The organism is Rahnella sp. EDr1-12, from assembly GCF_049206505.1.
Taxonomy (GTDB): domain Bacteria; phylum Pseudomonadota; class Gammaproteobacteria; order Enterobacterales; family Enterobacteriaceae; genus Rahnella; species Rahnella rivi.
In genome coordinates, this window is record NZ_JBLZNY010000003.1 from 1 (window position 1) to 114474 (window position 114474).

A 114474-nucleotide genomic window follows, 5' to 3' on the forward strand; every position below is an offset into this window, starting at 1 on the left:
GCTGTTGCACGGAAACGCCAAAGGCTTCAGCCACCGGCGCCTGCAGGGTCAGGGAGGCGTCCTGCAGCAGCATGGTTTTCGGGTCAATATTTTTGTCGGTGCTGGTGAACTCAATTTCGTAACGGAATGGCGAACTGAGTGCTTCAAGGCTGTTAAAGCTCAGAACGTCGGGCTGTGCGCTGCTGCCGCGGACAGCTAATTTATGATGGCTGTGATCGAAAAATGGCAATGCGGATGTATTCATTTCTCTTCTCCGTCAAACTCCAGCGTGATCCCTTCTTCTTCATCCCAGCCCAGCGCCAGTGCGGTGGTGCGCTGTTGTCCGGCCATGCGTTGCAGCAGTTGCTGGCTCAGCACCGGCAAGATCTGCTGGTTGAGCAGGCTGTCGATGTTACGCGCGCCGGTGTCCGGCAGCAGGCAGGCGGCGACCAGCGTGTCGTAGAGGCTTTCTTCGATGGTGCACTTCAGGCCGTAATGCTTGTTCAGGCGTTTGGCGACTTGTGCCAGTTTCATCTCAACGATAGTGCGCAGGGCAACGGCATTCAGCGGACGATAAATCAGCGTCTGGAAACGGGCGAGCAGGGCCGGCTGGAAATGATCGCGCAGGATCGGGCGTAGCATTTCCTGTAGGTCGCCGTCGGTGGCTTCCGGTTGTTCATCCAGCAGTTGCATGATGTGGTCGCTGCCAAGGTTGGCGGTCATCAGGATGACGGTATTGCGAAAATCAATTTCACGACCTTCGCCATCGCGCATAAAGCCACGGTCAAACACCTGATAGAACAGGTTGATTACGTCGCGGTGCGCTTTTTCAACTTCATCAAGCAGGACAACGCTGTAAGGGCGTTTACGCACAGCCTCGGTCAGAATACCGCCCTGGCCGTAACCAACGTAGCCCGGAGGTGAACCCTTCAGCTGGGAAACGGTATGCGCTTCCTGATACTCGCTGAGATTGATGGTGATCAGTGATTTCTCGCCGCCGAACAGGCAGTCGGCGAGGGAAAGTGCCGTCTCGGTTTTACCCACGCCGCTCGGACCGACCAGAAGGAACACGCCCAGCGGACCATTCTCAGAAGTCAGACCGGTTTTGGCGGCGCGCAAACGTTGTGCCATGGCGGTCAATGCAGGGTCCTGGCCGACGACGCGTTTATTCAGCTGGTTTTCCAGTTGTAACAGGTCAGTCTGTTCGTCTTTCAGCAGGCTGGTCAGCGGCACACCGGTCCAGTCTGCAATCACGGTGGCGACGGTACGTATATCAACGTCCAGTGAAAGCAGCGGGGCGTGCCCCTGTAAATCACTGAGTTGCTGTTGCAGGCTGGCGATCTCTTCCTGCCGGCTGATGTCCTGACGCACATCGAGCAGTTGCTGAGTGAGCGCTTTCTCAGCGTGATACTGAGTGTCCAGCGCGGTGAGCTGATCAGTCAGCGCATTGGTCTGATGTTCAATCTGAGTCAGGCGCTCGCCGTGGGTCTGGCTACCCAGCGAAATGTCTTCCAGCAGCGCCTGTTCTTCCATCCCCAGTGCGCCGATCTTAGCCTTCAGGCGGGTCAGATCTTCCGGCAGCGTATCAAGGCTCATGCGCACGCGGGCGGAGGCGGTATCGAGCAGGTCGACGGCTTTGTCCGGCAACTGGCGGCCGGTAATGTAGCGGCGGGAGAGGCTGACGGCGGCTTTGACCGCTTCGTCGGTGATGTGCACGCCGTGATGCTGCGCGTAGCGGGATTTCAGGCCGCGTAGCATCAGACAGGCCATCTCGTCGTCCGGCTCATCGACTTTGACAATCTGGAAGCGGCGCTCGAGTGCGGCGTCGCGTTCAAAATATTGTTTGTACTCGGACCAGGTGGTGGCGGCGATAGTTCGCAGCTCACCGCGGGCGAGGGCGGGTTTGAGGAGGTTGGCGGCGTCCGCGCCACCGGCCTGATTGCCTGCACCAATAATGGTGTGCGCTTCGTCTATAAACAGCAGCACCGGCGTCGGTGATTTTTGCACGGCGTCGATGACGTTTTTCAGGCGCTGTTCAAACTCACCTTTGACCCCGGCACCGGCCTGCAGCAAGCCTAAATCCAGGGTGCGCAGGCTGACGGTTTTCAGGCTGTCCGGCACGTTGCCTTCTGCAATGCGTAACGCCAGACCTTCGACCAGTGCGGTTTTCCCTACGCCTGGCTCGCCGACTAAAATCGGGTTGTTTTTACGACGGCGTGACAGGATGTCGACCATCTGACGAATTTCGTTATCGCGACCAAACACCGGGTCGATGTGTCCGGCTTTGGCTTTAGCAGTGACATCCAGCGTGAACTTATCCAGCGCAGCCTGCAGGGCTTCGCTCAGTGACTGACCGCCAGCGGCGATGTCATGTTTCGGGCTGGTGGCGTCACCGGCAAGGTCGGACGGCGTCCGGTTCAGGCTTTCCTGCTGTTGCAGTTCGGGGCGCTCTTCAGACAGCGCGTCCAGCACCGGTTTCAGGCGGCGGATATGCTCTTCGCTCAGGCTGAACAGCGGCCACAAACCCTCGCAGCGCAGCAGGCGCGGCTTAGCAAGCAGGGCTTCCAGCAGATGTACACTGCGGATATTTTCATTGTCGTCCTGCAGGGATGCGGCCAGCCATCCGGCTTTTATCAGCGCCTGTAAATCATCGGAAAGTTGCGGACGGGCATGCACGGAACGCGGCAGGGCATCGAGATGCGCGAGCAGATTTTGCCACAGCACGTCCATGTCCCACTCGTAGCGACGGGCCAGCACGGTGATGTCGCCTTCGCCCAGTTCAAGCAGCTTAAGCAGCCAGTGTTCGACCGTGATTTCCGCATGTGCCCGCGTCTGACACAGGGTCGCGGCGGCTTCAAGCGCTTTCGCGCAGTACGGGTTTAAGCGACGAAGTAAGACGGCTGACTGCTGTTCCATGCTGAATTCCTTTTTTGAGGTACGCTACCGCCCATAGCCTTTTCCTTTGCAGGAAACCCAGGCCCATAAGGTCGATGTCCGGTTCTGTTTTTGTTTGCTCAACCGCCAGACCGGCGGCTCAGAAAACAAAAACAGCAGACGGCGAACCGTCTGCTGTGAGGTCTTACGCGGTGGTACGTTCGTTCCAGGAATCGGAATGAATGATGTTGCCGTCTTTGTAGGTCCAGGTAATTTTTTCGTAACGCAGTTCAATCGCTTCAAGGTGGTTATGTTTTTCTTTGGCCGGATCTTTGATGTCGTGCATTTTAGGCGAGACTTTCACAAGCTTGACGTTTTCCAGTTTGGTATTGAAATACTCCACTTCCTGGCCCGCGTCATTGATGCGATACCATTTGAACTCAGCGGATTTCAGGGACTGACCGGTGGTCACCGCTTTGTACAGGTACGGGCTGGAGGAGTCGATTTCCTTGGTAAACAGGAACGGGGTGTGAATACGGGTACCCGTCAATTTGCCGGTGTTGTTATCGGTCGGGATGTACAGGTTGTGTTCCTGCGCAACGACTTCGATGCTGCCTTCGCGATCTTTTACGTCTACGGAACCTTTAATGTCCGCACCGCCGTCGTCTTTCAGCCACAGATAAACAGGAATTGCCATGGGTAGTTCTCCATTTCTAAGTTAAGCATCCATCAATCATTTGATGAATGTGGGGTTGCTGCTGCCTGGCAGGCATCGGCCTGCGGCACCAGACTGATTTCGACACGACGGTTGGCCGCGCGGCCTTCCGGGGTGTCGTTTGTTGCTATAGGGCGCGTGGCTCCGAAGCCCTGAACTGCAAAGCAGGTCGGGGAAACGTCGCTGGTAGAAAGCATCCAGTCGCGCAGGGATTCAGCACGTTTTAAAGACAGTGTCTGGTTGGCTTTCGCATCTCCGGTAATATCCGAGTGCCCGGCGACCACAATCAGCCAACCTGGTTTGGCCTTGATATCCACCAGCGCACTCACCAGCATTTTGAGTGAGCCCGGTTTAAGCGCATATTTGCCACTTTCAAACAGCGACATAGCGTCAAGACGCACGATTTTAGGCGTGTGTTTCTCGGCGGGTGGCGGAGGAGGGGGTGGGGGAATGTAGCTTCTGATGGCTTCCAGCAATGGCAGGCGCAGGCGCTCACCCTGATAGAGGCCGAGCCCCAGACTCAGTGGCTCGCCGTTGCGGAACCAGTCATCCAGCTGTGCGGCATCCTGACGCAGTATTTCAACCGCTTTAGCCTTAGGTTCGTAGTCCTCCATTTTTACGCTGTAGTAATGATGGATATCAAAAGCTACGTGATGAAGAAGCTGACGGTTCTCCCAGGCGCTGCAACACAGTGCCATGGCAGCCGCAACGGTCAATAAAGTGACGCCATGCCGTAATGCCCGTCGGCGTGAAGACACACCGCTGCCGGAAGGCAGATCTGTGAAGATAAATTCCGGAAAGAGGAGGGTATCTTTATTTGCATGGGGTACTGGGTGCCAGCCCGACACGTTAGTCAAAGAGGTACGGGCGGCCAGCCACTGTTGCCAGAGTGATGCGGGTACAACAGCGTTCAGTCCGTCAACCTGATGCAGGATCACCTGCTGCGCAGAGACACAGGCAATATCATCGTTACGTGCCTGCAAAGCAGGCAATACATGCGCATTCAGCCAGTCATTTTGCTGATTGAAAATAACGGTTTGTTTGATCCTCTCAGCATGGCGGACGTTACCCTCCATGTGCAGCCAGTTGGTCAGGGTTTCCGGCATTGTGACGGTGGGCCACAGCGTGACCGGCGCGGCCTTTTGTTGTGATAACCAAACCGGCCCTTCAGCAATGCTGGTGGCAATTGTACTGCACAGGAGCAAAGGAAGCGGGCGACGGATATCGCGACGAAGCTGCACCAGTTGCCAGCGCAACTCATAGAGCTGCGTCGTCAGCATTTTATCGTCACCGTGCTGCTGCGGATTAACGGACAGCATAACGGCCATCTGCTTTGCCCATTCAGGACGCTGCCAGAGAACCTGCCGGGCGAACTGGCGTAAAGTGCTGGCGTCATCCACCCTTAACCAGCAGCCTTGTGCCGACTGATAAACAGTATCCTGACCGAACAATGATGTCAGACCGTCTCCGCAAACCAGCACGACGGGCAGACGGTAATTTTCGGCCGGAAGCCCGTCGAAAATACTATTTGCCACGAATTCAGACACCGGTTGCCGGCCCGCCCGCCACATGCCTGCCAGACAGATGAACGAAACAAGTCCAAAGACAATCCAGCGCGATGCTGGTGTGAAAGGCAGAAAGACCAGACACAGAATACCGGCCAGAATTCCTGCCCATAACCATAAACCACGTCGCCACATCGGACTCATTTCACTGACCCCGGTAACAGCGTCGGGAGTAACTGAGACAGCCAGTGGTCCAGCCCCCACCACAGCAACGCCACAATTAGTGCGGCCAACCCGAGACGTACCGGCCAATAGCGCAGCAACACCGCAAGACGGTTGCTGGATGAGCCGACGGCCAATACCGGACGGGAGGGAGCAAAGTTGAACGCCGGAACACGCGCCGATAGCTGGTCGAGAAGTTGCTCACGTTCTGAAACTGCCCGTGAAGCATAGCCACCCAGAAAACCCAGCATCAGTACGCGATGAAAACAAGTCAGCACGCTGATGTCCGGTGCAGGCTCATGCAGTACATTGCGCATCCGTTCATACAGCTGATTGCCGGCATCTAGGGTATTGAAAAAATGTGCCTGCAGGGGGGAGTTACACCAGACAAAATAAGCATCATCCTGCACGCCTCGCCCTTTGACCGTTTCATCTAATATTGCGCACTGTGCATACATGATGTGCTGGCAGTTTTGTTCACTGGTGTCTGCTTCTTTTAGCGTCCGTTGCACGCGCTCAATATCGGCCACGCAGCGCTTCCAGAAGATCTCACCTTCGCCTTCAGAGCAGGCCATGCCCTGGCGCAGGCTGATGATCTGCAGCCAGGTATCGGCAAGCAGGGCATCAGTATCAACAGATTCAGTCTGTGCTTTCATCGATTCGCTCATGCACGTAACACCGCAAACAGTTCAAGCTGAATGTCGCCCAACGTGCCCGGCACATAGAAGACGCAGGTTCCGGCTTCTATCATCTGCTTCGCCGCCGGGTGGTTAAGGTCCAGGAAGAAATATTGATTCTCAAGCCGCAACGGAATAGCTGCCGGAACATGACTTAAAGGGCGGAGCGGAATACCGCTGAGTGCCACGTTGACCACGTTGCCGACATCATCCGGCGCACCGACTTTACACAGCTGCGGAAATTGAGTTTGCAGTTGAGCGGAAGAGAGCGTGGAACGGACTGACAGGTAAAAATCCACCTCTTCACGAAGGCGAGGATCGTGCAATGCAGCACGCCACTGATTGATCCGCGGCTCATGCACCAGCTCGATGGACACCACCCGCGAAGGCAGGCTCGCTTCCAGAAGGATATTCAGCAACCGAAAAATCGGCGGGAAAACCTTCGTCAGTTGGTCATGCTGATACACAGGAATGGCGGTGACATCATGTTCAAGAGAAAACGTAAGTAAGTTACCGGCAAGACGAGCCAGCTCCTGATATACGCGCTCCGGATGTACCTGCGGATAACGCTGGAAATTCCCCAGTACCGGTTCAGCACCGTTAAGGGCATTAAGCAGCCAAAAGAGTGAAACGTCGGCCACAGCGAAATCAGCCATGCGTGCGTTGCTTTCACGGCGCATGCCCATCAGGCGTTGCAGGCGTGCCCGCAATTGCACCATCAGCAACTCAAGTTGTTCACCGCACCAGTGGCTGGCCTTAAGACTCAACAAAGGGGGGATAAACAACATATCTTGCACCCAGCGTCCCTGGGGATCGCGCAAAAGGCGCGCAACAGGGCAAACCTGATAGTCGCTGTTTTCCTGAGTATCCAGACGCAGCGTCAGTTCGTAAGTCATGACGGCGAGCTGTTTTTTATCATCCCCAAACTGGTTTTGTACGTCACGCCAGGCCTGCCGGTAGCGCACCGGTCGTTCGGCTCGCTCATCAGGTTGCAGACAATTTCCACCGTTTGCATACACCTGTGGCATTGCCAACATGACGACAGCTTCGTTTGCTTCTGCCGGCAGACTGGCCGCCAATGTCAGGGTAGGCGGGAGTTGATCGGCGCAGTCGGTGTCGATCAACATTCCTTCCTGAAAGCGAACGTGTAACCGCTCTGCCTTCAGACGCCCTTGTGCCAGGGCATCTTGCTCGAAGCTGGCATGGAGTACGCCCCAGGGATGCAGGGTACTCATTTGCGCGATGCACTCATTTGTCCAGGCCTCAAAAGAGGCCTGTTGTTGAAATTGCTGTGGAGACACGAGGATCCCTCGAGTCCACAGCGGACGCTCAATCTTCATCGTGCCTCCGGGCCTCAGGCTTTCGCCTTCGGCATCTGAGAAACTAATGACAGATTCACGTCCATGCCTTCTACCTGGAAGTGCGGTACGGCGTAGAGTTTCACGCGGAAGAAGCCAGGGTTGTCTTCGATATCTTCAACGGTCACTTTGGCATCACGCAGCGGGTGAGAAGCCTGCAGGTCGTCGCCCGGATCGGTCATTTCGGTGACCAGCGTGCGTACCCAGGTGTTCAGTTCCAGTTCCAGCAGACGGCGGTCTTTGGTGGTACCGATGTTTTCACGCTGGATAAGCTTCAGGTAATGCGCGATGCGTGACAGAAGGAAGATGTAAGGCAAACGCGCATTGATGCGGCTGTTAGCAGTGGCATCCGCGGTGTCGTAGAGCGCCGGTTTCTGCGCAGAGTTGGCAGAGAAGAAGCAGGAGTAATCGCGGTTTTTGTAGTAAGACAACGGGATGAAGCCCAGGTTGGCAAACTCAAACTCGCGGGTTTCCGGGATCATCACCTCAGACGGAATTTTCACCTGATTACCGGTGCCCAGGTCGTACAGGTGGATCGGCAGATCAGTCACTGCGCCACCTGCCTGCGGACCACGGATTTGTACGCACCAGCCGTTTTTGATGAAGCTTTTCACCATGTTGGCAGCAAAGGCGAACGCGGCGTTGGTCCACAGGTATTTCTCGTGATCCGGGCCTTTCACTTCTTCAACGTAGTTGAAACTGCGAACCGGCACGGTATCCGGGCCATACGGCAGACGACCCAGCACACGAGGCATGGTCAGACCGATATAGCGGGAATCGTCGGAGTCGCGGAAGGATTTCCATTTGATGTATTCGGCGCGATCGAAGTAGTTACCGATGTCTTTTATCGCGGCAACTTCTTCCATGGAATCTTTCAGGAAGAATTTTGGACCGACGGCACCGACGAAAGGCATGTGCGCAGCAGCAGAGACTTTAGAAATGTTACGCAGCAACGCGACATCTTGCGCAGACGCGTCAAACTCGTAGTTAGAAATGACGGAACCAATTGGCTCGCCACCTGGTGTGTCATATTCCTGAATGTAGGTATGGCGGTACAGGCCGCTCTGAATGATCTCGGGACAATCTTCGAAGTCCTGACGCAGGTCATTTTTAGACACGTCCAGCAGTTCGATTTTCACGTTCTGGCGGAAATCAGTGCGGTCAACCAGAAACTTCAGGCCACGCCAGCCGGATTCCACGCGCTGGAATTCAGGGTGATGCATGACTTCGTCCAACTGACGGCTAATCTGGCTGTCGAGTTCGGCGATGTGGTGATCGAGCAGCGTTTTATCCAGACGTTCAACAGTCTGACCCGACAGCTTCAGGCGTTCCAGGAAAACCTGAACGGCCGCAGTGACACGCTGGTCGGCAGTGACATCAGCCAGCGCTGAAGTATCCTGGAAATCGTTCAGGTCGCCCAGTGAGGAAACCGGTGTAAGATTAATTTTGTCGAACAGGGAGGCATAAATAGGGCTGGCTTCCGGGTTCTCGAGCACGGTCGTCTGACCGTTTGAAGAAGAGGCGTTTTCGTTATTGACTGACATAAGCATTATCTCGCATTAATCCGTTAAGTGGAGGCAATCAGGCCTTTGGTGCCAGGGCATTCAGTTCGCTGCGCAGTTCATTGCTCAGAGACGGATCTTTAAGAATGGTTTCGAGCTCTTTGCGGAAGGTCGCGTTGTCGAGAAGATTGGATTTGAGATCGCGTAAAAGATTACGCATCGCGAGCATCGCGCGAAGCTGTGGGATCTGACGTGCCACTTGTTCTGGCTCGAAATCCTTCATTTCTTTGAAGTTAAGCTTGATGCTTTCTTCGCTGCGATCGCCTGACAGTGTGTTTTCAACGGTCAGGTTCAGCGACGGGCTAAAATCAGCGAGTACACTGTTAAAGTTATTTTTATTAATATTGACTTTTTCACGCTCTGACAAAGGACGCGTCTCTTTACCATTGCTGTAGTCACCCATTACCATTAATTTTAAAGGTAATTCGACTTTTTTCTGCGCGCCGCCTGTATGTAAATCGAGTTTAATATTGACGCGAGCTTTGGGTATTTCTTCCTGAAAGCTATTAGACATGCCTATCCCTTATTGATGAGTGATAAACGCTGCCAATGAATCCATAAATAAATGAAAGGTAGGCAACCCTGCCATAAAACGATATCCATTTCTGCACCTGGTGGGGTGAGATAAATCAGGGTCACAATCAAGACAAAATATTTTGAGAAACATTCCGCAGTGTGTTTTGAGTTTATGTGGAAAAATTCCACATAAGTACCTGTGGCCGGTATTTTAGAAACATTGATGTTTATATTGAAAACTAAAATGTGTTACTGAATGTTACTGGTTAGGCTTATATACATGAAAGAATATTTCATTGATAAGTAAGGTTTTTCTTTATGAGTCTCTTTAAGTGCCATAGCGCAAGGGCTTGCGCTGAATTGTACCTTTCTACCCGGCGTAAAAATAACTAAGAGTTTTCGTATTAAGAGTGATTTGAGTTAGGGAATATTCTCATTAATTAATGAAAAAATAAATCATGGTCGTTAAGCAGGCAGCTTTAATTCATAAGATTTTTCCTCGACAATTATTAAGAATATTCACATGACAAATGATTTGAGAGTTTTATTTGATTGCATTTTATGAGGGAAATATCTTAGAGCCATTTAAACTGGGCCGGAATAAGTCGGGTGAGTATCTCGTTCTGATAATGAAAGTTATAATACTTATTGCGAGTCACTTCACGTTAACGTGAAAAAAAAGTTAAAGCATGAGACATATCCCGCGTAAGAAAAATGAGCACTGGCGACATTCAGGCGCTAATGCCCTTGAGCAACGGTAGGCAGATCGATCATACTGCCAAAAATTTGTGATAGTACGGGTGTAAGGCTAAACATTCGCAGGGATATGCCGATAAATAGACTCCTGATCCGATGTATAAGAGCCGCACATGTCCCTAAAAAAGTCTTCTCTGCTTGTTTTAATTGTTCTTTTTGCTCTCTTTTTCGCCAGTATGATGTCTAACGTCTGGTTGCTGACACGCAGTAATCATTCACTGGATGATGTGAATAAAGAAATCCGCGTGGTGCTTTCCATTATTGACCCGATTAACCACAGCCGTACTTCTCGCGTACGGGTGATGGAACTGATGAAACAGATCGAGAGCGGGGATAACAGCCAGTTGAAACCGGCACTCGAAGGTGTGGATGAAGCCACCGGTAAAGCGGACGCAGCATTCCAGGCCTATCTGAGCGCACCCAAGTTGCCGGGCGAAGCTGCCCTGGCCGAGGCCTATCGCGCCACCTATCTTGATTACCGTCAGAATGGTATTCAGCCGCTGGTTGACGCTGCCCGTGCAGGCGATCAACAGCAGTTTAAAGCACGTATTCCGGCAGTGATAAAACTGGATCGCCAGTATGAAATTGTGCTGGATCAGGTGCTGGCGTTGCATGAGAAATACGCCAAAAACCTCAACAGCGAAGCGCAAAACAACTTCAGTTTTGGCATCGGGCTGACCATCGCGTTCTGCGTATTATTCCTGGTGGTGATCCTTGCGGTGCTCATCTTCATGAAACGTTACGTGCTGAACCCGTTGCTGAGTTCCCGTGATCACTGCCGTCAGATCGCCGAAGGATATCTGGATACACCGGTGCCAGTGAAGATGAATTCGCGCAGTGAAATCGAACAACTGATGCAGTCGATGGAACATATGCGACTGGCACTGACGCAGATTATCAGTCAGGTGCGCGATACCAGCCACACGGTAGCGCATGCTTCACAAGAAATTACTGCCGGGAATATCGATCTTGCCTCGCGCACTGAACAACAGGCTGCAGCGCTGACAGAAACGGCGGCCAGCATGGAAGAACTGGGGGCGACGGTAAAACAGAATACTGAAAATGTCGTGCGCGCCAGCAGCCTGACCCGCGAAGCCGTGAAAAATGCCCGTGCCGGTGAGAAAGTGGCGCAGGAAGTGATCCAGACCATGGGGCGCATCAACAGCAGCTCTAAAAAAATCGAAGACATCACCGGTGTGATTAACAGCATCGCTTTCCAGACCAATATTCTGGCGCTGAATGCTGCCGTTGAAGCGGCACGAGCAGGCGAGCAGGGGCGTGGATTTGCCGTGGTGGCCAGCGAAGTACGTAATCTGGCGCAGCGCAGCGCGGTGGCAGCGAAGGAGATTGAAAGCCTGATTTCAGAATCTGTCGCCAATATAAAAGAAGGGTCGGATCAGGTTTCCCGCACCGGCGATTCCATTAGTGCGATCATTACATCGGTGACTCAGGTGGATGTCCTGATGGAGCATATATCGACGGCGTCGGATGAACAAAGTCGTGGGATCAGCCAGATTGAACAGGCGGTGACGGAAATTGACGGAGTGACGCAACAAAATGCGGCGCTGGTTCAGGAGTCTGCGGCGGCGGCCGCTTCGCTGGAAGAGCAGGTGCATCATCTGACGCATTCGGTTTCGGCGTTCAGGTTAGCCGCGGTATAAAGTAAGACCCAACTCCCGGCCACGAAAGTGCCGGGAGCACTGTTTTGGGGTTTTATCAGACGAATTTAGCAAGAGGATCCGCTGCCGCAAAAGCAATATCACGCTCCGCCCGAGGCGGGTAAATCAGCTCATTTGTAATGGCGATTTTGATTTTTTTCGCCTCCTCACGTACCGATTGTACTTTTTGATCCCAGCCTTGCGTAAACACTGCCCCCCAACTGCCCAGATCAAGACAGGTGACGTAATTCACCTGACGATAAGGAATGGGCGGCAGGCCCAGGATGCTTGCCGCGACATTATTTCCGGCAAATTTACCTAACTGAATCGCATGCTGACAGGACATCAGCGCCGTATTGCCGACATCATCGGTGGCGGCATGAGCAACATCCCCGGTGGCGAAGACATCAGAGACACCACGAATTTGCAGATTTTCATCGACATACAAACGCCCGACACTGTCACGCTCCGCTGCAAACTGTTCAGTCAGCGAATTAGCCTGCACGCCGGCGGTCCATACCACGGTTGAGGAGGCAATGTGGCTTCCATCACTCAATGTCACACCGGTTGCGTCAATTGCAGTGATGTCTGCCTGTAAACGCCACTCGATGCCGATTTCCCTGGAGGCTTGTTCGATGACGTCGCGCAGCGCTTCACTGTAACGCCCGCCGATAACGTCACCACGCTCAACTACGATAACTTTAGTCTTGGTTTCCGGGCCGAACAGCTCGCGCAAGCGGGAAGGTAATTCAGTCGCCAGTTCGATGCCGGTAAAACCCCCGCCACACACTACCACCGTGTTGCGTGCCGGGGTTGGCGCTTGGTTTGCCAGTCCGGTCAGATGTTTTTCAAAAACGTGTGCCGATTCCAGCTGATCGATATTGAACGTGTATTGATCGGCACCGGGAACAGTGACCTGTCTTGCATTGCTGCCTGTGGCCAGCACCAGCCGGTCATAACTCGCCGATGCCAGTTGACCTTCCGCATCGCAATACCATACATTTTTTGTCTTGTTATCAATGCGTTTTGCGTTTCCCTGAATGAAGTGAATGTTCAGGGCTGTAAACAGCGGTGCCAGCGGAGAAACCAGAGAGGCAACATTATTCTCATAAAATCTCGGGCGCACACGCAGCTCAGGATGAGGTGCCAGAACGCTGATGTTGATGTCATCGCCGCCATTTATGTACGCCAGACGTGCTGCACTCACTGCGGCCCACATACCTGCAAAACCGCTACCGAGGATCAGAATATGCTTTTTCATGTGTTCAACCCTTAAATGTTCAGAACGCGTTAGTAATCTGACTGCCACTATACTTGTCGTAGTTAACTGCGACAATAGTTTTCGGAGTTAAAAGAGTAAGGATAAAAGAGGATATTCAACTGATTGATTATTGATGAAATCGTCAAAGGGAATTACAGGCTCAAAAAGCGCGTCTTTCAGGTGCGGACAATCTCTGTATAATGACTCAGCTAAAGTTTAACGGAGTTCATCATGGCGTTTTACAGTTCTGGCGTGGAATATGGCATTCATAGTCTGGTGTGCATGGTCGATATCAGAGGCGACGATCGTGAAATGAATGTCCGGGAAATGGCAGAGTTGCAGGGCGTTCCCTATGATTATCTGGCGAAAATCTTCACCCGTCTTTCGCGCGGGGGGCTGGTAGTGAGCAGTGAGGGGAAGGGCGGCGGTTTCCGGCTGGCACGCCCCGCGGCACTGATCACCATGCTGGATGTGGTTCAGGCCATCGACGGGGAGAAAGGGATTTTTGAATGCAAAGAGATCAGACAACGGCTGGCTGTTTTTGAAGAAAGTCCACCGGCTTGGGCGTGCGAAGGGCCTTGCGGGATCCGCGCGGTGATGGACAGCGCGCAACAACGTATGGAAGAAGAGTTAGCCCGCCACAGCATTTTAGATCTGGCGAGAAAAACATTTCGCAAGGCGCCGGACACTTTTGCCATTGAAGTGCAGGATTGGATTGCTGAACGGCGCCGTGCACAGTAGATGAACCCGGCCAGTGTCTGTTTCACTGGCCTTGTATTTAACGGTTTAGCGGAAGACACCCACGGCATCCACTAACCTTTCCGCCTGTTTCTTTAAACCCGATGAGGCCATTGCGCCTTCCTGCACCTGAACTGAATTCTGATGGGTAATACGATCCAGCTCTTCGATGGCTTTGGCGACATCCAGCAGACCAAGATTTTGTTCGCCGGTTGCTGTTCTGATCTGCGCAATCAACGCAGAAACGTTTTGCACCTGGGTGACAATATCATCCATCGTCTTGCCTGCCTGAGCGACCTGTTTTGATCCCGAAATCACTGTATCGGCGCTGGCATCGATCAACCGCTTAATTTCACTGGCGGCTGACGCGCTGCGTTGTGCAAGACTGCGAACTTCCCCGGCCACCACGGCGAACCCTTTGCCTTGTTCCCCTGCGCGTGCCGCTTCAACGGCAGCGTTCAGCGCGAGAATATTGGTCTGGAATGCGATGCCATCAATCACCGATGTAATAGTGGCGATCTGCTTTGAACTGTCGGCAATTTGCTGCATTGTGCCGACAACGCCCTGCATGGCATGGCTGCCTTTCTCTGCCGCCTGGCTGGCGCTAAGAGATAACGAGTCTGCCTCGGCCGCCGTCTGAGTGTTGCTTTCAACCGTCGCGTTCATTTCATTCATGGCCGCAGCGGTTTCCCCCACATTGGCTGCCGTCTGTTCTGTTCGACGGCTAAGTAAATCGTTGCCATGTGCCAGTGATTCGCTGGCCTGTTTTACTTTCTGCGCCTGGCTGTGTACATCATCGACCATCCAGCGGCAGATCAATCCAAGCTGCCCGACCGAACGCAGCGTCATACCAATTTCATCCGTCCGCGCCATCGGCGTGATGGTGTGGCTGGCGCCGCTCGCCACCTGTAATGTCTGTTTGCACAACTGTTCGAGCGGACGGGTGATCTGCCACTCAAGCCAAAGGCCAAGGAAAAATATCAGCACGGCGTTCAGCACCAGTGCGGAAATCATTTGCATTGAAGGTAAGGCAAAGAGCGTTGACATAAGCAGGGTACCCGCCAGCAACACAGCGAATAATCCGCTACGGATCCGCCAGCGGACGGAAAGAGTTTTCAACACAGAAAGTCCGCGGGTAAGACCCGTTCGGATCAGCAAGCCTTTGTGAAGACGCCGGTTGTTCAGTTCGCCGCGATTGATTTTATCGTACAGCAACTGCGTCTCAGTAATTTCTGCCGCGGTCGGTTTCGTTCGCACGGAAAGATAACCCCGCGTTTTGCCGCCGCGAATGATCGGTACCACGTTAGCCCGAACCCAGTAGTGATCGCCGTTGCGTCGGCGGTTTTTGACCAGCGCTGTCCAGGGGAAACCTTGCTGCAATGTGGCCCACATATCTTTAAAGGCCTGAGGAGGCATATCGGGATGGCGAACAATATTGTGCGGCTGGCCGATAATGTCTTCGCTGACAAAACCGCTCACTTCGATAAAATCGTCGTTAGCGTAGGTAATGTGACTGTTTACATCGGTCGTGGACATCAAGGTGGCGTCGTCCGGGTACTGATATTCCTGCTGAGTGACAGGCTGGTTATTGCGCATAGTGACATATTCCCTGGTCAGGCTGCGGTTGAATTTAGATTAAGTTCCTTAACACTTAGTATGTCGGCATGAAAAAAATTTTCTTTAGGGATCACTTTCGGATGTTCAAATAAATGTCCCTGCACGCCCCTGTTTGTTCATAAACGCGTCAGATCCGCACTTCATAAGTCCTCAGCTAAGTCTCTTATTTTTCACACTTCGCTGCCATTGTGACTCCAGACTTAATAGGTCTGGAGTCACAAACCTTTTGCCTATGATCTTCAGGCTTGTTATAACTGCCGCCCGCGTTCTTTGTTGTGAAATTTAGCTGATGACTGAGCAGATATCTGAAACCGAAACCGACTTTGCTGCTGAAAATGTAGGGCGTCACGTGCTGGTCTATCTGCAACAGATAAAAGCAACGCCGCTGGCAAAACTGGACGATTTTGATGAAGAGGGGAATGCCACGGTCGGGCAGGTGATCAACGTGTGGATCCGGCTTTCACTGATCCTGACACGTCGTCGGCCTGAAATTGCGGTTTCCTCCATAATGAAACACGTTTTGCCGGTGATCGGCGACGTTCCGTTGAACAAGATTACCCGCCTGCGCCTTAACCGTTTATTTAACGTATTGCTGGCCGAGGGAAAAATTTCGGAAGCGAAAAGGGTTTTTGCGTTGTGTAAGCAATTTTTCAGCTGGGCAGAAATACAGGGTTATCTTCCTCATTCTCCGCTCGGCGCCATGAAAAGACGTGATGTCGGTGGGCGTAATACGCCGCCGCGCGAACGTACGCTGACCGATGCGGAAATCTGGATATTCTGGCATGGTCTTGATTTGTGGGATATTTCAGAACAATGCCGCTGGGCGTTGCGATTATGTCTGCTGACTGCGCGCCGTCCGGATGAAGTGGTGCGGGCGCGCAAAGATGAATTCAATCTGCGCATCAGTGTCTGGCGGCAGGGCAAGCGTAATAAGTCAGCACGCGATCACAGCCTGCCGCTGACGCCACTGATGCTTGTTTGCATCAATGCGCTGATCGCCGCCAGTCCGAAAAACAGCCCGTGGCTGGTGCCTTCGCCGAAGGATCCAGGCAAACCGCTGTCGCGGGGTGCGATTACGCAGGTCATTCGCCGGATGTTGCGTGCGGAAAGGGGGCTTGGAATTGCCCCTTTTACCACCCGAGATTTGCGCCGAACGGCACGTTCTAAATTATCGGCACTGGATGTTTCTAATGACGTCGCCCGTAAAATCATGAACCACTCACTGGAAGGTATCGACCGAGTTTATGATACGCATGATTATTTACCCCAGATGAAGCAGGCGCTCGACGCATTTTCTGACAATATTCATGACATTATTAATGCCCCGGATTACTTATCATTGCGGCACAAATTTGATGGTGAGTTCTTGCAGATTCCGCAAATATCGCTGCTATATATGGAGAATTAAGCGCTTTTAGCCGCATTGATGTTTTTTATTTATTGCAGATGGTTATAACCATAAACCCGTCAGGGATGCGTCGGGAAAAGGCAGCGGAAATGAGCTGCTACACTTGTGTATTGATTTGGCAATGCCAGAAGACTGAGGAATAAATGATGCATCCACAACACTCGCGCGCTGTCGGGCTGCCAGAAGCGACAAAAACTCTGCTGCTGAGTCAGGGCACTGCAGAGGAAAAACGTCAGGAAATTCGTGAATACTTTATTCAGACCTGGGAACTGTATGAAAGCCTGTTTGACTGCCTGTCGGATGAACGGGCGTATTACAACAAAGCGATTTCCCTGCGTCATCCGCTGATTTTCTATTTCGGTCACACCGCGACGTTTTTCATCAATAAGCTGATGGCGGCGGGGCAACTCCCGCAGCGCATCGATTCGCAAATTGAATCGATGCTGGCAATCGGCGTCGATGAGATGAGCTGGGATGATCTCGACGATCAAAACTACAACTGGCCTTCTGTCGCAAATTTGCGTGAATACCGCCATCGCGTGCGTGAAGAAGTGCTGGGCATCATCGACACAATGCCGCTGACGTTGCCTGTGGACTGGAACAGCCCGGCCTGGGTGATCCTGATGGGCATCGAGCATGAGCGTATTCATCTTGAAACCTCCAGCGTGTTGATCCGTCAGTTACCGGTGGAGTGGGTGATCCCCCAGCCACACTGGCCTGCCTGTCAGGAAGCGCGTACGGATCGTAAAACCGTCCCCGAAAATGAAATGGTGGCCGTTAAAGGTGACGTTGTCACGCTGGGTAAGCAAGATGATACTTACGGCTGGGATAATGAATACGGCACGTCAGAGCATAACATTCAGGCATTTAGCGCCAGTAAGATGCTGGTCAGTAACGCGGAATTTTATACCTTTATGCTGGCCGGAGGATATCGCGATACCCAGTGGTGGGATGACGAAGGTGCCGGCTGGCGTGACTTTACTCAGGCAGAAATGCCGACGTTTTGGGTCGGTTCGCCTCGTGAACCTGAACAATTGAAACTGCGCCTGATGACAGAAGAAATTCCGATGCCGTGGGACTGGCCAGCGGAAGTTAACCAGCTTGAAGCGGCTGCTTTTTGTCGCTGGAAGGCAGCGCAGACCGGTGAATCGGTGCAGTTGCCGACCGAGGCCGAGTGGATGATTTTACGTGAACAGGTGCAGGGCGATCAGCCTGACTGGGACAGGGCGCCGGGTAATATCAATCTGGAATACTGGGCCTCATCTTGTCCGGTGGATCACTTCGCGCAGGGTGATTTTTACGATGTCATCGGCAATGTGTGGCAATGGTCATCCACGCCAATCGGCGGTTATAACGGTTTCCGCGTGCATCCTTTATATGATGATTTCTCGACGCCAACTTTTGATGGCAAGCATTCGATGATCAAAGGCGGCAGCTGGATTTCTACGGGCAATGAAGCACTGAAATCTGCACGTTACGCCTTCCGCCGTCACTTTTTCCAGCATGCCGGTTTCCGATATGTGGTGTCCAGTCATCAGGATGTGCAGACGGTGAATCCGTATGAGACGGACGGACTGGTCGCGCAATATCTGGATTTCCAGTACGGGCCGCGTCATTTTGATGTTCCAAATTACGCCACTCAACTGGTGGATATTGCCGTAAAACATGTATCCGGGCGCAGCAGGGCGCTGGATATAGGTTGTGCGACAGGACGTGCGAGTTTCGAACTGGCCCGTCATTTCGATACCGTTGTTGGGATGGATTACTCCGCGCGCTTTATCGATGTGGCTTTGGCACTGGCCCGTGGAGAAGCCTGCCGGTATGTGATCCCGGAAGAGGGGGAGCTGGTCGATTATTGTCAGGCCGCACTGAGTGAGGCAGAAATCAGTGCCGAACAAACGGAGCGGGTGAGTTTCGTTCAGGGCGATGCCTGTAATCTTAAACCGCAGGCTGAATTGTATGATTTGGTGCTGGCCGCCAATCTTCTGGATCGTCTGCGTGAACCGGCAAGTTTCCTGAAAGATATTGCGCCGATGATCCGCTCCGGCGGGTTACTGATGCTGTCATCACCTTACACCTGGATGGAAGAATACACGCCGAAGCAAAACTGGTTGGGTGGATTCCGCGAAAACGGTGAGGCAGTGACCACGCATCAGGCATTGCGACGTCTTTTAGCCAGTGAATTTGAGGAAGTACAGGGTCCGCAGGATGTGCCCTTCGTGATCCGCGAAACCGCACGAAAATTCCAGCATACGGTCGCAGAATTAACGATCTGGCGTAAACGCTAAACGTTTCGCGAACTGACTCTTAAAACGGCCATTATCATGATGGCCGTTTTTTTTCGTCTGCACTTTTCACCAGTCGCTTATGTCCCTTCAGGCAGACATATCAGACTCTCCGCTTGCATCAAAACCATGGGTGATTCACAATGAATGAACGATCATTCATTTAGTGGTTTGCCGACGGCACGGGTGCATTTCATAAGAAAGACCGAACCGTTTTATAAAGGCAGATTTAGTGAAAACCAACAGCAGGTGAGATATGAACAAAAAGACTTTACGGCTCTCTTTCCCACAGTGGCAGGGCGGAAACAACCCTCCTTATCACCTTGGCTCCCTTCTGCTTTCCTTTCTTTCGCCGGAAGCGAAAGGACCGGTCGAAACAGTTCCTGTCGCTTTACCGGGTGCTGAACCGCTGAAAGAGGTGGACGGTATAACTGCCAAACCTCAGCTCCTCAGGCAGCTTGGCGATGCAGCGGCCCTGATTGAAAAGCATGACCCTGACGCCATTGTCGTTTTAGGCGGAGACTGCCTGGTTTCTCTCGCACCTTTTGCGCACCTGCTGAATAAATACGGTGAAAAACTCGGTGTGCTCTGGGTTGACGCTCATCCCGACGTGCAAACGGCAGAGCAGTATTCAAATGCCCATGCGCATGTATTGGGGGCATTGACAGGCACCGGAGACAAAGATTTAGTCAGTCATGTTCGGCACAAATTATCCCCGTCGAAAATTATGATTGCCGGTATTCACGACCCGCTGGATTATGAGCGTGATTACCTTGCCAGCCATAAGGTGGCAACCTGCGGCCCGCAGCAGGTCAAAACCGGAGCCGTTGAGGTTATGGAGTGGATTGAAAAAGAGAAAATCGAATATCTGGCCATCCACCTTGATCTTGACGTTCTGGATCCGGCGCTGTTCCGCTCGGTTCTGTTCGCAAAACCCGGCCGAGGTGAGCATGATTTTGGTGATGCTGCAGAAGGGAAACTGACCATTCAGGATGTGATTACGTTAATTAATCAGGCCACCTCGCAAGCCGAGGCTGTCGGCCTCACCATCGCGGAACACATGCCCTGGGACATGGTCAACCTTAAGCATTTGCTCAGCGAGCTGCCCCTTTTGAAATAAACCAGAAAGCCTCACGATGTGAGGCTTTTTTCGAGCATAAACATCCCTAAACTGGCCTGCAGGCAGTAACGGGCTCACTTTGGGATACGGAAAATATTGTACGTTAAGACTAAAATTTGACCATTCCGATACGAAAGAACCGCAACCTGAATGTTTTCTCGTACACTTAGGGGTGCGCGCCCCTCAAAGGATCTTAAGAAGATCCTTCTGAGTCTTTGATCGTAATCATATAGGTTTTGTCGAATTCTCCTGATTTTGAAAGCATTCCGCCACCTAAGCCGCCATGTACTCGCACTTTAGCTATACCTGCTTTTGTTGGTGTCCCCCTAATCTGAATGCAATTATTGAATTCATCATCATCACAATACTGTAGGTAGAGACCTAAATTATCTGGATGAATATCTCCTGCAATGACTTGCTTACCATAAATATCATAAGAAAGAACTACTCCGCCAAATATATTTATTTGGTTATAATAGGGGACCCCAACAGTTGCATCATTAAGAATTTCTCCTTCTGGAGTAAACTCTGCTTGTAACGAACAGGCAGATAGTAAAAACAAAGATAAAACAAAAAAAATTCTTCTCATTTTTATTTTAATGGTTTAAAAACCATTCCTCCGAAAAATCTGTTAGTAAAAAATTGCAAATCTCTTTTAGGTTTTATCCAGTTTCTTGTTTTCCCCCAAGAAAACAACTCCAAACTAATATATCCGTTGGGATCTTGTGTGACTGAACCATCCCACACAATCCAGTGTGTAGGTAACGTTGTTTTGTTTGTAATATTTACAAGAAGTCCATCGTTTATTAATGTGACGACTTTATAGCCTTGCTCTATATATTTATTTAAATCTCTGATTCCCTGGACGCCTGCCTGAGCAATTCCTACATTACTAAAGACCATTTCATAACCGGCTTTTTCAAACCATTCTGTCAGTGTTTGCCACATGGTGATCCCCGCCACTGGAGAATCAAGAGCATCAAAGTTTAGCACCGTATTCTCTGAATCCCTTAGCCCAGCCAGCGTCATCCAGTCAGTACCGGCTATCTTCGGCCTGCCGTCATCATAGTAAAATGCACCTGTCGGATGCCGACAGCCTTCACCTGGTGAGATGATTAAGTCACCTATTTTAGTTTTCCCATACCTCCAAAGTTCACGGGAAGCTTGCGCATACGCATCAGGGCGATCCTTTTGCAGGCAGTAAAAAAATGCAGCAGGTCCACATACACTTGCTGCTATTTGATTAGGGAAATCAAATCCGTTAAATCTTTCATCTATTTGACGCTCTATTAAATTTTTATCAAAAGGGTCTCTGGAATTACCAATGGGGTATTCTTTCGCAACAAATGGTCGCTTTGGGATAGTGATTTTAATCTGCTTTGTTTCGCCCCCCTGACTCTCAGGCTTCATTGTCCCTTTTGATTCAAAATAACAGGGGTTCTCCCGCTTCACCGGAGACCAGGCTTTGCCTGACGCAAATTCTTCAAGAGTGTACATCTTAGTGAACGGAACAGGCGTCACACAGTGCGTATGCAACATAGTTTTTCGGTAAAGCTTCATTTTCATAATATAAATGGTCGAGAGTGACTCATTTATATTTCCGGTAATGTGGCTCTGTGTTTGACAATTGCCCAGAAACGGCTGTTGTTTCACATCCACTAGGGGATATTTATTCCTGCTGGCGTCCATGCGATAAATACACAGGTCATACAACAAAGAATCAGCCGGGACATTAGAGTTAATACGGGTACTGAGGTGGTAAACAGCCATCATTAATCCATTAATATATGCAGGTTAATATTTTCAGCAGATTCAGCAGATTCAGCATAATGCCACTCTGTCATCCCGTGGTTATCCGTACTCCCCGTTTCGGTGCGACCGTCCGGTAACCTTGTTTTGTCATCCAGGCAGGCCAGTATTCTTGCCATTATTAATCCCTCAGTATATAAGCGGTTATACTCATCGGCATCATACAGCAATCACGACTTAACCAAAATAACTCGCCTCTGATTGTCGGCACAGCGCCTGAATGCGGCATATCTGGGAAGGCCTGTATCCCGCTGCATCCGCTGTTTACCTGATACTGAGTTTCTTGACCTGCCGGTAGTACAGGACTTTCTGATGCTGGTCCTGATCAGCTTGCTTACCCCCAGCGTATGCGCCCGCTCAATTCCCTGTTTTTGTTGCTGGCGGAGAATCAGACAGTCCTTATGTGACATTGCGGCTATCAGGACGATAAGCATATTGATAATGGCGGTTATTACTGCGCGGGTGAGAGGTTCGACCTGCGAAGGGTTTTTATCTGACAGTGCCTGCCATGAAGTGGAGACATCCAGGCTGATAATCCGCAACTCGTGTTGTTCTATCTGCTTTTTCAGCGTCATCCAGTCACTATTGCTGAGACGGGTCAGGCGGTCTATCTGCTCGATCAGCAAAATGGAACATATTTTTGCGCTGATGCATCTGCTGGGGTTCACTTTTGCACCAAGGATCCGGGATCTTCATGACTAGCGGTTATTTATTCAGGCGAAGGCTGATAAATATCCGGCTCTACAGTCAATTATTTCTATAATTACAATGAATATCATATAGATAGAATCCCACCGGGATGAAATTCTGAGGCTGGCGACCTCAATAAAGCAGGGAACTGTGACCGCTTCTCTAATGCTGAAAAAGCTGGCCAGTTATCCGAAACAGAATGGGCTTGCCAAGGCACAGAGGGAAATCGGTCGCATTGTGCGAACGCTATTTATGCTGGACTGGATTCGCGATCTTTCACTGCGTCGCAGAGTTCAGGCAGGTCTGAACAAAGGGGAAACCCTGAATGCCCTTGCCAGAGCCGTTTTCATGCATCGTCTGGGCGAAATAAGGGATCGAGGTCTGGAAAACCAGAGTTACCGGGCCAGCGGACTGGCGCTGATCACCGCCGCGATCACATTGTGAAATACCGTATATATAGAGAGAACGACGTTAACCTGCTGAAGAGGAAGGGGGTACATATCAATGAGCAATTGCTGTAACACTTGTCTCCGATGGGCTGGGAACACATCAATCTGACGGGAGACAATGTCTGGCGAAACATTAAAAAACTGGCTAAGGGAAGTATCAACCTTTTCGGGCAGTTGATATCAGTCAGTACAAAAATCACCTAAACGTACAATGTTTTCCATTTCCCAAAAGGAGCCCATAACAGTGAATTACTATAGGGCAGGAAAATTTTCCATCGTCATGGATAGCGGCCTGACCCGCAGTGACTCTGGTCTGTAGCATAAAAGCACGTTAAAGTGCCGCTCTTAACTCACTATAGAAGGCCGCTATGTTAAAGGACACTGAAACCTACCATAAGCTCATTACTGCTGCCGCCGCGTGTTTTGCTAATAAAGGATTCAGCGCAACCAGCGTGCGTGAAATCTCCACGTGCGCCGGTATTAGTCAGGGGGCTATGTACACCTATTTCAAAAGCAAGGATGAGCTCATACGCGCTATTGTTCTCGAAGAGCAGAATTCTGCCCTGATGATGCATGATGAGCCCTACACCGGTTCGCATTTCGATCGACTTTGCATACAGGTGGCTTCCTGTATCAGCGATGTAGGTTACCCGGTTACACATCGTCTTTGGGTTGAAATTATGGCCGAGTCTGCCAGAAACACGCATTTGCAGAAAACGTTCATTTCCAGCGACAAAATCATGCGTCAGGGTATCGCGGAAATTATTGAGAAGGGGATAGGGGCAGGTGAGTTTCCGCGTGAACTTAATTCCGAAGAAGTCACCATCATATTGTTTGCGTTTATCGACGGCCTGATAGCCCGCAAGGCAATCAATCCCGACTTCTCATTCAGCCGGGATGTGCCTGCATTCAGGGACCTGATGGCTAAAATACTTTGTAAAGTATCCTGATAGCCACTCTCCGGGCAATGCGGTCCGGGTGGCCCATATGCCTGACACAGATGTTTCAGCGCCTTTTAAGATGGAAGGCGTTAAACATGCCCGTTCTGTTTACATCAGGTCACCTGCAGAAAAAGTTTACCCCGTTTCCCTCCTGAGAGACTCAAAAGACGCAAGTGCCAAAGCTTTACTCCGTTGGTTTTAGAGCCAAAGTATTAGAATGTTGTAACTAAAAATGGCTTTTTAAAAAGGGAGATCACTCTCCCTGTATAAAGATCCGGGTATGATGAATGCCGGATAATCACGCGAGTGGCGTGATTATTGACTTATTTATCAGTCGGGCCGCAACCACCAATCCATTTGGAAATAGACAGGCTTGGTGTCAGTAAATAATCATAGCTGCAGTTTTTATCTTTGTTAGACACGCTGCCGGTGCAACCTGAAAGGGTGGAAATAACCGCACCAAGAAGTACAACTTTAATTACGTTTTTCATGAAAAATCCTTTTAAAATATTATGTTAGTAGCGCTTAGCGGGCATCTGCTATCAAATGCCTGCAGCAATATACTCTGACGTACAGCAAGGGACAAATTAAAAGTCATTATTTCTAAATTTTATTTTTATTAATAATTTCGCTAAGTAAATCATTCAAGATATATATCATTTCAAAATATTCATGACCTATATGGTAATTATAAATACATAGAAAACACATATATTAACGAGCAAAACTTATTCAAAAAGGTCACGAAAGCGGTCAGGGAGCGCTTTTTTCGTTCCCTTTTTAATGACACACTGCGGCAACTCATTTGACGGAATAAACACAGCCTGATGAAAGCGTCCCTCCTTACGGGTTTGTTATTGGTGATCAGCACTGCTGTACTCGCAGCACCGCAAAAGCAATTGACTCAGGCACAGTGCATAGGCCTGAAAACCGCCCGCATTGATGCTGCCAGTATCGGGCTGCCTACGCGCGGTGCAGTGATCACCGCCGTGGCGATGGCCGGGCAGCCGAATGAACCGCACTGTAAGCTGGAAGGGCAGATTAAACCTGTAGATCTGAAATCCCCCGATATTGAATTTCAGCTGTATTTACCGCTCATGTGGAATGGTAAAGCGTTGCAACTTGGCGGTGGCGGTTTCGATGGTTCTGTAAAAGGCGCAGATACAGCGCGTCTGGCTCCGGCGGCCACACCCGGCGCGCTGAAGCAGGGCTACGCAACGTTTGGAAGTGATTCCGGACATCAGGGCGGCGTGTCTGATGCCTCATTTACTCTCAATGACGAAGCCTGGCAAAACTTCGCCGGTGCGCAAATAAAGAAAACTCACGATGTGGCAGTTGCGCTGATTCAGCAAGCCTACGGACGTAAACCTTCGCGGATGTATTTTCAGGGCAACTCGCAGGGCGGACATGAAGCGCTGGCCGCCATTCAGCGCTTTCCCCTTGACTACGATGGTGCCATCGCCATCCACCCGGTTTACAACGTGGTCGAATTACATATGGCGGGCATCCGCATTGGTCAGGCCATTTACAATACACCGGGCGCGTGGATATCTCCCGCGAAGTCAGCCCTGATCGCCAACGCGGTCAATGGCGCGTGTGACAAGCTTGACGGTCTGGCCGATGGCGTGGTTGCCAATATCAAAGCCTGCGATGCCACCTTCAAACTCGCCCATCTGCGTTGCAAAGGCGGTAAAGATGAGGGCGCGGGTTGCCTGTCCGACACCCAAATTGCGATGGTACATAGGCTGAGTAAACCGGTGTCACTCGGGGTCAGTTTGCCGTCGGGCGACAGTTTTGCGCCGTGGCCGATATTGCAGGGCGCTGATGCGCCGTCCATTGTCAGCGTGTTTGGTTCTGGTGCAGATAAACCCAAACCTGAAGCCTCAAATCTGATCATCTCCTTTCCCTACATGATGGGCGATCAGGCGGTGCGTTATGAAGTGATGCGCTCACCGCAATACGATTCGCTGACTTTTGACCCGGCAGCCCATAAGCAGCGTCTGCTGGAACTGGCTTCGCAGGTTGATAACAATGAAGCGGATATCCGCGCGTTTGTGCAGCACGGGGGCAAACTCCTGTTAATGCACGGCACTGCCGATATGGCCGTACCGCCGGGAAATACCGTGGCGTATTACGAGAAACTTCAGGCGCAGTTTGGCGAAAAAACCGTGCGTCAGTTTGCCCGCTTGTATCTGGCGCCGGGATTCACCCACAGTAGCGGGGCGTTTCGTGTCAGCTGGGATTCTCTGGGCACGCTGGATAAATGGGTAGATCACGGAATTGACCCCGGTCAGCAAGTCATGATCGACACCAATAAAGGCACTGCCGGGCGAGAAATGCCGCTTTGTGATTATCCGTTGTTTCCGAAATATAAAGGTCAGGGTGATACACACGCGGCGAGCAGTTTTGAGTGCGCAAGTGAATAATTTGATTTAATAATCGAGCGGCCTGTCAAGTCTGGCGGGTACCTTTTTCAATTCGATTGCAAGTTATTTTCGTATTATTAACTGTATATATCCCTATGTGAATGAACGTTCTCAAAAAACTTGAACATCCGTTCAAGTCTTGGCATTATCGTCCGCTGTCCGTCCCTCATTTTGGATCCTTCGTTGGCTTATCTGTGTAAAAAAGAACGTCGCGCCTCGCTTCTGGAAGCTGCCGCATGCATTGCACGTCAGGAGGGTCTGGCGGCAACCACCGTCCGGCGCGTCGCTCAGGTAGCCGGCGTTGCGGTCGGGCAGGTTCACCACCATTTTTCCAGCGCAGCTGAATTGCGTGCCCAGGCGTATGCGCGGGTAATGAAGATCCTCAAGGAGCAACTGGATAATGATTGTCAGTCCCTGAGTGCACGTGAACGCTTAACACTGTTTCTGATAAGCCCGCAGGATCAGGAATCGCTGATGGCGATCCCGTTGTGGCACGAGGCAATGCTGCTGACTGAACAGGAACCGCTGATGAAATCCGCTTTTGCGGCGTCTGTTGCCGACTGGCATCAGCTCGTTTCATCAGCCATTGAATACGGCAGGGATACCCGCGAATTTATTGCAGGGGAGTCCGCCGCGCACATTGCCTGGCGCCTGATTGGCCTGAGCAGCAGCATGGATGCCATGTCGCGTCTTGAATCTCTCGGGCTGACCAGCGTCTGCGCCGAATACAACCTTAACCGCGCCATCCAAAACGAGCTTTACCGCAAGGAAACTTCTGATGTTTAAAACCTACCTGATCCTCGGACTCGCCATTGTGGCCGAAGTCATCGCCACCAGCAGCCTGAAGAGCTCGGAAGGGTTTACCCGTTTATGGCCCAGTGTGGTCACGTTGCTGGGTTACACCATTGCGATATTTTTGCTGTCGCTGACGCTGAAAACGCTACCCACCGGGATTGCATACGCCATCTGGTCCGGTGTCGGTATCGTTCTTGTCTCAGCGATAGGGTGGTTTGGTTACGGTCAAAAGCTGGATACGCCCGCCGTCATTGGCCTCGGACTTATCATCGCCGGCGTGATCGTTGTGAACGTGTTTTCAAAATCTGTTGCGCACTAAGCGCGCGACGTTATAGCAGCACCGGGAGTCCATCTTGCAGAGCGAACAAAAACCTGATTTTCATGACGACTTGATCAAAGAGCTTCTCTACTGGATCGAAGTCAACTTAAGTGATCGTCTGACGATGGAAAAAGCCTCGAAAAAAACCGGCTATTCTCCGTGGTATCTTCAGCGATTATTTAAAAGCAAAACGGGCCACGCGCTGGGTAAATACATCCGTGACCGTCGTCTGACGATGGCGGCGATTGCTTTGCGTCTGACCAATATGCCGATCCTTGATATCTCACTCTATTATTCTTATGATTCGCAGCAGACGTTTACCCGCTCATTCAAAAAGAACTTTGCTGAAACGCCGGGAATGTACCGTCGCAACGCCTCATGGACCATGAATGGCATCACCGCGCCATTGACCGTTGACGAATTTCCACAGCCGGAATACGAAATTGTTGAGTTGCCGGAAATGGCGTTTGAAGGCGAAACCACCACGCATTCTTATCCGATCGAAGCGCTTTTCAACAGTAAAAACCACGTTCACCGGGCTGAACTGCTGCGTTATCTGGCCACGCCGGAATCATTGCTCGCGCCGGTGTGGGGGCTGTCTGATTGCCGCCCTGATACTCACGATGAAGTGGCGAATGCGTTACAGATGGAATATACCGTGGCCCATGAAGTCAGGATCGGTGCCAGTCACGACATTTTTGTGCCTGCCAGTCGTTATCTGAAGATCAATTACCCTTACGATCTCAGCCGCCTGAATGATTTCATTCTCTACATGTACTCGGTATTTTTGCCCACCCTCGGCCTGGAATTTATCATGCAGCCCGATCTGGAGAAATACTCACGGGAATCTGCACTTAACGGGGTGACCTGCGAGTATTACATACCGCTGGCGAACGCCTGACGGTTAACCGTCAGGCATAAAAAAAGCCTCTCATAATGAGAGGCCTGATTGACGCACACACACTCAGTTAAAGACCATGCCGCCGTCGATTAACAAGGACTGACCGGTCATATAATCAGAATCCGGGCCTGCAAGGTAAGAGACGCAGCCAGCGACATCTTCCGGTTCTGAGAGGCGTTTCAGGGTAATGTTTTTCGCAAACTCCTGGGTACCATAACCCACCGGCTTGCCTGCTGCTGCAGACACCTGTCGGTCAATCTCTTCCCACATAGGTGTTTTCACAATCCCAGGGCAATACGCGTTCACGGTGATGCCCAGCGGCGCTAAATCGCGTGCAGCCGTCTGAGTCAGGCCGCGGACCGCGAATTTACTCGAGCTGTAAATCGCCAGCTCCGGGTTACCGACATGCCCGGCCTGAGAACAGGCATTAATAATTTTCCCGCCGTGTCCCTGCGATTTAAAAGCTTTGATCGCCGCCTGAATGCCCCAGATCACGCCTTTTACGTTGATGTTATAGACTTTATCGACAATCTCAGGGGTGATGTCTTCAATCAGCGTGGTTGGCGCAATACCGGCGTTATTGACGATGACATCAAAACCACCGAGTTGCGTGGTGGCGGCTTCGACCGCAGCAAACACCTGATCGCGGTCTGACACATCGGCCAGCTGGGCAATAGCCTTGCCGCCAGCATGATTGATTTCTTCAGCCACTTTCTTCGCCGTTTCATGATTAAAATCTACAACAGCCACGGCAAAACCATCTTTGGCAAGACGCAGGGCAATTGCACGGCCAATCCCCTGACCGCCACCTGTCACTAAAGCCACTTTTCCATTTTTAGACATACAACCATCCTCTATGTATTCGGTATCTTCTTCAGGTGCTGCGCGCAACGCACGGAAATACCGTCTCCGTACCGTTACGTGAGCTGCTTACTGGTTTACGCCCCTGAGACAGCATGTGCAATTGTTAACCACCGTCACTAACTGTATCGATTCGAATAAGTAGGAAGGTACAGATTGGCCGCGAAACAAGGCCGCACTCGGGTAGAATAGGGGATTAACAGGAATAAACAGGGCAACACCATGACCGATAACAGCCTCACTCTGTTTCACGAGCGTCTCACCACGCTGACGCGCTCATTACAAATTTCACCGCAGGTTGCTGAAAATCAGGTACTGGACCGCATGGCACTGAGTTTTCGCAAACTGCTTAATTTTCTGGCTGAAGATGCCAGCCTTACACAGCGCGCTTTTCTCCTGCCACCGCACAGCGCCGGGACCCAGGCGTTACTGTCACAGCTTATCGCTGAAAATCTGGCACACAGTCAGCAGCACGGTCTGTTTCGTGACGATATCCCTGCGCCACTGCTCGGTCAGTGTTTTACCGGCATGCTGGTACAGCTGGCACAGAACAGCGGCGATCCGGCGTTACGCCATCAACATAGCGTCGCCTGTGCAAAATTATTCTGTGAAGGTATCTGGCCGGGCGCGGCTTAGTCGATTTATCGCTTTGCAAAGCGAAAATGGTTGGTTCAGTTCAGGGCGCAGAAAAGGTTAACTGACGTCATTCCAGCGAAAGACAATGTCTGCGCTGATCAGTGATGAACTTACAGTGAATACCCGGAGGCCCGTATGTCAACGAATACACCAGCTGCTGCGCCACGCTCGTTCTGGCAACGCCTGACTCGCCGCAAGGTGAGCGCGCACACAGAAGATAAAACGCAGGATACAACGCGTTTGCTGGAAAGTTTTCTGGCGACCGGGTGTCTGTATGGCATTGATGTGGGGAACAGTGACCCGGCGTGGTTTCGCCGCTCCTGACCGGTATACCCGTTTAATGCGCATCAGTTACTGGAACGAACTGTGCGTTTAACAAACTCTTCTCCTGAGAGTAGCCGTTTGCCTGAATAGCGGGTGTTGGCCTTGCGGATGCGCAATCCCAGCATCAGATATGCAGGTTGTTGTGGACGTTTAACGTTTCTCTGACCTCGTCGTATTTCTTAGTTCTCTCTCATTTGCAGAGCCCATAACTTTCGCCGGTTATGGGTTTTTTTATGCAAAAAAAACCCCGCAGTCAGGCGGGGTAATCATTGCGGTCGCGGACAGGGGGATCGCGACGGATAAATATAAACAATAAAACCAAGGAAGGGTAAAAATGAATTGCAGTGATGATGCCACAATCCGGAAAGTAAATTACCACAAGATAAAAGCCAAAAATAAATACAATTTATATATATTTAATTTTAATTCATTCACACCAAATATATGTCAATAGCATTGAAATACTTAGCAATAAATAATAAAAACAAACGCGATAATTTCCCTACATAACAAGGGAACTAGTTGGTTAGTATTACTGCGAGCTCTGACTCATAAATAAAGTATATATAAAAAAATTAAGTATTCAATTAAATGATAAAGGAATGACGTCATGAAATTAAAAGCATTGGCCCTGATTGTTCCAGCCTTATTAGTTGCTGGCGCAGCACACTCCGCGGAAGTTTATAATAAAGACGGCAACAAACTTGACCTGTACGGTAAAGTGGATGCTCGTCATCAGTTCTCTGACAACGTGGGTGACGATGGTGATGAAACCTACGTCCGCGTTGGCTTTAAAGGTGAAACCCAAATTTCTGACCAACTGACCGGTTACGGCCAGTGGGAATACAACGTTCAGGCGAACAACACTGAAGGTAGCAATTCAGGCAATGCGACCCGTCTGGGCTTTGCAGGTCTGAAATTCGATAACTACGGTTCTTTCGATTATGGCCGTAACTACGGCGTAGTGTATGACGTTGAAGCCTGGACCGATATGCTGCCAGTGTTCGGTGGTGATACCTACACTACCACCGATAACTTCATGGTTGGCCGTACCAACGGCGTTGCAACTTACCGTAACACTGACTTCTTCGGCGAAGTGAAAGGCCTGAACTTTGCACTGCAATATCAGGGTGCTAACGATGGCACCAACGATACTGAAGGCACAAACAATCACCGCGATGTTGGTCATCAGAACGGTGACGGCTACGGTTTGTCCACCACCTATGATTTCGGCATGGGTATCAACTGCTAACTTCATATTATTACAAGATAAATGTGCATCCCTGCAAAACTCCTGCAAAATTCTTCTGCAAAACCACCAACGAATTAAACGATAACCTCCTTCCAGTCTTTACCCCGATCGTCGTGATATTTCTCCGTCATCTGGCTATTTTTGTGTCCGAGTAAAACCTGTGTGTTCACACCCTGTTCACTGAAAAGCCGTTCTGACAGAGAACGCTGCTCGTGAAAGGTGGGGGGACTTTCCCCCGTCCATTTTAGGCCGCAGTTATCTCGCGCTTCTGCAAATCCCTTTGAAAGTGTGCTCTTAGTGATCTGCCCACCACGCGTACAATTTCTTCTCGCTCTGTGATGATGCAAGATCCATTGGCTCAAAACTGAATCACGACATTCAGCAATGACATCCTGTAGTGTAATGCCCAACGCTTCACATTTTAAAGAAAGCGGAATGGCAACTTTTGCCCCGGTTTTTTGTTGTACTATATGAAGCTTGTTATCCCAAATATCCGAGAATTTTAATTTTGAAATATCTCCAATTCGCTGTCCGGTAATAATTGCCAACAACATTGCACGGGGAATGTGCACTGGCATCTTCAAAGCCTCTTTATATATTTCCTTCCACTCATCCAATGAAAGCCTTTGCCTTGTAACTTTAGCTCTTGGTTGCTTAGTTGCTTTCGCCGGATTATATCCAGCAGGAACCTCCCCAGCATGCTGGGCTTCCTTAAAAACATCACTCAGTGTGGAACGTACCATTTGCGCCATTCGGCCTTGGCCTTTTTCTATATACAGATCCAGAATTCGGGCGATATCTCTGGCACCTACATCTGATAAGGTTTTTATGCCACAGTAAGAAACCAAAGCTCTTAATGATGGTTCACGAAGCTTTGCAGTATCAGCTTTGATCTCCCCGGCTTTAACTCTGTCTAATTGAATTAGTCTGTACTTATCAACCCATGCATTTGTGGTAATCCCTTTGCTTACCTCACGGCTAATTTCATTTCTTACCCGGAGAAGATTTGCCATTTTCCGCTGGTTTAATTGCATATTTGCATCTATTGCGATTGCTTTTGCTTCCTCTTCATTGTCTCCAAGCCCGTGAAATTTTCCTGTTCCTGGATGTTTATAACGCCAGTAAACCTTTTTGGTTCTGGCGTCGGTGTAGCAGGAAAGACCTGGGATATTCACGTTGTATTTACGTGGACGTGCCATCTTCGAGAATCCTCATTAAACGTGGATCTAAGTCCTTGCTGATCTCGGGCTTCTCGGCCATGCCAATAAAACGCGCTGTCGCTTCAACACGCCAGCAACGTCCAGCCTTAAAGGGAAGGGGGTAAATCATTCCGTTCTTGGCATACCTCATCAGCGTTGCTCTGCTGGGTATTGGTGCTGAAAACTCATCGAGAGCCCATTCATCTAACGTTAATGTTCTCGCCATAAATCACCCCACACGTTTAAGTTATAGCTTGCTGCACACCGGCTTACAGATTTGAAAGTTTTTCGATTGCTTGGTCGATAGAACCGATCGCTGTATTCAGATCAGACAGGCTAACCCGGCTCCTCAGTTCTCTGAGCTCTTCCGGGGTGTTGCAGGCTTTAACCTGTTCCATTAAACCCAGAAGATATGCTGGCGCGGATTCAGCAGTAACCGCGGCCACTTCACCAGGACGCAAAACTAAAAGCTCTCTTGCCATTGCTTCAGCCTCTCCCCAGCGCAGAGAAGGGGAGCGATGCGCTATGATTTCCTTCAGACGTTCGTTGGTTAAATTCTTCATTATTCATTTTCCTTTTTAACGATGCACTTGCAGTGATGAGCAAAACAATTAGCGAATGCGTCGCGCTGGCTATCATCGATATCAAAATTATCTTCTAACCAGTCACACAGTTTTTCTTTGCTGATGGCGGACTTTTGCGGCGGAAGGTATTTTTCTCGGTAAACGGGAATCATACCTGGACCGGCATCCTCTTCACCCGCCTCACCTACGATGTGGCCGCGCGCAAGGTGCGCGTCGTTTAACCAAGCCACCGGGACCTGATCACCTTTCATCTGAATCGCGTTGTAATTCATTTGCAGTTCGGTCAATTCACCAGCCAGCTTCCACTCCGATTTTCTGATAACTTCGAGCTGATCGAGGATTATTTTGAGGGCTTCAACAGGGATTGCCATTTGGTCATGCCCTTGATTAATTGCATTCTCAACACGGGCTTTCATAGCGCTGAAGATTTGGAAGTCTTTGGTTGCCTCAGTCATGGCTGCTAACCCTTTGTTCGATTACTTCCAAACCTAACTTCAAGGCCAGCGCATGTTCAGCTCTGGCGCCTGCGCTAAACTGACAGCCGGTCAGCAGGTAGATAGCATCTGCGCGCTGAAGCATTGTCAGGCCGACGGCCATGTAATCAGCTTCTGTCAGGCCGTCCGGCAGGATCGCTGGATTAAGCGGGACATGCTTTTCGAATGACAGATTCATCGCTGCCCGGATGAAAGCAGGGCGGTTAAATTGCGGTAGGCCGGTCATCGGCCCTGCGATGTACACTTTCATGGCTGCATTCCTAAATAAGTGATTGCCATAACCACGCCGAGGGTCAGATAAAAAGCGATATCAGTTTTCATGAAATACCCCTTTAGCTGATTTCGGCGTGAGCGAATCCCTTGCCAGTGATGGCAATTAATTTAATTTACTCAGACATAGACAAGAGCCTCTGGCTTAGTACTGGCGGGGCCAGCGAACCCTTGTCTATATTTGCGAAAAAATTGGCGGTGGTCATGATCAGAACATTATCTTCGCTCCCCCTTGGGTAGGTTGAAGAGTCATGCCACCGCCGAAAGACAAGTACACACAGCAATTATCGAGTTCCACGTCGATCTGATAGGGCGGCGGTAGTCGAAACCGCAACCGGGCGGGATAGGCCCGGCCATCACCTGATGCTTGCCACAACGTTAAGAGCACTGGTTCTGTGGTTCAGAAGTTGATTGTTAGTGAGACGCTCAACAACCAATACTCTTATCGTTGTGCTAATTCGGCGAAAACCGAGAAACCTGCTACACTAAAACCTGAATAGGAAAATTCTTAATAATTCTAATTAAGTCCCGCACCTATCCCCCGAGTTGTAAAAATGCCTGACATAAAACTCTCTTGTGAGAAATGTACTTCTGAACGTTTTGTTGCCTCTTCCAATTACCCCAGCTCTGACATGGTTTCCTCGCTCGTCTGCGCTCTTTGCCACCACCCAGTAGATGTGAGCTCAGTAGTCACATTTAGGGACACTCCATATATAGCCCTCGTTCCGCCTCTGCCAGACCACCTCTTCCAGCATATTGAATCCAGCCGCCAAGGCTAAAATTACTCAAACTCCCATCAAGTTGCAGTTCTCTTATCGTTGTGTGCCTGGTTACTTCTCCACCTCAGGCGGCGGTGGTATCTTGGTGTTTCCACACAACCAAGAAGGAAATACTTATGGAAACCATTCCAGTTGATCTGATAACTCTCGCAAGAAGAATTCAAACCCTTGAAAACGCATTCACTGTCGCAATTCATTCCATTTCTACTGCTTTACCTACAGTTAAAAGCGACGTTATTGAAAATTTAAACCGCCACGCGCAAGCTTATGAAGTTAAAGATCCGGTTATTGCAGAGACAGCCAAATCTCTTGTTAAACGGATTGAGTCTTTGAACCCTCAAGTGAAATCTTAGCTTTCGTAATTTCTGAATCTTCAATATATGCGGATCCAAAAAACTCAAAAATAACAGCAGGTTTAATTGATGCTTCTACCTGTAGCGCCGCAGATTTTTGAAGCATCTCAATTCTGTCCGTTACTTCTTGCAGCGCTTTCTGATAATGCTTTTGCATAGAAAGCGCTTCTTTCAATTGAACCGCCGCTCCGATCTTGTCCTGCATCCACTTCAGTAACTCTTCATTACTCAGGTTACTGGCAATAATTACCGGCTCTTGCTTATCCATTCTGATACCTCATTAAGCTGAAGTGCTCTTATCGTTGTGTAGCCCCGCTGAGTAAAAATATACTTATAAGTAAATGACAAGTAAATACCCCAAAGTAAATTTCATTGATTGGAATTTTAACTATATGAATTTATTGATTATTTATTTAATTGAATGAAGGAATTAAGAGTATTTAATTTCAAAGAGATGATTTAGAGGTATGCCAAGAGAATAGGAATGGAAGAAGGTACACGGCGGGGCGGAATAGGCGTGGTTAATCTAATTTAAGTGTATGAATAATAAGGCCAGTTATAATAATGACTAAAGCAAGTGCTGCAAGTCTTCTCCAGGAGATTTGAGTACCATCTCCCTCATCTTGCAATGCAGGGGCTGGCAGAACCTCACTACCGCAATGCTTGCATTTAATAGCTTGTCGTCTTATTAGCTCAGCGCAAAATGGGCAAGAACGACTATCAGAAGAATTTATAGACGTGGTGCTATCTGAAGGGATTACCAAAACGTGAATGATCGCCACGATAAATAGCAGGGCACCATAGAGCCACCAAGCACCAAATGACCTACCCTTACTTTGTGCAATAAATGCAGGTATTAATCCAAGAATTGCTGCAATGAAGAGTAGGCTCATTAGCTTGAACGCCTTATTATAATAATAAAATCAAATAGTAAGATTAAGGTAGGTTTGCAATTTTGGCATCCACTACAACACCAATAATTTTACAATTGCCGTTAATCTCCGTCATTGGCCAGTGAGGGTTGAGTGCTTTCAAAAACTTTCTGCCCGCATCGACAACATATTTTTTAAATGTTGCTTCATTGTCGGATTCAAGTTTTGCGACAACCAACTTCCCATTAGTCGCCTCAACTTCCGGATCAACTAAAATCACCATGCCTTCAGGTATGCTTAGCCCTGCCGGCGCTGTCATTGAGTCACCTTTGACATCAAGCCAAAAGGAGTTTTCGGAGCAATCTACAGTTGTCTCGAGCCACCGGTCGATGCTTTTCCTGTGATAGGGCTCAACAGCTTCCGACCACGCACCTGCGCTCACCCAGCTTATTACTGGATAGCGACCCGCTGTTTCATTAAAGCCTGCAAATGATACGTTGTTGTTTTCTTGTGTAATCCCATCCATCCAGCCCCGACTTAGTTTTAATGCATCCTCTATTTGTCGTACGGCCTTTTCCCCGATATTCCTCTTACCAGCTTTACCTTCAGGGTAAAGCATCCGAGAAATTACGGTCACATCAATACCAGTAGCCTCAGAAAAGGCTCTCTGCGTTTCAAATCGCTCTACCAACTCCTTCAACTTCAGCCGGCGGCACTCAAATACCTGGGAATTTTTGTCTTCTTTCATACCCGCATCTTACTAAAAATTACTCGCAGGTAAATGACCTGCGAGTATTGATTAAAGTTTACTTGTAAGTATACTTTGAGGTGCTAACTCAGGAGGAAACATGGACACACTAAGAATTTATCTCAACGCCCTGAGCATCGGTGAACAGCGTGACTTTGCTACTAAATGCAGCACATCCGTTGAATACCTTCGCAAGGCAATCAGCAAGAAACAAAAATTAGGGCCCGCTTTATCAGTATTGATCGAGACAAACTCTGACGGGGTTGTGAGTCGTAAGGTTCTGCATCCTGATGACTGGCAGGGAATTTGGCCAGAATTGAATTCTAAAGCCCCTGCGGCTTAATCGTAACCACAGAGAGAGGCAACACATTGTGGATAACAAAAACTTCCCTGCTCCAGCTGACATAACGGCGGCAGTGCACCAACTGATCACGTCGTTCCCAGGTGGATATGGTGCGATGTCTCAACAGCTGGCGCATGACGGAACGCATAACGCTCTGAGTAATCGCGTTCGTCAGGTCGGTGGGCAGATGGTGCCATTCGGTATGGCGATCATGATGGAACAGATTTCAGGTCGTACTGACATTACTGAGGCTATGTGCCGGGTAAACGGCGGCACCTTTGTCAAGTTTCCAGACATTGAAGAAATGGGCAATGAAGAGCTGTTGATTAAATTCAATGAGCTGCTTGCGGCGCTCGGCCAATTTGCGAAGGCACACAACGAATTCACCGCCGATGGGGTACTTGATCGCGATGAAACTAAACGTATGCGGATTAAGGGTTATCGGATTCAGAGCTTAGTTGCGGAAATTATGGTCGTGACAGAGATGTTGTTTGGAGAGGGTGACGCCCGAAGTGTGCAGCCTCGGGCGTCGGGTGCGCAATTAAACAGTGTGGAGTAATCAACGCATGAACAGTGTAAACCGCGTTCGAACAACAGTGCAATTCCAATGTGTCTCACTGTGCCCGTTCGTGTATGTCCGAATTGTACGTGAGCCAGGCAAAGCGAACAACCACAGCCCAAAGAGCCGATCCGTGGTTGAGCGTTACTGGAATATGTGCCGCCGTGCAGGCATGAGATCACAGCAGAAGATGGAAGGTTGATATGGCTGATAATAATAAACGCTGTCTTGCTGGCGCTGATCAGTTCCTCTCAAGCGAAGTCGTGATCGGTGGTGGTCATCTCGCCTGCAACTACTCTTTCGCTGACTGGTGGAGAACTCATTTCAGTGATCATGCTTCAGAGGTGACGGCATGTCTGAAGAAATCCAAAAGCTGGACCGGCGTTACAAGGATTGGCGGGGCGTTGTGGTACACGTCGTGGGCTTCGACCGAGCGGGGGATCGCGTCATCTTCATGCGCGCCGGTTATCCGCATGAATGCGCGCAGCCAACTGAACAATTCCGGCGAAAATTCACGAGGGTCTTATGAGCGTTAAGTTATCCGCATACGTCTGGGACGGGCTGGCTCAGGCTGGCGTGAAAGGTACCCAATTGCTGGTAATGCTTCGTTTGGCTGATTTCTCCAACGATGAAGGCACGTGCTATCCGGGCATTGAGACGATATCCCGCCAGATCGGTGCTGGCCGCAGTACGGTCATTACGGCTATCACTCAGTTGCAGAAAGATGGCTGGTTATCCCGTGAAGAGCGCCGCAAGGGCAACCGCAATAAAACCAACCTGTATTACCTGAACGTGAAGAAGCTCCGCGAGGCAGCTGCGGGTTTCTATTCTGATAGTCCAGTTTCTGAACATTCAGATTCTGAACGTTCCAATTCTGAATATTCAGATTCTGAACGTCCAGAAAACGTGAATAAAAGCGGTTTTGACCGTCCAGAATCTGGAGGGGATCCGTTAGTAAATTCAAAACAAGATCCATCAGATATAAAAACCCTTTGTCAGCCTGCTGCGCAGACCGACGCCGAGGTTGAAATTACTGATCAGGCTAAACAGGCACTGAAACACCTGAACCAAATCACCGGATCACGTTATCAGCCTGCCAACAGCTCGCTGGAAAACATGCGTGCCCGTCTGCGAGAAGGCCACACCCTGGAAGAACTGCAGCTGGTTATCGAATACAAGCAGGTTCACTGGGGCGACTCTCCGAAGATGGCCGAGTATCTGCGCCCGGCAACGTTGTTCCAGCCAGCAAAATTCGAAGGCTACCTGCTCAGCGCGACCAAATGGGCGAAGAGTGGCCGCCCGGTCTGTGTGAACGGCAAGTGGACCGCTGACGGTGAGGTTTCAGTTGATACCGCCGAGCGCGACGCGGCATACCGCCGGTTCATCAGCGGTGTAGCGGCAACCAAGGCCCCGAGCGAGTTGGAAAAACTGGTGTGCACCGAGGCCAGCAAGGCCAGTGTCCGTAGCATGCGCAGTGATTTCGCCATCACCACATGGGCCAAGATTTGGAAAGAGTGCGCCCAGCGCCAGCAGGGAGTGAAAGCAGCATGAAATCATACCCAGAATTAGTTCTCGAAGAGCTACAACGCGACAACACCCCGCGTACATCGGCACAGCTCGAAGCTGAGATTACGGCCAGAACGGGCGTTAAGGCGCACAAGACAGCAGTGCACGGCGCAATCATCGCACTGAGAAAGCGTCCTAACGTGCATCTGATTCATACGTTGACCAATCCGCGCAAGTACAGCCTGGCAGTTCCATCAGCAACAGTGAAAACCCCGGCAGAAATCAATGCTGAGTTTGAACGTAATTTGTGGGCAGTACGTCAGGGAAGGGGACAGGCATGAGCTATCAACTGATATATGCGGATCCGCCTTGGCAGTACAGCAATAAAATCAGCAACGGTGCAGCGGGCGATCATTACAGCACAATGACGCTGGAAGACATCAAACGTCTCCCGATCTGGTCAATCGCCGCTGAAAGCGCAGTGTTGGCGATGTGGTACACCGGCAATTTCGCAGAAGAAGCTGTCGAGCTGGCGCAGGCCTGGGGCTTTAAAGTCAAGACGATGAAAGGTTTCACGTGGATCAAGCTTTACGAGCAGGCGCGCGGGCGTATTGAGCGGGCACTTGCAGAGCAGACCATGATCGACTTTGAAGATTTTCTGGATGCACTCAGCGCCGAAACAGTCATGAACGGCGGCAACTATACACGCGGTAATAGCGAAGATGTTCTGATCGCTGTCCGTGGCGCCGGGCTCGAGCGCGTCAGCGCCAGCGTTAAACAGGTTGTTCACAGCTGCCGCAGTGAGCACAGCGAAAAACCAGCAGAGGTGCGCCTGCGATTGGAAGAGCTCTACGGGTCAGTATCCCGTATTGAACTGTTCAGCCGTGGTGACGCTGCTGGCTGGCATCACTGGGGCAACGAAAACCCGTTCAACGATATTGATCTGATCCCGGCCACGTTCACCGCCACGCCAGCAGGGCGCAACTCTCGCGTCAAAGTGCAGGCGGGTCATTATCAGCCTGTTCTGGCTGGCGCGAAAAACTTCCAGGAGGCGGCAGCGTGAACGAACTTCAGAAAATCTGGCTTGATGCCTATCGCAGCTATCTCAGGGCTGCATCACCTACTGGCGAGCTTTGCCCGTCGGATCACGATAGTGCGCTTGATCATGCTGATGCTGTGCTGAATAGCCTGGCCAAAGCCGGGGAGGGCGCAAAATGAGAGCATTATTGAAGCCATACCCACAGAGGGACTTGGGGATCGTCTTGTTGCGGCCGCCGGGCGACATGCTGCAGCACTTCACAGGGAAACGTCTACTGATCACCGACGAGCCCGCTGATTTGCGTAATGCGCCAGATGGGCTTGTTCTTCAAGAAGTGCAGCCGATCGCCAAACACCCACTGATAAGCAGTTTTCTTGCGTCAGAGCCCGTCATTAATAATGTTGGCGGATGGGAGGCGATGACTAAATGGGTTAAACACAATCGCGGTTGCCAATGCTCCGATCATGCTGGATATCATCACCACGAAATGACGCATGCACGCCGGAAGCGCGGAGTTATATCCCTATGCTGGTATCACGACACTCAGTTACGGAACAAAGAATCAGTCGATCTGGATGACTTAGCTCTGGCGAACACCATGGAATTTGTCACTGAAAGGATCCGCCGCTGGCTGGGCGAGCCTGTTGGTCACAAAATATCACTGGGCGAGTTGTGCTGGTGGGCGGTCGGAAAGGGCATAGTTGACAAGTTACCGGAGAAAATTATCAGTGAAGCCATGGGGATTCCTTATGACGTGCCCGGTGGCCAGCGCAAAGAGGCAGACGTGAACCCATGGGCGAAACAGCCTGGTGAAGTGCTGGCGGAAAACATCAAACCGGTGCTGGCGCTGGCAATCGATCCTGAGACGCCAGAATCATTCTTGCTGCGTCCGAAGCGCCGCCGGTATGAGAACACGAAATACACCCAGTGGATAAAGCGCCAGCCATGTTGTGCCTGTGGTAACGGGTCTGATGATCCGCACCACATAACCGGCAACGGATTTGGTGGAATGGCGACAAAAGCGCATGACCTGTTCGTGATCCCGCTGTGCAGACGGTGTCACGACTCACTTCATGCGAATACCCAGGATTGGGAAAGAGAACACGGTACACAGGAACATCTGTTACTGACGACATTAGACCGCGCGCTGGCGATGGGTGTTATCGCTACCGGCAAAGCAAAATAAGAGTGTGGAGAGAATAATGCGTGATATTCAACTGGTACTGGCTCGTTACGGTGTGTGGGCTCGAGATAACTCTGGCGTGAGTTGGTCACCGATTGCCGCGGGCTTTAAAGGCCTGCTGTCGACTGAATCCAGCAAGGTCGAATCCTGCTGTGATGATGATGGTCTGATTGTCGATGCTGCGGTAGGTCGCCTAGCCGCAGTCCGTAAGCCAGAAGAGGTAGCGCTCATCATGCTGCATTATCGCTTCGGTCTGTCCAAACGGAAAATTGCGAGGATGTGTAAGGTGAGTGAAGGCCTGATTCGGCAGCAGTTGCAGGTAGCTGAAGGCTTCGTTGATGGTTGCCTGGCAATGACCGGCGCGGTGCTGGAAATGGACGCATACACTCAGAAAATCCGAGTCGCGGAAGTCGCTTAAAAATAGTTCTAGTGCGCTACGCAAAAACTCTTGTAATCTGTTAAGAGTGGTCACGTAGTCACAAAGCTTACACAATTGAAACCTCGTTAATTCGGGGTTTTTTATGGCTTTAACGCGTACCCTAAGTTAATCTTTGTTTTGATAATGAAGAATTAACACATTGTTTTATTTAACCTATTGAAAAATATGAGTATATGGCTGATTTAGCGTTTATTAACCCTCAAATCCTCTCTTGGGCAAGAGCGAGAGCTCAAATGTCTGAGGATGCTTTGTCCGCAGGTTTGGGGGTTAAGGTCGATAAGATCATCAGCTGGGAAGAAGGAACTGCGAACCCAACCTTCATTCAAGCTCAAAAATTAGCCAGTAAACTCCATGTTCCCTTCGCCTATTTTTTCTTAAAGCGTCCGCCTGTAGAACCTGTACCAATTCCTGACTTGAGAACAGTTAGGAGCCAAGCGCTAAGAAATCCCAGCGTTGAGATGTTGGATACTATACGTGCTGTAATGAGTAAACAGGATTGGTATAAAGAATACCTTCTTGATCAGGGAGCTGAACCTCTTCCATTTATTGGAAGATTTAATGTTAATTCTGATGTCCGCGAAGTTGCACAAGATATAAGGGATGTTTTAGGACTAAACGATCTCAATCCAAGAGGGCTGGATTGGGAGGAGTATCAACGCAAAATTGTGACAGCGGCGGAAGCGGCAGGTATTCTCGTCATGAGAAGCGGCATTGTTGGAAATAATACGCATAGGCCGCTGAATGTTTCTGAATTTCGAGGGTTTGCTATTAGTGACCCATTAGCTCCGGTAGTTTTTATTAATCTCACGGATGCTCCCACAGCCAGATTATTCACTTTGCTTCATGAACTGTCTCATTTATGGATTGGTCAAAGTGGAATTTCCTCCGCAAGTGCAGATGATGAGAGGCGAGAGGAGAGGTTCTGCAATGCAGTTGCAGGCGAATTTCTTGCATCTGAAAGAGAGATGAGAAACCATTGGTCTCGTGAAAAAACATTACAACAAAATGCCGCTGATATTTCTAAAATTTTGCATGTTAGCCGTTATGTGATTGCACGGCGTGCATTGGATTTAGGTTTTATTGAAAGAGATGCGTATAACGAATACTATCAATCTTTAATGGCTGAATTTCATGATAAGTCTGGTGGTGGTGGCAATTTCTATGCAATGACAACAAACAAAAATAGCGCGCGCTTCAGCAAAGCCGTTCTTAATGAAGCTTTAAGCGGACGTGTTCTTCTTAGAGATGCAGGCAAGTTGTTAGGAGTAGCTCCTGCGAAATTAAAAAAATACGCAATGGAATTGAGCGAATGACGTATCTGATTGATGCAAACGTACTAATTGAAGCAAAAAATAAATACTACCACATGAGCTTTTGTCCGGCATTTTGGGAATGGATAATGCGCAGCTCGGCAGGAGGACATGTATATAGTATTCAAAGTGTTTATGATGAGCTGAATAATGGGAACGATGAACTGAAAGATTGGGTTAACACTAACCGCGGTCTGTTCATTCCAGTCAGCGACGCAGCGACACAACAAAATCTTGCTACAATTGTTGAATACGTATCTGCTCAACAAGTCTCGGTGCCAATGTCACCTGCCGCAATGGATGAGTTTCTACGAGGAGCAGACACCTGGTTGATTGCCAAGGCAATGACTATGGGTAGCACAATAGTTACGCATGAGAGACTTGATCTTGCTTGCAAGAAGAAGTTTCTGATTCCTAACATTTGTGCACAGTTCGGAGTGCCATATATAAATACGTTCGATCTGCTAACGGCTTTGAATGCTTCATTTATCTTAGCCGCTTAAACGTTGTAAATTAAGAAACTCGGCTTAGCTGGTTTTTTTACATTCAAAGGCTGCCAAATTGGCGGCCTTTTTTATGCCCTCAATTCGGTTGTGAGGACTGCAAGAGCGATGAGTTTTATTGATTGAAAAAATGCCCCGGCATCTGCCAGGGCTTAATTGTTTGTGGAATGGGCGGCGAACATGATGCTGATAACATCGTGAACGCCATTCGCCCGTTAGTTGGTCACGAGCGAACCGAGGCCCATTGCTGATGTGCACACAGCAAATGGAGCCTATCAAAAAGGGCGTCTCTGATCTATGAAAAACACTGTTAATTTAAACAGTATAAATATTATTTGTGCTGACTCACTCCAATACATCAAAACCTTACCTGATAACTGCATTGACCTGATAGCCACGGATCCTCCGTACTTCAGGGTTAAATCATGTAAATGGGACAATCAATGGCCTGACGAGTCAGCTTATCTGACATGGCTTGACGAGATATTTGCGGAGTTCTGGCGCGTACTAAAACCATCTGGCAGCCTGTACGTATTTTGCGGTTCGCGTTTGGCTGCTGACACTGAGTTACTGATGCGTGAGCGGTTCAAGATTCTGAACCACATCATCTGGGCCAAACCTTCTGGGCCGTGGAACAGGCAGCACAAAGAAGACTTGAGGTCGTATTTCCCAGCCACTGAGCGGATCCTCTTCGCTGAGCATTACAGCGGGCCTTATAGAGGTAAGGCATCAAGTTATTCCGCGCAGTGCAAGGAACAACGCAAAAATACGCTCAAGCCTCTGGTTGATTATTTTAGTGATGCCCGCAAAGCGTTGGGGATCAGTGCTAAAGAAATTCATCAGGCAACTGGTAAGCAAATGGCTTCGCATTGGTTCAGCGAGAGCCAGTGGCAATTACCCAGTGAGAAAGACTATCTGGCGCTTCAAGGCTTATTTGATCGCGTAGCCCGCGAAAAGCATGCGCGGCAAGAGCTGGAACTTCCTCACCATCAGTTGGTAGTTGAATATCATTCATTATCCCGACGTTATACGGATCTGGTGGATGAGCTAAAGCAATTGCGACGACCTTTCACAGTGACGAGTCTCGTACCGTTTACAGACGTATGGACGTATAAGTCAGTTCCTTATTATCCTGGAAAACACCCATGCGAAAAGCCAGCGGAGATGATGAGAGACATCATCAACGCCAGCAGCCGACCGGGTGATGTCGTGGCTGATTTTTTCATGGGATCAGGTTCCACGATAAAAGAGGCCATCAACCTGGGACGTTTCACGCTGGGCGTGGAACTCGAAGAGGAACGGTATAACCAGACGTTGGGAGAAGTATTCCCTGAACAGTCGAATACCTCATAACACATTACAGCCCCGGCATTGTCTGGGGCTTTTTTATGCCCACTATTCGCGGAGGACAATAACAGTGATAAGGGGTTAACCAATGCCCGTTACTCAATCTTACACTGCGAGAGTACGGATCTAAATCATCGTTCAGTAGCCTGATGCCTGCTATCCTGTACATAGACATTAGCGTGGGGTGATTTGTATGAAGCTACTAAATACTGAGTTTGAATATAGACAATGGATGGAGAAAGATTACTTTCATCTTGATGAGAAATACCCATCCGTTTTCGAGCCCGATGAGTTAGAAAGAGAACTTTTGCATCAGATGCCCGATCAATTTCCATGCATTGTTTTCGTAGTAAAAGGTCCAAGCCCTTTAGAGCCTGAAGATTTGCAATTTGTCTACCGTTCTCAGGTTGAAGAGTGGGCCAGGCTATTCGGGATCTTCGACTAGAAAAGTCAAGGCTCAACGGCTGCCGCAGGTGTCCTGTCAAAAATGTGTCAATTCATTACCCTTTGGCAAAATCATTGCTATCCTTTTTAGAAAAAAGGAGGGGCTATGAAACTGTTAAAAAACGAACTTGAATACAAATTGTGGATGACACATGATTTTCTGCGTTTAGATGAAGGGTTGAGTCCGTTATTTGATCCCAACTTACTTGAGCGGGAGCTATTAGCTCAGATGCCTGAGCAGTTTCCCTGCATAGCATGCATAGTTAAAGGTCCAAGCCTTTTCGAACCCGATGAGGCTAAATTCATTTATCGTCCTCAGATAGAAGAGTGGTCGCAGCTCATGAGTTCAGTAACTTCATAGTATTATAGAACTTTCGGAAGACTGTCTGCATACGGGATTTTTTATTGCCATCAATTCGGTTGTGAGGACAGCAAAAGCGATAAGGAGTTTATTAATACCCGAGCCGGTATCAACCAGAGACTATTAGTACAGTCTAAGAATTCAACGCTGTTTTAGTCTTATCGGCACATATGATAAGTTTATGTCGTTGCGGTGAATCCTACCTAAGCGGTAGGGCTAATAAGCTGAGCCCTCGTAGTGAAGACAGCGGACCACGGTTAGCTTACCAACGGTTCACCGGGAGGCACCCGGCACTGCAACAACCAAACAATGCTTTTCAGTCTGCGAAGATGGGATAACCCGGAGTGTCTGGAAAGCACATTCGCACGAGCGTTGCCGGAAAAATCTGCTCTAATGCCTCATATGGTTATATTCACCAAGAATGCAAGCCTGCCGAAACAAACTCATCATCAACTTTAGATAAAGGAGACACTTCATTACGTTATGCCCTCTAATATAGATTTCTCTTGGTATTTAAATCATTGGAGGCGCTGTGAAGAGAAGGGTTTGGTTCGTTTGGCTATTTATGTTGGCATCTTTTGGTGGGTATGCGGAAGGCGTACACCCCATAGACCTAAAGCTTGCACATGGTGCCGTGCCCCATTTCAACATTATTGACACCTCAGAGACGCCTGACGAACATATTAGTGAAAAAATGGAGGAAATAGCCGTAAGACATTAAATATTGAAAATCAATACAAAACCTCGAAGAAATGCGTTTTTTGCTTTCTGAAGGTTAGAAATACACCAGTAAATGGATAGACCGCAGGCATCAGCCAACGCAGCAGTAGTGACGCTACTCCGAGTCCCCATAGTGGGAGCCAGATGCAGATCCGAACTGCAATATGCGCTGGTGAGGGTTAATAACGAAAAAGGCATACCGGTAGAGCATCTCGAACGCCAAGCGAGCACCGGTTATTAGCGGCGAGGAGCGACACAGACTCAAGGGCATGAGCGCGGCCACTGCAAAAAGTGGCAAAAAATTTAGGGCTGCGCTTTTGCGTGGCTTTTTTATGCCCTCAATTCCGTTGTGAGGACACCAACAGCGATAAGGTTTGTTCGTTTCAACGTCCGATGATTGCATCACCCTGATACCAGGAACCGCAACTCATTACTTGTCCGTTTGATATCGAACAACTGCGGTAGCTACTCTCTCGCATAATGGCGGCTGATCCCTGATACCATCCTCTGCAACTGGTTACTTGCCCATTACTTATAGTGCATTCGTGATAAGAGCCATCAGCTTGTAGCACTGGTTCAGAGCCTGACTGAGCCCAGCCGGCACAGCTCATTACAGATCCGTTAGCCACTCTGCAATTTTCATAGGCAGCCGCGCATGAGAAGCTGGCTATCATTAGTGCCACAAAGATAATTTTCTTCATTTGATATCCATATATTGATTATTAACGTCAATATAAATGACTTACGTAAGGCTGCCAAATTGGCAGCCTTTTCTCGTTTTGGCGGCCAGTCAATCAGCTAACCACTCATCCTTTCGCAAAAGGACTGCGCCGCTAAATTACCCTCGACTACGCACCCAACCGGCAAACCGGAGGGGGAGACTATGAAAATGGACGAAAAATACAGTAACGCTACATATGGTGGTGCTGGAATTACGGCCTTCTTTGCAAGCTTATCCCTTCAGGATTGGGGCTTTATCGCTGGCGTGCTGATCGGGGCGCTCTTTACTGCTTTGACGTATTTCCTGAATCGTCGCGAACAGATGAAGCGCACCCGGATACTCCAAGAAATCGCCGATAAGGTTGATGCCAAAAACCCATCAGCAACTGTTCAACTGGTGAATGACCTCGCACAGAAAACTAACGAGGTCTGATGTGGCAAAGCTTAAGACAAAACTCAGTGCAGCAATGCTGGCGCTGATTGCTGCTGGCGCTTCGGCCCCGGCTTTGATGGATCAGTTTCAGGACGAGAAGGAAGGCACAAGCCTCATTGCCTACCCTGATCAGGGTGGCGTCTGGACAATCTGCGGCGGTGTGACGTATGTGAATGGCAAGCCTGTACTTAAAGGCATGAAGCTAACGCGATCACAGTGCGATGCTATCGACAAAGCCGAGCAGGCCAAAGCGCTGGCGTGGGTTGATAAAAACATTCACGTTCCGCTTACTCCTCCCCAGAAGGTAGGGATCGCCTCGTTTTGCCCGTGGAACATCGGGCCGGGCAAATGCTTCCCTTCTACGTTCTACCGAAAAATTAACGCCGGTGACCGCCTTGGTGCTTGCACAGAGATAAAACGCTGGATCTGGGACGGTGGGAAAGATTGCCGAATTCGGGCGAACAATTGCGCTGGTCAGGTCATCAGGCGTGATCAGGAAAGCGAACTGACGTGCTGGGGACTGGATGAATAACAATTTATCGATTGTGCTGGCCTTCGTGGCTGGCGCCGCTCTTGCCTGGTGGGTCGAAGGGTTACGCTGGGACGCCGACGTCTCAAAGCTGAAAGCGACCCACACTGCAGAGCTGAAGAAAATCAGTGATCAGGCAGTGATTGACCTGACCAACCAGAAGAAACGCGCCGAAGTGGCACAAACCGCACTGGCGGCGCTGGATGCCAAACACACGAAGGAATTAGCCGATGAACAGGCCAAGAATGACAGGCTGCGCGCTGATGTCGCTGCTGGCACTCGCCGGGTGCGGATCGCAGCAGCAAACCTTGCCACCTGCGAGCTCGTCGGGAACAGCACTACCGGAACCGGCGGCCTGGGCGATGCAGCACAAGTCGAACTCTCTGGCGCTGGTGGACGGGTTGTTCTTGATCTCCGAGCCAGTATCATCAAAGACAACGAAGTGATTGAGTATCTGAAGAGCTACACAACAGAAATGCAGAAGCATTGCAGAATAAATTGACGGGGTATCACAACGTTGGATATGTAAGTGCCTTGCACATTGCATATCACTTACCAATCCTATGTAGTGTTAGTGATTAGCATGTAACTAAATGCTTGGACTCCTGAGGGAATCAACTCATGCCAGATAACGACGCACATACAATTTTACTGAATGCTTCCCATGGTAAACTATGCTCATCAGATCTATATAAAGGTAAGCCTGTCAGTTCCTTAGTCGATGTCGCATTAGACGCAATAGTTGAACTTGAAACTGAAATTGTAAGGCTAAAGGTCCTACTCAGCCGAAAATAGCATGAATCTAAGCCGCCTCCGGGCGGTTTTTTATTTTCCGCGGAAAAGTCTTAACAAATTCAGGATGATCTAACAGCAAGCAATAATGAGTATTAAACTCAACTACTCATAATTCCGGATTAAATGGCCCATTACGATATAGTTGCATTCTTAATCATTAGCATTAAAAGGTACTCCCAGCAGGGGGCCTCTCCACGGGGCGGCGGACTCGCGGAAAACGGCTAGTTTTCGCGATCTAGGGTCATCATCATCATCTGCGCAGGTTATTGATTTTGCAGTAAGCGAAATTGCAAAGATGTCGAATCGTTTAAAAAGTGTTCACCATCATGGACCAAGAAATCGCCTCGCTCAAACTGAACATCAACCAACTTGCAGGGATCACCGGTGTGCATCGGCAGACGGTCGCGGCGCGCCTGAAAAACGTCGACCCTGCACCGGGCAGTAACGCGAAACTGAAATTATTTTCCGTCACCGATGTATTAACCGAATTGATGATCCCGACGGTTTCTGGAGATGTGGCAGAAATGACTCCGTCCGACCGGCTGGCGCACTGGAAAGCCGAGAATGAGCGTCTGACCTTTGAACAAAGCATGGGGCAGCTCATCCCTGCAGAAGATGTGGCAAGAGAGTTTTCAGTGATGGCGAAAGCCGTGGTTCAGGTGCTGGAAACGTTGCCGGACGTACTCGAGCGAGATTGCGCGTTACCGCCGTCCGCCGTGATGCGTATACAAAATATTATTGATGATCTGCGTGACCAGATTGCGCAGAAGGTCACTGATGCAGAACCGGAGGAGGACACGTCTGAGGAGGACTGATGGCAAAGCGGGCTTCAGCGCGTGGCATCCGGAGAGATGTACCAGGCATTCTTCGCGCACCGCGGCGCATGCTGGTTGCCGATGCGGTCAGACAATATATGCGCGTGCCGATGGGGGCGGGAAACTCCGTTCCCTGGGATCCGAATCTGGCACCGTATGTTGTCGACCCCATGAACTGCCTGGCATCCCGCGAGTACGACGCCGTGATCTTCGTCGGTCCGTCCCGAACAGGTAAAACCATCGGTCTGATCGACGGCTGGATTGTTTACAACGTTGTCTGTGACCCTTCGGATATGTTGCTTATCCAGATGACGGAAGAGAAGGCGCGTGAGCACAGCAAAAAGCGCCTTGACCGGACCTTTCGCAGCAGCCCTGAAGTGGCTAAACGCCTGAGCCCGCGCCGTAATGATAACAACGTATACGACCGGACATTCCGGGCAGGGAACTACCTCAAAATCGGCTGGCCCTCTATTAATATTATGTCCTCGTCCGATTATAAGTGCGTTGCACTGACAGACTATGACCGATTCCCCGAAGATATTGACGGTGAGGGAGACGCTTTTACGCTGGCCTCAAAACGTACGACGACATTTATGTCTTCGGGCATGACGCTGGTGGAGAGCTCACCGGGTCGCGATATTCGTGATACCAAATGGCGCCGCAGTTCACTGCATGAGGCGCCGCCGACCACCGGCATTCTTTCTTTATATAACCGTGGCGATCGCCGACGCTGGTACTGGGCTTGTCCGCACTGCGGCGAACACTTCCAGCCTGCGAAAGACGTGGTGCAGGGTTATCAGAATATTGCCGACCCTGTGGTCGCCAGCGAGGCGGCATTCATAGAGTGTCCGCATTGCCGGGGAAAAATTACAGCAGGGCAGAAGCGCGCACTTAATCAGAAAGGTGTCTGGCTTCGCGACGGTGAACAGATTGACCGTCATGGCACTGTCACGGGAACGGCCAGACGATCGCGCATTGCGTCATTCTGGATGGAGGGACCCGCCGCGGCGTACCAAACGCTTTCGCAGCTGGTCTACAAGTTGCTTTCCGCTCAGCAGGACTACGAGGCGAACGGCAGTGAAGAAACCCTTAAAGCGGTGATCAATACTGACTGGGGTCTGCCTTATATCCCCCAGTCCAGCGTTGAGCAGCGCAAATCCGAAACCCTGATGGCGCGCGCCTCGACCGTGACCAAGCGCACCGTGCCTTACGGGGTGCGTTTTCTGGTGGCGACCGTTGACGTACAGGGCGGACGCAACCGGCGGTTCGTTGTGCAGGTGATCGGCTATGGCGCCCACGGTGAGCGCTTGGTCGTTGACCGATACAACATTAAACAGTCGATGCGCACGGGGCCGCACGGCGAAAGCCTGCCGATTGACCCGGCTGGCTATCTGGAAGACTGGGATTTGCTGCGCACGGACGTGCTGGATAAGCAGTGGCCACTCAACAGCAATCCTGATGTTTCTCTGCCCGTGCTGGCGATGGCCGTCGACTCCGGCGGTGAAGACGGTGTCACCGGCAATGCCTATGAGTTCTGGCGCCAATGCCGCCGCGATGGCGTGCACAAGCGCGTTTATCTCTTCAAAGGCGACAGCACCACCCGCAGCAAGCTGATCACCAAGTCACTGCCGGACAATACCGACCGCCCAAACCGCCGGGCGGAGGCCCGCGGTGACGTGCCGCTTTACCTTCTGCAGACCAACATGCTCAAAGACCGGATCAGTAACGCCCTTCAGCGCGATACGCCGGGGGCTAACTACGTCCACTTTCCTGACTGGCTGGGGGAGTGGTTCTATGACGAACTGACCTACGAAGAACGGGGCGCTGACGGCAAATGGACTAAGCCGGGCAAGGGGGCCAACGAGGCGTTCGATTTCATAATACCCACATTCGGCGGGATTAGATGATCTACGTATATGTCATTCATCACACTGTTTTTAAAGAGATAGTTTAGATGTGGTGTTCGGTGGTATTCGTTAATCTTCTCCCGATTTCAGTGACTGTGTATTGCAATGTGTATTGCAGTTGAGGTGTGAAATGGCTTCAAAAGATAAATTAAGTGACAAGAAACTCAGGTCACTTTTGGGTAAGGCAAGAGAGCAGCAAAGTATGTTTGCCGACGGAAACGGATTATCAGTGAGAGTGAGTAAAAACGGCGCCATAAGTTTTGTTTTTTTCTATCGGATTGGTGGCCGTGAGTCCTCCCCAGTCTGGATGACGTTAGGACGTTATCCGGATATGTCATTGGCGATGGCGAGAGATAAGCGCGATCAGTGCAGACGTTGGCTTGCTGACGGTCGAGATCCTCGAGTGCAAAATCTTATTGCAATTGAGCAGACCCTCAAGCCTGTGACAGTCAAAGATGCCTTGATGTACTGGGTAGAAAACTACGCTAAAGAGCATAGGGTGCCGGAATGCGGCCATCTCTGGCGATTTGAAAAACATATTTTCCCTTTCATTGGGCATATACCCTTAAGCGATTGTTTAACTCCTGAGTGGATATCCTGTTTTGACAGGATTAAGAAAAAATCTCCGGTCGTTTCTGGCCACACATTTGCTGACTGCAAACAAGCATTGCGTTTTTGCAGGATGAGACAGTATGCAAACTCAACAGCCTTAGAAAGCTTGCGAAAGGTTGATATGGGGAGCCCGCCGCAAAAGCGTGACAGAGTCCTTACACCCGATGAACTTAAGGATGTATGGACTCACTTCACCATAAAAGACCAGTGGCCTTTTGCTTCCGTCTATATGAAAAGTCTCATGCTTTTATGCCTGGTGTTCGGTTGCCGACAAAGGGAAGTAAGGGAATCAACTTGGGATGATTGGGATTTAGAAAATTGGCTATGGAAGGTGCCAAAAGGGAAAAGTAAAAACAAAATAGAAATAGTAAGACCTGTGCCTGCTGAGTTAAGGGACTGGATAACCAACCTCCACATTGTGAACAAGGATAAAGGTTATATCCTTGGGAAGAAGGTTTATCAGACAAGTGCAAGCGCTCACGCACAGGAGACATGTCAGCGATTAGGTCACAGTCACTGGACCCTTCACGATTTCAGAAGAACGTTAGCTACTCGTCTCAACGACATGGGCGTCGATTTTTACGTCGTAGAGCAGCTTCTCGGCCACACCATGCCCGGCGTCATGGGGATTTATAACCGCAGCCAGTATCTCGATAAAAAGCTGGATGCATTAAATATGTGGATCACTTACTTAAATTTTTTAGCTGGTGTCCATGAGAACGTAACTGTAATGACAAGAAAGGCGGTTTAACATGAACACAAGTATGATCAAAGAAGTGAGCACAGAAGAGCTCTTAACAATGGCTGGTATCGACCGCATGATCCGAGAGAAAGAATGTCGTATGCTTAGTGGGTTGTCCAACACTACCCGCTGGGAGCTGGAGAAAGAAGGGAAGTTTCCTAAAAGAATTAAGATCGGTGTAACTGCTATGGGATGGCGTCTGTCAGAGATTCAAGCTTGGATCAAAGATGTTAGTAATTAACATTCTATTAGAGAATTGAATTAGACTAATTTATAGGATTAAATAATATGAAGGAAAAGTCATTATGCCATTATACGAATCTTTCAGGGATGATGGGAATCATAAGTTCTGGAGGTTTATGGGCAACTAACCTGTTGTTTTTAAATGACAGAAGTGAATTAAAACATGGTTTAGACTGTGCGTGTAAATGTTTGGAGTTTCTAGATCCGGAAACCTATAACTTCGACTGGCGTGAAGACTATATAGAAGCTGTAAGAGAAATTGAGACATATGATATTTATGAGCTTTTCGCAATATGTTTCTGTAGGAATGCTGATCTTTTGAGCCAATGGCGGGGATATGGCGGGGGCCAACAGGGGATTTCTATAGTTTTCGATGAGATTAAATTAATAAATATAATCAAAGACAGAGCAAAGCCAACAGGGAGTTTTGAAGATGAAAGCTCTATTCGTCTTGATAATTACTTAGTGCACACGGATACAGTCATATATTCCGATGAACAACAAACATTTGAGTTTAAAAATAAAATCAGTGAGTTATGGAATAATTATCCTGAGTATGTTAAGTCTTTAGATGATGAAAGCTCGCAGAATGAGTTCTCATATATAAAATATATGATTGGTAGAGTGGCGCCTTTTTTCAAACATAGGGGGTTTGAGGAAGAGGAGGAGTTCAGAGTATTAATACGTAATCTTCGAGGTGCAGAGGCTGTAAATTTTCGACAAAATGGAAAGCTAGTCATTCCATATTTAGATATCGGTTTAAGTTCATTAGGCAAGTTACCAATTACTAAGATTGTAATTGGACCTAGTGAAGACTTTGAGTCAGTTAAAAAGAGTCTGCGATATTTTCTTGATGTTAAAGGATATCCTTTTGTGGCATTGGAAAAATCCAAAATACCTTTCAGAAATTAGCAACTATAAAAGGCCAACACCTAGGTTCCATAATAAATAGCTGAATTCATGTAGCTAAACTTCTAGGGAATCTTTACAAGTTGTTAGGATGTGCGTCAATGGTGCACATCCTAAATAGTCTGGTTTTAGATAAGTATTCTGTTACGACTGGATTCTACTTTATTTCATAGTGGTTAAAATAATTACAAACAGAAATAAAAGCCTTCTGTTTCATTAATTTTTATGTGTCAGCATTGAACAACTGCGACATTTATAGTGTCTTGCAAAACCTAATCTTACACATTTATGTCTTTCCAGAAATGACGCCAGCTAAGGTTGTTACAGCTGGTATTGCCAGATATCCTAGCAGCAGTATGCAAATGATTATGAATATTTTTTTTAACATAGACTCCCCCGTGGAAATAAAACGTAGCAACATATTCTTAGACTCTATTACTAAATAAAATCTTTACCGCGCTGTTGCAATTCTTTACGGATTATTCTTTTTAACCATGCAGAGACTGTTTCATCCCCATCTTCCTTCATGGCCTTCTGCATAGCCTCTTCTAAAGATGGCTCTACACGAAAAGCAATTTGCTTATTACCTCTCGGCATTTTAATGTTTGACATGTGTCTGACACTTAGCGTAGTTTGTATTGTGTTAATCAATGTACATCATATGTAAGACATCTGTAAAGCAACGAAGCCCGGGTGTGCGTCAACACTAACCGGGCCTCTCACCGAACCGTTAATTGAGGTAACAGTTATGGCTGATATGCAGTCTACCCAAACTCACCCTAAATTCACATGGCGTTTTCTGGCGCTCGATGCCAGTAAGTGCTCCATCATCCACATCAATGCCACTACCGAACGTGAAGCCCGTGAACAATCACCGGCTCGCTGCGTGATGGTATTCGCTGGCCGCCTGCCGGTTCAGGGGGTATCTCATGCCTAACTTGAATTGGTCGGATATCGATATAGAAGATGAGTTCCAACTGATAGAGACGCTTTTAGCGGCATCTTTGTATATGGACGCGGGTAACGATACCGAATATGACATGGCATTCCGGTTGGTGGACAAGGTACTTTTACGCATCCGTGATCTGAAAAAAGCCAGTGGGGTGCATCATGCGTGATATTTACCATGCCGTTGTTGTGGCGGACTCTGGCTTACTCAAAACCCTCACTCAAGACGCACTCACTGATTATAGGAATAGCTGTGGTGATGCATCTACGGGAATCGTTTCGGCACTTACCGCTTTGGGAACACTTTCAATGGATGCCATAGAAAGCGAAGAATATTCAGAGGAAGAATGCCGTAGCGATATGAGGAGGATCAGCAGCGCCTTACGTCATTTGCCCCGTTTACTGCAGGCACTTGAACAGAACCGTGAGAACGCCGATTACGAATTAAAACGCCGGGGGGCAACCAAATGATCAGCCCAATCAAATTTAACGAGCTGGAAAAACGTGTTGCCGCCCTTGAGCTGGCGCTTGCTGCAATGTCTCGTAAAGACGCCTGTCCAGAAGGCATGGCACCACTTACCACGATGGCCGCCGAGATGGGAATATCCACCAAGAAGGCCGAAGAGCTGGCGCGTAACAGCGGCGTGCTGATTGTCCGTCATGGCGCCAGCTATGTAGTACATGAAGCCAAATTCCGCGAGGCTGCGCTGATCATCATCAAAGGGGCAAAACGTCAGTGCCGTAGTAAATACTGGTATCACCCGCTGATCGGTAAATTCACTATGTCAGCGAGGGCAAAAGCATGAGCATGTCTGTTTTAGAGCCGGAAACTATGTCAGATGCGTTGTTCTCCTGCGTTTACCGGTGGATCAACGGCCACCCAATCGATAAGAAAGAGGCCAGCGCCGCCGCCGCCCGCCACCGTGACAAAGCCACCACCTTTGGCGCATTGGCTCAGAAGTTAAAGAGCCTTGTTCCAGGTGCCGGTGCGACTTATGAATCGCTTTGTGAAAGTGGTCTGATCTTAACAAATAGCGAAAAGCAGAAGAAAGCTCGCGCCGAACTGGTGGCTGAGTATCTTGGGGAAAATGACGTTAAGGCGCTGCTTTGTGACAGCGCGCGTATCAACCGCCTATTCCCTGCGCCAGCTGTCAAGAAATCGGACAAAAAGCCAGAGCCAATTGTCGCTGTGGATGGTGGGACGCCAACGCTTAGTCAAATGGGGCCAAGCCAGCGCGGGGAAGTTTTGCTGGCGCATTATGATGGACGGCTGGCGCTGAATGGTGACTCGGATACCGTACATCACTACAACGGCGTTATCTGGGATCCGGTTCCTGATAAAGCGCTGGCGCGGGAAATGGCCGCTATCTTTATGGAATCACGGGTTCCGTACTCAATGCCCAGCATGAAGAACGCCGTAGACACCATGAAGCTGAGCCTACCGCTCATGGAACCAACCGCCCGTAATCTGATTGGTTTCAGTAATGGGGTTTTTGATACCCGGGAAGGCGTATTTAGGAAACATAGCCAGGCTGACTGGCTGCTGATCGCCAGTGATGTAGAGTTCATTCAGGCCGAGGAAGGTGAGAGCCTGGCCACTCATGCGCCAGCGTTCTGGAAGTGGCTAACCTGGTCAACGGCGGGCAACGAGCGAAAAGCCGATAGAGTGCTGGCGGCGCTTTATATGGTGATGGCAAACCGTTATGACTGGCAGCTATTCCTTGAGGTGACGGGCGCAGGTGGCAGCGGCAAAAGCGTCATGGCCGAGATTTGTACTATGCTGGCCGGTAAGGGCAACACTGTATCAGCCAGCATGAAGGCGCTGGAAGAGCCGCGAGAAAGGGCGCTGATTGTCGGGTTCTCGCTGATTATCATGCCTGATATGACCCGCTATGCCGGTGACGGGGCAGGGATTAAAGCCATAACCGGTGGTGACAAGGTAGCCATAGACCCGAAACACAAAGCCCCGTATTCGACCCGGATCCCGGCTGTGATTCTTGCCGTCAACAATAACGCTATGTCATTCAGCGACCGGAGCGGCGGTATATCGCGGCGGCGGGTGATATTCAATTTCTCGCAGGTTGTGCCTGAGAATGAGCGTGATCCGATGCTGTCCGAAAAGATAGAGGCTGAATTACCGGTGATAATCCGCCATTTGCTGACTCGATTTGCGGATCAGTCAGAGGCTAAGCGCCTTTTGTTCGAGCAGCAGAAATCAGAAGAGGCATTAGCCATAAAGCGTGAAGGCGATTCGCTGGTGGACTTCTGCGGTTATCTGATGGCGTCTGTACAGTGCGACGGTATGTTTATCGGTAATGCCAGCATCATTCCGTTCAGCCCGCGCAAGTATCTGTATCACGCCTATCTCGCCTATATGCAGAGTAACGGGCTTAACAGGCCGGTATCACTTACCCGGTTCGGTACGGATATGGCTGGCGCTATGGCGGAGTATGGGAAGGAATACATCAGAAAGAAAAGTACCAAGGGAAATATGCGCTCAAACATCCGGCTGGCTGAGGATGCCGAGGAGTGGCTACCTGCCGCAACAGGGGGCACAGAATAAAATTTATTAAATAAGTCTCCACCCATCTCCACTCATTAAATTATGTGTTTAAAAACATATGGTTAATGGGTGGATACTTTAGTTTTAACTCTCCACCTACTCTCCACCTCTCCACTCATTAACCAAGAAGGTGGTGAGTTGGGGTGGTGACTTGAGGAGACTTGAAAATATACTAACCACCCATTAATACTATGATTTAAATGAAGAATATGTCCTGGGTGGAGAGGTGGACACTTAAAAGCATAATTTATTTTTTATCTGATTTATTGAGGAAATTTTGATGCAAAGACTTATGCAAATTAAGGAAAAATTGGAAGTGATTGAGGCTGCGCTTGTAGAACAATATCCCCGCTTTCATCCGGATCCTGCTATCACCGATTTGGTTACTGAGTTGAAAGACCACGTTCAAGAGGAACGAAAGAAAATCCAACATCAGCATTCACGCGGAGAGTTATCAGAGTTTGAGCGCTGTTTTATTGCACAAGCCATAAATGATGTTTATCTCAGTTCGATTGATAAAATCAGACGGGGATCAAAGCCGAGTGCTCACATGAACTTTCATATCTTCGATAGCTCATCAACGTTGAGTTACTGGTTATCTCGGATAAAAGACCATGAAGAAAAGCAGAATTAACATGCCATCACATCTGGCCGGGGAAACCCGGTTTTTTTGTGCCTGTAGAATTATGATTAGAAAAATTGCTCTTTACGATAAAAATAATTGATCGTATGATTCTTGCACCAACACTGGATAAATATCAGGGGTAAGAATGCCGACGAAAAAGAAAGGTCAGGCCGTGCATATCGACGCTGACACGATGAACAAGATTGAGGCTTATCAGGAATGGTGCCGTAAAAACCGCCCTGAAATGCCGGTACCGACCAAAGGGCAAATTGTCCGCAACAGCGTGCATTACTGGTACAACGCTTCGCTGGGGGCATGGCTATGAAAAGCTGGTTCTCCATCAAGGCTAAAGCGGCTGGCGCTGCTGAAATCAAGATTTACGACGAAATCGGCATGTGGGGCATTACCGCCCGTCAGTTCTCCGACGAGCTGGCCGCGCTGGGACAGGTAAAGCAAATCAGCCTGTTTATTCATTCCCCGGGCGGTGACGTGTTCGACGGGATCGCTATTTACAACCTTCTGAAAAAACACCCCGCCAATCTGACCGTGCATATTGATGGCCTGGCTGCGTCCATGGCTTCGGTTATCGCGATGGCCGGCGACAAAGTAGTGATGCCTGAAAATGCCATGCTCATGATTCACAAGCCCTGGGGCATTTCTGGCGGGAATGCTAAAGAGATGCGCGACTACGCCGACCTGCTGGATAAGGTTGAGGCCGTGCTTATTCCTGCCTATGCCAATAAAACGGGCAAATCTGCCGACGAGTTGGCGCAGATGCTCGAGGGGGAGACCTGGCTCAATGGCCGTGAATGTGTCGAGCAGGGGTTTGCCGATGAACTGGAGCCTGCGGTAAACGTCATGGCTCGTCTGGAATCAAAAAGAATTGAGGAATTTGAAGCTATGCCAAATGCACTGAAGAACATGATCACCGGGCCACAGGGTTCAGTTACCCTGCAGGCAGCACCAGAGCAACAACGTATCAACGGCATTAAGGACCTGTTTGCCATGTTCGGCGGCCGCCATCAGGAATTGCAATCAACCTGTGTCGAAGACGCCTCCTGCACCGTTGATCAGGCCAAAGACAAGTTACTGGCGCTGATGGGCAAAGATGCCACCCCGTCCAATAAAACCGGCAGCAATGCGCACATCTACGCAGGCAACGGCAACATCACCGGCGACGGCATCCGTCAGGGGCTTTATGCACGGCTCGGACATGACCAGGCAGAGCGCGGCAACCCTTACACCATGATGTCGCTCTTTGATATGGCGAAAGCCTCTCTGACCGACCGGGGGATCAGCGTTGCGGGGTTCGGCAACCGCATGCAGATTGTGAACCTTGCGTTCACCCATACCACCAGCGACTTTTCTTCCATCCTTGCCGGTGGTGCAGAGAAGTCTGTCTTGATGGGCTGGCAGGACAGTGGCGAAACCTTCCAGAGCTGGACGAAGACTGGTTCACTCTCCAACTTTCATGAGTCTAAGCGCGTTGGTCTGAACGGGTTCACGTCGCTGGACAAGGTGCCGGAGGGTGCCGAGTACAAGTATGTGACCACCAGCGACCACGGTGTGCCAATCGCTCTGGCCACCTACGGCAATATCTTCTCCATCACGCGCCAGGCCATTATCAATGATGATTTGTCACAGCTGACGACCATCCCGCAGTTGATGGGCCGCGCCGCGTCACGCACAGTCGGCAACCTGGTCTATGCAGTGCTGACCGATAACCCTAAATACACCGACAGTAAGGCGCTGTTCCACGCTGACCACCACAACCTGATTGCTAAGGGCATGGACATGGACGGCCTGACAGAGGCACGTAAGGCTATGCGCCTGCAGGAAGATGCAGACGGCAACCCGCTGAACGTGACCCCGGCTTACATCATTGTCCCTGCCGCGCTGGAAGGTGCAGCCATGCGGACTGTGCAATCAACATCCTCACCGTTCCAGATCGGCACACAGACCGTGGGCAGCGATACCAATCCGGTATTCAATCAGAACGCCGGGGTAGCCAACACAGTGCAGAATATGGGGCAGGTCATTGTTGAGCCACGACTGGATAAGAAGAACGCGCAGCAATGGTATGTAGCATCAGCCAAGGGCAGCGACACCATCGAGGTGGCTTATCTGGATGGCATGGATACGCCTTACCTCGAAGAGCAGCAGGGCTTCACGGTTGATGGCGTTGCATGGAAGGTGCGCATCGATGCAGGCGTTGCCGCGCTGGATTATCGCGGGCTGGTGAAATCGACCGGTCAAGCGTGATTTAGTTGCAAATGGAATGATTCAAAGTGAAAGGTACTCCCGGCGGGAGTGCCTACCACGGGGCGGCGGACTCGCGGAAAACGACTAGTTTTCTATATTTCATGCGTGCAGCAGCACTTAATTAACTGATTGATTTTTCTATATTCAGGTTGCTTTTGTTGCAAAAGTGACCATGCAGCAGAGGTGTTAAATGGATTTGAGTAGGACGCAGGTTAACGTTTCACAGCTCGCGGAGCTTGTGGGTATGAATCGTAACCTAGTTGCCCGCCGGTTACGTGAGTTGGAACTTGTGGGGGGGAACAGTGGAAATCTGAAATTGTACGAGTTGGGCCTGGCGCTACAAGAGCTTCTAACACCATCGATGAAAGAAAACGGTGAAATGTCTCCACAGGAGCGTAAAGCATGGTACCAATCTGAGAATGAAAGAATTAAGTTTGAGCATGCAAACGGAGAACTAATTCAAGCTGATGAAGTTGCGCGAGAGTTTGCGGTTATGGCAAAAGCTGTTGTGCAGGTTCTGGAAACCCTTCCTGACATATTGGAGCGGGATTGTGCACTTTCACCAGCTATTATAGTACGAGTTCAATCAATCATTGATGATTTGCGTGATGAGATGGCTCGTAAGGTTTTTGAAGCTGAATTTATAGATAAGTTAGAAGTTGATGTTAAGGAGTAATGAATCATTACTCCTTAATATCTTATTTACCTGCCGGGTTCACCTTATCAAGAATGCTTTTTCCTAATTCATTTGTTTGTGTAACCAAGGAGTTTATATGATTAATTTCCTTAGTGTGACTTTTCTTATCAGATAAGTTAAGCGGCGATCTCAACACAACCTCCAATATTTTACCCATGAATGATAAAGTATCTTCATTGTTAGGTCTTGATAATTCATCTTTGAAAGAGACTAAGGTTTCAGAAAGGAGTTTCTTGTGCGCATAGTCTTCACAAATGTTATTTTGTTTGACATATTGCATTGCACAAAAGGCAAAAAATCCTAGCACGATGGGTATCATTGTAAAACGAGCGGCAAACATTATTAATGCAGGCGTGGAGGAGTTTTCAAGAATAGAGTAGTTAAAACTATACATTTCGTAAAGCATGAATGCAACAAACACTAGGCTTATTGCCGCTGAAATAGATGAAGCTAAAGCCCATCTATCCCGCGATTTTTTCGCTATTAAGTACGAAACCTTGAAAGACCTTGATAATCTGAATGTTCCTGTCAATGTCATTGCAGTAGTAGCCCTTCCTATTAGGCCCTCGGATTGCTCAATGTTTTTAGTAATCTCTCCTTCTAAGGAACTTATTCTTTCCTCTTTATCAAGCAACTCATCTACCTTAGTTTTTGCAGAATATATGAAAGTATCGAAGTCTTCATTTAAAATAGCATTTTTATCTTGAAGGACCTTTAAAGAAAGTGATGCTGCCGAAAGAGTTTCTTTTATATTATCTATGTTTGCATATGCAGATTCACTTCGCGATAAAAGAGAGCTGATGTGATTGGTTTTATCTGTTGACAGTTGAGCGTCACTCTTCATCTCATCTGCAATGGCTAGTATGTTTTTATGTGTAAGTGATAACTCTTTATTAAGGTTGTTAACTTTAGAAATGCCTGCATCAATACTACTCCGCATATCTAAAAGATTAGCTATCTGTGTTTCAAAGTCAGTTTGTAAATCTTTTATTTTATTATCCACTTCCGACTGATTTAAGTACGTAATGGATGTTCTATAGATATTTAGAATGCGATCAATGATTTTATCTAGCGCGTCTAATTCCTCCAGCGAACCCATATCATTAGAAATTAAGTCAGTCACTTCATCTATTCTTTCTAAGTTTCTGCTAAATCTGGTTATTTCTATAGCAGTAAAATCATCTGAATGTCGAATTGGGTTATACTTCGTTATTGTCGTCAATACATTCTTTGCACGTTGACAAGTTTTAAAGTACAACCTAGCTTCGTCATTAAAGGTAGATTTATATCTAGTTGGATCGTTAGCATCAATAATATTATTGAGACTTTTAAAAATACTGTTAACTATTTTTTTATAATCGTTATCATTCATGATTAACTCACTTAACGTAATTGATTTTTTCTGTGTATTGCTATGTGTATTGCTCAAAAAAAATAGACGCAATTCCTTTGTTAAATATTTCAATCATATCATTAAGTTAAAAGCATATACAAACGAGGCGTTCGACCTGATGGTCTATGCCCATGCACTGGTGATTTTGCGCGGGTATGAGCGAATAGACTGGGTAAAACCGCCTTCGTGGGCGCAGCCCATTGCGCAACCAACACCCGGCACGCAGTCAGAACCGCCAGCCCGCAGTAATCACCCAAAACCGAAAACAACCCGCGCGCGGACAGAGGATAAACCTTCTGCCTGGGCGCCATCGACATCAGGAGGCTGGGTATGAATCAGGCCGATATTGAAGACATGATCCAGCAGTATATGACCGCCGAGCGCGCCGTTCTGCAGGGGAAATCCATCACGTTCAACGGGCAGTCCATGACGATGGAGAACCTGAGCGAAATCCAGAAGGGGCGAAACGTCTGGGAGCGACGTCTCAGCACGCTGCTGGCGTCACAGCGCGGGCGACCGCAGTACCGGCTGGCGAGGTTCCCGCGATGAGCCTGATTGATGACGCAATTGGCCTGTTTTCACCCGGCTGGAAGGCATCCCGCCTGCGTTCACGCGTGGCGGTAAACGCCTACGAGGCGGCATTACCGACGCGCACGCACCGGGCGAAGCGCGAAAACCGCAATGCCAACCAGCTTACCCAGTTCGCCGGACGTTCGATCCGCGAGCAGGCGCGCTGGCTGGACAATAATCACGACCTGGTGATCGGCCTGCTGGACAAGCTGGAAGAGCGCATCGTCGGCGCGCGGGGCATCGTTGTTGATCCCCAGCCTATCCTGAAAACGGGGCTGGTGGCCGATGACCTGTCCAAACAAATACGTGCTGCGTGGGCGGAGTGGTCTATTTCTCCCGACGTTACCGGGCAGTTTACCCGCCCGGTCCTTGAGCGTCTGATGGCGCGAACCTGGCTGCGCGACGGCGAGGTTTTCGGGCAAATGGTTCGGGGTGCTGCACCCGGACTGACGCCTACGGCCAACATCCCCTTCTGGGTCGAGGCGCTGGAGCCGGATTACATCCCGCTTGAGATGAGCGATACCGGCAGGGGAATTTGCCAGGGCATTTATCTCAACAGCTGGGGATGCCCGACAAAGTACGTCGTGTATAAGAATCTGGTGACCTCCGGCGTGGCGCTGGGCAACACCAAAGAAATCGCCGCAGACGGCATGATGCACCTGAAATTCATGCGCCGTCTTCATCAGGTCCGCGGCAACAGCCTGCTCTCCGGCATCCTTATCCGTCTGAGTGCGCTGAAAGAGTACGAGGATTCAGAACTGACCGCCGCCCGCATTGCCGCCGCGCTGGGCATGTACGTGAAAAAAGGCGACGGCCAGACATACAGCGACGAAGGTAATGACAAAGGTCCCCGTGAGCTCAACATCGAACCCGGCATGCTTTTCGATGAACTGGCGCCGGGTGAAGAGATTGGGATGATTAAATCAGACCGGCCCAATCCTAACCTTGAGACTTTCCGCAACGGTCAGCTCAGGGCGGTGGCCGCCGGCAGCCGCAGCAGCTTTTCCAGCATATCCCGCAACTATAACGGCACCTACAGCTCCCAGCGTCAGGAGCTGGTCGAGTCCTTTGAAGGGTACGGCATTCTTCAGGATGCGTTTATCGCCGCCGTGACCCGTCCGATGTACCGCAGCTGGTTGCAGATGGCCATCACCGCGGGGGTGATCAACGTGCCCCCCGACGTGGACACGGCGACGCTGTTTAACGCCGTGTACAGCGGACCGGTCATGCCGTGGATTGACCCAATGAAAGAGGCCAATTCGTGGCGCGTACTTTTGCGCGGCGGGGCGGCAACGGAAGGTGACTGGATCCGGGCGCGCGGCGCCAATCCGGGCGATGTAAAACGCCGCCGCAAGGCGGAAGTCGACGAAAATAAAGCGTTAGATCTGGTCTTCGACACGGATCCGGCAAACGATAAAGGGGAAGCCAGTGCGCAAGAATCCAAGAAATAAACTGAGTGTGTCACCCAAAGCCTCGGCGGGCGATAAAAGCTGGTTCCGCATGAAGGCCAGCGGTGACAAGACCGCCGATATTTATATTTACGACGAGATTGGTTACTGGGGCGTGACGGCCCGCCAGTTTGCCAGCAGCATGAAAGCGCTGGGCGACCTCGACCATATCAACCTGCACATCCATTCACCGGGCGGTGACGTCTTTGACGGCATTGCCATTTACAACCTGCTCAACAGCCATACGGCCAGCAAAACCGTGTATATCGACGGCCTTGCCGCCTCGATGGCGTCGGTGATTGCGATGGTGGGGAACCCCATCATCATGCCTGAAAATGCCATGATGATGATCCACAAACCCTGGGGGATCACCGGCGGCGACGCCAACGACATGCGCGACTATGCCGACCTGCTGGACAAGGTCGAGGCCGTGCTGATCCCGTCCTATGCCAAAAAAACCGGTAAAACCTCCGACGAACTTTCCCTGATGCTGGGTGAGGAAACGTGGATGACCGCTCAGGAATGCCTTGAGCACGGTTTTGCCGACCAGATCTCTACCGCGGTGCAGGCGATGGCCCGCATTAATTCAAAACGTATCGAGGAATTCGACGCTATGCCAAACGCACTGAAAAACATGATCACTAAGCCGAAAGCGACTACCCAGAACCCGCCGGCGCCGCAGAATCCGCTCGCTGCACCGGTTGTTCCTGCCCCCGCCGCGCTGGATGAAAATACCATTCGTAATCAGGTGATTGCGGCACAGAAACAGCGTGTCACGGGGATCAAAGACCTGTTCGCGATGTTCGGCGGCCGCCATCAGGAATTGCAGGCGACGTGCATCGAAGACATCGACTGCACGGTCGAGCAGGCCAAGGACCAACTGCTGGTCATGCTGGGCAAAGATGCCAGTCCGTCGAATAAAAACGGCGGCAATGCACACATCTACGCAGGGAACGGTAACTTTACCGGCGACGGCATTCGTCAGGCACTGATGGCGCGCGCGGGCTATGAGGACCGCCAAAACGACAACGTCTACAACGGCATGACGCTGCGCGAATATGCGCGCATGTCGCTGACCGAACGCGGCGTCAGCGTGGGGGCGTTCAACCCGATGCAGATGGTCGGCCTTTCCCTGACCCACAGCACCTCCGACTTCGGCAATATCCTGCTGGACGTGGCGAATAAGTCCCTGCTGCAGGGCTGGGAAGAGTCGGAAGAGACCTTCGAAGCCTGGACGAAGAAAGGGCAGCTCTCCGACTTTAAAACGGCGCACCGCGTCGGCATGGGCGGCTTCCCGTCTTTGCGTAAGGTGCGCGAAGGGGCGGAGTACAAATACGTGACCACCGCAGATAACAGCGAAACCATCGCGCTGGCCACCTACGGTGAAATCTTCTCCATTACCCGTCAGGCCATCATCAATGACGATCTGAACCAGCTGACCGACGTGCCGATGAAAATGGGGCGCGCGGCGAAGGCCACCATCGGCGATCTGGTCTACGCCGTGCTCACCGGCAACCCGAAGTTATCCGACGGCAAGGCGTTGTTCAGCAGCGATCACAAAAACCTGGCCTCCGGCGCCATTGACGTGACCAATCTGGACGCCGGCCGCCAGCTGATGCGCGTACAGAAAGAGCCGACCACCGGGCGCACACTGAACATTCGCCCGGCCTTCCTGATTGTGCCGACCTCGCTTGAGACGGTCGCCAACCAGACGATCAAATCAGCCAGCGTGAAAGGGGCCGACGTGAACGCCGGCATCATCAACCCGATCCAGAACTTTGCGACGGTTATCGGTGAGCCACGCCTCGATGACAACAGCGCGAAAGCCTGGTATCTGGCGGCGGCGCAGGGCATGGATACCATCGAGGTGGCTTACCTGAACGGGGTCGAGCTGCCGTACATCGACCAGCAGGAAGGCTTCAATACCGACGGCATCGCGACGAAAGTGCGCATCGACGCCGGCGTGGCGCCGCTGGATTACCGCGGCCTGGTCAAGTCCAGCGGCCAGTAACATTTCCCCGCGTTACCTTCACGCCCGTCAGGGCTTTTTTTATACCTAAAATTCGCCCTTCGCGGGGCGTATGGAGCTTTGTTATGGCTAAGAATTTTATGCAGGAAGGGCAGACCATTTCCATTACCAATACCGGTCAGGCGGTGATTGAGAGCGGCGCCCCCGTGGTGCTGGGTTCCCTGCTCGTTGTCTCACTGGTGGATATTGCCCCGAATGAAACCGGTACGGGCATGGCGGAAGGGGTATTCCTGCTGCCGAAAGTCTCCGCCGACGCCATTCCGGCGGGGACAAAAGTGTATATCGCGGACGGTGAAATCCAGCTGGCGGCGGCGGATGCCGTGGCGGCGGGGATCGCGTGGGAACAGGCCGGTGCAGGTTCGACCGTCGTTGAAGTCAAAATCAATGCCTAACCCGTTCGATGCGCTGGCGGCGCGGATGGATGCCACCACCGTCGCGCGCTTTGGGCGAGACGTGGTGATTAACGGCGCCGTGCTTACCGGCGTTGAAAGCCACTTTTTGCCCGAAATGGGGCCGGTCAGCGGTGACGGCCTGTCCGTGGTGATTTTTTCTGCCGCTTACCGGCCTCACCGTAACGATCAGGTGATGTATCAGGGCGAAAGTTACATCGTCACCCGCCATCAGGTGTTTAACGGAAAGCCGCAAATCTGGCTGGAATAAAGGGGAGCACATGACCATCAAAGGGCTTGAACAGGCGATCAGTAATCTGAACAACATCAGTAAGACCGCCGTTCCCCGCGCCTCGGCGCAGGCCGTGAACCGGGTGGCGGGGCGGGCGATCAGCCGGAGCAGTTCGTCGGTATCGAAGGAAACGAAGGTGCCGAGAAAGCTGGTCATGCAACGCGCAAAGCTGAAAAAGGCCACGATGAACCGGCCTGTCGCCACGTTAAAAATCAACCGGGGCAACCTGCCCGCCATCAAGCTCGGGGCCGCGCAAATGCGTATCTCCCGGCGTAAGGGCAACGTGCGCGGGCAGGGCAGCGTGCTGAAAATCGGGCGCTTCACGTTCCGCGACGCCTTTATTCAGCAGCTTGCCAACGGACGCTGGCACGTTCTCCAGCGCTCGGGGAAAAGCCGGTACCCGATTGACGTGGTGAAAATCCCCCTGACGACGCCGCTAACCAACGCCTATACGGTGGAGACAAACCGCCTGATGCAAAGCGATATGCCCAAAGAGATGGCGGCGGCCCTGAAAAATCAACTGAGGCTTATCGTTAAACGATGATAAAGCACCCGAAAATCCGCAACGCCGTGCTGGACGCGCTCAAGCTTTCGGTGACCGCCCCCTCCGTGACCTGGTATGACGGTCGTCCGAGCTTTTTGACCGCCGAAGACCTGCCCGCCGTCGCCGTCTATCTTTCGGGCGCTGAACCTACCGGGGAAACACTCGATGAAGACGAATGGCGGGCAACGCTTCACGTCGAGGTTTTTCTCAAGGCGGTGAGCCCCGACACCGAGCTCGACCGGTGGATGGAGCAGCATATTTATCCGGTGGTAGGCGACATCCCGGCACTTTCAGACCTTATCGAAAACATCACGCCGGAGGGCTACGACTACCAGCGCGATGATGAAATGTCGACGTGGGGCTCTGCTGACCTGCGTTACACCCTGACTTACTTAATGTGAGGAATCTATGACCACACAACTCGAACCGACCAAAGGTGCGGGCACCACGCTTTGGATTTACACCGGCAGCGGCGATCCCTATGCCAATCCGTTATCGGATCAGGACTGGACGCGGCTGGCAAAAATCAAGGAGCTGACGCCGGGTGAAATGACGGCGGAATCCTACGATGACACCTATCTTGATGATGCCGACGCCGACTGGAACGGCACCGCGCAGGGCGCTAAATCGTCGGGTGACACCTCCTTTACGCTGGCCTGGAAGCCGGGCGAAAGCGGCCAGCAGGATCTGGTTAACTGGTTCTACGACGGTGCGGTGCGCGGGTACAAAATCCGTTACCCCAACACCGCCGTGGACGTTTTCCGGGGCTGGATCAGCAGCCTGGGCAAAGCGGTACCGGTAAAAGAGGTGATCACTCGCACGGTGAAAATCACCAATACCGGCAAGCCGGCGCTGGCGGAGAGCAATCAGGCTGCCGCGGTTCCGGTCTCGGGCGTCACCGTCACCCCGTCCGCCGCGAGCGTCGTGGTCGGGCAGAGCAGCGTCATCGGCGTCACGGTGTTGCCTGACGGCGCGACTAACGGTTCTTTCAGCGCGGCGTCATCTGATCTGACCGTTGCCACCATCACCGTCTCCGGTAAAAACGTGACGGCAAAAGGCGTCAAAGCGGGCACGGCGCAAATCATCATCATGACCAATGAGGGTCAGAAAGTGGCCATCTGTAACCTGACCGTCACGGCGGCCTAACGGAGCGAGCATGTTTTTAAAGTCTGAACTGTTTGAGTTTAACGGGGCGAAAACCACGCTCTATGAGCTCTCGGCGCTGCAGCGCGTTGAGTTGCTGCATTATCTGGCGGCGCAGGAAAAGGCCCTGCCGAAAGATGAGCCTGATGATCAGACTCTGACGTCCGCGCTGGTAGAGCTCAATATCCGCGCCGGCGCGATGATCATTGCCATGTCGCTCTGGCACAGTGAGTCACCAAAGCCGGATATTCACGATCTGCAGCAGCAGGTCATGAGCACCTGGCCGGTCGAGGCCATCGGCAAAGCGGATACGCAGGTCAAAATCCTGTCCGGCATGCTGAACCCGGAGCAGGGCGAGGTCACCACGGAAGCTGCGCCCTCAGAGTCCGTCGCTGAAGAGGAGACGGCGGAAAAGCGCTAACCCGTGAAAAGGGCTTTGTTATGCAGCTGGCGCGCGAGTTGAGACGACCCAACTGGCGCACCATGCTTTCAAACATGTCCTCCAGCGAGCTCGAGGAGTGGCATCAGTTCTATCAGACCCATTACTTCGAAGAGGCGTTACTTGATGCCCACTTTGCCTCGCTTAGCCTCCATATTTTATCGCTGGTGTGCGGGGAAACAGAACTGACCGCGGGTCATTTTAGCCTGCTTAAACCCAAGGTCGTGGAAGAAAATCACGAACCTGATGATGAACAACTAATGGCGATCGCAGAAAGCCTGCCAGGAGGAGTGCGCTATGGCCCAGCCAGTGGGTGATCTGGTCGTTAATCTTGACGTTGACGCCGCGAAATTCAATGAACAGCTCGGCTACGTGCGTAAGCAGTTTACCGGGCTGAGCGCCGCCGCCGTTGAGACGTCCGCACAGGTTCAGCAGTCCTTCTCCCGCCAGGAGCTGGTGGCAAAACGGGTGGGGATATCCGTGGGGCAGTACAACAACGCCCTGCGCAACCTCCCCGCACAGTTTACCGATATCGCGACCCAGCTCGCCGGTGGGCAAAGCCCCTTCCTTATCATGCTCCAGCAGGGCGGGCAGGTTAAAGATTCCTTCGGCGGCGTATCGAACCTCTTCCGTGCGATCCAGGCCGCGCTCTTTGGCGTCAGTGATTCGGCTGAAAAGTCTGAAGATTCGTTATCTGAGAATGCCAATGCGCTGGCGGAGAACGCCGAAAATCTGGGGAAGGTGCGTGGCCTGCTCACGCCGGCGACCCTGGGCTTTGTGGCGCTGGCCGTTGCCGTGGTGGCCGTGGCCTATTCGTTTGTAAAGGGTCAGGGGGTGCTCAGCGAATTTAACAAATCGCTGGTGATGACCGGTGACCGCTCGGGGCAGACTGCCAACAACCTGCTGGTAATGGCCGAGGCGATTGCGCAGGGCGGCGACTCCTTTACCGCCGGTACCGCGGCGCTCAATGCGTTAGTCAAAGCGGGGGCCAATCTCGGGGAAAACTTCCTGGGCGTGGCCACCTCCATTTCTACCCTGTCTGATGCCACCGGCACCAAAGTAGAAGATTTGGCGGCGGCGTTTGGCCGCATTACCTCAGATCCGCAAAGCGGGCTGCGGGCGATGGCCGAGCAATATGGTCACGTTACCGCCCAGCAGCTGGACTACGTGAAAAGCCTGCAGGACTCAGGGAAAAACACCGAGGCGCTTAACTACGCCAACACAGCCGCCGCCGCCGGCTTCAAGGACATGGCCGGCAACATTAAAGAGAACATGGGCGCGCTGGAAACCGCGGCGGACTACGTCGGCGACTCTTTCAAATCCATGTGGAACCGCCTGCTGGATATAGGCCGGGCGGACTCGCTTCAGAAACAGCTCGCGGATGCCACGGACAGGCTGTATGAGTTGGACAAAGGGCTGAGAAACACCGCCGCGCAGGGGCAGCAGCGGTTTGGGCTGGAAACCGCCCGCGATCAGGCACGTCAGATGGTCTCCTCCCTGACCGAGCAGCTTCACGCCGAGCAGCGAAAAACCGACGAAAAACAGAAGCAGTCAAACCTTGAGCGCAGCTCGCTTCAGAATCAGCAGCACTTCCAGTCGATTTCAGACGCGGGTCAGAGCAAGGAAGAGCAAAGAACGCAGGAGTACCAGCGTCTTAATCAGTACATCGCCGAACGCCGCCGGCTTAATCAGGCGCTGAGCGACGATGAAATTGCCCAGATTAAAAAGGGTATTGAAGAGAAATATAAAGATCCGAAAACGCCCAAAGCGAAAGCGATCACCACCTCGGCGGGGGACAAGGCGACGGATAATGCGCAGGGTGAGCTGATGACCCTGCAGGCCCAGCTCAAAGTCCTGCAGCAGCACACCAGCGTGAACGACGTTATCAGCCAGCAGCGCAAAGATCTGTGGCAGACGGAGAATCAGTATACGGTGCTGGAGCAGGCGGCCAGCACCCGCCAGCTGTCCGCGCAGGAAAAGTCACTGCTGGCGCATAAAGAAGAAACGCTGGAGTACAAACGGCAGCTGGCGGCGATAGGGGATAAAGTCGCGGCCCAGCAGCGCCTGAATGCGCTCTCCGATCAGGCCGATAAGTTTGCTCTGCAGCAGTCGGCAAAGCGCGCGGCGCTGGATGCTCAGGCGGATGGCGTTTCATCAAAACAGGCGGAAAGAGCCGCGACGCTGCAGCGTCTGCAGGAAACCTATGCATTCAATCCGGACGCTCAGAAACGGGTATTGCAGGAGCAGCAGGCAACGTATGCGGCAGAGGACGCGCTGCGGTCGAACTGGGTGGCGGGAGCGAAGCAGGGCTGGGCCGAATACGCCGAATCTGCAACCGATGTATTCACTTCGGTGCAACAGGTGACGCAGGCGGGATTCAACGGCCTTGCTGACAGCCTGACAAGCCTGACGACCACCGGTAAAGCCAGCTTTCGGGATTTCTCAACGTCGATTTTAAAAATGATCGCTCAGATAATTAACCGGCTAATCGTCGCCTATACCGTCCAGTCTGCTTTGGGTTGGATAAGCGGCAGCGCCTCCTCCTCTTCGTCAAACACATCGTTCTCATCAGGGGCCTACAGTAATTTGCAGCTGGCTTATAACGGCGGCTATATCCGCGAGTTTGACGTGGGCGGCTACACCGGGCACGGCGGTAAGTATGAGCCCAAAGGCATCGTTCACGGCGGGGAGTTCGTTTTCACAAAGGAGGCGACCAGCCGTCTGGGCGTGGCTAATCTTTATCGCCTGATGAAGGGCTACGCCACGGGTGGGTATGTGGGATCCCGCGGGGCGGCGGGCAGGTTCGGCGCGACCGACATCAGCGTTTACGCCCCGGTAACCATCGGCGAGCAGTCTTCATCGAATGACGTCAGCAGCAGCGATACGGCAAACACGGCCAAACAACTGCAGGGCATTGTTCAGCAGACAATATCGGACAGGCTCAGGAAGGAAATGGCTCCCGGCGGCCTGCTGTATAAAAAATAATTCCGCATGACGCATTCTGTAATTTTGGGAGAAGTGATGCCTACAGAAACCTTTACCTGGCGAACGCAGAAAAGCGCCCAGGGTACCGACACGGTCAGAACGCTACAAGCGCAGTTCGGCGACGGTTACAAACAGGTTGCCGCCAGCGGCATCAATGCCAAAGCTGAAACGTGGAATCTGAGCTGGACGGGTAAAAAAACGGAGGCGTCGGCGATCCGTCAATTTCTCCTGAGCCACGTGATTTCATCCTTCTGGTGGACGACTCCTTGGGGAGAACGGCTCCTCTGGCGGGTAAAGTCTGATTCAGTGTCGGTCAGTTTTCCCGCGGGAGACAAGGCGACGCTGAGTTTTACTTTCGAGCAGGCGTTTGCGCCTTAAAACCACCACAACTATCTGAGGCTGCCTTTGGGTGGCCTTTTTTATTTGGAGATATCATGAGCTTTACCCAGGACGTGCAGGCGCTTGAACCGGGGCAGCTGATCCAGCTGATAGAAATCGACGGGACGGCGTTTGGCTTCGACACCATGCTGCGCTTTCATGCGCACAACATAGACTCCGCGGGCTGGAAGTCTTTCGCCGCCGACAACCTGCCTTCAATCATTTGGCAGGGTAATGAATACGATCCGCACCCCTACGAGTTAACCGGTCTGGAGCTATCCAGCACGGGGTCGCAGCCAACGCCAACGCTTTCGGTGGGTAACGTGGGCAACTACGTCACGGCGCTGTGCCTGCAGTACGACGACATGGTGAAGGCGAAAGTCAAAGTGCACACCACGCTGGCCAAATATCTTGATGCCGCGAACTGGACAGCGGGCAACCCGACTGCCAGCCCGATTGATGAACGCGTTCAGCTTTACTACATCAACGCCAAAAAAGCCGAGACGCGGATTCAGGTCGACTTCGAACTGTGTTCGCCGTTCGACGTTCAAAGCCTGCAGCTGCCAACCCGCCAGATAACCCCGGTGTGCACCTGGTGCATGCGTGGATGGTATCGAACGGGAACCGGCTGCGATTACAACGGCACCAATTACTTTCTGAAAGACGGCACGCCCACGAGCAATCCCGCGCTGGATGTGTGCGGCGGCCGGATGTCGGATTGCAAGTTGCGGTTTGGTACCGAAAACCCACTACCCTTTGGCGGCTTCCCGGCGGCCAATCTACAGGGGAAATAACTATGCGTGAAAAACTCATCAGCCAAATCCGGGCGCACGTGGCCGCTGAATATCCGAACGAGGCCTGCGGGCTGATCGTCGAAACCGGTACCGGCCAGCGTTTCATTCCCTGTCGCAATATTGCCGAGAACGCGGCTGAAACCTTCATGCTGTCGCCGGATGATTATCTGGCGGCGACCAAGGTCGGGGAAGTCATCATGGTGATCCACTCACACCCCGATGTGGTGCATCTGGTCCCGTCAGAAATGGACCGCATCCAGTGCGACCACTCCGGCGTGGAGTGGGGGATCATGTCGTGGCCGGACGGTGATTTTTGTACGCTGTCACCGCGCGGCGATCGCGAGCTTGCTGGCCGCCGCTGGGTTCTGGGCCATGCTGACTGCTGGTCGATCATCATGGACTACTACCGGATGGAGTACGGCATTACCGTAAAAAATTACTCAGTTGACCGTGAGTGGTGGGTCGACGGGAAAGAAAATCTCTATGACGATAACTGGCAGGCTGAAGGGTTCGTCGAGATTGATGCCAGCAGCATGCAGCCTGGCGATATGATCATGATGCGGGTTCAAGCACCGGTCACCAATCACGCGGCGATTTATCTTGGAGATAACATCATGGTTCACCACATGTTTGGCAACCTTTCTGCCCGCGTTCCATACGGTAAATATTTCCGGGATCGGACGGTTCGCGTCGTCCGTCGCAAGGAGTTAGTTAATGCTTAAGACCATGACGCTCAAAGGCGCAATCGGAAAGAAATTCGGCAGGGTTCACCGTTTCCACGTGGCGGACATCAACGAGTTTTTGCGCGCGATGTGCTCCCAGGTGAAGGGCTTCAAAAAGTACGTTTCAAACGCCCATCTCAACGGGGTGAAGTTCGCTTTCTACAGCGGCAAGAACAACATCTCGCTTGAGGAGTTCGACATGTCCGCGGCGGCGACCGAGTACACAATGGTGCCGGTGATTGAAGGGGCGAAACAGGCAGGCATGCTGCAGATTGTGATTGGCGCTGTTGCTTTGGTGGCAGCCTTCTTTACCGCTGGCGCCTCATTCGCGGCGTTTGCCGGGATCAGTGCGGCTACGGCGGCGGCAACAACCACAGCGCTGGTGGGTATTGGTCTTAGTATGACCATCGGCGGCGTGGTGCAGATGCTCACGCCACAGCCCAGCTTTAACGTTGGGGCTTCGTCTGACTCTGACAACAAAGCAAACTACGCATTCGGCGCCCCGGTTAATACGGTGGCAATGGGATACCCCGTGCCGCTACTTTACGGGCAGCGTGAAATCGGCGGTGCGATCATCAGCGCAGGTATTTTCTCCAGCGATCAGCAATAAAAATGCCTGTTTAGTTTAGGAGTCAGGTTCAGGAGGATAATTGTGTAGTCCAAAGAAGCTATCTTTTGCAAATTTACTCAAGAACAAATTGAGTAAATTGCTTGGAAAATTCATTCAAGCCGAACCCATTAAGTTCGAGAATAATATTTTCTCTTTGATCTAATGGCATTTTTGCAATAAGTAAACCAATTACCATTTTGAGCTGCACAACCTCAATTTCAGCATCTTTTAGGTTATCAAACTTACAGTTAAGCTCAATCTTTCTATTAACAAATGGCATGGTTATCCTCATTTTAGGCTATTTAGTTGGAGAATGTTACGCGGGATAAATATTTCGATTTCAATCTATAACATATATCCATCATGAAATTTTTAACATCCTGATATTCGAACAGTGATCTATTAACAGCCGCCGTGGGGCGGTTTTTTTATGGGCGACATATGCAACTACTTCAAGGCGAAACTATTCTCCTAGGCGCTAAAGGCGGTGGCGGGAGTGCTCATACGCCGGTTGAGCAGGCCGATGATCTTTTGTCGCAAGCGAAGCTTAAGATGGTTCTCGCGCTCTCTGAAGGTGAGATTCAGGGTGACCTGGTCGCGCAGAAAATCTTCCTCAATGATACCCCGTTGGCGAACGATGACGGCACCTATAATTTTACCGGCGTGAAGTGGGATTACCGTAAAGGCACGCAGGATCAGGCCTACCTGCAGGGCATGCCTGAAATTGATAACGAATCCTCGGTGGGCATCGAGGTAAAAGCCTCCACGCCGTGGACCCGGCAATTCTCAAACCTGACACTCGATGCTATCCGGATCAAGCTGAGCTTGCCGATTCAGTACCAGTACAAAGACAACGGCGACATGGTCGGCACCGTCACGGAATATGCCATCGACCTATCTACCGACGGTGCGGCGTATAAAACGGTCGTCAACGGTAAGTTTGAAGGAAAAACAACGTCAGAATATCAGCGTGACCATCGCATCGATCTACCTGACTCGGCGTCAGGCTGGACAATACGCGTGCGCCGCATCACCCCAGATTCAACCTCAACCAAGCTGATAAACGCCTTCAAGGTGTTTTCCTTTGCTGAGGTAATCGACAGTAAGTTGCGCTATCCGAATACAGCGCTGCTTTATGTCGAGCTCGACTCCAGCCAATTTAACGGCAGCGTGCCGAAAACCACCTGCAAGCCAAAGGGCAAACTGATCCGGGTACCGACCACCTATGACCCAGTGACCAGAACCTACAGCGGGACATGGTCGGGTGATTTCAAAATCGCCTACAGCAATAACCCCGCGTGGATTTTTTACGACCTGGTGCTCGATGAAATTTACGGCATGGGCAACCGCGTAGACGCGACCATCATCGACAAATGGGAGCTGTACAGCATCGCGCAATACTGCGACGAGGCAGTGTCAGACGGCGCCGGTGGCACAGAACCACGCTTTACCTGCAACGTGTTCATCCAGAGCCAGCAGGATGCCTACACCGTGTTGCGGGATCTGGCCGCCATCTTCCGGGGCATTACCTTCTGGGGGAACGACCAGATTTTCGTGCGCGCCGACGTTCCGCAGGACGACGTGGATTTTACCTACCACAGCTCAAACGTGGTTGACGGCATGTTTACTTACGCCGGAGGCTCCTATAAAAACCGCTTTTCTTCCTGTCAGGTCAGCTGGTCAGATCCGATTAATCATTATTCTGACACGATCGAGAGCGTTTATGAGCCTGATCTTGTCGCACGATATAACTGGAATGAAACCCAGCTGACGGCCATTGGCTGCACATCTCAGAGCGAGGCGCACCGCCGCGGGCGCTGGGTGATCCTGTCCAATGCGAAAGACGGCACCGTGTCCTTTGGCGTTGGGCTGGACGGTTACATTCCCATGCCGGCAGAAATTATTGGCATCGCTGACCCGTTCAGAGCCGGGAAAGCCAACGGCGGACGCATCAGTGCGGTTAACGGCAAAAACATCACCGTTGACCGGGTAGCGGATTACGGCATCGGCGACCGTCTGGTAGTGAATTTGCCCGATGGAACGGCGCAAACCCGGACGATCAGCGGCGTCAGCGCCGATAAGAAAACGTTCACGGTTATCACCGCATACCGCATGACGCCGGTGAGCGGCGCCGTGTGGTCCATCGACAGCGATAACTTAGCGATTCAATACTTTCGTATCACGTCAATCTCTTCAAATGACGACGGCACGTTCACGATTGCGGGCGTGCAGCACGACCCGAATAAATACCGTTACATCGATGACGGGGTGAAAGTCGATTCAGCACCGATCACTGTCACGCCGACCAACGTGATGAAGGTACCGGCAAATATCGTGGTCACAGAAGTTGACCACATCGCACAGGGGCTTACCGTCGCGTCGCTGCAGGCGTCATGGGACAAAGTGGAAGGGGCGATCAATTACACCGCGCAGTGGCGCAAAGACAACGGCGACTGGGTTAACGTAGGTAAGACCAGCGCGCAGGGTTTTACCGTTCAGGGAATTTATGCGGGCGTGTACGACGTGCGCGTCCGGGCGATCAACGCCGTCGATGTGTCCTCTCCGTGGGGATACGCAGATTCGACTACGCTGAACGGCAAAGTGGGTAAACCCGGCACGCCGACAAATCTGCTCGCCAGCGACAACGTCGTCTGGAATATCAACGTGACCTGGGCATTTCCTGCAGGCAGCGGTGATACCGCCTATACCGAGTTGCAGCAGTCCACCACGGATGACCATCAAAACCCGACATTACTGGTGACGGTTCCCTATCCGGGTTCGTCGTATCAGCACGGACCGATGGCGGCAGGCGTTCGCCGCTGGTACCGCGCCCGGTTGGTCGACAGGATTGGTAACGCAGGGGAGTGGACTGAGTTCGTCATGGGGACGTCATCGGTTGATGTGTCCGAGATACTGGGCGACATCGCCGAAGAAGTGCTGAACTCGGAACTGGGCAAACAGTTGGTTTCTCGGGTCGATTCTGTAGAGGATAGCGTCAAAGAGCTGGATGACGCTGTCACGTCAGCCAACGATAAAATTGATGCAACCAATACTCACATTGATGAGGTGAACACTGAGCTGCAAGGCAAGGTAGACGCCATAACCGGCGGCAGCACATCTTCAATCGCTCAGGTTGTCTCACAGGTCAACATCCTCCAGCAGAATGATGTTAACCAGGCTCAGCAGATTTCAGCGGTAACCGCTACTGCGAACGGTAATAAGACGGCGATTGCCACAGAAACTACCGCACGCGCCACCGCTGATACGGCGCTGGGCAAGCGTATTGATCTGACTAATGCTCAAGTGGGGGACAATAAAACTGCAATCACCACGGAGACAACTGCCCGCGCTACGGCAGATACGGCGCTGGGTACTCGTATTGATAATCTAACGACAACCGTTGGAAATAATACGACGTCTATCACAAGCGAAGCGACGGCTCGCGCTACAGCAGACACCGCTCTGGGTGATCGTATTGATAGCCTGACAACGACGGTCGGAAATAACACCACAGCAATAACGTCTGAGGCGACGGCGCGCTCTACTGCAGATACAGCCCTGGGGACAAGGATTGACAGCGTCAAGGCAACGACCGACGGGAATACGGCCTCGATAGGCTCATTGCAAACGGCGCAGACGACAACGGAACAGGCTATCGCAAGCCTTGCCAGCGTTACTGAAGCCTCTTTCGATAGTTCCGCATTAGCGGCTATTGAGAATTCGCTTTCCAATGACAAAGATGCCACCGGGCAGCGTGCAGCTACAGGGATTATTCGGGCTCGCGTGACAGCCACCGAAACAGCGCAGGCTGATGCGGGCAGAGCCTTTGCTGAGTATCAGCAGACCGTAGAAGCTCAATTCAGTGAAACAAATGCCGTCGTGCAGACAACCGCCAGCGCAATGGCTGATTTAGCTGGGAATGTGTCTGCGCAGTACAGCATAAAGTTGGGCGTGACCAGCAATGGTACCTATTATGCAGCGGGCATGGGTATTGGCATTGAAAATACTCCGGAAGGCATGCAGACGAACGTGGCATTTTTGGCGAGCAATTTCACAGTCATGTCTGATGTGAACGGTACACCAAAAGCGTTCTTTGCCATTCGCAGCGGGCAGACGTTCATTGATGAAGGTTTCATTCAGGACGGCACAATTACCAACGCCAAGATCGGCAACTTCATTCAGTCCACCAATTACGTAGCCAACGTCTCCGGCTGGCGATTGGATAAAGGCGGTACCTTTGTGAACTTCGGTACCGGCAGCGGTGGCAAGATGAAAACCACCAACACAACTATCAGCGTTGCAGATGGTAACGGAGTCCTGCGTGTGCAGATCGGGGAACTGACGGGGGTATTCTGATTGGCGAATTTTGGTATTCAAACATGGAGTGCTTCGAGGACCCCCAATAACACGGGGCTGGTGAGGATCCTGATACTGGGCTCAATCTATCTATCAAAAGACCAGGTGTCGGGGGCATGGTCCTATGTCGTACCTTCTGGTTATAAGGTGTCCGTGATGCAGTCGCCGGTTATGGGGGCTGAGCTTTCATCGGCCCGGCGAAAAATCACCACCTCCACGACCGGCGTATCCCTCTCAAATGCCGGTTCTGATTATTCAACCGGTACATTCACGGCAGCTGAAGGTTGGCTGATCGTTTACTTAGTGAAGCAATGACATGGCAAATTACGGGGCAATATTGGTCGATGAGTATGGTATTCCATTCTCAACGCCAGACACGACGCCGATGAGTCTGGTCTCAAAGAATATGTACAACTTTGGCGGAAGCGGCGGGGTGATTAACTTAGCCGTCTCTGTCTCGAGCCCCTTTGTTGTCGCCTTCAAATCTGATGTAACCGGTGTTTACGGCAGGCTCAGTAATAATAGTGGTGTATATACGCTTACGGTAGGCAGACTTGCCGGCGGCAGCGTAGGTAATGTCACTGTTTATATTTTTGGCATCGTCATTCCCCAGCCGAAACCGGCGTGGGGGATAGCGATAAACGACGCTCAGGGACAGTGCATACTGACCAATGAAACCAAGGTGATGAATCCCCCCATTGCTGTTGGAACGCCGGGTAATCCGGCTAACCTGGGGTACAACATCGATACCTCACTCAGCGGAAATTACGCGGTAATGCCACAGATGACTGGCTTAATGGTCGGCGTTATTCATTCTGGGGGCGCAACGCGCCCTTTCCAGTCACCCATTCAGACCTATGCATACTTCAACGGGTCAACTACTCGAATATCCTCTACCCAGACAGACAGTCCGGGAGGTGATCAGCTCGAGAATGTTGGCTATGCAAACTCAAACGACGTGGTATACGCAATTGATGTATCTGCTTATTAATCAATTGATTGAATTGAACGATCGTTTTGAACGATCAATTTCAAGTAATTGATCTATTTAACCAATTATCCCTCTCCAAATATCGTTGTTATCGTCCCGATATCCAGTATCGAAGGGACATAAAAATGAAAAAAATTTTATTTGTGATTGCATTGGCGGGAGTACTTACGGGATGTTCAGGCGTTATTGAGAAGCAGCAACCCGTCTGTAGCGGTACCGCGCTCATCGGTGGACAGGAAAAGTCTGTACAGATTTATGGCGTACGTAAGGTTGCAGGCCAAACCCAGTATAAAGCCGGAGACCCTTTTGGCTGGCGCTGGGTTAGCAGATCAAACTTCACATCGACGACGTGTGAAAAATAAATTACCCAACCTAAACAGACCCGCTTCGGCGGGTTTTTTATTATCTGGAGTAACGTAAATATGGCTTGGTATAAAACAGGCACAGTCTCCGTAGCGGCAACAAAGGTCACCGGCACCGGCACTAACTTTTTAGATGCTAAGTTCGGCGTCGGACCGGGGCAGGCCTTTCTGCTTCCGGCATCTGGAACAGTTAAAATCTATGAAATCGCCAGCGTGGAGGATGCTACTCATCTGACTCTCACCACATCAGCCGGTACCGTGGCTGCTGGAGCCGCTTACGCGGTGATGAGCTTTTATACGGATTCGATACCTGACTTTTCCAAACGCCTGGCCGCGCAGCTCGGTTACTACCAGTCACAGATGGACGGCTGGCAAACTATCATGACGGGAACTGGCACTGTCAGCGTGACAGCTCCTGACGGCACCGTTGTGAACATCAGCAGCTTTGCGAAACTGACCTCTGACATGGCGAAAGCTTATGCCGACGGTGGCCTTCTGAATGCCACAGTGACGCCAAACAGTCTGGGGAATGTGACTGATTTCAATATTTACTACCAGACAGCAAACGCCAATGCGATCGTTGCCAACGGATACCCGATTGCAAAAGCCGGGACGCTCTATGTGACTAAATCAGCCTATGGCTGCCAGCAAATGTACATCTCCTTTCAAGGAGAGACATATACCCGTGGTTTGACGGGTGCATTCACCCCTGCATCCCCTAACTGGTCTGAATGGGTTCCTCAGTACGGCAAAATACAAGTGCCTCTTGGTTCTGGCGTTAATGGCACCTTGCCGATTGTAAACGGTGGAACAGGTGCTGTAACCGCCGCCGCTGCCAGAACGGCATTGGGTGCTTACCCAACTACCGGCGGTACTATTAACGGTGCCGTTACTGCTACCGGAGCGGTCACCGGGGGCGCGGGCGGGGGTTTAGGCGTTACTGCGAGTGAACAGAACAGAGTGGAGGTGAATAACAACTCTGCCGGGGGGTCAGGCCCTGGTACACCGATGGGGTGGACGGTATACCGGTGGTACACCGAACTGGCGCAGACAGGTATTCGGCGCGCGGGGGACACTACGATCCAATCGTATTTCGTTGCGTTGTCTGGCGGCGGCGGATGGGAGTTTCTCCGAGGCGGCAATGCGACAGCGTCCGGCACCTGGACATCTGGATCAGATATCCGTCACAAGTTCGACATTGAAAAAGTAAAAAACGCATTAGCATCCGTTCTAACTTTTAACGGTTCTATCTACGGTAAAAAAGACGGGGGAAGAGAAGTCGGGCTGATTGCGCAGGATGTTGAACGGGCATGTAAAGAGGCGATCACCTACAACGGTGACAGGAAGTTTAGCGACGGTACCGTTATCCCCAACTTCAAATACCTGAACACAACAGGCGCGGCAGCGGCGTATCACACGGAGGCTATCAAGACTCTATTCGAACTTGTGGAGTTGGCACTGGATAAGCCGGATGATGCAAGAGCACTGATCGCAAGCATCAAAGAGCAATCCGAAGTTATTAAAAATACCGCGATTGAAAATGAAGACCCGCGGATGGAAGCGCCACCTATCTTTGATGTCCCCAGCTCCGAAGATTATGAAGAACCCACCACATAAATTCTTACCTTGCCTATAAGCACGGGCTTTCCTAACCTATTAACAAGGGTGAGCAAAGTCATATCGATAGGTGAACATATGGACGAATCAGAAAAGTACGCCGAGATGTGTGTGATTCTTGGGGATGTTGTCTTTGGTTTGCGTCAAAATGGTTACGAAATCAGCCGTGAAAACTTAATAAAGGTTTTCGCTAATAAGCGCATGCATTGCGTCAGTGAGCGTGAGGCAGAGTGTTACCAGTCTATTATCAACAAGCTTTCTGATGCATAAAAAACCACCATAGGCGGGTAATGAACATCAGTTTTTACATCTGGAAATTACAGGGGTAGAACGCATTGACTATAACGCGAACATGTTAACTCAAGCGGAAGAGTAGCTAATCATAAGGGTTTAGTTTTTTAGGTGGGGTAAGGTGGAAGTGTAGATTTAGAAATGGCACCTTAAAAGCTAAGAATTCATTAACGCTCATTTTGCGAACGAAAAATAATTTCACTTAGTAGTAATTTATATTATCTTGGCAACTTAACTAAAATAAATAGTCTTTTATCAAAGTTAAATTATTTTATTAACTAATAAGAGGGATTTCTCACGGTGGTGAACATTGATTTCATTGGTTTTTATAACTAAAGTTTATAAATGTATTTTATTTATCAATAATCATTATCTATATCATTCATTCTGGACTTGACCACCCAAAAAACCAGCCCGATGACCAAAACCAAAACGACAATCACAATCAATGTGGTTTTCACAATATTTTGAGCCTTTTTTCATTCAAACTCTTGTGACAATAATTCTACTCTTACGGTACATATAAGTTATCTTAAAATTTAAATTATTTTTGTAATAAATTTGTACAATGAATACTAATCAATATCTTAACCATTATTATCTGATAAGAAAAAAGAATGCTCGCTGGCTAGGTTGGGAAATTCTTGTTCCGGAAATTTCAAAGGTAAATCTATCCCTACATTGAGATTTTTGCGTTGCCTGAGGGAAGCCCTTTAATGCAGTAGTTAGGTGCTCAAGTGAACACATCCCTCTACGACGCCAGGAATAATGTGTTTGACGACATGCCATGCATTTGAAGGTTTAAGCAAATCTGTGTGCTAATCTCAGTGAAAAACTACTTGAGGTTGATATGCATACTGAAGAAGAAAATTTATTAGTCAGAAGAGAAATTGGGGACGCAGTATTGGCTGTGCTTGAGCAGGGTAGAGTGGTGAGTGTAGAGAGCATAATTACATACATTAATATTTAAAATCAATAATTTATACATATGCAATGCCAAGACAGATATAGGCATGCTGTAAACTTACTGATAAAGAACTCATAAAAAAGACCGCGACAGGCGGGCAATAAACATCAGTTTTTACAGTTGAACTTTACTTGAGATAGAACGAAATAAAGATAGCATGGCAATCAAATCTCAATCCGTCAGATCAGTGCCCATAAATGAGGTTGTTTGCTGAATTGGCGGTGTTAGGGCGTAAAAAAGCCTCCGCGAACGAAGGCCAGTGAATCGCCACTAAATTTAGTTTTGGAACGAGAGCGATGCTCCCAAAAGCATAATAGTAGCTCTTGAGAATTTGGCTTATGAAACATGGTTTAGTAATTAAAGAAATCCCCCCCGTTTTGATTATTAAAAAAGAGCCCGCGTTAAAGGCGGGCAAAAATCAAAGGTATCAATATTACGCTTCTGGATGGCGGTTATCCCACCCACTCTAAAGATTAGCTAATGCTTAGATATTCACCATAAAACAGGTAAAAAAAGAGCCCGCGTTAACGGCGGGCTATCAGTAGGTAGGTACTCATGGCCTTGGCAGGCTTGCTGATCTTTTGTCAGCTGCTATGAGAATAGTGCAGGGCGGTGATTTTGCCAGATTACAGGCACAAAAAACCCGGCGCATTGGCCGGGTTATATTTCAAAAGGTTGCGTTAAACCCATTCGGGCAACTCGCGAAGTGAGTATTTGGGTTTCCCATCGACAATCTGAGTGCAAAGAAACATCTCTTCAACTATTCCCGCCAGAACTGCCTTCCATGCTTTGCTGGCGTCCGTGTTGATGCTGCTGACCGTCACCATCGGTTTAACCTTCACGTCAGCATCAGGAAAGGTGCCATGCACGCGTTTGGTCAATTCAGCCAAGATCAGCGCGTTGGCGTTCGGTACACCGGCCATGTTTCTTTTGTCGTAAATCAGCTCAACAAACATAAAATCGCCCAAACAAGTTAACTGGTTATACATACAGCAATGTTTGTTTTTGTAAAATAAAACCCTTCTGCAAAACTAATTTTAATTCGTTGAAACATATAGGGATAGGAAGAGATATTTGCAAACCAAAAAACTTGATAATTAGGTTGTATTAATAATATAAAACAATAGGTTAGTGCATATTTAATTACCTAGGATTTCGGTATGGGTATCAGTGCAGGTGCAGCTTATGCCTCTTCTGACCGTACTAATGATCAAACTGCTGATAACCGTGGTGACAAAGCTGACGTCTGGACAGTTGGCGCGAAATACGACGCAAATAATGTCTACCTGGCGACCATGTATGCTGAAACCCGTAATATGACCATGTACGGCAATGACGGCATTGCAAATAAAACGCAGAACTTTGAAGTCACTGCACAATATCAATTCGACTTCGGTCTGCGTCCGGAAGTTTCTTACCTGCAGTCTAAAGGTAAAGACCTGAACAACGGCAATGGCGGAAAAGACAACGACAAAGACCTGGTTAAATACGTTTCTGTTGGCGCGAACTATTACTTCAACAAAAATATGTCCACCTACGTTGATTATAAAATCAACCTGCTGGACAACGATGATGATTTCTACGAAAACAACGGCATCTCTACCGATGATGTTGTTGGCGTTGGCATGATCTACCAGTTCTAATTTCCTGACCAAAAGTCTTAGAAATAGCCTAAAGAAAACCCATCTCCGGATGGGTTTTTTTGTGCCCAAAACGTGACTTTCTGTGCGTTAACGCCGTCCCCGCCTTCAATAATGCAACAGTCTTTGTTATATTATTGACCAGCTCACGTACAGGGTTATTCCTCTGTGATAGGGTGCTTAACCTAAGACTTGGTTTCTCAGGACAATGAAATGTTAGATTATCGCTTTCCGACAGCCATGCAGATGGTGTTTTGTATCGCTCAGTCCCAAAAGGCTGAACAGCGCTGCACCAGTGCGATCTTAGCTACAGGTCTGGAAGCCAACTCCAGCTTCATCCGCAAACTGATGGTGCCACTGACTCAGCATGGCATTATCGTCTCAACGCTTGGCCGCACCGGCTCGATTCATCTTGGCCGCCCGGCGGAAGACATTACGCTGCGTGATATTTACTGCGCCGTGATTGAAGACAAACGCCTGTGGGCCGCACGTCCCGATGTGCCTGCCCGCTGTGTTGTCAGCGCCAATGCCTGTACCTATTTTAAAAATATCGTGAATGAGGCTGAAGAGGCGTCGTTACAGGTGCTGGGTCGCCATACGGTAGCCGATGCGCTGGCCGAGTTTGAACGTGGCGGCAAGTACAAATGCACCAAAGACCTGGCTGCGGAATACGCAGATAAGTCGCTCTGCACGAAATAAACATCAGCCATCTGATACTCACTTCGCGACATTCAGACGTAAAAAAGCCGGGATAATTTCCCGGCTTTTTACTTTCTGTCATTACCAATCAGACTGTCTGCGTCTCCTGCACCGCATGCTTACGCGTCACCAGCTTGCGCAGTGCCACATAAAATACCGGCGTCAGGAACAACCCGAACAGCGTCACCCCCAGCATTCCGGAGAAAACGGTGATGCCCGTGACGCCGCGCACTTCTGCACCAGCGCCGTGACCGAGGATAAGCGGTATTGTCCCGGCAATAAAGGCAATGGACGTCATGACGATAGGGCGCAGACGCAGGCGACAGGCTTCGAGCGCCGATTCCACAATCCCTTTGCCCTGCATCTCCAGCTCGCGGGCGAATTCGACAATCAGGATGGCGTTTTTACATGCCAGCCCCATCAGCACCACCAGCCCGACCTGAACAAAGACGTTGTTATCACCCCCTGTCAGCCACACGCCAAACAGCGCTGAAAGCATGGTCATCGGCACAATCAGGATCACCGCCAGCGGCAACGTCCAGCTCTCATAAAGTGCAGCCAGTACCAGAAACGCCAGCAGAACCGACATCGGGAACACAATCAGCGCGGCGTTACCCTGTGTTGATTGCTGATAGCTCAGATCTGTCCATTCGATATTCATGCCATTTGGCAGGAGGTTTTTGGACATTTCTGTCAGCTCGGTCATCGCTTGTGTCGAAGACAAAATGCGCGGATCTGCATCACCAATCAAATCTGCCGCCGGATAACCGTTATAGCGGATAACCGGATCAGGCCCGTAAGTGGTGGTGATGTTCAGCATACTGCCGATCGGCACCATTTCACCTTTGTCATTTCGGGTACGCAGATTGGCGATGTCTTCCACGCTGTCGCGGAACTGGCCGTCAGCCTGCGCCATCACTTTCCAGGTGCGTCCGAACCGGTTGAAGTCATTGATGTATGACGAACCGAGATACACCTGCAAGGTACTGAACAAATCATCGAGAGAAACGCCCTGTGCCTTGGCTTTATCGCGGTCAATATGCGCATCCAGCTGCGGAACGTTGGCCTGATAAGAGGAGATAGGGAAGCCCATTCCCGGCGTTTGCATAATCGAACCGGACATCGTGTTGATCGCCGTCTGCAACGCGCCGTAGCCCAGACCTGCACGATCCTGGATATACAACGAGTAACCGGAACCCTGGCCTAATCCGAGAATTGGCGGTGGCATAATCGAGAAGGCGAAACCTTCCTGAATCTGCGAGATCTTGGCGTTGATTTCGGCGTTAATTTCCGCCGCCGTGCGGGTACGTTCGCCCAGCGGTTTCAGCGCAAAGAACACCGTGCCGGTATTTGGCGTATTGGTGAACTGCAAGGCGTTCAGCCCCGGAAATGCCACAGCATCACTGACGCCGTCGGTGCTCAGCCCCAGCGCACTGATCTTGCGGATCACGGCATCGGTGCGTGACAGCGATGCCCCTTCCGGCATTTTCACCCCGGCAATCAGGTACAACTTATCCTGCGTCGGTATAAAGCCGCCCGGCACCATTTTGAACATCAGCGCGGCGCCGCACAGCAGCAGAACGTAAACCGCAAAGACGGCACCACGTCGTCCGAGCGTTTTTGACACCGCATTCTGATAACCGTGTGAACTGGCGTTAAAGAAGCGGTTAAACGGACGGAAAATCCAGCCGAACAGACGGTCGATCAGTCTTGATGGCATGTCCTTTGGCGCGCCGTGCGGTTTCAGCAACAGAGCTGCCAGAGCAGGGGAGAGCGTCAGGGAGTTAATCGCCGAAATCACGGTGGAGATGGCAATGGTGACCGCAAACTGTTTGTAGAACTGACCGGTGACGCCGGAAAGGAACGCCATCGGCACAAAGACCGCACACAGCACCAGCGCGATGGCAATGATTGGCCCGGACACTTCCCGCATTGCCTGATGCGCCGCCTCCCTAGGCGCCAGACCTTCCTCGATATTTCGCTCGACGTTTTCCACCACCACAATGGCGTCATCGACCACGATGCCTATCGCCAGCACCAGCCCGAAAAGACTGAGCGTGTTGAGCGAGAAACCGAGCAAATACAGAATGCTGAATGTGCCGATAACCGAAATCGGTACCGCGAGTAACGGGATAATCGACGCACGCCAGGTTTGCAGGAACAGGATCACCACCAGCACAACCAGCACGACGGCTTCCAGCAGCGTATGCACCACAGCACTGATCGAATCACGCACAAACACCGTCGGGTCATACGGCGCCCGCCAGGTCATGCCTTCCGGGAAGCGGGTAGCCAGCTCGGCCATTTTGGCGCGAACGGCATCAGAAAGATCAATCGCGTTAGCGCCCGGTGACTGGAAGATACCGATACCGACCGCATCTTTATTGTTCAGCTGCGAACGCAGGGCGTAACTTCCGGAGCCCATTTCAATACGCGCAACGTCGCGCAAACGAACAATTTCGCCGTTATCACCGCTTTTCAGGATGATATTGCCGAACTCTTCTTCGTTCTTGAGCCGCCCCTGGGCGTTGATCGACAACAGATAGTCGCTGTCTTTTGGCAGCGGTTCTGCACCGAGCTGACCGGCAGACACCTGCACGTTTTGCTCACGCATTGCCGTGACAACGTCACTGGCTGTCAGCCCGCGTGCCGCCACTTTGTTGGGATCGAGCCAGACACGCATTGCGTATTCGCCCGCGCCAAAAATCTGAATCTGGCCGACACCCGGCAAACGCGCCAGTTCGTCCTTCACCTTCAGCGTGGCGTAGTTGCTCAGGTATAACGAGTCGTACTTACCGGAAGGCGACACCAGATGCACCACCAGCGTTAAGGTCGGTGATTGCTTCTGCGTCGTCACACCCTGACGGCGCACATCTTCCGGCAGGCGCGCTTCGGCCTGCGCCACGCGGTTCTGCACCTGAACCTGTGCCTGATCCGGATCGGTACCCGGACGGAACGTCACGGTGGTCACCAGCACGCCGTCGGAACCGGCGACCGATTTCATGTACATCATGTTTTCAACGCCGTTGATGGCTTCTTCCAGCGGCGTCGCCACGGTTTCTGCAATCACTTTCGGGTTGGCACCCGGATATTCCGCGCGAACCTGTACGCTCGGCGGAACCACGTTCGGGTATTCGCTGACCGGCAGCAGGGGAATAGCAATCGCCCCGGTGACTAAAATCAGAATCGACAAAACGGCGGCGAAAATCGGCCGGTCGATGAAAAAGCGGGAAAAGTCCATGAGTCAGAATTCTCTTTTATTTAGCGGCGGCAGGAGTGACGCTGTTGGCCGCCATGCTGACGGTTTTGGCGTTAACGGGCATACCCGGCATAAAGACTTTCTGAACGCCGTCAATAATCACGCGGTCACCCGCTTCCAGACCTTTCTGCACAATACGTAAACCACCGGAAATCCGTCCAACTTCCACATCGCGGCGCTGTGCTTTACCGTCTTTATCAACCACGTAAACAAATTTACGATCCTGATCGGTCAGAACGGCTTTATCGTCCACCAGCACGGCGCTGAATTCCGCGCTGCCCGGTAACTGCACGCGGGCGAAGAGGCCAGGCGTAAAGGCGCGATCACGGTTATCCAGCAGGGCGCGCATACGGATGGTGCCGGTACCTGAGTTGAGCTGATTATCCGTAAAGTCGACCACGCCCTGATGCGGATAGCCGTCTTCACCCACCAGACCGACGTGCACCGGCAAACGGGACTGCGGGGTGTCATTGCGCTGGCCATCACGCGCCATCGCCTGATAGCGCAGGAAAGTACCTTCATCGACATCAAAGTAGACATACACCGTGTCCAGCGACACCAGCGTGGTCAGTACGCTGGCGGTGTCGCCCGCGGTCACCAGATTGCCGGTGGTGATCATCGCACGGCTGGCGCGGCCATCAATCGGAGAGGTCACACGGGTGAAATCCAGATTCAGCTGTGCCATGTCCAGCTGTGCCTGAGCGGCGAGCACATCAGACTGTGCCTGAGATGCTGCCGAACGGCGCTGCTCGGCGATTTCAGTGGAAATGGCCTGCGTGCCAATCAGTTTTTCTGTGCGGGAGGACTCGCTGCGGGTCAGGCTGGCCTGATTGCGGGCACGCACCAGTTCAGCCTGTGCCTGCTCCTGAGCCGCGCGGTAGGTGCGGTCATCAATGGTAAACAGCACCTGACCTTTCTTCACTTCCTGGCCTTCCTGATAATTCACTTTATCGATATAGCCGGACACACGCGGGCGAAGCTGAACACTTTGCACCGCTTCCACACGACCGTTAAACGCATCCCACTGGCTGATTTGTTTAATCAGCACATCGGCCGCACTGACCTGCGGGGCTGGCGGCGCGGCGTTTTGTGCCACGCTGTTGTCACACCCGGCGAGCAGGGCGACCATGAACGCAACCCCTGAAAGGCGCAAAGTCAAAGGCGTACCGCGCAGGCGGTCGCGTGCAACAACCAACGGTTTTTGCAGGTTTTTCATTATTTTTATTTCCAGTGAGTAAGTGCTGTCAGGCAATACAACCGGTCTGTCCTCCGGGTAACGTCCTTTGCCTGATCTGACTTTTTTGGGACTTGTGCCGTTCATCAGCACAATTATGTATCAATGTCTGATACAATTGATTCGAGGGGATTGTAGGGACGCCGCTACTAAAGTGCAAGAAATACTGTTACACTTTCTGTGCTGTTTTACAGAACGTTTACTTCAGGGAGCGTGACTATCCCGTACCGACACATTAAATGCAATAGTAAAACTTGCATTTAATCGCAAAGTGCGTCAGTTTAGAAAAAGACGCCCTCGGGGGGCGGCAACAAACTGAATAAGAGACAGGAGAAAGCCCATGAGAACCGAGGATTTCATTCACGACCTGATCGACTGGATCGATCACAATCTGGAAGAGCGACTGGATATTAAGACCGTCGCTAAACGGGCAGGGTATTCGCGCTGGTATCTGCAACGCATGTTTAAAGAACATACCGGCCTGCCGATGGGTGAATTCATCCGTGAGAAAAAGTTGAAGAAATCTGCCGATATGCTGGCAAGCAGCCGTGAGCCTATCGTCAGCGTGGCGATCTCGCTGGGCTTTGATTCTCAGCAATCCTTTACCCGCAGTTTCAAACGTCAGTTTGGACAGACTCCGGGTGACTGGCGTCGCGGTCTGACCATGGCCACCGAGTGCCAGGGGTCGATGCACTAAGCGCGCCGCCCGTTACCGATTTCAGTACCGCTGGCCCGGCTCCCGCCGGGCAGTGATTTTGCGTTATCCCCTCGCTCCACCTTCGTTAACACGCCTTTGCACACTGTTCTGCTTAATTTCCAGCCTGCGCGGTTTTGCGGTCATGCATTTGCAGGGGGCTGCTTACCCCGTAATAAAAACAATACCGCCCACAGGCGGTATTAGAACGTATGAACAGGTAAATGCGGCAAGACGCTTTCCAGCTTATGCAACCCAGCGGTTATTCCACGAATCTTTAAATATAATATTGCCTTCACAACACTTCCACGTGATAGTTTCATAGCGCATTTGGATTGTTTCAAAATGCGTTCCCGTCTGACCGCCTTGGTATAAGTTCGGTGTAATTGAAGTTATTTTCACATTTTCAAGAATTATATTAAAATACTCGGACTCGATGCCTGCATTTAAGATCTGGTACATCTTAAATGTTGCGGATTTCATGGTAAGTCCCTGGCTCAGTCCTTTGCATAAAAGCGGTGTAACCTTATCAAATTCCTTTTGGAATGATAAAGGTGAATGTACCCGCGTTCCCGTTAATCGTCCCGTATTTGAGTCGGTTGGGACCTGTACATTATGAGTCAACGACTTTAATTCTATTGCTCCGACTCGACCAGAAACTAAAGAACCGCCTGTAACAGGTGATCCATTTTCATCAGTTAACCATAAATATGCTGGATTAGACATTTTACATCCTTATAAATTGGGTAAATTCAATTAACTACATTGGGAAAAATTTATCTAATAATTTCCCCAGAAGATAGACGCAGACGGCAAGCGTAAAAATAGAAAGCAGTCTCATAGACCAGGTTTCGAAGTGGAAAAAGAAATATATTCCCAACCAGACAGCAATGGCGCCGACCAGCGCACCCAATGTCCCCTTAATGATGCCCATAGTCGCCACTCACTTTAGATTCTACACGTTCCAGTATGTTATCAAACGCGGGTATTCCCTGTTGTCGTCTTACGATCAGAGCATCCACAAAGGGTTTAAGTGCCGGTTCAAACATAAAGTAGAGTAAGTCGTAATCTTTTACACGCAGCACCTGATATAATTCAGGTTCGTCTATGCTGAGCTGTTCCGATGTCCTTATACAGCGTTCCTTCATTCCTCCTATAAGCAAAATGTTACCTACAGCCCCACCGCGCAGAGCTACTGTCCAGCCAGCCCGCTGAGCAATTGCCTTGGCAATCGTTGATGAAATAGCAGAATTGGTAACGGCGCGGCCTATTATTGAGAATGAGCCACGGCTTAACAACTTATTTTGTTTGCTTATTGACACATATTGATCAAACTTGGATAAAACAATCTCTATTGCATCTAGGATTCGGTCGTAATTAAGAATTCCATTTCTCATTGCCTGGATTATTCTGACTGTTTCAGTTTCGTGAGAGTAATATGAATCAGTGTCAAATACACCATACGCCATATAACCCAGATCGACAGGTACGGATATTGCACCGTTAATAAAACCTAATACTGAGTCAGGTGATATAATGATATCGGCAATGCGTGTGGCGATCCCCTCATAATTGCTCATGCTAATTCCTTTTATTAGCCAGTTCCCATCGTTTGAACCACGCCGTTTTTTAGCAGCCACCTGCCTGTTTTGCGCCGTAGGTTGCCTGGTCAACGGTGTATTTGTCTCCGGCGCTTGAGGAAAGTTGATTAATGAGGCCTTTGCACGAGAAACCCATCATACTGAGATACTGCTTTGCAGATTTCACCGCCTCCTGGTTCCAATCAATGTTCAGGCTGTCCACTGCTACCGTAGCGTCAGAAATCTCGTAACCATCCCCTGCATCCGATGAGAGTTGATGAATAAGTCCGTTCCGTGAGAAGCCCGTCATACTGAGATACTGCTCCGCAGATCTAACGGCATTATTTTGGGGCCCAGTCAAATCTCCTGCCCATGTGGGCGCTGCGACAAACAAAGCGGCAGTCAGTACTATCTTCAAAAAATCCATTGAAATATCTCCTTTAATCCATACGGCGCCTCTAACGCCCTCGAAGCCCTTGCCTCGCGAACCTACTTTACAGGGGGCCGCGTTTAAAAGAAAAAAATATCCTACGCTTGGGCTGTTTTTTAAGCATCGGTGTTTAGCAACTACTTGAATTGAAGATGCTGTGTCCTTTCTGCCTCCGAAACCGAACGATTGCGTACGCCATGCCGATAACCTGTACGAAAGTAAGCAAAACCTTTAACGGAAAGTTAAATCGTTCCTTACATCCCTTACGGTCAGCGGGGCGAGCTCAATGGAACGGTTTCACCCGTTAAGCTCAAAACGCTTAACGTAGGATAATTTCCGTTTTCCAGGCTGAGCCCTTGCACTGTGCATTCTTTCAGGACGTGATCAACCCAACAAAAAACGACATCAAAGTTCATCTAAATTGAAATGATGTTTCATTTTCTTGAGTTGCGCGAATTTTATCGCTAAACTTCTTCCCATCAGTTCGTAGCCGGGCATTGCCCGACTCACTCTTGTGTGACGGAAAAGCGCATTCGCCTCCGTTTTATGGAAAAAGGAAACATCATGATTCTGGATAATTTTTCACTGAAGGGAAAAGTCGCCGTGGTGACCGGATGCGACACCGGTCTGGGCCAGGGTATGGCCATCGGTCTGGCGGAAGCCGGCTGTGACATCGTGGGGATCAACATCGTTGAGCCTGCCGAAACCATTGAAAGAATTGCGGCGACTGGCCGTCGTTTTCTCAGCCTGACCGCCGATCTCAGCGACACCAAAGTGATCCCGGCGTTGCTGGAGCGTGCCGTTGCCGAGATGGGTCATCTGGATATTCTGGTGAACAACGCCGGGATTATTCGCCGTGAAGACGCCATCGACTTCAGTGAAAAGAACTGGGACGACGTCATGAACCTGAACATCAAATCCGTGTTCTTCATGTCTCAGGCGGTAGCGAAGCAATTCATTGCGCAGGGCACCGGCGGTAAAATCATCAATATTGCGTCGATGCTTTCCTACCAGGGCGGTATCCGTGTACCTTCTTATACCGCATCGAAAAGTGCCGTGATGGGCGTTACCCGTCTGCTGGCGAACGAGTGGGCGAAACACAACATCAACGTCAACGCGATCGCACCGGGTTACATGGCGACCAACAATACCCAGCAACTGCGCGCCGATGAAGCCCGCAGCGAAGAAATTCTCAGCCGCATTCCGGCCGGGCGTTGGGGTTTACCGTCTGACGTTATGGGGCCGGTTGTCTTCCTGTCTTCCACGGCATCCGACTACATTAATGGCTACACGATTGCCGTCGATGGCGGCTGGCTGGCGCGTTAATCCCGCCAAACCTCATTCATCCATAGAAGCATTCACAGACAGCAGCGGATAAAACCGCTGCCTAAAGAGGAAATCTCATGAAAATTGCATTGATGATGGAAAACAGTCAGGCCGCGAAAAACGCGATCATTCTTAAAGAGCTGAACGCGGTTGCGTCCGAAAAAGAATATCCGGTATACAACGTCGGCATGTCTGACGAGCAGGATCATCACCTGACGTACATCCATCTGGGTATCATGGCCAGCATTCTGCTGAACTCAAAAGCGGTCGATTTCGTGGTCGCGGGCTGCGGCACCGGGCAGGGCGCACTGATGTCACTGAACATCCATCCGGGCGTTAACTGCGGTTACTGTATTGATCCGGCAGATGCGTTCCTGTTTGCCCAAATCAACAACGGTAACGCGCTGTCGCTGCCTTTCGCCAAAGGTTTTGGCTGGGGCGCAGAGCTGAATGTGCGTTTCATCTTCGAAAAAGCCTTCACCGGCGTGAAAGGTCAGGGCTATCCGGCTGACCGTAAAGAACCGCAGGTGCGTAACGCGGGCATTCTGAATCAGGTCAAAGCGGCGGTGGTAAAAGAAAACTACCTTGATACCCTGCGCGCTATCGATAAAGAACTGGTGAAAACCGCTGTCAGCGGCGAACGCTTCCAGAAATGCTTCTTCGAAAATGGTCAGAATAAAGAGATCGAAAACTTTGTGCGTGAAATCCTCGCATAAGTTATCCCTTTCTTTTGAGATCAAAAAAACCGGTGCTGAAATCAGCACCGGTTTTTTATTGTCCTGACGGCCAGCCGGTCAGAGGAAGTCTTGTCTCTGCGGTGTAAAGGTATCTAACAGCACACCTTTCTCCAGGCATACGCAGCCGTGCATAATATAAGGTTTTTTATACAGCGTATCGCCCGCCGACACTTCCAGCGTCTCTTCGCCGATCGTGAATTTAAAACGCCCTGACAACACGTAAGTCAGTTGCTCATGCACGTGATTGTGCATCGGGCCGACGGCACCTTCTTCGAAATACACTTCAACCGCCATCATGGTGCCGTCGTGCGCCAGAACGCGACGGCTCACACCGTCGCCCAGGTCCTGCAGAGGAATATCTTTTCTAAAAATGAACATCGTTTAGTCCTTACGTAATGAACTGAGCAGGGCGTCAGGAATTTCCGCCAGATAAAGGGCAGGCAATCCTTCAGAATCGGTAGTGAATAACACATGGCGATCGTCTGGTGAAAAAGAGGGGTGCGGATGCGTGACCTGACGGTCGCCATCCAGCACGCGCCATGAACTGTTGTGCGCGGCAAGCGGAGCATGCTGACGGGTTTTGGCATCAAAAATATACAACCACGGATCGTTTTCAATCGTATGGCTGGCGGTGTCTTTTACATCCACCGGCGTGCCGGAACCGTCGCCCACCAGCAGCGTGCCGTTTTCGTTGCTCATCAGATGCGAACAGGCAGGCATGGTCATCAGGGAAATATCTTCTCCGGTCTGCGGATCAAAGCGACGGATATGGCGATCGTGCTGGCCTTTCAGATAAGACACATACATCAGCGCCGATCCGTCCGGCACCCAAAACTCATGCGTGCAGCTTTCCCCCGGCGCATGTTCTTTCACCTTGCGTACCTGGGTGCCGTCTTCATTCACCAACCACATCCGCGCATCCACCAGATCGTGCGGCCCTTCGTGGCAAAACGCGACGGTACTATCATCATAAGGACGATAAATAGGATGACCGAGCCATTCATTTTTCTCATGAATCACGCGGGATTTACCGTTCAGTAAATCGACACGCAACAAACGGCAGTGCGGATTACTGTGGTAGAACTCCTGGAAGATTTTCCAGTCTGACAACGGCGTCCAGTCTTCGCGACTGATTTCAATGCCCACCAGGCTGGTGCATTCACTGTTAGCCACCCACGTTCCGTAACCGACCCATTCTTCCGGCACCTGATACACCGTGGTTTCACTGTAATCATCCAGTTTCACCCGTTGTAAACGACGCTCATTCTTGACGTAATACAGGTATTGATCGTCCGGAGAAAGGAATCCGCCAAAGGTGTTATCCCCTTGACCTTCGGTCAGTTGCACCGCTTTCTGGCTGCTGAGATCCAGAAGATAATAGTTACGGTGCCCGTCAAATTCCCCTGCAAACAAAACCTTAGAGCCATCGCGGGTAAAACATTTCTGATAAAAATAGTTGCGATGACACAGGACATCCGGCGGCGTCAGTCGCGTGACGCGGGCACCGGTCTGTGGATCCTGAACCGTGTGAAAACTGAATTGAATCTGAGAACCTTTCGCCATGATTCACCTCGTAAGTGGCAACAAAATCAGCCGTGCTGTTGGCTTTATTTTATTAATTGAAATGATATTTCATTAAATTGAAAACACATTACCACTTAGCACGGTCACATGACGGCAGACGCTGTTGAAAATGTAAGGTTGATCACATTTTTCCCTTCTGTAAAAAACATTCTATAATGTCATGGTTTGGCAAATAACAATTGATACCCGAAATACATTAAGGGTACTGAACAGAATACCTCTCGCTAGAAACAGTGGAGATATTTGAAAAAGGGATGTACATGATTAGATTGAGAAAGAAACGCGTTAAACCGATGCAAATCAACGATATCACCATCATTGACGACACCAAACTCAAGAAGGCGATCACGGCGGCTGCGTTGGGAAATGCCATGGAGTGGTTTGACTTCGGGGTGTACGGTTTTGTGGCATTTGCGCTGGGCCAGGTGTTCTTCCCTGGCGCAGATCCCGGTATTCAGATGATTGCCGCGCTGGCAACGTTCTCGGTTCCGTTCCTGGTCAGGCCTCTGGGCGGTCTGTTCTTTGGTGCGCTGGGTGATAAGTTTGGTCGTCAAAAGGTCTTGTCCGTCACGATCATTATCATGTCGGTCAGTACCTTCTGTATCGGGTTGATCCCCGGTTACGCCACCATCGGTATCTGGGCTCCGATCCTTCTGTTGCTGGCAAAACTGGCGCAGGGCTTCTCCGTGGGCGGTGAATACACCGGTGCCGCGATTTTTGTTGCCGAATACTCTCCGGACAGAAAACGTGGCTTCCTCGGCAGCTGGCTGGACTTCGGCTCGATCGCCGGTTTCATCCTGGGTGCGGGCGTCGTCGTATTGATCTCCAGCATTGTGGGTGAAGCAAACTTCCTCGAGTGGGGCTGGCGTATCCCGTTCTTCATCGCCGCACCGCTGGGCCTGATCGGTATCTACCTGCGTCATGCGCTGGAAGAAACCCCGACCTTCCAGCAGCACGTGGATAAAATCGACAGCGATTCCCGTAAAGACATTGCAGAGCCGCCGAGAGTTTCTTTCCGCGAGATCCTGACCAAACAGTGGAAACCGTTAATCGTCTGCGTCGGTATGGTTATCGCCACTAACGTCACTTACTACATGTTGCTGACGTACATGCCGAGCTACCTGTCGCACAGCCTGCACTATTCAGAAGACCACGGTGTGCTGATCATTATTGCCATCATGGTGGGTATGCTGTTTGTCCAGCCGTTCATGGGCATGCTGAGTGACCGTTTTGGCCGTAAGCCGTTTATTCTGATCGGCAGCGTGGGCCTGTTTATTCTGTCCATCCCGTGCTTCATCCTGATTAACAGCGGCGTGATTGGCCTGATCTTCTTAGGTCTGCTGATCCTCGCGGTGTTGCTCAACTGCTTCATCGGCGTGATGGCATCGACATTACCGGCCATGTTCCCGACACACATCCGTTACAGTGCGCTGGCGATTGCCTTTAACGTGTCAGTGCTGATAGCCGGTCTGACGCCGACCATCGTCGCCTGGCTGGTTGAATCCACCAATAACCTCTATATGCCCGCGTATTATCTGATGGTGGTGGCAGTGATTGGTCTGATCACCGGTATCTTCATGAAAGAAACCGCAAACCGTCCGCTGAAAGGCGCTACGCCAGCGGCCTCTGACCGTGCAGAAGCGAAAGAAATTCTGCAAGAGCACCATGACAATATCGAACACAAGATCGAAGATATTGATGCGCAGATTGCTGAACTTCAGGCGAAAAGAAAGAACCTGATCGATCAGCATCCTGAAATCAACTGATCCCGATCTGATGCCGTTCCGGGCCGGTCAGCATTGCTGACCGGCTTTTTTTTTCCTTCCGCCGCATTTTTCCCAATCCTGCTCCATACTTCATTTCCCGGTCATCTGAATGGAAATCATGAATGCAGAATCCTACGTTGTTTCAGTTCTTTCACTGGTATTACCCGGACGGTGGCAAACTGTGGCCGGAAGTGGCAGAAAAGGCCGCATGGCTGGCCGAAATCGGCATTACCGCAGCCTGGTTACCGCCTGCCTATAAAGGGGATTCCGGTGGATATTCGGTCGGGTACGACACCTATGATCTGTTCGATCTCGGTGAGTTCGACCAGAAGGGCACGCGTGGCACAAAATACGGCGATAAAGAAGCGCTGATGGCGGCCATTGCAGCGCTGAAAGCGCATCAGCTGGGCGTCATCCTCGATGTGGTGCTCAACCACAAAATGGGGGCTGACGAGAAAGAGCGTGTACAGGTTAACCGTGTGAATATTGATAACCGCGAAGATATCAGCGATGACATCATCGAAGCGGATGCCTGGACGCGTTTCACGTTCCCCGCACGGCAGGGCCAGTACTCGAAATTCATCTGGGATTTCCACTGTTTCAGCGGTGTCGACCACATCGAAAACCCGGATGAAAACGGTATCTTCAAAATCGTCAATGATTATACCGCCGGTGGCTGGAATGATCAGGTCGATGATGAATTCGGAAATTACGATTATCTGATGGGTGCCAACGTTGATTTTCGTAACAATGCGGTCAACGAAGAGCTGAAGTTCTGGGCGCGCTGGCTGATGGATCAAACCCAATGCACCGGCTTTCGTCTGGATGCCGTAAAACACATTCCAGCGTGGTTTTACAAAGACTGGATTGATCATATTCAGGCTGAAGCCGATCAACCCATGTATATCGTGGCGGAATACTGGTCGCATGATGTGCCGACGCTGCAAAATTACATCGATCAGGTCGACGGCAAAACCATGCTGTTCGATGCGCCGTTGCAGCTGAATTTCCACCATGCGTCAAAACAGGGTGCGGATTTCAACTTCACGCAGATTTTCGATAACACGCTGGTGGCCGCAGATCCGGCACACGCCGTAACGCTGGTGGCTAACCACGACACCCAACCGTTGCAGTCGCTGGAAGCGCCGATCGAACCCTGGTTCAAACCGCTGGCCTACGCCCTCATCCTGCTGCGTGAGCAGGGTGTGCCGATTGTGTTCTATCCGGATTTGTTAGGCGCGACCTACGAAGATGAGGGGGATGACGGCAACAATTACACCATCGACATGCCTGCGATCCCAGGGCTGGAGACATTAATCAAAGCCCGGCAAACCCATGCATGGGGTGTGCAGACGGACTATTTCGATCATCTGAACTGCATTGCGTTTTCACGCAGTGGCACCGAAGAACATCCGGGCTGCGTGGTGGTGATGTCCAACAGTGAAGCGGGGGAGAAAACCATCGACATGGGAGAAAATCTCGCGCACCGAAAATGGCGTGATTTGCTGGAGCATCGCGACGACATTATTGAAACCGACGAGCACGGCACGGCGCAATTCTACTGCGAAGCGGGCAGTGTGAGCGTGTGGATCCTGGCAGAGTGACAACCTGGCGGGCAGCGCGCGCTGCCCGCATTCTTAGCGAAACCCCACGGCAATCAGCAGCGAATAGACAAACAGCAGCATGATAAAGGCCACGACACTGACGGTCCCGCGGCTTTTCCTCACCACCTCCCACGGCAATATCATCAGTAACGTCAACGCATTTAACGGCACGCTGTACCACTTCCAGGTTTTAGGTGCCATCATCCAGAGCACACAAAAACTGCTGGCGCTGAGGACGCCGTAATGGGTGACCGCCATGACCAGGTTTCCTGCATCCGGAGCAAATACCCTGAAGAAGCCGAGCATTATTTTTACGATGATCGCGATTGAGAGCAGCGACAGCAGACATTGGGCCACACACAGCCCGCGCGGCCGGTAGCGTAATTTTCGCTCCAGATACGGGTAACCGTGAAGATATAAGCCAACGATCGCGATAAGCAACAGGCGAGAGCGCCACGGCTGAGGATGCTCACGCGTCGCCAGCATGATCAGCAAAAGCCAGAAACCGTTCAGGAACACCGTTCCCCAGCGCAGCATCAGCCGGGTTTCAGCCAGGGTATTGAGCAAAACCGAATTCAGGCGCGGTAACAACGCCGGATAATGCATCCTGATTTCCCTGAGTTTTTGACTCAGAGACGACATAAAATCAGGCACCAGTTTTGCCCACCAGGGGACGGTGGCACCTTCCACGGTCAGTAACCTCAGACGCAGCCGGTTCAACGCAGACCCCTGATATTCACGCATCATCACCGACCAGTAATGATTCGCACCGGTCATTTCAATCTGTGCCTGAAGCGCCTGCAGCCGTCGGGCGGAAATACCCGCAGGCTGATAATTGTCGATCTCCCAGCCCATGATGGCGGAAACCTGGCTCAGTAACGTCGAATACAATCCTTCGCGCTCGCTGAGTTGCCCGGCAATTTCCTGACTGAACATCTCCCGCAGTTCGAGATTTTGCAGTAAATCACTCTGCAAATAACTTTCCAGCCGGTTCAAACCCGTGATTTCGTCATCCATCATTGCATCAATGATCTGAGGGATTTGCTCAAGCACCTGGCTGCGTAACAGATAGACACTGTCGGGTTCTGGCGGCAATTCATCGACCATTTCGTACGGGATGAATCTGTCCGTCAGGGGAGCGGTAAGGTTATCGTCAGGACGCGCGCTTTTCGTGACAACGTCACTTAAAACGTCCTCATTTCCCTGATTCTTCGCGGCATCGAAGGCTTCACGCAGGCGCTGATAGCCCTGCGGATCCTGATCCGGTCGCGTATTTTTCAGCTGGCGGGCATAAGCCCGTTTAATCTCACTGAGATCCTGAGTCGGCTCAATGCCTAATACCGACCATATTCCCTGGCTGCTCATCGAATCACCCACGTCGCTAATCCTGAATAGAAAAAGAGCATCAGTCGTCACTCCACAGCATGCCCGAATCCGCCTGATAACGGCGCCCGGTGGTCTTTTCAATCTGCTGGTACAGCGCCTGAAGCTGATAAATTGAAATCCCGACCGGCTGATAATGGTCGATTTCCCATTCCATCATCGCCGCCACCTGCTCAAGCACAGACGGCGTCAGTCCTTCACGTTCCGCCAAATCCCAGGCCAGTTGCTGACTGAACATTTCGCGCATCTGAAGGTTTTGCAGTAAATCATCCGACAGGCAGGCAAACAGCTGCACCAGACCGGCTTGCTCATTTGACAGCAGCAGGGTAACGGCGTCGCACACCAGGGCGTGCACCTGCATCTGGCGGATCAGGGATTCATCGGTAAGCGCCATCAGAGGCAACGGGCAGGTGACAATGTCACTTTCTGCCCAAAAGTATTCTCCACGTCTGGCGGATTCAAACGCCTCGCGCAACTGCTGATAAGCGTCGGGATCCTGATCTGGCCGCGTTTTTTTCAGCTGAAGGGCATACGCCCGTTTGATCACCGTGATGTCCTGGGTGGGTTCTATGCCAAGAACGGACCAGATCTCCACCGGGTTATTCCCAGTTCCGGCGTAAATGCACCAGCAGCGCTTCAAACTCCTTGCGGGCTTCGGCAATCCGCCGCGCATCCTGCGAATCAAGAACATGCTCAAAATGATAAAGCTGACTGGCGATGAACTGGCGCTGCTCGCCGAGACTCTGCTCATAATACGCGTTGGCTTCGGCCACCAGCTGGCGATTGACCAGTTGCTCACGCGGATGCTGTTTGATGCTTTCCAGCTTCAACAAACTTTCGGTAATTTGTGCCGGCGTCAGGCTGCCCGGTGCCTTTTCAATCACCAGCTTTTCCAGTTTACCGGTGCCGGAGATCAGGCATTCCACTTCAAGAATGCCGTCGAGCGTATAAGTGAAACGCACGTCAGCGGTCATTTCACCCGCCGGACGCGCAGGCACATCCACCTGCAGCGAACCGAGTAAAATATTGTCCGTTACCCGGCGCGCTTCGCCCTGATAAATCGACACATCCAGCTGTTTTTGCTGATCGGAAATCGTGGTGATGGTTTCCACCCGGCTGACCGGCACAAAGCTATTTCGTTCGATCAGCGGCAGGAAATGGCCGCCTTCATAGCCATCGCCTTTAGGGCGCGAAATGCCGATGCCGAGCGTAAAGGGCATGACATCGGTCAGCACGATGTCATCGAGCGCCTGATCCTGCATCGCCAGCCCGGCCTGAATACCGGCACCCAGCGCCACGGCTTCGTCCGGTTGCAGTTCACTGCGCGGGAAACGCCCGAACAGACGCGCCACCGCCTGACGAACCAGCGGCATACGGGTTGCGCCGCCCACCAGCACCACGTGGTCCACTTCATCGGCGGAGAATTTGGCATCGCGCAGCGCCTGTATCACTGGTTTTTTCATGCGCTCCAGCGTGCTTTCACAGCATTGCGCCAATATGTCGGGGGTCAGCGTCCAGTTCAGCGAGAGCTCTTTCCACTGGTATCTCAGCGTCGCGCTGTCTTCGGTGGTCAGCTGGCACTTAGCCTTTTCTGCCAGCGTAATCAGTTGGCCGAAGAGCGCGGTGTCCTCTTTATCCAGCTGCGGATATTGCGCCAGCATCCAGCCGACCAGGCTGCGGGTAAAATCATCGCCACCGAGGAATACGTCACCGCTGCTGGCGCGCACTTCAATGACGCCTTCGAACATATCAATGATCGAAACATCAAAAGTGCCGCCGCCCAGATCGAACACCAGGAATTTTTGTTCCTGCTGATTCACCAGCCCGTATGCCAGCGACGCCGCCGTCGGTTCGTTCAGCAGGCGTTCGACATGTAACCCCGCCAGTTCACCGGCCGCTTTCACCGCTTTACGTTGAATATCGTTGAAATAAGCGGGGACGGTGATAATCGCCTTGGTGATCTCACACCCGCAATGCTGCTCCACATCGGCTTTCAGGCTGCGCAGCAGCAGGGCGGAGAGCTCTTCCGCACGAAAATATTGCTTACCGAGACGGAACTGATGATCGGTCCCCATGAAGCGCTTAAAACTTGAAAGGGTGAGATGAGGATGCGTGAACAATCGTGCATGCGCGGGGGCGCCGACCAATATGTGGCCGTCATCGTCCAGCCCGACCACCGAAGGCGTCAGATTTTTTCCATAAACGTTAGGGATCAGAACGGAACCACCGTCCTGCCAGAGAGCCACCGCGCAGTTTGACGTGCCTAAATCAATCCCAATCAACATCCGTATGACCCCAGAGGCGTAAGCTGAATACAACTGAAAGAAGTTTCATCGGCCAAATTTACAGAAAGTTGAGGTAATTTTGTAGATTGCGCGATGAAATCTTGACGAAAAACTGACGTTTAGCCTCAATACAGGGTATGAGGGCCAATGGGGCGAAAACCTAGCTCAGCTATAGACAATCAAATAAATAACTTATTAACCACCGTTTTACTCATCATGATTAGCAAAAATAGTGACTACCACCGATCAACTGTATAGTTCAGTGGTAGCCTATCTGTACATTATCCTACTTGTGACTCGCGATAATTTTTCTTTATGAAACTATGAAAAAATTTGCCGTGTGATTCAGCCCCATCAAATTCATACCAAGTTGTAAGTGGAAAATCATGGTAGTTCCATACAGCTCCAGTATTAAATTCAATCTCTAATGTAGAAATAGATTCATCGTACCCAATACTCCGAATCATGCTTGATGAAACACTTCTTCTTTCCATATTTACGCTCCATTGATTAGATTTTCTGTTCACGTATTTTAGTTACAACGGTTTTATAGTTATCAGCATCCAGAGAGAATTCTTTGGTCCAACATTCTATTAACTTTGGATCTTCACTGGTTGGCCTTGGGTGATTCAATTTCAACCTAACTCGAGAAGGAATCTTTATAGCTTCACCTGAAATAACGGCCTCACCTATACGCAAAGATGCAAGAAGATCCATAAGACTATTTAGATTATCGGGTGCGGATGATTTTACTATAGATTGGTCGCTTGAATTGGTAAGCCGAAGCGCTATCAGCGTGCCAATTTGGGAAATTATAGTCTCCGACAACTCTGAAGGACGTTGAGAAATGACTAGTGCTCCCACTCCAAATTTCCTTCCCTCTTTAAATATTTTTTCAACCGCAGCTTTTGAATAATTACTCTTGTCATTTTTCCCTAGATACGTATGAGCTTCCTCGAAGGCTAAGAGCAGTGGCCTTTGCTTACCGGTATAAGACTCTTTACGCCCCCAAAACATGCTGTCGTAAACAAAACGTGTAATCAAGCCTATGGTTATGTCTAGTACCTCAAACGGGACACCGCTAAGATCTAGTATTGTTAATCTTTGCTTGCATCCTATCCAATCCGCGAGTAAATCATGCAAATCTTTTTCAGAGTCTGCCGTTTTATAATCTCCAGGATTGAATAAAAAGTCATATCTCGTATCTCTTAACCGAGAAAGTAATTTTTTCTCATAAGAAAAATACTCCATATGTTTAGACTTATAAGGTGCTAAATTACCCATTGAGTAAGGCTCAAATGTCGCTGGTGTCAATGTTTCTGCGTCTCCAGCATTCTTTTCTTTAGCAGTTTTCTTGGTTTGCTCATCTTTCATTGTGGAAGAAAATGATGCGTTAAGAAACCAATTCATCTCATGCCATAACCGCCTTGCGCTAAAAGGAATAGGCGAATCCGCTGTAACAAGATCTACATCAACAACACCTGCCTTTAAATTTATATTTTCCTTCTTCAATTCGGTTACGAGGTCCCTCAGTAAACGATATTCTATTTTCTGCTCATCACGATGATCGGCACCGACTAAGAAATATGCCAGTTCTTCGAAGGTCATCAACCAGAAAGGTATTATTAATGGGGAGCCCTCTTCGTTAATTTTCAGAACCTTGGCATCAGGAAATGCAGAGGCATATTCGCCGTGTGGGTCTACCAATATAATCCTTGAACCAACATAACCATGTAGAATAGATTTCAGTATGCTGACAGTAGTATTTGATTTTCCGCTACCTGTTGAGCCTAAAATACCACAGTGACGTAAAATTAAGTTATGAGTATCTACATAGACACCTAAATTTTCAGATGAAGAATGCTTCCCAATTTCAATGGAACCAGTATCCTTTTCTCCATAAATTTCAAATAGATCATGTTCAATCACAAGATGTACTTCATCACCTATTGTAGGATAAGTACCAACCCCTTTCTCAAACTCACTGTCACCTATTTTCTCGCCAATTAGTTGTACTGAAAGGAATTTTGAGCTCATTCTATGCTCATCATCACTGCTATCTGCAAATGGTCTGTCACTTACCGCAGCAACGATAGCGTAGATAGTAATATTTCCCATTGGCATTTTTACAAATGTGCCGATCTGACCAATTTTATATAATCGACCATTTATTATTGGCGCTGCGGAAGGTATTTCTGATGAAACCTCTACCTCTACAGTACTGGAATCCACACGAATAACCTTTCCTAAATATGTAGAGTCAGTCTTCATTTATAGAAACCTCAATCTCGCTACTACGGCCAGAATTACCGACTAAGAACTCAACCAAATAGTTAAAATCGCCAAGCAAGAATTGTTCATCTTTAGCATTCCAAAAACCATCACACTTTTCTTTGCTTTTTAGCTCGGATTGATCAAGTGACCATTTTCCTAACGTTCCGTTTATAATCGCAGTAGTTGGACCGAAGACAGACAGATTTAGATATCCGGCTGAGAGTGAATGCAATTTTTTGACTTCACTGTCCGCATAAAAAAAGACAACGACACTAAGTCTGTTGTTTTGCCTCAAGCAATTAAAAATGATTTCATTTATATGCTGATCTAAAAAAGAATATCCAGTGAAAATGAATAAGAGTTCACCGCTAAGCAGATAGTTTTTAAGGCGATCGAAGTAAACCAAAAACGGTTGCCTCCGAGATAGATCATATTTTTCCTTTGATGGATAGATTACTATTTCATTTTTTTCTTCTTCAATTTTATCTATTTTCCCAAGGCGTATAACTTTATGCGATTTAAGATTGTCTCTTTTTTTCCAAAACCAGCTAAGAGAACCATGTATTTTCCATAATCGAATCCAGTTCTGAGTTAGGTCATTTCTACGAACAAGTGTTTCGACACTTTCTTGCCAAAAAAATGGTTCGTAAGAACCAACAAAACCATCAAAATATGGTGCTCGAATAGCCTCAAGAGATTTCTCTATTACCAGATCATAATTTGTAGTAAAAATTTCTTTTGAAAAATCTCTGTTTTGCATGTTTAACCATGCGAAAAATTTCTTTGGTGCAGTCAGATTAGCGCCAACTTCTTTCTCTGTAATCATATTATAAATATTTCTACAAATTTCAACATCCAGATCACGTGCGTTTATTCCAGAAACTCCAAGGAATTCTCTATCAGGCCTTTCTTCAGTTATTTCTCGAATCCTTCTTACTTGATTAAGAATATCCTCAATGCTAATTGTCTCATCAGGTTTTTTTAAGTCATTTTTAATGGTATTAAAAAATTTTAATAATGGCTCTTTTAATGCACTTTCAATTTTAACTGTTAGCTGAGATATATTTGGTAAGCCCAAAGCACAGGAGGTACCGGCCCCCATAAAAAAACCAATATTTTTAGCGTAGGATAACTGACTTTTTAGCTCACGAATCTCTTTAAGTAAATTTATATCTTCCATAGCTTACGTTTTCCTATGATGAATTTTTGTTGTTATACCTATCCTCTACATTAAATAGGTTTTCTTCAACCGCAGTTAATATTATCTTTCTGATAACCTTAGATTTTTTTCCAATTTTTTAAACCGAAAATAAGTAGCCAGAAAAACCCCAGTCCTTTCTAGGATTATTTTTTTCTGATTGCTTCTGATTGATAAGCTGTCTGACAAATCCTGCTTTCGATTGAGGCTTCCTTCCAAATATTACACCGGATGCCATTGCTACAATTCTGCCATCATTGGTGCGTTCCAGAATACGTCCACGTTCAGCTACAGCTACAGCCGCAAGTATCTGAATCAGTATTTTCCCCATAGTCCCTTCAGTACTTAGTCCGTTCTCAAGAAAACGAATGGCTATTCCCTTTTTATAGCAAGTATCAACAATGGTCATCATGTCTGCGGTATTGCGACCAAGCCGATCCATTTTGGTACAAATTATGATGTCATCCTTTTCTGCACGAGCAAGCAGCCGTAGTAATCCTTCGCGTTCATCCGTGGCCCCAGACATCATATCGGTTAAAATCCGGTCATCTCTTACACCTACAGATTTAAGCTCTGTAATCTGTACCGTCAATTTCTGATGGCTGGTTGATACTCTTGCATATCCCAGTAATGCCATATTGGTCTCACAAATCGATATTGATACTGCGTAGTATCAGAAAGCATAAATTGCAATTTCTGATAATCATTTATGGCGCCGCTTCTAATAGTCTTAAAACTTATAACATTTGAGATAGTTAAAAATAGACCTAAGTCATAGTTGCGCAAGGAGTGCCAATGGCTAATGATTTTTTAACTGAAGAGCAGAAGCAAAATTATGGACGTTATGCAGCGGAACCGAATGAGGTGCAACAGTCCCGCTATTTTATTCTGGATGAAAATGACCTGGCATTCATAGCACAACGACGATGAGATCAGAACCGACTTGGTATAGCCCTTCAACTGACGTCAGTCCGATTTTTAAGAGCGTTCCTGTCTGATTTGACTCTGGTTCCGCACAACGTACAAACCTTTGTTGCCAGGCAGCTTTCAATCAGTCGGACTGATATTCTGGCTGAGTACGCAAAACGAGAACCAATCCGTTGGGAGCATTACGCCCAAATCAAAAAGTATTGTTTTTTGGAATACGCAGTATATGCAGGAAGCCCTTGGACATATCAATAATGATAGCCAACCTACTGAAATTAATGAAGAAGACATGTCCAGATTATCACCGTTGATGCATGGCCATATCAATATGTTAGATCATTACTCATTCACCTTGTCTGAAAATGTAATAAAAGGTGAACTAAGACTTTTTAAATCAACAAGTTAACGAACATATAGACGATTAGCGTAGGTTTCGCCCCATTGGCCCTCAAACCTCAATACAGAATCTCAGCAGCGACTTTTTTCAAATAACCACTAGACGACTGGTCTAATTCAATATAGATTGAGCCCATGAACACGACAAAAGCATCTGACACAGGCAAGACCGATCACCGTAAGCACATTCTCGATGTGGGGCAGTCACTCATGGCGAAGAAAGGCTTCTCGGCCGTCGGCCTGAATGAAATTCTGACCACCGCATCCGTTCCGAAGGGTTCTTTTTACCATTACTTCAGTTCGAAAGATGCGTTTGGCGAAGAACTGCTGAAAAGCTATTTTCAGGATTACCACGCTGAAATGGATGCCACGTTTTCACAGCCCGGCCTGACCATGGCGCAGCGGCTGATGAATTACTGGCAGCAGTGGCAGGAGAGTCAGTCTTTTTACGACTGTCAGGGAAAATGCCTCGCCGTCAAACTCGGCGCAGAAGTGGCGGATCTCTCTGAATCGATGCGTCAGGCGCTTGATGCAGGCACCTCCGGCATTATCAGCCGCATCGCGAAAGTGATTGAAACCGGCGTTGAAGAAGGGTCGATGAGCGTCACTGATAAACCGCTGATGGCTGCACAAGGGCTGTATCAGCTGTGGCTGGGCTCGAGCGTGATGGTGAAAATTGTGCGCAATACGCAACCTTTTGACGCTGCCATGGCAATGACACAACAGATTATCCATCCACCTCGCTAAAAGGATGGTCAGAGAATACACCTCGCGCTGAGGTGTTTTTTTGAAAGTAATTACAAGACGACTGGTCTACTATTACTGGTCTACTATCAAAGACAACCTGCAACATCACAAACGGGATACACAACATGAAAATTCTGATGGTTCTGACTTCACACGACACACTGGGTAACACTGGCCGCAAAACCGGTTTCTGGCTCGAAGAGCTTGCAGCGCCTTACTACGCGTTCAAAGATGCAGGCGCAGACATTGTGCTGGCCTCACCGGCTGGCGGCCAGCCACCGCTGGATCCGAAAAGCAATGAGCCGGACTTCCAGACAGAACAAACCCACCGCTTTGAAGCCGATGCGCAGGCCAACGCCCAGCTGGCAGACACAGTGCGTCTGGACAGCGTTTCGCAGGCTGATTTCGACGCCGTATTCTACCCGGGCGGCCACGGTCCATTGTGGGATCTGGCAGAAGATAAACACTCCATTGAACTGATCGAATCGTTCATCGCTGCCAGTAAACCTGTGGCGCTGGTGTGTCATGCGCCGGGCGTGCTGCGTCACGTGAAAGATGAGCAGGGCAATCCGCTGGTTCAGGGCAAAAAAGTCACCGGTTTTACCAATACCGAAGAAGAAGCGGTTGGCCTGACCGACGTGGTGCCTTTCCTGGTGGAAGATGAGCTGAAAAAACTGGGGGGTGTCTATTCCAAAGGCGCTGACTGGGGTTCTTACGTGGTACGTGAAGGCCTGCTGATCACCGGACAAAACCCGGGTTCTTCTGCGGAAGCCGCGGTACTGCTGGTTGATCAACTGAACAAATAATCCGCTGCAACAAACATGGCCGCACGCGCCATAAAATAAAACCGGAACATCACGCTGATGTTCCGGTTTATGTATTTATCACTCCGCGGTTTTTAACGCCTTCAGCAAACGCTCCAGACCTTCACGCTGCGACAACGGAATTTCCCCGCCGGCGGCATAGCCCGCATTGCGCATGATGCTTTCCTGTAAACCGACCAGCCAGTCGTAAATATAAAACGCGGTGGCATTGGCTGGCGCAGCGGAGAGTTTGGTCAGGCGCTGGGTCGATTTCCAGCTGGCAACGCTTTTCTGCGGTTTGGCAAAAATCTTGCTGCCTTTATTGATGCGGCTTTCCGGGCGTTGCGCCTCGCTCAGTTTTTCAAAACCCAGCCAGGCGACAAAATCGCCTAACACGGTCAGCGCGCGGGAAACCTGACGGTCAGCGTGATGCTCGTGTTCACGCGTACCGGCGGGCAGAGCGCCGCCCAGCGTGCGGATCAGCGCATCGCCCATTTCCAGACGGAAACTGGCGGTAATCAGCTCTTCCATCAGTAATTCGACGGTGGGTTTGGCCACGCCAATCAGCGCAATCAGCGGTTCGTTTTCCGGCAAACTGCGTAAATGGTTGACCCAGTAACGCTGTACCTGCCGCGCAAACGCGGTGCCGTCATCGGCTTTTTCCTGCCAGACCTGCGTATCCTGCTGTTCAGCAAACAGATCGATATTGATGCCGATACCAAAACTTTCCACGCCTGCCTCATCCTGCACGCGGGCGTCGTCGGGCTGTTCGGACAGTTCCCGGTAAATACGGTGCAGCTCATCCCGTCCCGGCAACAGTTTTTCCAGCAGTTCGCCGTGAACGCCGGTTCGGGTTTGCAACGCCTTGATCACGGTCTGTACAGTGCGCTGTTTCTGTGCCGGATCCGCCGTTTCACCTTCCTGATACCAGCTGCCCAGCAGATTATCGGCCAGTTCGCGGCGTAACTCATCGCGCTGTTCGGCCAGACGGTTGAGCCGGATTTCAGGGCGAATTTCCGCCACCAGATAATCAGCCATACGCTGTAACCCGCGATCGTCCATGGCCAGCAGTGCGCCCCAGGCATCACCCGGATTCCCCACATGGCGCTGTACCGCTTCATCGTAATGTACCGATTCGGTCATACGGCGGTCGAACGGCGTCAGCACCCAGACCAGACCCGGTTTGCGGCGGCTGCGCACCTGCGGATTCTCGCCGTGCATCTCTTTCACCCAGTGTTCCAGCGTGCGGCCAACGGCGACCACATCGTCACGGCGGTCAGCGGCGGTGCACACCATCAGCATGTTCATTTCATGGCGATCGGCATAACGCTCCGGCAGACAGGCGATCTTGGCGCGAAACAGCGGAGTGATGTCGTCCTCGCCGTCAACCTCTTCCTCCGCCGCGCCGTAGCCCGGCAGATCCAGCAGGTCGATCTCTTCAAACAGCGCTTCACGCGGAGGAGAAAGCAGGGGGATCTGCACTTCGGCGGCCAGCATCGTCAGCTCTTCCAGTGACAACGTCACCGGCGCATGGCTTTCACCCGCGAATTCCGGGCAAACAGAAATCTCAATATCATAAGCCGGGGACTGACTGAAAATGCCGTCGGCCGGTTGCATTGCGTCATCCACTAACACGCTCAGCGGTGCGAGCAGACTCTGCGCGCCGCCCAGATGTTGCAGCGTGTGCGCGTAATGGCGATACGCCGTCGTCAGCGCGGGGACGTTGCCCCACAGCAGGGAGAACAGGCGTGCGCGATCGTCGATATTCAGGTACGGGGCGAGCTGCACTGCAACAGGCCAGTAGTGGGCATTCAGGTGACGGAAGCGACGCGCGTCGAGACGAATCATGGAATCCCATAATCCCATCATCTCCTCACCCCGGAATCCTGGCACCGGCAGCGGCTGACGGTGCATCATCAGCTTGTTCAGATGTTCGGTGATCTGCTGCGTATCCGGGACGTGGTAGTGCGCATCAGGCCGGAAGGCGCGCACCATAATGCGGGCCAGATCGGCCTCATTGAGCAGCAGCACCCGCACCGGAAACGCGCGGTCTTTCACCTCAGTCTGACGGGTAAAGCGGGTCGCCAGACGCGCAGCGCGGTTACCCGGGTTAATCTGTGTCAGGTAATCGAGCGTGACGCCGCCCAGGCGCGTTTCGAGACGCCCGTAGTTGCCGGCGGCCAGTGCGCAAATCAGATAAGATTTTCCGGCCTGAGAATGGCCGTAAAAGCCCAGCGTCTGCGGCAGTTGTGTCGCCTGCGTCAGACGGCGGGCTTTATCGCGGCAGCGTTTAAGTTGCAGATTCAGGCGATCCGCTTCCAGATCCAGACGCGGTGCCTGTTCGCGGGTCTGTTCCACCCATTCCAGCGCGTCGCCGATGGTGTCATCGAGGTGCGCGAATTGCTGTTGCAGCAGGTCGGTGCTTAACGTTGTTGTGGTCATGAAACAAATACGCTCCCACTGTCGATCCAGTAATAGTTCTCGCCCAGTGTGTTCAGCCGAAGTCGCAGATGGTGAGACGGCACTTTGGTGCCGTTATCCAGCACTGCGCTGGCGATGTCGAAATATTCCGGCGTCGGGTGATCTTCCCCTTTTTTCACCGCCAGTTTCACGCGCAGCACGCTGTCACCGGCGACTTTACGCGCCAGCTCCGGCTCGGCGATAGACAGGGTATACAGCGGTGATGCGGGCCAGCGCTCATTTTCAAGCTGACGGAAGCCCAGACAGATCGCCCCGCGGATGCGGAAGTTGGCCGCGCCGTCGAGTTTATAATCGTGGGCATCGAGATCGATGTCGCTGTAACAGACGTTATCGTCGGTGAGCGCCTGATTGCCGTCGAGCATCCCGAGATAGCGCACGGTGGAATAAGGCTGAAAATCCCCGGCCTTGAAATAAAAGCCCGGCAGGCGGAGATCCAGCGCCAGCAGGCACAGCATCGCGCCGACGGCGGCGGTGGATTTCGGGTTATCAATGCGGCCCAGTTTATTGAACGGATACCAGCCGCTGGTGTGATAGCCATCCAGCGACAGCATGCGGTTAATCGGCAGCGGTTGCAGGTGGCGGAACAGCGCCTGAATACCGGGGAAGCGCGACGGACGTCCGGTCAGCAGCAACACGTCGCAATCGTGCAGCGACACCACTTCGCACAGCGAACGCAGATTCTGCGTAATGCTCATGCGGTTGGATAAAAACTCGCTGTGCAGCTTGCTCAGTTTCAGCACCAGCGGCGCCTGCATGATGTCGAACATCTCCGAACCGGCAGGCAGCGCGCGCTGGATCTCGCCGTGCAGATAATCGAGCACTTTTTGCGTCGGGCGCTGTTCAAGAAGTTCCGCGAACGGCGCGTCGATTTCGGCATGCGTGTCCAGCGGATCAAAGCCTTCGTACACTTCCAGCACGGCGCGGGCCAGCGGAATAAAAATCTGTAACGTGCTTTGCTGACGCAGCGTGGCGTGGCCGTCCATGCGGCCTTCGCTGCCGAACAGCCGCGTCATCAGGCTGTCAGGGTTCGCCAGACCGGCTTTTTTCAGCGTGGCGTGCAGGGCAGGTAAAATATACAGCTGGATCACGTCCAGCAGGATGTCATCGCCCGCCACCTTAAACCCTTCACGGAACAGCAGGCGCGGGGTGATTTTGACGTTATTGCCCATGCCGTCGTCGAGCCAGTATTGCGTAATGGCTAAATCGGTGGTGCCACCGCCGATATCGATCGAGGCGATACGCAGGGTTTTACCCACCGGTTCGTCATCGGCCAGTTCACGATCGGGGCGTGCCATGCTGGCAAAAAATTCGCCGGTATGGCCGCCGAAATTCACCTGCGTTTCGTTATACAGATAGACCATTTGCCCGCAGGTGGCTTCATCCCACTCCATCTGCACATCCGGCACCGGCATGCGGCTTTTGGCCTTATCGCTCTGGGTTTTGAATCCGTCGTCCGAAGGATGCCAGCCCATGGATTTCCACACCAGACCGATGGCCTCCTGCATGCGGCGGCGGAAGATTTCGCGCTCCGGTTTCGGCATCGCCGAAGGCAGGGTCAGAATGATGTTTCGCAGCTGGCGCGGCGCGGAAGAACGCAGCA

The 114474-nt window shown here is 50.6% G+C and carries 113 protein-coding genes and 11 pseudogenes (1 of these 124 only partly in view); 80 read left to right on the plus strand and 44 right to left on the minus strand.

The features are described from left to right. The 8 genes and pseudogenes from ACO0U8_RS13850 to tssB form a co-directional block, all read right to left on the minus strand. Nucleotides 1–244, minus strand: a pseudogene (locus ACO0U8_RS13850) (type VI secretion system tip protein VgrG); the annotation flags it as partial. Beyond that, nucleotides 241–2895: a type VI secretion system ATPase TssH gene (gene tssH, locus ACO0U8_RS13855; RefSeq protein ID WP_421671000.1), complete on the minus strand. Its 2655-nt coding sequence runs from the start codon at nt 2893–2895 to the stop codon at nt 241–243. The pseudogene ACO0U8_RS13850 and the gene tssH, both read right to left, overlap by 4 nt. A gap of 163 nt (nt 2896–3058) precedes the next feature. Beyond that, nucleotides 3059–3550, minus strand: coding sequence for a type VI secretion system effector Hcp (hcp, locus tag ACO0U8_RS13860; RefSeq protein WP_421671001.1), 492 nt, complete (start codon nt 3548–3550; stop codon nt 3059–3061). A gap of 32 nt (nt 3551–3582) precedes the next feature. Further along, nucleotides 3583–5277 (minus strand): OmpA family protein, encoded by a 1695-nt coding sequence (locus ACO0U8_RS13865; protein ID WP_217202669.1) that lies wholly within the window; start codon nt 5275–5277, stop codon nt 3583–3585. Further along, nucleotides 5274–5963: a type VI secretion system protein TssL, short form gene (tssL, locus tag ACO0U8_RS13870; protein WP_217202670.1), complete on the minus strand. Its 690-nt coding sequence runs from the start codon at nt 5961–5963 to the stop codon at nt 5274–5276. Before tssL ends, ACO0U8_RS13865 begins: the two co-directional genes overlap by 4 nt. Beyond that, nucleotides 5960–7312, minus strand: a complete 1353-nt coding sequence (gene tssK / locus ACO0U8_RS13875; protein ID WP_217202671.1) for a type VI secretion system baseplate subunit TssK — start codon at nt 7310–7312, stop codon at nt 5960–5962. The genes tssL and tssK overlap by 4 nt, the downstream gene beginning before the upstream one ends. Nucleotides 7313–7326: 14 nt before the next feature. Beyond that, entirely contained in the window at nt 7327–8880 is a 1554-nt protein-coding gene (gene tssC, locus ACO0U8_RS13880) for a type VI secretion system contractile sheath large subunit (RefSeq protein WP_056773771.1), read from the minus strand. 31 nt (nt 8881–8911) lie between these two features. After that, complete coding sequence (gene tssB, locus ACO0U8_RS13885) at nt 8912–9406, minus strand: type VI secretion system contractile sheath small subunit (RefSeq protein ID WP_056773775.1); 495 nt, start codon at nt 9404–9406, stop codon at nt 8912–8914. 871 nt (nt 9407–10277) lie between these two features. Here tssB and ACO0U8_RS13890 point away from each other — a divergent pair. After that, nucleotides 10278–11825, plus strand: coding sequence for a methyl-accepting chemotaxis protein (locus ACO0U8_RS13890; RefSeq protein ID WP_056773777.1), 1548 nt, complete (start codon nt 10278–10280; stop codon nt 11823–11825). A gap of 55 nt (nt 11826–11880) precedes the next feature. Here the strand turns inward: ACO0U8_RS13890 and ACO0U8_RS13895 are convergent, their stop codons facing one another. Continuing rightward, nucleotides 11881–13083: an NAD(P)/FAD-dependent oxidoreductase gene (locus ACO0U8_RS13895; protein ID WP_421671002.1), complete on the minus strand. Its 1203-nt coding sequence runs from the start codon at nt 13081–13083 to the stop codon at nt 11881–11883. Between the two features lie 231 nt (nt 13084–13314). Between ACO0U8_RS13895 and ACO0U8_RS13900 the strand changes: the two genes are divergently transcribed. Further along, a complete protein-coding gene (locus tag ACO0U8_RS13900; RefSeq protein ID WP_390976220.1) occupies nt 13315–13824 on the plus strand; it encodes an RrF2 family transcriptional regulator in 510 nt (169 codons plus the stop codon). Between the two features lie 45 nt (nt 13825–13869). On the opposite strand, the gene ACO0U8_RS13905 is transcribed toward ACO0U8_RS13900, so the two are convergent. Then, nucleotides 13870–15417 (minus strand): methyl-accepting chemotaxis protein, encoded by a 1548-nt coding sequence (locus ACO0U8_RS13905; protein WP_421671003.1) that lies wholly within the window; start codon nt 15415–15417, stop codon nt 13870–13872. Nucleotides 15418–15727: 310 nt separating this feature from the next. Between ACO0U8_RS13905 and ACO0U8_RS13910 the strand changes: the two genes are divergently transcribed. The 3 genes from ACO0U8_RS13910 (at nt 15728) to ACO0U8_RS13920 (ending at nt 20251) form a co-directional block, all read left to right on the plus strand. Continuing rightward, a complete protein-coding gene (locus ACO0U8_RS13910; protein WP_421671004.1) occupies nt 15728–16846 on the plus strand; it encodes a tyrosine-type recombinase/integrase in 1119 nt (372 codons plus the stop codon). A gap of 146 nt (nt 16847–16992) precedes the next feature. Continuing rightward, nucleotides 16993–19134 carry a 5-histidylcysteine sulfoxide synthase gene (gene ovoA, locus ACO0U8_RS13915; protein WP_421671282.1) on the plus strand — a complete coding sequence of 714 codons (2142 nt, stop codon included), beginning with the start codon at nt 16993–16995 and terminating at the stop codon, nt 19132–19134. Nucleotides 19135–19387: 253 nt separating this feature from the next. Beyond that, nucleotides 19388–20251, plus strand: a complete 864-nt coding sequence (locus ACO0U8_RS13920; protein WP_421671005.1) for an arginase family protein — start codon at nt 19388–19390, stop codon at nt 20249–20251. Between the two features lie 193 nt (nt 20252–20444). Here the strand turns inward: ACO0U8_RS13920 and ACO0U8_RS13925 are convergent, their stop codons facing one another. The 4 genes and pseudogenes from ACO0U8_RS13925 to ACO0U8_RS13940 form a co-directional block, all read right to left on the minus strand. Further along, entirely contained in the window at nt 20445–20840 is a 396-nt protein-coding gene (locus tag ACO0U8_RS13925; RefSeq protein ID WP_421671006.1) for a hypothetical protein, read from the minus strand. A gap of 2 nt (nt 20841–20842) precedes the next feature. Beyond that, nucleotides 20843–22021, minus strand: coding sequence for a hypothetical protein (locus ACO0U8_RS13930; protein WP_421671007.1), 1179 nt, complete (start codon nt 22019–22021; stop codon nt 20843–20845). A 2-nt stretch (nt 22022–22023) separates the two neighbouring features. After that, on the minus strand, nt 22024–22179 hold the full coding sequence (locus ACO0U8_RS13935; RefSeq protein ID WP_238484993.1) for a hypothetical protein: 156 nt from the start codon (nt 22177–22179) through the stop codon (nt 22024–22026). A 58-nt stretch (nt 22180–22237) separates the two neighbouring features. Beyond that, nucleotides 22238–22743, minus strand: a pseudogene (locus ACO0U8_RS13940) (resolvase). Here ACO0U8_RS13940 and ACO0U8_RS13945 point away from each other — a divergent pair. Together ACO0U8_RS13945 and ACO0U8_RS13950 are read left to right on the plus strand one after the other, a co-directional pair. After that, nucleotides 22691–23441: pseudogene (locus ACO0U8_RS13945) on the plus strand (Tn3 family transposase); the annotation flags it as partial. The pseudogenes ACO0U8_RS13940 and ACO0U8_RS13945 sit on opposite strands and share 53 nt — an antisense overlap. 126 nt (nt 23442–23567) lie before the next feature. Then, nucleotides 23568–24149 (plus strand): TetR/AcrR family transcriptional regulator, encoded by a 582-nt coding sequence (locus ACO0U8_RS13950; protein WP_217202547.1) that lies wholly within the window; start codon nt 23568–23570, stop codon nt 24147–24149. A 314-nt stretch (nt 24150–24463) separates the two neighbouring features. Here the strand turns inward: ACO0U8_RS13950 and ACO0U8_RS13955 are convergent, their stop codons facing one another. Continuing rightward, nucleotides 24464–24631 (minus strand): YhfL family protein, encoded by a 168-nt coding sequence (locus tag ACO0U8_RS13955; protein ID WP_072158075.1) that lies wholly within the window; start codon nt 24629–24631, stop codon nt 24464–24466. Nucleotides 24632–25000: 369 nt separating this feature from the next. Between ACO0U8_RS13955 and ACO0U8_RS13960 the strand changes: the two genes are divergently transcribed. From ACO0U8_RS13960 to ACO0U8_RS13975, 4 genes are all read left to right on the plus strand, one after another. Next, on the plus strand, nt 25001–26566 hold the full coding sequence (locus ACO0U8_RS13960) for a tannase/feruloyl esterase family alpha/beta hydrolase (protein ID WP_421671008.1): 1566 nt from the start codon (nt 25001–25003) through the stop codon (nt 26564–26566). Between the two features lie 183 nt (nt 26567–26749). Then, complete coding sequence (locus ACO0U8_RS13965; RefSeq protein WP_414072144.1) at nt 26750–27352, plus strand: TetR family transcriptional regulator; 603 nt, start codon at nt 26750–26752, stop codon at nt 27350–27352. Beyond that, complete coding sequence (locus ACO0U8_RS13970) at nt 27345–27680, plus strand: SMR family transporter (protein WP_056773809.1); 336 nt, start codon at nt 27345–27347, stop codon at nt 27678–27680. The genes ACO0U8_RS13965 and ACO0U8_RS13970 overlap by 8 nt, the downstream gene beginning before the upstream one ends. A 34-nt stretch (nt 27681–27714) precedes the next feature. Next, nucleotides 27715–28581: a helix-turn-helix domain-containing protein gene (locus ACO0U8_RS13975; protein ID WP_056773814.1), complete on the plus strand. Its 867-nt coding sequence runs from the start codon at nt 27715–27717 to the stop codon at nt 28579–28581. Between the two features lie 63 nt (nt 28582–28644). Here ACO0U8_RS13975 and ACO0U8_RS13980 read toward each other — a convergent pair whose 3' ends face one another. Next, nucleotides 28645–29424 carry a (S)-acetoin forming diacetyl reductase gene (locus ACO0U8_RS13980; protein ID WP_136375502.1) on the minus strand — a complete coding sequence of 260 codons (780 nt, stop codon included), beginning with the start codon at nt 29422–29424 and terminating at the stop codon, nt 28645–28647. A gap of 240 nt (nt 29425–29664) precedes the next feature. Here ACO0U8_RS13980 and ACO0U8_RS13985 point away from each other — a divergent pair, with 240 nt between their 5' ends. The 3 genes and pseudogenes from ACO0U8_RS13985 to ACO0U8_RS13995 all read left to right on the plus strand — a co-directional run. Next, complete coding sequence (locus ACO0U8_RS13985) at nt 29665–30078, plus strand: hypothetical protein (RefSeq protein ID WP_421671009.1); 414 nt, start codon at nt 29665–29667, stop codon at nt 30076–30078. 135 nt (nt 30079–30213) lie between these two features. Continuing rightward, nucleotides 30214–30402 carry a hypothetical protein gene (locus ACO0U8_RS13990; protein ID WP_136375504.1) on the plus strand — a complete coding sequence of 63 codons (189 nt, stop codon included), beginning with the start codon at nt 30214–30216 and terminating at the stop codon, nt 30400–30402. 610 nt (nt 30403–31012) lie between these two features. Next, a pseudogene (locus ACO0U8_RS13995) lies at nt 31013–31648 on the plus strand (porin); the annotation flags it as partial. Nucleotides 31649–31728: 80 nt separating this feature from the next. On the opposite strand, the gene ACO0U8_RS14000 reads toward ACO0U8_RS13995, so the two are convergent. The 5 genes from ACO0U8_RS14000 to ACO0U8_RS14020 are packed head-to-tail and all read right to left on the minus strand — an operon-like array spanning nt 31729 to nt 34181. After that, the gene (locus ACO0U8_RS14000; protein WP_421671010.1) at nt 31729–32853 is read right to left on the minus strand and encodes a phage integrase Arm DNA-binding domain-containing protein; all 1125 of its coding nucleotides are present in this window, start codon (nt 32851–32853) and stop codon (nt 31729–31731) included. Next, entirely contained in the window at nt 32837–33079 is a 243-nt protein-coding gene (locus ACO0U8_RS14005) for an excisionase (protein WP_136376633.1), read from the minus strand. Before ACO0U8_RS14005 ends, ACO0U8_RS14000 begins: the two co-directional genes overlap by 17 nt. 43 nt (nt 33080–33122) lie before the next feature. Further along, nucleotides 33123–33416 (minus strand): hypothetical protein, encoded by a 294-nt coding sequence (locus tag ACO0U8_RS14010; protein WP_136376632.1) that lies wholly within the window; start codon nt 33414–33416, stop codon nt 33123–33125. Then, nucleotides 33416–33892, minus strand: coding sequence for a hypothetical protein (locus ACO0U8_RS14015; protein WP_421671011.1), 477 nt, complete (start codon nt 33890–33892; stop codon nt 33416–33418). Before ACO0U8_RS14015 ends, ACO0U8_RS14010 begins: the two co-directional genes overlap by 1 nt. Next, nucleotides 33885–34181, minus strand: coding sequence for a DUF4406 domain-containing protein (locus ACO0U8_RS14020; RefSeq protein ID WP_421671012.1), 297 nt, complete (start codon nt 34179–34181; stop codon nt 33885–33887). Before ACO0U8_RS14020 ends, ACO0U8_RS14015 begins: the two co-directional genes overlap by 8 nt. 915 nt (nt 34182–35096) lie before the next feature. Here ACO0U8_RS14020 and ACO0U8_RS14025 point away from each other — a divergent pair. After that, nucleotides 35097–35333, plus strand: a complete 237-nt coding sequence (locus tag ACO0U8_RS14025; RefSeq protein ID WP_390976250.1) for a hypothetical protein — start codon at nt 35097–35099, stop codon at nt 35331–35333. On the opposite strand, the gene ACO0U8_RS14030 is transcribed toward ACO0U8_RS14025, so the two are convergent. The 3 genes from ACO0U8_RS14030 to ACO0U8_RS14040 all read right to left on the minus strand — a co-directional run bounded on the left by ACO0U8_RS14030 (nt 35293) and on the right by ACO0U8_RS14040 (nt 36953). Then, the gene (locus ACO0U8_RS14030; RefSeq protein WP_421671013.1) at nt 35293–35601 is read right to left on the minus strand and encodes a hypothetical protein; all 309 of its coding nucleotides are present in this window, start codon (nt 35599–35601) and stop codon (nt 35293–35295) included. The genes ACO0U8_RS14025 and ACO0U8_RS14030 overlap by 41 nt on opposite strands. Nucleotides 35602–35854: 253 nt before the next feature. Continuing rightward, complete coding sequence (locus tag ACO0U8_RS14035) at nt 35855–36226, minus strand: zinc ribbon domain-containing protein (RefSeq protein WP_421671014.1); 372 nt, start codon at nt 36224–36226, stop codon at nt 35855–35857. 43 nt (nt 36227–36269) lie between these two features. Beyond that, nucleotides 36270–36953 (minus strand): LexA family protein, encoded by a 684-nt coding sequence (locus ACO0U8_RS14040; RefSeq protein ID WP_421671015.1) that lies wholly within the window; start codon nt 36951–36953, stop codon nt 36270–36272. Between the two features lie 100 nt (nt 36954–37053). Between ACO0U8_RS14040 and ACO0U8_RS14045 the strand changes: the two genes are divergently transcribed. The 22 genes and pseudogenes from ACO0U8_RS14045 (at nt 37054) to ACO0U8_RS14150 (ending at nt 54415) form a co-directional block, all read left to right on the plus strand. Next, the gene (locus tag ACO0U8_RS14045; RefSeq protein ID WP_421671016.1) at nt 37054–37296 is read left to right on the plus strand and encodes a Cro/Cl family transcriptional regulator; all 243 of its coding nucleotides are present in this window, start codon (nt 37054–37056) and stop codon (nt 37294–37296) included. Nucleotides 37297–37324: 28 nt separating this feature from the next. Further along, nucleotides 37325–37855 carry a YmfL family putative regulatory protein gene (locus tag ACO0U8_RS14050; RefSeq protein ID WP_421671017.1) on the plus strand — a complete coding sequence of 177 codons (531 nt, stop codon included), beginning with the start codon at nt 37325–37327 and terminating at the stop codon, nt 37853–37855. A 352-nt stretch (nt 37856–38207) separates the two neighbouring features. Further along, nucleotides 38208–38384: a DUF4222 domain-containing protein gene (locus tag ACO0U8_RS14055; protein WP_072158026.1), complete on the plus strand. Its 177-nt coding sequence runs from the start codon at nt 38208–38210 to the stop codon at nt 38382–38384. Continuing rightward, on the plus strand, nt 38381–39406 hold the full coding sequence (locus ACO0U8_RS14060) for a conserved phage C-terminal domain-containing protein (RefSeq protein WP_421671018.1): 1026 nt from the start codon (nt 38381–38383) through the stop codon (nt 39404–39406). The genes ACO0U8_RS14055 and ACO0U8_RS14060 overlap by 4 nt, the downstream gene beginning before the upstream one ends. Then, nucleotides 39403–39702: a hypothetical protein gene (locus ACO0U8_RS14065; RefSeq protein WP_421671019.1), complete on the plus strand. Its 300-nt coding sequence runs from the start codon at nt 39403–39405 to the stop codon at nt 39700–39702. The genes ACO0U8_RS14060 and ACO0U8_RS14065 overlap by 4 nt, the downstream gene beginning before the upstream one ends. Further along, nucleotides 39699–40424, plus strand: coding sequence for an MT-A70 family methyltransferase (locus ACO0U8_RS14070; RefSeq protein ID WP_421671020.1), 726 nt, complete (start codon nt 39699–39701; stop codon nt 40422–40424). The genes ACO0U8_RS14065 and ACO0U8_RS14070 overlap by 4 nt, the downstream gene beginning before the upstream one ends. After that, nucleotides 40421–40579, plus strand: coding sequence for a hypothetical protein (locus tag ACO0U8_RS14075; protein WP_421671021.1), 159 nt, complete (start codon nt 40421–40423; stop codon nt 40577–40579). Before ACO0U8_RS14070 ends, ACO0U8_RS14075 begins: the two co-directional genes overlap by 4 nt. Before the next feature lie 419 nt (nt 40580–40998). After that, nucleotides 40999–41586 (plus strand): DUF968 domain-containing protein, encoded by a 588-nt coding sequence (locus tag ACO0U8_RS14080; RefSeq protein WP_421671022.1) that lies wholly within the window; start codon nt 40999–41001, stop codon nt 41584–41586. A gap of 16 nt (nt 41587–41602) precedes the next feature. Continuing rightward, nucleotides 41603–42001: an antiterminator Q family protein gene (locus tag ACO0U8_RS14085; protein ID WP_421671023.1), complete on the plus strand. Its 399-nt coding sequence runs from the start codon at nt 41603–41605 to the stop codon at nt 41999–42001. A 194-nt stretch (nt 42002–42195) separates the two neighbouring features. Beyond that, the gene (locus ACO0U8_RS14090; RefSeq protein WP_421671024.1) at nt 42196–43335 is read left to right on the plus strand and encodes an ImmA/IrrE family metallo-endopeptidase; all 1140 of its coding nucleotides are present in this window, start codon (nt 42196–42198) and stop codon (nt 43333–43335) included. After that, on the plus strand, nt 43332–43835 hold the full coding sequence (locus ACO0U8_RS14095; protein ID WP_421671025.1) for a DUF4411 family protein: 504 nt from the start codon (nt 43332–43334) through the stop codon (nt 43833–43835). Before ACO0U8_RS14090 ends, ACO0U8_RS14095 begins: the two co-directional genes overlap by 4 nt. Before the next feature lie 297 nt (nt 43836–44132). Beyond that, nucleotides 44133–45188, plus strand: coding sequence for a DNA-methyltransferase (locus tag ACO0U8_RS14100; RefSeq protein ID WP_421671026.1), 1056 nt, complete (start codon nt 44133–44135; stop codon nt 45186–45188). 187 nt (nt 45189–45375) lie between these two features. After that, entirely contained in the window at nt 45376–45627 is a 252-nt protein-coding gene (locus ACO0U8_RS14105; protein ID WP_421671027.1) for a hypothetical protein, read from the plus strand. 105 nt (nt 45628–45732) lie between these two features. Then, nucleotides 45733–45987 (plus strand): hypothetical protein, encoded by a 255-nt coding sequence (locus ACO0U8_RS14110; protein ID WP_183850893.1) that lies wholly within the window; start codon nt 45733–45735, stop codon nt 45985–45987. Between the two features lie 1603 nt (nt 45988–47590). Further along, nucleotides 47591–47860: an HP1 family phage holin gene (locus ACO0U8_RS14115; RefSeq protein ID WP_112166068.1), complete on the plus strand. Its 270-nt coding sequence runs from the start codon at nt 47591–47593 to the stop codon at nt 47858–47860. A 1-nt stretch (nt 47861) separates the two neighbouring features. Beyond that, nucleotides 47862–48392 carry a lysozyme gene (locus tag ACO0U8_RS14120; protein ID WP_421671028.1) on the plus strand — a complete coding sequence of 177 codons (531 nt, stop codon included), beginning with the start codon at nt 47862–47864 and terminating at the stop codon, nt 48390–48392. Next, complete coding sequence (locus ACO0U8_RS14125) at nt 48385–48891, plus strand: lysis protein (RefSeq protein ID WP_421671029.1); 507 nt, start codon at nt 48385–48387, stop codon at nt 48889–48891. The genes ACO0U8_RS14120 and ACO0U8_RS14125 overlap by 8 nt, the downstream gene beginning before the upstream one ends. A 619-nt stretch (nt 48892–49510) precedes the next feature. Continuing rightward, a complete protein-coding gene (locus ACO0U8_RS14130; RefSeq protein WP_112166076.1) occupies nt 49511–49999 on the plus strand; it encodes a DUF1441 family protein in 489 nt (162 codons plus the stop codon). Further along, nucleotides 49999–51882, plus strand: a pseudogene (locus ACO0U8_RS14135) (phage terminase large subunit family protein); the annotation flags it as partial. The gene ACO0U8_RS14130 and the pseudogene ACO0U8_RS14135, both read left to right, overlap by 1 nt. A gap of 154 nt (nt 51883–52036) precedes the next feature. Further along, on the plus strand, nt 52037–53269 hold the full coding sequence (locus ACO0U8_RS14140) for a tyrosine-type recombinase/integrase (protein ID WP_421671030.1): 1233 nt from the start codon (nt 52037–52039) through the stop codon (nt 53267–53269). 1 nt (nt 53270) lies between these two features. Beyond that, entirely contained in the window at nt 53271–53501 is a 231-nt protein-coding gene (locus ACO0U8_RS14145; protein WP_421671031.1) for a helix-turn-helix transcriptional regulator, read from the plus strand. A 47-nt stretch (nt 53502–53548) separates the two neighbouring features. Further along, nucleotides 53549–54415: a DUF2971 domain-containing protein gene (locus ACO0U8_RS14150; protein ID WP_421671032.1), complete on the plus strand. Its 867-nt coding sequence runs from the start codon at nt 53549–53551 to the stop codon at nt 54413–54415. Nucleotides 54416–54850: 435 nt separating this feature from the next. On the opposite strand, the gene ACO0U8_RS14155 is transcribed toward ACO0U8_RS14150, so the two are convergent. Next, on the minus strand, nt 54851–55024 hold the full coding sequence (locus ACO0U8_RS14155) for a hypothetical protein (RefSeq protein ID WP_421671033.1): 174 nt from the start codon (nt 55022–55024) through the stop codon (nt 54851–54853). A 136-nt stretch (nt 55025–55160) separates the two neighbouring features. On the opposite strand from ACO0U8_RS14155, the gene ACO0U8_RS14160 reads away from it, so the two are divergent. The 9 genes from ACO0U8_RS14160 (at nt 55161) to ACO0U8_RS14200 (ending at nt 61486) form a co-directional block, all read left to right on the plus strand. After that, the gene (locus tag ACO0U8_RS14160; RefSeq protein ID WP_421671034.1) at nt 55161–55349 is read left to right on the plus strand and encodes a host cell division inhibitor Icd-like protein; all 189 of its coding nucleotides are present in this window, start codon (nt 55161–55163) and stop codon (nt 55347–55349) included. Next, nucleotides 55342–55530 carry a hypothetical protein gene (locus ACO0U8_RS14165; protein WP_421671035.1) on the plus strand — a complete coding sequence of 63 codons (189 nt, stop codon included), beginning with the start codon at nt 55342–55344 and terminating at the stop codon, nt 55528–55530. Before ACO0U8_RS14160 ends, ACO0U8_RS14165 begins: the two co-directional genes overlap by 8 nt. Then, complete coding sequence (locus tag ACO0U8_RS14170) at nt 55523–55831, plus strand: hypothetical protein (protein WP_421671036.1); 309 nt, start codon at nt 55523–55525, stop codon at nt 55829–55831. The genes ACO0U8_RS14165 and ACO0U8_RS14170 overlap by 8 nt, the downstream gene beginning before the upstream one ends. After that, complete coding sequence (locus tag ACO0U8_RS14175) at nt 55828–56166, plus strand: hypothetical protein (protein ID WP_421671037.1); 339 nt, start codon at nt 55828–55830, stop codon at nt 56164–56166. The genes ACO0U8_RS14170 and ACO0U8_RS14175 overlap by 4 nt, the downstream gene beginning before the upstream one ends. Beyond that, nucleotides 56163–57923 (plus strand): DNA primase family protein, encoded by a 1761-nt coding sequence (locus ACO0U8_RS14180; protein ID WP_421671038.1) that lies wholly within the window; start codon nt 56163–56165, stop codon nt 57921–57923. The genes ACO0U8_RS14175 and ACO0U8_RS14180 overlap by 4 nt, the downstream gene beginning before the upstream one ends. Before the next feature lie 280 nt (nt 57924–58203). After that, nucleotides 58204–58557, plus strand: coding sequence for a hypothetical protein (locus tag ACO0U8_RS14185; protein ID WP_421671039.1), 354 nt, complete (start codon nt 58204–58206; stop codon nt 58555–58557). Nucleotides 58558–58693: 136 nt separating this feature from the next. Continuing rightward, nucleotides 58694–58873 carry a hypothetical protein gene (locus ACO0U8_RS14190; RefSeq protein WP_039303129.1) on the plus strand — a complete coding sequence of 60 codons (180 nt, stop codon included), beginning with the start codon at nt 58694–58696 and terminating at the stop codon, nt 58871–58873. Beyond that, entirely contained in the window at nt 58870–60810 is a 1941-nt protein-coding gene (locus ACO0U8_RS14195; RefSeq protein ID WP_421671040.1) for a ClpP-like prohead protease/major capsid protein fusion protein, read from the plus strand. Before ACO0U8_RS14190 ends, ACO0U8_RS14195 begins: the two co-directional genes overlap by 4 nt. Nucleotides 60811–61000: 190 nt before the next feature. Further along, nucleotides 61001–61486: a DUF1441 family protein gene (locus ACO0U8_RS14200; RefSeq protein WP_421671041.1), complete on the plus strand. Its 486-nt coding sequence runs from the start codon at nt 61001–61003 to the stop codon at nt 61484–61486. A 22-nt stretch (nt 61487–61508) separates the two neighbouring features. Here the strand turns inward: ACO0U8_RS14200 and ACO0U8_RS14205 are convergent, their stop codons facing one another. Beyond that, nucleotides 61509–62879: a hypothetical protein gene (locus ACO0U8_RS14205; RefSeq protein ID WP_421671042.1), complete on the minus strand. Its 1371-nt coding sequence runs from the start codon at nt 62877–62879 to the stop codon at nt 61509–61511. 121 nt (nt 62880–63000) lie between these two features. On the opposite strand from ACO0U8_RS14205, the pseudogene ACO0U8_RS14210 reads away from it, so the two are divergent. The 17 genes and pseudogenes from ACO0U8_RS14210 to ACO0U8_RS14290 form a co-directional block, all read left to right on the plus strand. Beyond that, nucleotides 63001–63234: pseudogene (locus tag ACO0U8_RS14210) on the plus strand (phage terminase large subunit family protein); the annotation flags it as partial. Next, complete coding sequence (locus ACO0U8_RS14215) at nt 63231–63449, plus strand: hypothetical protein (protein WP_112166080.1); 219 nt, start codon at nt 63231–63233, stop codon at nt 63447–63449. The pseudogene ACO0U8_RS14210 and the gene ACO0U8_RS14215, both read left to right, overlap by 4 nt. Continuing rightward, nucleotides 63446–64921: a phage portal protein gene (locus ACO0U8_RS14220; protein ID WP_217203777.1), complete on the plus strand. Its 1476-nt coding sequence runs from the start codon at nt 63446–63448 to the stop codon at nt 64919–64921. The genes ACO0U8_RS14215 and ACO0U8_RS14220 overlap by 4 nt, the downstream gene beginning before the upstream one ends. Nucleotides 64922–64970: 49 nt before the next feature. Continuing rightward, the gene (locus ACO0U8_RS14225; RefSeq protein ID WP_217203807.1) at nt 64971–66929 is read left to right on the plus strand and encodes a ClpP-like prohead protease/major capsid protein fusion protein; all 1959 of its coding nucleotides are present in this window, start codon (nt 64971–64973) and stop codon (nt 66927–66929) included. An 83-nt stretch (nt 66930–67012) separates the two neighbouring features. Beyond that, nucleotides 67013–67339, plus strand: a complete 327-nt coding sequence (locus ACO0U8_RS14230) for a DUF2190 family protein (protein ID WP_421671043.1) — start codon at nt 67013–67015, stop codon at nt 67337–67339. Then, nucleotides 67332–67607, plus strand: a complete 276-nt coding sequence (locus ACO0U8_RS14235; protein WP_112166085.1) for a DNA breaking-rejoining protein — start codon at nt 67332–67334, stop codon at nt 67605–67607. The genes ACO0U8_RS14230 and ACO0U8_RS14235 overlap by 8 nt, the downstream gene beginning before the upstream one ends. A 10-nt stretch (nt 67608–67617) precedes the next feature. Beyond that, on the plus strand, nt 67618–68172 hold the full coding sequence (locus ACO0U8_RS14240) for a phage tail protein (protein ID WP_112166087.1): 555 nt from the start codon (nt 67618–67620) through the stop codon (nt 68170–68172). After that, the gene (locus ACO0U8_RS14245; protein WP_112166089.1) at nt 68169–68573 is read left to right on the plus strand and encodes a phage minor tail U family protein; all 405 of its coding nucleotides are present in this window, start codon (nt 68169–68171) and stop codon (nt 68571–68573) included. Before ACO0U8_RS14240 ends, ACO0U8_RS14245 begins: the two co-directional genes overlap by 4 nt. Nucleotides 68574–68580: 7 nt before the next feature. Continuing rightward, nucleotides 68581–69318: a phage tail tube protein gene (locus ACO0U8_RS14250; RefSeq protein WP_217203775.1), complete on the plus strand. Its 738-nt coding sequence runs from the start codon at nt 68581–68583 to the stop codon at nt 69316–69318. A gap of 10 nt (nt 69319–69328) precedes the next feature. Then, nucleotides 69329–69736: a phage tail assembly chaperone G gene (gene gpG, locus ACO0U8_RS14255; protein WP_217203774.1), complete on the plus strand. Its 408-nt coding sequence runs from the start codon at nt 69329–69331 to the stop codon at nt 69734–69736. 20 nt (nt 69737–69756) lie between these two features. Next, entirely contained in the window at nt 69757–70071 is a 315-nt protein-coding gene (locus ACO0U8_RS14260) for a phage tail assembly protein T (protein WP_112166094.1), read from the plus strand. Further along, a pseudogene (locus ACO0U8_RS14265) lies at nt 70052–70915 on the plus strand (phage tail length tape measure family protein); the annotation flags it as partial. The gene ACO0U8_RS14260 and the pseudogene ACO0U8_RS14265, both read left to right, overlap by 20 nt. A 6-nt stretch (nt 70916–70921) precedes the next feature. Continuing rightward, nucleotides 70922–72739 (plus strand): phage tail tape measure protein, encoded by a 1818-nt coding sequence (locus ACO0U8_RS14270; protein ID WP_421671283.1) that lies wholly within the window; start codon nt 70922–70924, stop codon nt 72737–72739. 36 nt (nt 72740–72775) lie between these two features. Next, nucleotides 72776–73117: a phage tail protein gene (locus ACO0U8_RS14275; protein WP_217203772.1), complete on the plus strand. Its 342-nt coding sequence runs from the start codon at nt 72776–72778 to the stop codon at nt 73115–73117. 56 nt (nt 73118–73173) lie between these two features. Further along, nucleotides 73174–73911 (plus strand): phage minor tail protein L, encoded by a 738-nt coding sequence (locus tag ACO0U8_RS14280; RefSeq protein WP_421671044.1) that lies wholly within the window; start codon nt 73174–73176, stop codon nt 73909–73911. A 2-nt stretch (nt 73912–73913) separates the two neighbouring features. Continuing rightward, complete coding sequence (locus ACO0U8_RS14285; protein WP_217203770.1) at nt 73914–74633, plus strand: C40 family peptidase; 720 nt, start codon at nt 73914–73916, stop codon at nt 74631–74633. Then, on the plus strand, nt 74626–75243 hold the full coding sequence (locus tag ACO0U8_RS14290) for a tail assembly protein (RefSeq protein WP_056769676.1): 618 nt from the start codon (nt 74626–74628) through the stop codon (nt 75241–75243). The genes ACO0U8_RS14285 and ACO0U8_RS14290 overlap by 8 nt, the downstream gene beginning before the upstream one ends. A gap of 73 nt (nt 75244–75316) precedes the next feature. On the opposite strand, the gene ACO0U8_RS14295 is transcribed toward ACO0U8_RS14290, so the two are convergent. Next, complete coding sequence (locus ACO0U8_RS14295) at nt 75317–75523, minus strand: hypothetical protein (protein ID WP_421671045.1); 207 nt, start codon at nt 75521–75523, stop codon at nt 75317–75319. Nucleotides 75524–75684: 161 nt separating this feature from the next. On the opposite strand from ACO0U8_RS14295, the pseudogene ACO0U8_RS14300 reads away from it, so the two are divergent. The 6 genes and pseudogenes from ACO0U8_RS14300 to ACO0U8_RS14325 form a co-directional block, all read left to right on the plus strand. Continuing rightward, nucleotides 75685–78210, plus strand: a pseudogene (locus tag ACO0U8_RS14300) (host specificity protein J); the annotation flags it as partial. 924 nt (nt 78211–79134) lie between these two features. Further along, nucleotides 79135–79599 (plus strand): annotated as a pseudogene (locus ACO0U8_RS14305) (phage tail tip fiber protein); the annotation flags it as partial. Nucleotides 79600–79915: 316 nt separating this feature from the next. Beyond that, a complete protein-coding gene (locus ACO0U8_RS14310) occupies nt 79916–80590 on the plus strand; it encodes a hypothetical protein (RefSeq protein ID WP_217203768.1) in 675 nt (224 codons plus the stop codon). Nucleotides 80591–80715: 125 nt separating this feature from the next. After that, nucleotides 80716–80952: a phage exclusion lipoprotein Cor gene (gene cor / locus ACO0U8_RS14315; RefSeq protein WP_217203767.1), complete on the plus strand. Its 237-nt coding sequence runs from the start codon at nt 80716–80718 to the stop codon at nt 80950–80952. Nucleotides 80953–81012: 60 nt separating this feature from the next. Continuing rightward, nucleotides 81013–82569 (plus strand): pyocin knob domain-containing S74 family peptidase, encoded by a 1557-nt coding sequence (locus tag ACO0U8_RS14320; RefSeq protein ID WP_421671046.1) that lies wholly within the window; start codon nt 81013–81015, stop codon nt 82567–82569. Between the two features lie 78 nt (nt 82570–82647). Next, nucleotides 82648–82839 carry a DUF2767 family protein gene (locus tag ACO0U8_RS14325; RefSeq protein ID WP_390976301.1) on the plus strand — a complete coding sequence of 64 codons (192 nt, stop codon included), beginning with the start codon at nt 82648–82650 and terminating at the stop codon, nt 82837–82839. Between the two features lie 1668 nt (nt 82840–84507). On the opposite strand, the gene ACO0U8_RS14330 is transcribed toward ACO0U8_RS14325, so the two are convergent. Then, nucleotides 84508–84783, minus strand: coding sequence for a DinI-like family protein (locus tag ACO0U8_RS14330; protein ID WP_390976303.1), 276 nt, complete (start codon nt 84781–84783; stop codon nt 84508–84510). A gap of 195 nt (nt 84784–84978) precedes the next feature. Between ACO0U8_RS14330 and ACO0U8_RS14335 the strand changes: the two are divergent. Together ACO0U8_RS14335 and ACO0U8_RS14340 are read left to right on the plus strand one after the other, a co-directional pair. After that, nucleotides 84979–85470: pseudogene (locus tag ACO0U8_RS14335) on the plus strand (porin); the annotation flags it as partial. Between the two features lie 210 nt (nt 85471–85680). Next, complete coding sequence (locus ACO0U8_RS14340; protein ID WP_056773831.1) at nt 85681–86166, plus strand: RrF2 family transcriptional regulator; 486 nt, start codon at nt 85681–85683, stop codon at nt 86164–86166. Between the two features lie 88 nt (nt 86167–86254). Here ACO0U8_RS14340 and oqxB read toward each other — a convergent pair whose 3' ends face one another. After that, a complete protein-coding gene (oqxB, locus tag ACO0U8_RS14345) occupies nt 86255–89407 on the minus strand; it encodes a multidrug efflux RND transporter permease subunit OqxB (RefSeq protein ID WP_421671047.1) in 3153 nt (1050 codons plus the stop codon). Nucleotides 89408–89423: 16 nt separating this feature from the next. Further along, on the minus strand, nt 89424–90554 hold the full coding sequence (locus tag ACO0U8_RS14350; RefSeq protein WP_240993979.1) for an efflux RND transporter periplasmic adaptor subunit: 1131 nt from the start codon (nt 90552–90554) through the stop codon (nt 89424–89426). 445 nt (nt 90555–90999) lie between these two features. Here ACO0U8_RS14350 and ACO0U8_RS14355 point away from each other — a divergent pair, with 445 nt between their 5' ends. After that, nucleotides 91000–91356 (plus strand): helix-turn-helix domain-containing protein, encoded by a 357-nt coding sequence (locus ACO0U8_RS14355; protein ID WP_056773842.1) that lies wholly within the window; start codon nt 91000–91002, stop codon nt 91354–91356. 243 nt (nt 91357–91599) lie between these two features. Here ACO0U8_RS14355 and ACO0U8_RS14360 read toward each other — a convergent pair whose 3' ends face one another. The 3 genes from ACO0U8_RS14360 to ACO0U8_RS14370 form a co-directional block, all read right to left on the minus strand. Continuing rightward, nucleotides 91600–92079 (minus strand): Hcp family type VI secretion system effector, encoded by a 480-nt coding sequence (locus tag ACO0U8_RS14360; protein WP_421671048.1) that lies wholly within the window; start codon nt 92077–92079, stop codon nt 91600–91602. A 194-nt stretch (nt 92080–92273) separates the two neighbouring features. After that, nucleotides 92274–92933 carry a hypothetical protein gene (locus ACO0U8_RS14365; protein ID WP_421671049.1) on the minus strand — a complete coding sequence of 220 codons (660 nt, stop codon included), beginning with the start codon at nt 92931–92933 and terminating at the stop codon, nt 92274–92276. A gap of 49 nt (nt 92934–92982) precedes the next feature. Continuing rightward, entirely contained in the window at nt 92983–93360 is a 378-nt protein-coding gene (locus tag ACO0U8_RS14370; RefSeq protein WP_414072106.1) for an Ltp family lipoprotein, read from the minus strand. Between the two features lie 567 nt (nt 93361–93927). Between ACO0U8_RS14370 and kduD the strand changes: the two genes are divergently transcribed. Continuing rightward, on the plus strand, nt 93928–94689 hold the full coding sequence (gene kduD / locus ACO0U8_RS14375; protein WP_056774019.1) for a 2-dehydro-3-deoxy-D-gluconate 5-dehydrogenase KduD: 762 nt from the start codon (nt 93928–93930) through the stop codon (nt 94687–94689). 77 nt (nt 94690–94766) lie between these two features. After that, on the plus strand, nt 94767–95405 hold the full coding sequence (locus ACO0U8_RS14380) for an RpiB/LacA/LacB family sugar-phosphate isomerase (protein ID WP_056773844.1): 639 nt from the start codon (nt 94767–94769) through the stop codon (nt 95403–95405). Nucleotides 95406–95483: 78 nt separating this feature from the next. Here the strand turns inward: ACO0U8_RS14380 and ACO0U8_RS14385 are convergent, their stop codons facing one another. Then, nucleotides 95484–95804, minus strand: coding sequence for a cupin domain-containing protein (locus ACO0U8_RS14385; protein ID WP_056773847.1), 321 nt, complete (start codon nt 95802–95804; stop codon nt 95484–95486). A 3-nt stretch (nt 95805–95807) separates the two neighbouring features. Further along, complete coding sequence (locus ACO0U8_RS14390) at nt 95808–96989, minus strand: oligogalacturonate lyase family protein (RefSeq protein WP_421671050.1); 1182 nt, start codon at nt 96987–96989, stop codon at nt 95808–95810. A 284-nt stretch (nt 96990–97273) separates the two neighbouring features. Between ACO0U8_RS14390 and proP the strand changes: the two genes are divergently transcribed. Together proP and amyA are read left to right on the plus strand one after the other, a co-directional pair. After that, nucleotides 97274–98776 (plus strand): glycine betaine/L-proline transporter ProP, encoded by a 1503-nt coding sequence (gene proP, locus ACO0U8_RS14395; RefSeq protein ID WP_056774022.1) that lies wholly within the window; start codon nt 97274–97276, stop codon nt 98774–98776. A 122-nt stretch (nt 98777–98898) separates the two neighbouring features. Continuing rightward, complete coding sequence (gene amyA / locus ACO0U8_RS14400; RefSeq protein WP_421671051.1) at nt 98899–100380, plus strand: alpha-amylase; 1482 nt, start codon at nt 98899–98901, stop codon at nt 100378–100380. A 33-nt stretch (nt 100381–100413) separates the two neighbouring features. Here the strand turns inward: amyA and ACO0U8_RS14405 are convergent, their stop codons facing one another. The 7 genes from ACO0U8_RS14405 to ACO0U8_RS14435 form a co-directional block, all read right to left on the minus strand. Beyond that, a complete protein-coding gene (locus tag ACO0U8_RS14405) occupies nt 100414–101757 on the minus strand; it encodes a hypothetical protein (protein ID WP_421671052.1) in 1344 nt (447 codons plus the stop codon). A 28-nt stretch (nt 101758–101785) separates the two neighbouring features. Further along, nucleotides 101786–102358 (minus strand): molecular chaperone DnaJ, encoded by a 573-nt coding sequence (locus ACO0U8_RS14410; RefSeq protein ID WP_183849056.1) that lies wholly within the window; start codon nt 102356–102358, stop codon nt 101786–101788. A gap of 4 nt (nt 102359–102362) precedes the next feature. Then, nucleotides 102363–104048, minus strand: a complete 1686-nt coding sequence (locus tag ACO0U8_RS14415) for an Hsp70 family protein (protein WP_136375788.1) — start codon at nt 104046–104048, stop codon at nt 102363–102365. Between the two features lie 281 nt (nt 104049–104329). Next, entirely contained in the window at nt 104330–104542 is a 213-nt protein-coding gene (locus ACO0U8_RS14420; protein ID WP_421671053.1) for a KTSC domain-containing protein, read from the minus strand. 16 nt (nt 104543–104558) lie between these two features. Continuing rightward, a complete protein-coding gene (locus ACO0U8_RS14425; RefSeq protein ID WP_421671054.1) occupies nt 104559–106319 on the minus strand; it encodes an ATP-binding protein in 1761 nt (586 codons plus the stop codon). Beyond that, nucleotides 106309–107502, minus strand: coding sequence for an SIR2 family protein (locus ACO0U8_RS14430; RefSeq protein WP_421671055.1), 1194 nt, complete (start codon nt 107500–107502; stop codon nt 106309–106311). The genes ACO0U8_RS14425 and ACO0U8_RS14430 overlap by 11 nt, the downstream gene beginning before the upstream one ends. Before the next feature lie 118 nt (nt 107503–107620). Further along, the gene (locus ACO0U8_RS14435) at nt 107621–108157 is read right to left on the minus strand and encodes a recombinase family protein (protein WP_421671056.1); all 537 of its coding nucleotides are present in this window, start codon (nt 108155–108157) and stop codon (nt 107621–107623) included. A gap of 158 nt (nt 108158–108315) precedes the next feature. Between ACO0U8_RS14435 and ACO0U8_RS14440 the strand changes: the two are divergent. The 4 genes and pseudogenes from ACO0U8_RS14440 to ACO0U8_RS14455 form a co-directional block, all read left to right on the plus strand. After that, a pseudogene (locus ACO0U8_RS14440) lies at nt 108316–108630 on the plus strand (DUF4158 domain-containing protein); the annotation flags it as partial. Then, nucleotides 108554–108853 carry a Tn3 family transposase gene (locus ACO0U8_RS14445; protein WP_421671057.1) on the plus strand — a complete coding sequence of 100 codons (300 nt, stop codon included), beginning with the start codon at nt 108554–108556 and terminating at the stop codon, nt 108851–108853. The pseudogene ACO0U8_RS14440 and the gene ACO0U8_RS14445, both read left to right, overlap by 77 nt. Before the next feature lie 125 nt (nt 108854–108978). Continuing rightward, nucleotides 108979–109590 (plus strand): TetR/AcrR family transcriptional regulator, encoded by a 612-nt coding sequence (locus ACO0U8_RS14450; RefSeq protein ID WP_421671058.1) that lies wholly within the window; start codon nt 108979–108981, stop codon nt 109588–109590. Nucleotides 109591–109715: 125 nt separating this feature from the next. Further along, entirely contained in the window at nt 109716–110396 is a 681-nt protein-coding gene (locus ACO0U8_RS14455; protein WP_136375790.1) for a type 1 glutamine amidotransferase domain-containing protein, read from the plus strand. Between the two features lie 78 nt (nt 110397–110474). Here the strand turns inward: ACO0U8_RS14455 and ACO0U8_RS14460 are convergent, their stop codons facing one another. Together ACO0U8_RS14460 and ACO0U8_RS14465 are read right to left on the minus strand one after the other, a co-directional pair. Then, entirely contained in the window at nt 110475–112835 is a 2361-nt protein-coding gene (locus ACO0U8_RS14460; RefSeq protein WP_421671059.1) for a virulence factor SrfC family protein, read from the minus strand. Further along, nucleotides 112832–114474, minus strand: the 3' portion of a protein-coding gene (locus tag ACO0U8_RS14465; RefSeq protein ID WP_122096687.1) for a virulence factor SrfB. 1330 nt of this gene lie beyond the right edge of the window; 1643 of the gene's 2973 nt are visible here — the last part of the coding sequence; its start codon lies beyond the right edge, outside the window; the stop codon is at nt 112832–112834. The genes ACO0U8_RS14460 and ACO0U8_RS14465 overlap by 4 nt, the downstream gene beginning before the upstream one ends.

Coding starts and splice junctions, on each gene's coding strand:
- tssH (WP_421671000.1), bottom strand. CDS start 2,895: ATGGAACAGCAGTCAGCCGTCTTACTTCGTCGCTTAAACCCGTACTGC.
- hcp (WP_421671001.1), bottom strand. CDS start 3,550: ATGGCAATTCCTGTTTATCTGTGGCTGAAAGACGACGGCGGTGCGGAC.
- ACO0U8_RS13865 (WP_217202669.1), bottom strand. CDS start 5,277: ATGAGTCCGATGTGGCGACGTGGTTTATGGTTATGGGCAGGAATTCTG.
- tssL (WP_217202670.1), bottom strand. CDS start 5,963: ATGAGCGAATCGATGAAAGCACAGACTGAATCTGTTGATACTGATGCC.
- tssK (WP_217202671.1), bottom strand. CDS start 7,312: ATGAAGATTGAGCGTCCGCTGTGGACTCGAGGGATCCTCGTGTCTCCA.
- tssC (WP_056773771.1), bottom strand. CDS start 8,880: ATGCTTATGTCAGTCAATAACGAAAACGCCTCTTCTTCAAACGGTCAG.
- tssB (WP_056773775.1), bottom strand. CDS start 9,406: ATGTCTAATAGCTTTCAGGAAGAAATACCCAAAGCTCGCGTCAATATT.
- ACO0U8_RS13890 (WP_056773777.1), top strand. CDS start 10,278: ATGTCCCTAAAAAAGTCTTCTCTGCTTGTTTTAATTGTTCTTTTTGCT.
- ACO0U8_RS13895 (WP_421671002.1), bottom strand. CDS start 13,083: ATGAAAAAGCATATTCTGATCCTCGGTAGCGGTTTTGCAGGTATGTGG.
- ACO0U8_RS13900 (WP_390976220.1), top strand. CDS start 13,315: ATGGCGTTTTACAGTTCTGGCGTGGAATATGGCATTCATAGTCTGGTG.
- ACO0U8_RS13905 (WP_421671003.1), bottom strand. CDS start 15,417: ATGCGCAATAACCAGCCTGTCACTCAGCAGGAATATCAGTACCCGGAC.
- ACO0U8_RS13910 (WP_421671004.1), top strand. CDS start 15,728: ATGACTGAGCAGATATCTGAAACCGAAACCGACTTTGCTGCTGAAAAT.
- ovoA (WP_421671282.1), top strand. CDS start 16,993: ATGCATCCACAACACTCGCGCGCTGTCGGGCTGCCAGAAGCGACAAAA.
- ACO0U8_RS13920 (WP_421671005.1), top strand. CDS start 19,388: ATGAACAAAAAGACTTTACGGCTCTCTTTCCCACAGTGGCAGGGCGGA.
- ACO0U8_RS13925 (WP_421671006.1), bottom strand. CDS start 20,840: ATGAGAAGAATTTTTTTTGTTTTATCTTTGTTTTTACTATCTGCCTGT.
- ACO0U8_RS13930 (WP_421671007.1), bottom strand. CDS start 22,021: ATGGCTGTTTACCACCTCAGTACCCGTATTAACTCTAATGTCCCGGCT.
- ACO0U8_RS13935 (WP_238484993.1), bottom strand. CDS start 22,179: ATGGCAAGAATACTGGCCTGCCTGGATGACAAAACAAGGTTACCGGAC.
- ACO0U8_RS13950 (WP_217202547.1), top strand. CDS start 23,568: ATGTTAAAGGACACTGAAACCTACCATAAGCTCATTACTGCTGCCGCC.
- ACO0U8_RS13955 (WP_072158075.1), bottom strand. CDS start 24,631: ATGAAAAACGTAATTAAAGTTGTACTTCTTGGTGCGGTTATTTCCACC.
- ACO0U8_RS13970 (WP_056773809.1), top strand. CDS start 27,345: ATGTTTAAAACCTACCTGATCCTCGGACTCGCCATTGTGGCCGAAGTC.
- ACO0U8_RS13980 (WP_136375502.1), bottom strand. CDS start 29,424: ATGTCTAAAAATGGAAAAGTGGCTTTAGTGACAGGTGGCGGTCAGGGG.
- ACO0U8_RS13985 (WP_421671009.1), top strand. CDS start 29,665: ATGACCGATAACAGCCTCACTCTGTTTCACGAGCGTCTCACCACGCTG.
- ACO0U8_RS13990 (WP_136375504.1), top strand. CDS start 30,214: ATGTCAACGAATACACCAGCTGCTGCGCCACGCTCGTTCTGGCAACGC.
- ACO0U8_RS14000 (WP_421671010.1), bottom strand. CDS start 32,853: ATGGCACGTCCACGTAAATACAACGTGAATATCCCAGGTCTTTCCTGC.
- ACO0U8_RS14005 (WP_136376633.1), bottom strand. CDS start 33,079: ATGGCGAGAACATTAACGTTAGATGAATGGGCTCTCGATGAGTTTTCA.
- ACO0U8_RS14010 (WP_136376632.1), bottom strand. CDS start 33,416: ATGAAGAATTTAACCAACGAACGTCTGAAGGAAATCATAGCGCATCGC.
- ACO0U8_RS14015 (WP_421671011.1), bottom strand. CDS start 33,892: ATGACTGAGGCAACCAAAGACTTCCAAATCTTCAGCGCTATGAAAGCC.
- ACO0U8_RS14020 (WP_421671012.1), bottom strand. CDS start 34,181: ATGAAAGTGTACATCGCAGGGCCGATGACCGGCCTACCGCAATTTAAC.
- ACO0U8_RS14025 (WP_390976250.1), top strand. CDS start 35,097: ATGGAAACCATTCCAGTTGATCTGATAACTCTCGCAAGAAGAATTCAA.
- ACO0U8_RS14030 (WP_421671013.1), bottom strand. CDS start 35,601: ATGGATAAGCAAGAGCCGGTAATTATTGCCAGTAACCTGAGTAATGAA.
- ACO0U8_RS14035 (WP_421671014.1), bottom strand. CDS start 36,226: ATGAGCCTACTCTTCATTGCAGCAATTCTTGGATTAATACCTGCATTT.
- ACO0U8_RS14040 (WP_421671015.1), bottom strand. CDS start 36,953: ATGAAAGAAGACAAAAATTCCCAGGTATTTGAGTGCCGCCGGCTGAAG.
- ACO0U8_RS14045 (WP_421671016.1), top strand. CDS start 37,054: ATGGACACACTAAGAATTTATCTCAACGCCCTGAGCATCGGTGAACAG.
- ACO0U8_RS14055 (WP_072158026.1), top strand. CDS start 38,208: ATGTCTGAAGAAATCCAAAAGCTGGACCGGCGTTACAAGGATTGGCGG.
- ACO0U8_RS14060 (WP_421671018.1), top strand. CDS start 38,381: ATGAGCGTTAAGTTATCCGCATACGTCTGGGACGGGCTGGCTCAGGCT.
- ACO0U8_RS14065 (WP_421671019.1), top strand. CDS start 39,403: ATGAAATCATACCCAGAATTAGTTCTCGAAGAGCTACAACGCGACAAC.
- ACO0U8_RS14070 (WP_421671020.1), top strand. CDS start 39,699: ATGAGCTATCAACTGATATATGCGGATCCGCCTTGGCAGTACAGCAAT.
- ACO0U8_RS14080 (WP_421671022.1), top strand. CDS start 40,999: ATGGAATTTGTCACTGAAAGGATCCGCCGCTGGCTGGGCGAGCCTGTT.
- ACO0U8_RS14085 (WP_421671023.1), top strand. CDS start 41,603: ATGCGTGATATTCAACTGGTACTGGCTCGTTACGGTGTGTGGGCTCGA.
- ACO0U8_RS14090 (WP_421671024.1), top strand. CDS start 42,196: ATGGCTGATTTAGCGTTTATTAACCCTCAAATCCTCTCTTGGGCAAGA.
- ACO0U8_RS14095 (WP_421671025.1), top strand. CDS start 43,332: ATGACGTATCTGATTGATGCAAACGTACTAATTGAAGCAAAAAATAAA.
- ACO0U8_RS14100 (WP_421671026.1), top strand. CDS start 44,133: ATGAAAAACACTGTTAATTTAAACAGTATAAATATTATTTGTGCTGAC.
- ACO0U8_RS14105 (WP_421671027.1), top strand. CDS start 45,376: ATGAAGCTACTAAATACTGAGTTTGAATATAGACAATGGATGGAGAAA.
- ACO0U8_RS14110 (WP_183850893.1), top strand. CDS start 45,733: ATGAAACTGTTAAAAAACGAACTTGAATACAAATTGTGGATGACACAT.
- ACO0U8_RS14115 (WP_112166068.1), top strand. CDS start 47,591: ATGAAAATGGACGAAAAATACAGTAACGCTACATATGGTGGTGCTGGA.
- ACO0U8_RS14125 (WP_421671029.1), top strand. CDS start 48,385: ATGAATAACAATTTATCGATTGTGCTGGCCTTCGTGGCTGGCGCCGCT.
- ACO0U8_RS14130 (WP_112166076.1), top strand. CDS start 49,511: ATGGACCAAGAAATCGCCTCGCTCAAACTGAACATCAACCAACTTGCA.
- ACO0U8_RS14140 (WP_421671030.1), top strand. CDS start 52,037: ATGGCTTCAAAAGATAAATTAAGTGACAAGAAACTCAGGTCACTTTTG.
- ACO0U8_RS14145 (WP_421671031.1), top strand. CDS start 53,271: ATGAACACAAGTATGATCAAAGAAGTGAGCACAGAAGAGCTCTTAACA.
- ACO0U8_RS14150 (WP_421671032.1), top strand. CDS start 53,549: ATGAAGGAAAAGTCATTATGCCATTATACGAATCTTTCAGGGATGATG.
- ACO0U8_RS14155 (WP_421671033.1), bottom strand. CDS start 55,024: ATGTCAAACATTAAAATGCCGAGAGGTAATAAGCAAATTGCTTTTCGT.
- ACO0U8_RS14160 (WP_421671034.1), top strand. CDS start 55,161: ATGGCTGATATGCAGTCTACCCAAACTCACCCTAAATTCACATGGCGT.
- ACO0U8_RS14165 (WP_421671035.1), top strand. CDS start 55,342: ATGCCTAACTTGAATTGGTCGGATATCGATATAGAAGATGAGTTCCAA.
- ACO0U8_RS14170 (WP_421671036.1), top strand. CDS start 55,523: ATGCGTGATATTTACCATGCCGTTGTTGTGGCGGACTCTGGCTTACTC.
- ACO0U8_RS14175 (WP_421671037.1), top strand. CDS start 55,828: ATGATCAGCCCAATCAAATTTAACGAGCTGGAAAAACGTGTTGCCGCC.
- ACO0U8_RS14180 (WP_421671038.1), top strand. CDS start 56,163: ATGAGCATGTCTGTTTTAGAGCCGGAAACTATGTCAGATGCGTTGTTC.
- ACO0U8_RS14185 (WP_421671039.1), top strand. CDS start 58,204: ATGCAAAGACTTATGCAAATTAAGGAAAAATTGGAAGTGATTGAGGCT.
- ACO0U8_RS14190 (WP_039303129.1), top strand. CDS start 58,694: ATGCCGACGAAAAAGAAAGGTCAGGCCGTGCATATCGACGCTGACACG.
- ACO0U8_RS14195 (WP_421671040.1), top strand. CDS start 58,870: ATGAAAAGCTGGTTCTCCATCAAGGCTAAAGCGGCTGGCGCTGCTGAA.
- ACO0U8_RS14200 (WP_421671041.1), top strand. CDS start 61,001: ATGGATTTGAGTAGGACGCAGGTTAACGTTTCACAGCTCGCGGAGCTT.
- ACO0U8_RS14205 (WP_421671042.1), bottom strand. CDS start 62,879: ATGAATGATAACGATTATAAAAAAATAGTTAACAGTATTTTTAAAAGT.
- ACO0U8_RS14215 (WP_112166080.1), top strand. CDS start 63,231: ATGAATCAGGCCGATATTGAAGACATGATCCAGCAGTATATGACCGCC.
- ACO0U8_RS14220 (WP_217203777.1), top strand. CDS start 63,446: ATGAGCCTGATTGATGACGCAATTGGCCTGTTTTCACCCGGCTGGAAG.
- ACO0U8_RS14225 (WP_217203807.1), top strand. CDS start 64,971: ATGAAGGCCAGCGGTGACAAGACCGCCGATATTTATATTTACGACGAG.
- ACO0U8_RS14230 (WP_421671043.1), top strand. CDS start 67,013: ATGGCTAAGAATTTTATGCAGGAAGGGCAGACCATTTCCATTACCAAT.
- ACO0U8_RS14235 (WP_112166085.1), top strand. CDS start 67,332: ATGCCTAACCCGTTCGATGCGCTGGCGGCGCGGATGGATGCCACCACC.
- ACO0U8_RS14240 (WP_112166087.1), top strand. CDS start 67,618: ATGACCATCAAAGGGCTTGAACAGGCGATCAGTAATCTGAACAACATC.
- ACO0U8_RS14245 (WP_112166089.1), top strand. CDS start 68,169: ATGATAAAGCACCCGAAAATCCGCAACGCCGTGCTGGACGCGCTCAAG.
- ACO0U8_RS14250 (WP_217203775.1), top strand. CDS start 68,581: ATGACCACACAACTCGAACCGACCAAAGGTGCGGGCACCACGCTTTGG.
- gpG (WP_217203774.1), top strand. CDS start 69,329: ATGTTTTTAAAGTCTGAACTGTTTGAGTTTAACGGGGCGAAAACCACG.
- ACO0U8_RS14260 (WP_112166094.1), top strand. CDS start 69,757: ATGCAGCTGGCGCGCGAGTTGAGACGACCCAACTGGCGCACCATGCTT.
- ACO0U8_RS14275 (WP_217203772.1), top strand. CDS start 72,776: ATGCCTACAGAAACCTTTACCTGGCGAACGCAGAAAAGCGCCCAGGGT.
- ACO0U8_RS14280 (WP_421671044.1), top strand. CDS start 73,174: ATGAGCTTTACCCAGGACGTGCAGGCGCTTGAACCGGGGCAGCTGATC.
- ACO0U8_RS14285 (WP_217203770.1), top strand. CDS start 73,914: ATGCGTGAAAAACTCATCAGCCAAATCCGGGCGCACGTGGCCGCTGAA.
- ACO0U8_RS14290 (WP_056769676.1), top strand. CDS start 74,626: ATGCTTAAGACCATGACGCTCAAAGGCGCAATCGGAAAGAAATTCGGC.
- ACO0U8_RS14295 (WP_421671045.1), bottom strand. CDS start 75,523: ATGCCATTTGTTAATAGAAAGATTGAGCTTAACTGTAAGTTTGATAAC.
- ACO0U8_RS14310 (WP_217203768.1), top strand. CDS start 79,916: ATGGCAAATTACGGGGCAATATTGGTCGATGAGTATGGTATTCCATTC.
- cor (WP_217203767.1), top strand. CDS start 80,716: ATGAAAAAAATTTTATTTGTGATTGCATTGGCGGGAGTACTTACGGGA.
- ACO0U8_RS14320 (WP_421671046.1), top strand. CDS start 81,013: ATGGCTTGGTATAAAACAGGCACAGTCTCCGTAGCGGCAACAAAGGTC.
- ACO0U8_RS14325 (WP_390976301.1), top strand. CDS start 82,648: ATGGACGAATCAGAAAAGTACGCCGAGATGTGTGTGATTCTTGGGGAT.
- ACO0U8_RS14330 (WP_390976303.1), bottom strand. CDS start 84,783: ATGTTTGTTGAGCTGATTTACGACAAAAGAAACATGGCCGGTGTACCG.
- ACO0U8_RS14340 (WP_056773831.1), top strand. CDS start 85,681: ATGTTAGATTATCGCTTTCCGACAGCCATGCAGATGGTGTTTTGTATC.
- oqxB (WP_421671047.1), bottom strand. CDS start 89,407: ATGGACTTTTCCCGCTTTTTCATCGACCGGCCGATTTTCGCCGCCGTT.
- ACO0U8_RS14350 (WP_240993979.1), bottom strand. CDS start 90,554: ATGGTCGCCCTGCTCGCCGGGTGTGACAACAGCGTGGCACAAAACGCC.
- ACO0U8_RS14355 (WP_056773842.1), top strand. CDS start 91,000: ATGAGAACCGAGGATTTCATTCACGACCTGATCGACTGGATCGATCAC.
- ACO0U8_RS14360 (WP_421671048.1), bottom strand. CDS start 92,079: ATGTCTAATCCAGCATATTTATGGTTAACTGATGAAAATGGATCACCT.
- ACO0U8_RS14365 (WP_421671049.1), bottom strand. CDS start 92,933: ATGAGCAATTATGAGGGGATCGCCACACGCATTGCCGATATCATTATA.
- ACO0U8_RS14370 (WP_414072106.1), bottom strand. CDS start 93,360: ATGGATTTTTTGAAGATAGTACTGACTGCCGCTTTGTTTGTCGCAGCG.
- kduD (WP_056774019.1), top strand. CDS start 93,928: ATGATTCTGGATAATTTTTCACTGAAGGGAAAAGTCGCCGTGGTGACC.
- ACO0U8_RS14380 (WP_056773844.1), top strand. CDS start 94,767: ATGAAAATTGCATTGATGATGGAAAACAGTCAGGCCGCGAAAAACGCG.
- ACO0U8_RS14385 (WP_056773847.1), bottom strand. CDS start 95,804: ATGTTCATTTTTAGAAAAGATATTCCTCTGCAGGACCTGGGCGACGGT.
- ACO0U8_RS14390 (WP_421671050.1), bottom strand. CDS start 96,989: ATGGCGAAAGGTTCTCAGATTCAATTCAGTTTTCACACGGTTCAGGAT.
- amyA (WP_421671051.1), top strand. CDS start 98,899: ATGCAGAATCCTACGTTGTTTCAGTTCTTTCACTGGTATTACCCGGAC.
- ACO0U8_RS14415 (WP_136375788.1), bottom strand. CDS start 104,048: ATGTTGATTGGGATTGATTTAGGCACGTCAAACTGCGCGGTGGCTCTC.
- ACO0U8_RS14420 (WP_421671053.1), bottom strand. CDS start 104,542: ATGGAAAGAAGAAGTGTTTCATCAAGCATGATTCGGAGTATTGGGTAC.
- ACO0U8_RS14425 (WP_421671054.1), bottom strand. CDS start 106,319: ATGAAGACTGACTCTACATATTTAGGAAAGGTTATTCGTGTGGATTCC.
- ACO0U8_RS14430 (WP_421671055.1), bottom strand. CDS start 107,502: ATGGAAGATATAAATTTACTTAAAGAGATTCGTGAGCTAAAAAGTCAG.
- ACO0U8_RS14435 (WP_421671056.1), bottom strand. CDS start 108,157: ATGGCATTACTGGGATATGCAAGAGTATCAACCAGCCATCAGAAATTG.
- ACO0U8_RS14450 (WP_421671058.1), top strand. CDS start 108,979: ATGAACACGACAAAAGCATCTGACACAGGCAAGACCGATCACCGTAAG.
- ACO0U8_RS14455 (WP_136375790.1), top strand. CDS start 109,716: ATGAAAATTCTGATGGTTCTGACTTCACACGACACACTGGGTAACACT.
- ACO0U8_RS14460 (WP_421671059.1), bottom strand. CDS start 112,835: ATGACCACAACAACGTTAAGCACCGACCTGCTGCAACAGCAATTCGCG.